At 38.3% G+C, this 115,343-nt stretch carries 116 protein-coding genes (2 of these 116 cut by a window edge); 73 read left to right on the top strand and 43 right to left on the bottom strand.

Annotated elements, in window-relative coordinates:
- The 3 genes in view from rsmH to SDEL_RS07190 are tightly spaced (at most 35 nt apart) and all read left to right on the top strand, a layout consistent with a single transcriptional unit that may run on beyond the window.
- On the top strand, nucleotides 1-282 hold the 3' end of the coding sequence (rsmH, locus tag SDEL_RS07200) for a 16S rRNA (cytosine(1402)-N(4))-methyltransferase RsmH (protein WP_012857193.1). 633 nt of this gene lie to the left of the window's left edge; the window shows 282 of its 915 coding nt (coding positions 634-915); the start codon falls outside the window, past its left edge; the stop codon is at nucleotides 280-282.
- A gap of 2 nt (nucleotides 283-284) precedes the next feature.
- Nucleotides 285-569 (top strand): hypothetical protein, encoded by a 285-nt coding sequence (locus tag SDEL_RS07195; protein WP_012857192.1) that lies wholly within the window; start codon nucleotides 285-287, stop codon nucleotides 567-569.
- Nucleotides 570-604: 35 nt separating this feature from the next.
- A complete protein-coding gene (locus tag SDEL_RS07190) occupies nucleotides 605-1,891 on the top strand; it encodes a DNA recombination protein RmuC (RefSeq protein ID WP_012857191.1) in 1,287 nt (428 codons plus the stop codon).
- A 16-nt stretch (nucleotides 1,892-1,907) separates the two neighbouring features.
- Here the strand turns inward: SDEL_RS07190 and SDEL_RS07185 are convergent, their stop codons facing one another.
- Nucleotides 1,908-3,092: an NnrS family protein gene (locus SDEL_RS07185; protein ID WP_012857190.1), complete on the bottom strand. Its 1,185-nt coding sequence runs from the start codon at nucleotides 3,090-3,092 to the stop codon at nucleotides 1,908-1,910.
- A 163-nt stretch (nucleotides 3,093-3,255) separates the two neighbouring features.
- On the opposite strand from SDEL_RS07185, the gene SDEL_RS07180 reads away from it, so the two are divergent.
- The 3 genes from SDEL_RS07180 to SDEL_RS07170 all read left to right on the top strand — a co-directional run bounded on the left by SDEL_RS07180 (nucleotide 3,256) and on the right by SDEL_RS07170 (nucleotide 7,890).
- Nucleotides 3,256-3,834 carry a virulence RhuM family protein gene (locus tag SDEL_RS07180; protein WP_012857189.1) on the top strand — a complete coding sequence of 193 codons (579 nt, stop codon included), beginning with the start codon at nucleotides 3,256-3,258 and terminating at the stop codon, nucleotides 3,832-3,834.
- Between the two features lie 184 nt (nucleotides 3,835-4,018).
- Nucleotides 4,019-7,666, top strand: a complete 3,648-nt coding sequence (locus SDEL_RS07175) for a YobI family P-loop NTPase (protein WP_012857188.1) — start codon at nucleotides 4,019-4,021, stop codon at nucleotides 7,664-7,666.
- A 35-nt stretch (nucleotides 7,667-7,701) separates the two neighbouring features.
- Entirely contained in the window at nucleotides 7,702-7,890 is a 189-nt protein-coding gene (locus SDEL_RS07170; protein ID WP_012857187.1) for a DUF1737 domain-containing protein, read from the top strand.
- A 25-nt stretch (nucleotides 7,891-7,915) separates the two neighbouring features.
- On the opposite strand, the gene SDEL_RS07165 is transcribed toward SDEL_RS07170, so the two are convergent.
- A complete protein-coding gene (locus tag SDEL_RS07165) occupies nucleotides 7,916-9,916 on the bottom strand; it encodes an NlpC/P60 family N-terminal domain-containing protein (RefSeq protein WP_012857186.1) in 2,001 nt (666 codons plus the stop codon).
- A gap of 57 nt (nucleotides 9,917-9,973) precedes the next feature.
- Here SDEL_RS07165 and SDEL_RS07160 point away from each other — a divergent pair, with 57 nt between their 5' ends.
- From SDEL_RS07160 to SDEL_RS07125, 8 genes are all read left to right on the top strand, one after another.
- Nucleotides 9,974-11,302, top strand: a complete 1,329-nt coding sequence (locus tag SDEL_RS07160) for an ATP-dependent DNA helicase (protein WP_012857185.1) — start codon at nucleotides 9,974-9,976, stop codon at nucleotides 11,300-11,302.
- Between the two features lie 34 nt (nucleotides 11,303-11,336).
- Entirely contained in the window at nucleotides 11,337-11,849 is a 513-nt protein-coding gene (locus tag SDEL_RS12290) for a hypothetical protein (RefSeq protein WP_012857184.1), read from the top strand.
- A 10-nt stretch (nucleotides 11,850-11,859) separates the two neighbouring features.
- Nucleotides 11,860-12,384, top strand: a complete 525-nt coding sequence (locus SDEL_RS07150; RefSeq protein WP_012857183.1) for a flagellar basal body-associated FliL family protein — start codon at nucleotides 11,860-11,862, stop codon at nucleotides 12,382-12,384.
- Between the two features lie 73 nt (nucleotides 12,385-12,457).
- Nucleotides 12,458-13,258: an ATP-binding protein gene (locus tag SDEL_RS07145; protein ID WP_012857182.1), complete on the top strand. Its 801-nt coding sequence runs from the start codon at nucleotides 12,458-12,460 to the stop codon at nucleotides 13,256-13,258.
- A complete protein-coding gene (locus tag SDEL_RS11700; RefSeq protein WP_012857181.1) occupies nucleotides 13,248-13,910 on the top strand; it encodes a CDC27 family protein in 663 nt (220 codons plus the stop codon). The genes SDEL_RS07145 and SDEL_RS11700 overlap by 11 nt, the downstream gene beginning before the upstream one ends.
- Entirely contained in the window at nucleotides 13,907-14,443 is a 537-nt protein-coding gene (locus SDEL_RS07135) for a hypothetical protein (protein WP_012857180.1), read from the top strand. The genes SDEL_RS11700 and SDEL_RS07135 overlap by 4 nt, the downstream gene beginning before the upstream one ends.
- 66 nt (nucleotides 14,444-14,509) lie before the next feature.
- A complete protein-coding gene (locus SDEL_RS07130) occupies nucleotides 14,510-16,540 on the top strand; it encodes an ATP-dependent helicase (protein WP_012857179.1) in 2,031 nt (676 codons plus the stop codon).
- A 226-nt stretch (nucleotides 16,541-16,766) separates the two neighbouring features.
- A complete protein-coding gene (locus SDEL_RS07125; RefSeq protein WP_012857178.1) occupies nucleotides 16,767-18,512 on the top strand; it encodes a thioredoxin domain-containing protein in 1,746 nt (581 codons plus the stop codon).
- A gap of 157 nt (nucleotides 18,513-18,669) precedes the next feature.
- Here the strand turns inward: SDEL_RS07125 and SDEL_RS07120 are convergent, their stop codons facing one another.
- From SDEL_RS07120 to SDEL_RS07085, 8 genes are all read right to left on the bottom strand, one after another.
- A complete protein-coding gene (locus tag SDEL_RS07120) occupies nucleotides 18,670-19,578 on the bottom strand; it encodes a restriction endonuclease (RefSeq protein ID WP_012857177.1) in 909 nt (302 codons plus the stop codon).
- A gap of 151 nt (nucleotides 19,579-19,729) precedes the next feature.
- On the bottom strand, nucleotides 19,730-21,601 hold the full coding sequence (htpG, locus tag SDEL_RS07115) for a molecular chaperone HtpG (RefSeq protein WP_012857176.1): 1,872 nt from the start codon (nucleotides 21,599-21,601) through the stop codon (nucleotides 19,730-19,732).
- Nucleotides 21,602-21,732: 131 nt separating this feature from the next.
- A complete protein-coding gene (locus SDEL_RS07110) occupies nucleotides 21,733-22,422 on the bottom strand; it encodes a lysophospholipid acyltransferase family protein (protein WP_012857175.1) in 690 nt (229 codons plus the stop codon).
- A complete protein-coding gene (locus SDEL_RS07105; protein WP_012857174.1) occupies nucleotides 22,400-23,485 on the bottom strand; it encodes a hypothetical protein in 1,086 nt (361 codons plus the stop codon). The genes SDEL_RS07110 and SDEL_RS07105 overlap by 23 nt, the downstream gene beginning before the upstream one ends.
- 4 nt (nucleotides 23,486-23,489) lie before the next feature.
- Nucleotides 23,490-24,161, bottom strand: coding sequence for a phosphoribosylformylglycinamidine synthase subunit PurQ (gene purQ, locus SDEL_RS07100; RefSeq protein WP_012857173.1), 672 nt, complete (start codon nucleotides 24,159-24,161; stop codon nucleotides 23,490-23,492).
- Complete coding sequence (gene purS, locus SDEL_RS07095; RefSeq protein WP_012857172.1) at nucleotides 24,155-24,400, bottom strand: phosphoribosylformylglycinamidine synthase subunit PurS; 246 nt, start codon at nucleotides 24,398-24,400, stop codon at nucleotides 24,155-24,157. Before purS ends, purQ begins: the two co-directional genes overlap by 7 nt.
- Nucleotides 24,401-24,424: 24 nt before the next feature.
- Entirely contained in the window at nucleotides 24,425-25,138 is a 714-nt protein-coding gene (gene purC, locus SDEL_RS07090) for a phosphoribosylaminoimidazolesuccinocarboxamide synthase (RefSeq protein ID WP_012857171.1), read from the bottom strand.
- A gap of 13 nt (nucleotides 25,139-25,151) precedes the next feature.
- The gene (locus SDEL_RS07085; protein WP_012857170.1) at nucleotides 25,152-26,471 is read right to left on the bottom strand and encodes a S41 family peptidase; all 1,320 of its coding nucleotides are present in this window, start codon (nucleotides 26,469-26,471) and stop codon (nucleotides 25,152-25,154) included.
- A gap of 198 nt (nucleotides 26,472-26,669) precedes the next feature.
- Here SDEL_RS07085 and SDEL_RS07080 point away from each other — a divergent pair, with 198 nt between their 5' ends.
- On the top strand, nucleotides 26,670-29,240 hold the full coding sequence (locus tag SDEL_RS07080) for an ATP-dependent Clp protease ATP-binding subunit (protein ID WP_012857169.1): 2,571 nt from the start codon (nucleotides 26,670-26,672) through the stop codon (nucleotides 29,238-29,240).
- 44 nt (nucleotides 29,241-29,284) lie between these two features.
- Here the strand turns inward: SDEL_RS07080 and SDEL_RS07075 are convergent, their stop codons facing one another.
- Nucleotides 29,285-29,707: a hypothetical protein gene (locus tag SDEL_RS07075; protein WP_012857168.1), complete on the bottom strand. Its 423-nt coding sequence runs from the start codon at nucleotides 29,705-29,707 to the stop codon at nucleotides 29,285-29,287.
- 63 nt (nucleotides 29,708-29,770) lie between these two features.
- Here SDEL_RS07075 and SDEL_RS07070 point away from each other — a divergent pair, with 63 nt between their 5' ends.
- A complete protein-coding gene (locus tag SDEL_RS07070) occupies nucleotides 29,771-30,232 on the top strand; it encodes a hypothetical protein (RefSeq protein WP_012857167.1) in 462 nt (153 codons plus the stop codon).
- Here SDEL_RS07070 and SDEL_RS07065 read toward each other — a convergent pair.
- On the bottom strand, nucleotides 30,213-30,566 hold the full coding sequence (locus SDEL_RS07065; RefSeq protein WP_012857166.1) for a hypothetical protein: 354 nt from the start codon (nucleotides 30,564-30,566) through the stop codon (nucleotides 30,213-30,215). The two genes, SDEL_RS07070 and SDEL_RS07065, sit on opposite strands and share 20 nt — an antisense overlap.
- A gap of 221 nt (nucleotides 30,567-30,787) precedes the next feature.
- Here SDEL_RS07065 and rpmH point away from each other — a divergent pair, with 221 nt between their 5' ends.
- The 7 genes from rpmH (at nucleotide 30,788) to nhaA (ending at nucleotide 36,785) form a co-directional block, all read left to right on the top strand.
- The gene (gene rpmH / locus SDEL_RS07060; protein ID WP_012857165.1) at nucleotides 30,788-30,922 is read left to right on the top strand and encodes a 50S ribosomal protein L34; all 135 of its coding nucleotides are present in this window, start codon (nucleotides 30,788-30,790) and stop codon (nucleotides 30,920-30,922) included.
- Entirely contained in the window at nucleotides 30,910-31,248 is a 339-nt protein-coding gene (gene rnpA, locus SDEL_RS11850; protein WP_083762466.1) for a ribonuclease P protein component, read from the top strand. Before rpmH ends, rnpA begins: the two co-directional genes overlap by 13 nt.
- Nucleotides 31,245-31,598, top strand: a complete 354-nt coding sequence (yidD, locus tag SDEL_RS07055) for a membrane protein insertion efficiency factor YidD (protein WP_012857164.1) — start codon at nucleotides 31,245-31,247, stop codon at nucleotides 31,596-31,598. The genes rnpA and yidD overlap by 4 nt, the downstream gene beginning before the upstream one ends.
- A complete protein-coding gene (gene yidC, locus SDEL_RS07050; protein ID WP_012857163.1) occupies nucleotides 31,595-33,193 on the top strand; it encodes a membrane protein insertase YidC in 1,599 nt (532 codons plus the stop codon). The genes yidD and yidC overlap by 4 nt, the downstream gene beginning before the upstream one ends.
- Nucleotides 33,190-34,152 (top strand): Jag N-terminal domain-containing protein, encoded by a 963-nt coding sequence (locus SDEL_RS07045; RefSeq protein ID WP_012857162.1) that lies wholly within the window; start codon nucleotides 33,190-33,192, stop codon nucleotides 34,150-34,152. The genes yidC and SDEL_RS07045 overlap by 4 nt, the downstream gene beginning before the upstream one ends.
- Complete coding sequence (mnmE, locus tag SDEL_RS07040; RefSeq protein ID WP_041666335.1) at nucleotides 34,149-35,486, top strand: tRNA uridine-5-carboxymethylaminomethyl(34) synthesis GTPase MnmE; 1,338 nt, start codon at nucleotides 34,149-34,151, stop codon at nucleotides 35,484-35,486. Before SDEL_RS07045 ends, mnmE begins: the two co-directional genes overlap by 4 nt.
- Before the next feature lie 123 nt (nucleotides 35,487-35,609).
- A complete protein-coding gene (nhaA, locus tag SDEL_RS07035; RefSeq protein WP_012857161.1) occupies nucleotides 35,610-36,785 on the top strand; it encodes a Na+/H+ antiporter NhaA in 1,176 nt (391 codons plus the stop codon).
- 45 nt (nucleotides 36,786-36,830) lie between these two features.
- Here the strand turns inward: nhaA and lolA are convergent, their stop codons facing one another.
- A complete protein-coding gene (gene lolA, locus SDEL_RS07030; RefSeq protein ID WP_012857160.1) occupies nucleotides 36,831-37,346 on the bottom strand; it encodes a LolA-like outer membrane lipoprotein chaperone in 516 nt (171 codons plus the stop codon).
- Between the two features lie 126 nt (nucleotides 37,347-37,472).
- Here lolA and secA point away from each other — a divergent pair, with 126 nt between their 5' ends.
- Both secA and SDEL_RS07020 read left to right on the top strand, forming a co-directional pair.
- Nucleotides 37,473-40,052 (top strand): preprotein translocase subunit SecA, encoded by a 2,580-nt coding sequence (gene secA / locus SDEL_RS07025; RefSeq protein WP_012857159.1) that lies wholly within the window; start codon nucleotides 37,473-37,475, stop codon nucleotides 40,050-40,052.
- A gap of 9 nt (nucleotides 40,053-40,061) precedes the next feature.
- Nucleotides 40,062-41,264, top strand: a complete 1,203-nt coding sequence (locus SDEL_RS07020) for an ABC transporter permease (RefSeq protein ID WP_012857158.1) — start codon at nucleotides 40,062-40,064, stop codon at nucleotides 41,262-41,264.
- 20 nt (nucleotides 41,265-41,284) lie between these two features.
- Here the strand turns inward: SDEL_RS07020 and SDEL_RS07015 are convergent, their stop codons facing one another.
- The 4 genes from SDEL_RS07015 to SDEL_RS07000 form a co-directional block, all read right to left on the bottom strand.
- Complete coding sequence (locus SDEL_RS07015) at nucleotides 41,285-41,692, bottom strand: hypothetical protein (RefSeq protein WP_012857157.1); 408 nt, start codon at nucleotides 41,690-41,692, stop codon at nucleotides 41,285-41,287.
- A 44-nt stretch (nucleotides 41,693-41,736) separates the two neighbouring features.
- Nucleotides 41,737-42,972, bottom strand: coding sequence for an ArsS family sensor histidine kinase (locus SDEL_RS07010; protein WP_012857156.1), 1,236 nt, complete (start codon nucleotides 42,970-42,972; stop codon nucleotides 41,737-41,739).
- The gene (locus tag SDEL_RS07005; protein WP_012857155.1) at nucleotides 42,969-43,649 is read right to left on the bottom strand and encodes a response regulator transcription factor; all 681 of its coding nucleotides are present in this window, start codon (nucleotides 43,647-43,649) and stop codon (nucleotides 42,969-42,971) included. Before SDEL_RS07005 ends, SDEL_RS07010 begins: the two co-directional genes overlap by 4 nt.
- Nucleotides 43,650-43,717: 68 nt before the next feature.
- On the bottom strand, nucleotides 43,718-45,136 hold the full coding sequence (locus SDEL_RS07000) for a Do family serine endopeptidase (RefSeq protein ID WP_012857154.1): 1,419 nt from the start codon (nucleotides 45,134-45,136) through the stop codon (nucleotides 43,718-43,720).
- Between the two features lie 163 nt (nucleotides 45,137-45,299).
- Between SDEL_RS07000 and SDEL_RS06995 the strand changes: the two genes are divergently transcribed.
- Genes SDEL_RS06995 through SDEL_RS06985 form a run of 3 tightly spaced genes read left to right on the top strand, consistent with a single transcriptional unit; the run spans nucleotide 45,300 to nucleotide 48,206 of the window.
- Entirely contained in the window at nucleotides 45,300-46,193 is an 894-nt protein-coding gene (locus tag SDEL_RS06995; RefSeq protein WP_012857153.1) for a DnaJ family protein, read from the top strand.
- A 13-nt stretch (nucleotides 46,194-46,206) separates the two neighbouring features.
- On the top strand, nucleotides 46,207-46,581 hold the full coding sequence (locus tag SDEL_RS06990) for a heat shock protein transcriptional repressor HspR (protein WP_012857152.1): 375 nt from the start codon (nucleotides 46,207-46,209) through the stop codon (nucleotides 46,579-46,581).
- Nucleotides 46,582-46,583: 2 nt separating this feature from the next.
- Nucleotides 46,584-48,206 (top strand): cation:proton antiporter, encoded by a 1,623-nt coding sequence (locus tag SDEL_RS06985; RefSeq protein WP_012857151.1) that lies wholly within the window; start codon nucleotides 46,584-46,586, stop codon nucleotides 48,204-48,206.
- Here the strand turns inward: SDEL_RS06985 and hemW are convergent.
- Entirely contained in the window at nucleotides 48,189-49,244 is a 1,056-nt protein-coding gene (gene hemW, locus SDEL_RS06980) for a radical SAM family heme chaperone HemW (RefSeq protein WP_012857150.1), read from the bottom strand. The genes SDEL_RS06985 and hemW overlap by 18 nt on opposite strands.
- A gap of 76 nt (nucleotides 49,245-49,320) precedes the next feature.
- Here hemW and SDEL_RS06975 point away from each other — a divergent pair, with 76 nt between their 5' ends.
- Genes SDEL_RS06975 through cmoA form a run of 11 tightly spaced genes read left to right on the top strand, consistent with a single transcriptional unit; the run spans nucleotide 49,321 to nucleotide 58,889 of the window.
- The gene (locus tag SDEL_RS06975; RefSeq protein ID WP_012857149.1) at nucleotides 49,321-49,791 is read left to right on the top strand and encodes an RNA pyrophosphohydrolase; all 471 of its coding nucleotides are present in this window, start codon (nucleotides 49,321-49,323) and stop codon (nucleotides 49,789-49,791) included.
- 1 nt (nucleotide 49,792) lies between these two features.
- Nucleotides 49,793-50,995, top strand: coding sequence for an aspartate kinase (locus SDEL_RS06970; RefSeq protein ID WP_012857148.1), 1,203 nt, complete (start codon nucleotides 49,793-49,795; stop codon nucleotides 50,993-50,995).
- Nucleotides 50,996-50,998: 3 nt separating this feature from the next.
- The gene (locus SDEL_RS06965; protein WP_012857147.1) at nucleotides 50,999-51,550 is read left to right on the top strand and encodes a HobA family DNA replication regulator; all 552 of its coding nucleotides are present in this window, start codon (nucleotides 50,999-51,001) and stop codon (nucleotides 51,548-51,550) included.
- Nucleotides 51,537-52,163, top strand: a complete 627-nt coding sequence (locus SDEL_RS06960; RefSeq protein WP_012857146.1) for a DNA polymerase III subunit delta' — start codon at nucleotides 51,537-51,539, stop codon at nucleotides 52,161-52,163. Before SDEL_RS06965 ends, SDEL_RS06960 begins: the two co-directional genes overlap by 14 nt.
- The gene (gene folP / locus SDEL_RS06955) at nucleotides 52,160-53,302 is read left to right on the top strand and encodes a dihydropteroate synthase (protein WP_012857145.1); all 1,143 of its coding nucleotides are present in this window, start codon (nucleotides 52,160-52,162) and stop codon (nucleotides 53,300-53,302) included. Before SDEL_RS06960 ends, folP begins: the two co-directional genes overlap by 4 nt.
- A 9-nt stretch (nucleotides 53,303-53,311) precedes the next feature.
- Nucleotides 53,312-53,944: a hypothetical protein gene (locus tag SDEL_RS06950; protein ID WP_012857144.1), complete on the top strand. Its 633-nt coding sequence runs from the start codon at nucleotides 53,312-53,314 to the stop codon at nucleotides 53,942-53,944.
- On the top strand, nucleotides 53,934-54,695 hold the full coding sequence (locus SDEL_RS06945) for a TSUP family transporter (protein WP_012857143.1): 762 nt from the start codon (nucleotides 53,934-53,936) through the stop codon (nucleotides 54,693-54,695). Before SDEL_RS06950 ends, SDEL_RS06945 begins: the two co-directional genes overlap by 11 nt.
- Complete coding sequence (ligA, locus tag SDEL_RS06940) at nucleotides 54,692-56,638, top strand: NAD-dependent DNA ligase LigA (protein ID WP_012857142.1); 1,947 nt, start codon at nucleotides 54,692-54,694, stop codon at nucleotides 56,636-56,638. The genes SDEL_RS06945 and ligA overlap by 4 nt, the downstream gene beginning before the upstream one ends.
- Nucleotides 56,635-57,351, top strand: a complete 717-nt coding sequence (gene tlyA, locus SDEL_RS06935) for a 23S rRNA (cytidine-2'-O)-methyltransferase TlyA (protein ID WP_012857141.1) — start codon at nucleotides 56,635-56,637, stop codon at nucleotides 57,349-57,351. Before ligA ends, tlyA begins: the two co-directional genes overlap by 4 nt.
- A complete protein-coding gene (locus tag SDEL_RS06930; RefSeq protein ID WP_012857140.1) occupies nucleotides 57,311-58,192 on the top strand; it encodes a bifunctional riboflavin kinase/FAD synthetase in 882 nt (293 codons plus the stop codon). The genes tlyA and SDEL_RS06930 overlap by 41 nt, the downstream gene beginning before the upstream one ends.
- Nucleotides 58,185-58,889, top strand: a complete 705-nt coding sequence (gene cmoA / locus SDEL_RS06925) for a carboxy-S-adenosyl-L-methionine synthase CmoA (protein WP_012857139.1) — start codon at nucleotides 58,185-58,187, stop codon at nucleotides 58,887-58,889. Before SDEL_RS06930 ends, cmoA begins: the two co-directional genes overlap by 8 nt.
- A gap of 18 nt (nucleotides 58,890-58,907) precedes the next feature.
- On the opposite strand, the gene SDEL_RS06920 is transcribed toward cmoA, so the two are convergent.
- Genes SDEL_RS06920 through SDEL_RS06905 form a run of 4 tightly spaced genes read right to left on the bottom strand, consistent with a single transcriptional unit; the run spans nucleotide 58,908 to nucleotide 62,842 of the window.
- A complete protein-coding gene (locus tag SDEL_RS06920; RefSeq protein ID WP_012857138.1) occupies nucleotides 58,908-59,174 on the bottom strand; it encodes a hypothetical protein in 267 nt (88 codons plus the stop codon).
- A 3-nt stretch (nucleotides 59,175-59,177) separates the two neighbouring features.
- A complete protein-coding gene (locus SDEL_RS06915; protein ID WP_012857137.1) occupies nucleotides 59,178-60,203 on the bottom strand; it encodes a DHH family phosphoesterase in 1,026 nt (341 codons plus the stop codon).
- Between the two features lie 29 nt (nucleotides 60,204-60,232).
- The gene (flhA, locus tag SDEL_RS06910) at nucleotides 60,233-62,425 is read right to left on the bottom strand and encodes a flagellar biosynthesis protein FlhA (RefSeq protein ID WP_012857136.1); all 2,193 of its coding nucleotides are present in this window, start codon (nucleotides 62,423-62,425) and stop codon (nucleotides 60,233-60,235) included.
- A gap of 9 nt (nucleotides 62,426-62,434) precedes the next feature.
- Nucleotides 62,435-62,842 (bottom strand): RrF2 family transcriptional regulator, encoded by a 408-nt coding sequence (locus SDEL_RS06905; protein WP_012857135.1) that lies wholly within the window; start codon nucleotides 62,840-62,842, stop codon nucleotides 62,435-62,437.
- Between the two features lie 181 nt (nucleotides 62,843-63,023).
- Between SDEL_RS06905 and rpsO the strand changes: the two genes are divergently transcribed.
- From rpsO to SDEL_RS06875, 7 genes are all read left to right on the top strand, one after another.
- Nucleotides 63,024-63,296, top strand: a complete 273-nt coding sequence (gene rpsO, locus SDEL_RS06900; protein WP_012857134.1) for a 30S ribosomal protein S15 — start codon at nucleotides 63,024-63,026, stop codon at nucleotides 63,294-63,296.
- Nucleotides 63,297-63,588: 292 nt separating this feature from the next.
- Complete coding sequence (locus SDEL_RS06895; RefSeq protein ID WP_041666332.1) at nucleotides 63,589-63,840, top strand: helix-turn-helix domain-containing protein; 252 nt, start codon at nucleotides 63,589-63,591, stop codon at nucleotides 63,838-63,840.
- Entirely contained in the window at nucleotides 63,837-64,010 is a 174-nt protein-coding gene (locus SDEL_RS12150; RefSeq protein WP_012857132.1) for a hypothetical protein, read from the top strand. The genes SDEL_RS06895 and SDEL_RS12150 overlap by 4 nt, the downstream gene beginning before the upstream one ends.
- A gap of 119 nt (nucleotides 64,011-64,129) precedes the next feature.
- Nucleotides 64,130-64,933, top strand: coding sequence for an HrcA family transcriptional regulator (locus SDEL_RS06890; RefSeq protein WP_012857131.1), 804 nt, complete (start codon nucleotides 64,130-64,132; stop codon nucleotides 64,931-64,933).
- Between the two features lie 3 nt (nucleotides 64,934-64,936).
- Nucleotides 64,937-65,497, top strand: coding sequence for a nucleotide exchange factor GrpE (gene grpE / locus SDEL_RS06885; protein WP_012857130.1), 561 nt, complete (start codon nucleotides 64,937-64,939; stop codon nucleotides 65,495-65,497).
- Nucleotides 65,498-65,609: 112 nt separating this feature from the next.
- Nucleotides 65,610-67,490 (top strand): molecular chaperone DnaK, encoded by a 1,881-nt coding sequence (gene dnaK / locus SDEL_RS06880; protein ID WP_012857129.1) that lies wholly within the window; start codon nucleotides 65,610-65,612, stop codon nucleotides 67,488-67,490.
- Between the two features lie 126 nt (nucleotides 67,491-67,616).
- On the top strand, nucleotides 67,617-68,642 hold the full coding sequence (locus SDEL_RS06875; protein WP_012857128.1) for an HD-GYP domain-containing protein: 1,026 nt from the start codon (nucleotides 67,617-67,619) through the stop codon (nucleotides 68,640-68,642).
- Here SDEL_RS06875 and ppk2 read toward each other — a convergent pair.
- Complete coding sequence (ppk2, locus tag SDEL_RS06870) at nucleotides 68,614-69,495, bottom strand: polyphosphate kinase 2 (RefSeq protein WP_012857127.1); 882 nt, start codon at nucleotides 69,493-69,495, stop codon at nucleotides 68,614-68,616. The two genes, SDEL_RS06875 and ppk2, sit on opposite strands and share 29 nt — an antisense overlap.
- Before the next feature lie 96 nt (nucleotides 69,496-69,591).
- Between ppk2 and dsbD the strand changes: the two genes are divergently transcribed.
- Together dsbD and SDEL_RS06860 are read left to right on the top strand one after the other, a co-directional pair.
- Nucleotides 69,592-71,325: a protein-disulfide reductase DsbD gene (gene dsbD / locus SDEL_RS06865; protein ID WP_012857126.1), complete on the top strand. Its 1,734-nt coding sequence runs from the start codon at nucleotides 69,592-69,594 to the stop codon at nucleotides 71,323-71,325.
- 10 nt (nucleotides 71,326-71,335) lie between these two features.
- Nucleotides 71,336-71,626: a hypothetical protein gene (locus SDEL_RS06860; protein WP_041666540.1), complete on the top strand. Its 291-nt coding sequence runs from the start codon at nucleotides 71,336-71,338 to the stop codon at nucleotides 71,624-71,626.
- A 23-nt stretch (nucleotides 71,627-71,649) separates the two neighbouring features.
- Here SDEL_RS06860 and kdsB read toward each other — a convergent pair whose 3' ends face one another.
- From kdsB to SDEL_RS06830, 6 genes are read right to left on the bottom strand one after another with little or no spacing between them, the layout of a single operon-like run.
- On the bottom strand, nucleotides 71,650-72,363 hold the full coding sequence (kdsB, locus tag SDEL_RS06855) for a 3-deoxy-manno-octulosonate cytidylyltransferase (protein WP_012857124.1): 714 nt from the start codon (nucleotides 72,361-72,363) through the stop codon (nucleotides 71,650-71,652).
- Nucleotides 72,360-73,856, bottom strand: a complete 1,497-nt coding sequence (gene thrC, locus SDEL_RS06850; protein ID WP_012857123.1) for a threonine synthase — start codon at nucleotides 73,854-73,856, stop codon at nucleotides 72,360-72,362. Before thrC ends, kdsB begins: the two co-directional genes overlap by 4 nt.
- A 10-nt stretch (nucleotides 73,857-73,866) precedes the next feature.
- Complete coding sequence (argB, locus tag SDEL_RS06845; protein ID WP_012857122.1) at nucleotides 73,867-74,718, bottom strand: acetylglutamate kinase; 852 nt, start codon at nucleotides 74,716-74,718, stop codon at nucleotides 73,867-73,869.
- A 37-nt stretch (nucleotides 74,719-74,755) separates the two neighbouring features.
- Nucleotides 74,756-75,694: a tetraacyldisaccharide 4'-kinase gene (locus SDEL_RS06840; protein WP_012857121.1), complete on the bottom strand. Its 939-nt coding sequence runs from the start codon at nucleotides 75,692-75,694 to the stop codon at nucleotides 74,756-74,758.
- Entirely contained in the window at nucleotides 75,687-76,820 is a 1,134-nt protein-coding gene (locus SDEL_RS06835) for a DegT/DnrJ/EryC1/StrS family aminotransferase (RefSeq protein ID WP_012857120.1), read from the bottom strand. Before SDEL_RS06835 ends, SDEL_RS06840 begins: the two co-directional genes overlap by 8 nt.
- 9 nt (nucleotides 76,821-76,829) lie before the next feature.
- Nucleotides 76,830-77,597, bottom strand: a complete 768-nt coding sequence (locus SDEL_RS06830; RefSeq protein ID WP_041666535.1) for an NAD+ synthase — start codon at nucleotides 77,595-77,597, stop codon at nucleotides 76,830-76,832.
- A gap of 138 nt (nucleotides 77,598-77,735) precedes the next feature.
- Between SDEL_RS06830 and SDEL_RS06825 the strand changes: the two genes are divergently transcribed.
- Nucleotides 77,736-78,329, top strand: a complete 594-nt coding sequence (locus tag SDEL_RS06825) for an MBL fold metallo-hydrolase (protein WP_012857118.1) — start codon at nucleotides 77,736-77,738, stop codon at nucleotides 78,327-78,329.
- Here SDEL_RS06825 and SDEL_RS06820 read toward each other — a convergent pair.
- From SDEL_RS06820 to SDEL_RS06810, 3 genes are read right to left on the bottom strand one after another with little or no spacing between them, the layout of a single operon-like run.
- Entirely contained in the window at nucleotides 78,324-78,866 is a 543-nt protein-coding gene (locus SDEL_RS06820; protein ID WP_012857117.1) for a thioesterase, read from the bottom strand. The two genes, SDEL_RS06825 and SDEL_RS06820, sit on opposite strands and share 6 nt — an antisense overlap.
- Nucleotides 78,867-78,915: 49 nt before the next feature.
- Nucleotides 78,916-79,818: a tRNA 5-methoxyuridine(34)/uridine 5-oxyacetic acid(34) synthase CmoB gene (cmoB, locus tag SDEL_RS06815; protein ID WP_012857116.1), complete on the bottom strand. Its 903-nt coding sequence runs from the start codon at nucleotides 79,816-79,818 to the stop codon at nucleotides 78,916-78,918.
- A 7-nt stretch (nucleotides 79,819-79,825) separates the two neighbouring features.
- Nucleotides 79,826-80,056 carry a hypothetical protein gene (locus SDEL_RS06810; RefSeq protein WP_012857115.1) on the bottom strand — a complete coding sequence of 77 codons (231 nt, stop codon included), beginning with the start codon at nucleotides 80,054-80,056 and terminating at the stop codon, nucleotides 79,826-79,828.
- 45 nt (nucleotides 80,057-80,101) lie between these two features.
- On the opposite strand from SDEL_RS06810, the gene SDEL_RS06805 reads away from it, so the two are divergent.
- Both SDEL_RS06805 and SDEL_RS06800 read left to right on the top strand, forming a co-directional pair.
- Entirely contained in the window at nucleotides 80,102-81,388 is a 1,287-nt protein-coding gene (locus tag SDEL_RS06805; RefSeq protein WP_012857114.1) for a zinc-binding metallopeptidase family protein, read from the top strand.
- A gap of 10 nt (nucleotides 81,389-81,398) precedes the next feature.
- Nucleotides 81,399-81,962, top strand: a complete 564-nt coding sequence (locus SDEL_RS06800; RefSeq protein WP_012857113.1) for a thioredoxin family protein — start codon at nucleotides 81,399-81,401, stop codon at nucleotides 81,960-81,962.
- Between the two features lie 6 nt (nucleotides 81,963-81,968).
- Here SDEL_RS06800 and nth read toward each other — a convergent pair whose 3' ends face one another.
- On the bottom strand, nucleotides 81,969-82,610 hold the full coding sequence (nth, locus tag SDEL_RS06795) for an endonuclease III (protein ID WP_012857112.1): 642 nt from the start codon (nucleotides 82,608-82,610) through the stop codon (nucleotides 81,969-81,971).
- A 119-nt stretch (nucleotides 82,611-82,729) separates the two neighbouring features.
- Between nth and SDEL_RS06790 the strand changes: the two genes are divergently transcribed.
- From SDEL_RS06790 to mog, 5 genes are read left to right on the top strand one after another with little or no spacing between them, the layout of a single operon-like run.
- Nucleotides 82,730-83,542: a peptidylprolyl isomerase gene (locus SDEL_RS06790; protein WP_012857111.1), complete on the top strand. Its 813-nt coding sequence runs from the start codon at nucleotides 82,730-82,732 to the stop codon at nucleotides 83,540-83,542.
- Between the two features lie 12 nt (nucleotides 83,543-83,554).
- Nucleotides 83,555-84,631 (top strand): class II fructose-bisphosphate aldolase, encoded by a 1,077-nt coding sequence (fbaA, locus tag SDEL_RS06785; RefSeq protein ID WP_012857110.1) that lies wholly within the window; start codon nucleotides 83,555-83,557, stop codon nucleotides 84,629-84,631.
- A gap of 46 nt (nucleotides 84,632-84,677) precedes the next feature.
- On the top strand, nucleotides 84,678-85,556 hold the full coding sequence (locus tag SDEL_RS06780; protein WP_012857109.1) for a pyridoxal-phosphate dependent enzyme: 879 nt from the start codon (nucleotides 84,678-84,680) through the stop codon (nucleotides 85,554-85,556).
- Nucleotides 85,557-85,566: 10 nt separating this feature from the next.
- Nucleotides 85,567-86,859, top strand: coding sequence for a histidinol dehydrogenase (hisD, locus tag SDEL_RS06775; protein ID WP_012857108.1), 1,293 nt, complete (start codon nucleotides 85,567-85,569; stop codon nucleotides 86,857-86,859).
- 10 nt (nucleotides 86,860-86,869) lie between these two features.
- The gene (mog, locus tag SDEL_RS06770) at nucleotides 86,870-87,397 is read left to right on the top strand and encodes a molybdopterin adenylyltransferase (protein WP_012857107.1); all 528 of its coding nucleotides are present in this window, start codon (nucleotides 86,870-86,872) and stop codon (nucleotides 87,395-87,397) included.
- 51 nt (nucleotides 87,398-87,448) lie between these two features.
- Here the strand turns inward: mog and SDEL_RS06765 are convergent, their stop codons facing one another.
- The 6 genes from SDEL_RS06765 to SDEL_RS06740 form a co-directional block, all read right to left on the bottom strand.
- Complete coding sequence (locus SDEL_RS06765; protein WP_012857106.1) at nucleotides 87,449-90,079, bottom strand: valine--tRNA ligase; 2,631 nt, start codon at nucleotides 90,077-90,079, stop codon at nucleotides 87,449-87,451.
- A gap of 142 nt (nucleotides 90,080-90,221) precedes the next feature.
- Entirely contained in the window at nucleotides 90,222-90,698 is a 477-nt protein-coding gene (locus tag SDEL_RS06760; protein ID WP_041666529.1) for a glutathione peroxidase, read from the bottom strand.
- 133 nt (nucleotides 90,699-90,831) lie between these two features.
- Nucleotides 90,832-91,611 (bottom strand): GGDEF domain-containing protein, encoded by a 780-nt coding sequence (locus SDEL_RS06755; RefSeq protein WP_012857104.1) that lies wholly within the window; start codon nucleotides 91,609-91,611, stop codon nucleotides 90,832-90,834.
- 72 nt (nucleotides 91,612-91,683) lie between these two features.
- Entirely contained in the window at nucleotides 91,684-92,613 is a 930-nt protein-coding gene (gene cysK, locus SDEL_RS06750) for a cysteine synthase A (protein ID WP_012857103.1), read from the bottom strand.
- A gap of 16 nt (nucleotides 92,614-92,629) precedes the next feature.
- The gene (locus SDEL_RS06745) at nucleotides 92,630-93,043 is read right to left on the bottom strand and encodes an Rrf2 family transcriptional regulator (protein ID WP_012857102.1); all 414 of its coding nucleotides are present in this window, start codon (nucleotides 93,041-93,043) and stop codon (nucleotides 92,630-92,632) included.
- Between the two features lie 9 nt (nucleotides 93,044-93,052).
- The gene (locus tag SDEL_RS06740; protein ID WP_012857101.1) at nucleotides 93,053-94,315 is read right to left on the bottom strand and encodes an O-acetylhomoserine aminocarboxypropyltransferase/cysteine synthase family protein; all 1,263 of its coding nucleotides are present in this window, start codon (nucleotides 94,313-94,315) and stop codon (nucleotides 93,053-93,055) included.
- 415 nt (nucleotides 94,316-94,730) lie between these two features.
- Between SDEL_RS06740 and SDEL_RS06735 the strand changes: the two genes are divergently transcribed.
- From SDEL_RS06735 to SDEL_RS06680, 12 genes are all read left to right on the top strand, one after another.
- A complete protein-coding gene (locus SDEL_RS06735; RefSeq protein ID WP_012857100.1) occupies nucleotides 94,731-95,009 on the top strand; it encodes a DUF2018 family protein in 279 nt (92 codons plus the stop codon).
- Complete coding sequence (locus tag SDEL_RS06730; protein ID WP_012857099.1) at nucleotides 95,002-95,463, top strand: hypothetical protein; 462 nt, start codon at nucleotides 95,002-95,004, stop codon at nucleotides 95,461-95,463. Before SDEL_RS06735 ends, SDEL_RS06730 begins: the two co-directional genes overlap by 8 nt.
- An 8-nt stretch (nucleotides 95,464-95,471) precedes the next feature.
- Nucleotides 95,472-96,368, top strand: a complete 897-nt coding sequence (locus SDEL_RS06725; RefSeq protein WP_012857098.1) for a polyprenyl synthetase family protein — start codon at nucleotides 95,472-95,474, stop codon at nucleotides 96,366-96,368.
- Nucleotides 96,368-97,669, top strand: a complete 1,302-nt coding sequence (gene hemA / locus SDEL_RS06720) for a glutamyl-tRNA reductase (RefSeq protein WP_012857097.1) — start codon at nucleotides 96,368-96,370, stop codon at nucleotides 97,667-97,669. The genes SDEL_RS06725 and hemA overlap by 1 nt, the downstream gene beginning before the upstream one ends.
- Nucleotides 97,669-99,372 carry a proline--tRNA ligase gene (locus SDEL_RS06715; protein WP_012857096.1) on the top strand — a complete coding sequence of 568 codons (1,704 nt, stop codon included), beginning with the start codon at nucleotides 97,669-97,671 and terminating at the stop codon, nucleotides 99,370-99,372. The genes hemA and SDEL_RS06715 overlap by 1 nt, the downstream gene beginning before the upstream one ends.
- On the top strand, nucleotides 99,369-99,794 hold the full coding sequence (locus SDEL_RS06710; RefSeq protein ID WP_012857095.1) for an FxsA family protein: 426 nt from the start codon (nucleotides 99,369-99,371) through the stop codon (nucleotides 99,792-99,794). Before SDEL_RS06715 ends, SDEL_RS06710 begins: the two co-directional genes overlap by 4 nt.
- Nucleotides 99,760-100,113, top strand: a complete 354-nt coding sequence (locus SDEL_RS06705) for a hypothetical protein (RefSeq protein WP_012857094.1) — start codon at nucleotides 99,760-99,762, stop codon at nucleotides 100,111-100,113. The genes SDEL_RS06710 and SDEL_RS06705 overlap by 35 nt, the downstream gene beginning before the upstream one ends.
- Before the next feature lie 12 nt (nucleotides 100,114-100,125).
- Complete coding sequence (gene hemC, locus SDEL_RS06700; protein ID WP_012857093.1) at nucleotides 100,126-101,070, top strand: hydroxymethylbilane synthase; 945 nt, start codon at nucleotides 100,126-100,128, stop codon at nucleotides 101,068-101,070.
- 9 nt (nucleotides 101,071-101,079) lie between these two features.
- Nucleotides 101,080-102,888 carry a menaquinone biosynthesis decarboxylase gene (locus SDEL_RS06695; protein ID WP_012857092.1) on the top strand — a complete coding sequence of 603 codons (1,809 nt, stop codon included), beginning with the start codon at nucleotides 101,080-101,082 and terminating at the stop codon, nucleotides 102,886-102,888.
- A gap of 120 nt (nucleotides 102,889-103,008) precedes the next feature.
- Nucleotides 103,009-103,602, top strand: a complete 594-nt coding sequence (locus tag SDEL_RS06690) for a hypothetical protein (RefSeq protein ID WP_012857091.1) — start codon at nucleotides 103,009-103,011, stop codon at nucleotides 103,600-103,602.
- 86 nt (nucleotides 103,603-103,688) lie between these two features.
- Complete coding sequence (locus SDEL_RS06685) at nucleotides 103,689-104,339, top strand: ferritin family protein (RefSeq protein WP_012857090.1); 651 nt, start codon at nucleotides 103,689-103,691, stop codon at nucleotides 104,337-104,339.
- A 42-nt stretch (nucleotides 104,340-104,381) separates the two neighbouring features.
- Nucleotides 104,382-104,930 carry a hypothetical protein gene (locus tag SDEL_RS06680; RefSeq protein ID WP_012857089.1) on the top strand — a complete coding sequence of 183 codons (549 nt, stop codon included), beginning with the start codon at nucleotides 104,382-104,384 and terminating at the stop codon, nucleotides 104,928-104,930.
- A 43-nt stretch (nucleotides 104,931-104,973) separates the two neighbouring features.
- Here the strand turns inward: SDEL_RS06680 and SDEL_RS06675 are convergent, their stop codons facing one another.
- Nucleotides 104,974-105,420 (bottom strand): hypothetical protein, encoded by a 447-nt coding sequence (locus tag SDEL_RS06675; RefSeq protein ID WP_012857088.1) that lies wholly within the window; start codon nucleotides 105,418-105,420, stop codon nucleotides 104,974-104,976.
- Nucleotides 105,421-105,677: 257 nt separating this feature from the next.
- Here SDEL_RS06675 and SDEL_RS06670 point away from each other — a divergent pair, with 257 nt between their 5' ends.
- The gene (locus SDEL_RS06670) at nucleotides 105,678-107,792 is read left to right on the top strand and encodes a methyl-accepting chemotaxis protein (RefSeq protein WP_012857087.1); all 2,115 of its coding nucleotides are present in this window, start codon (nucleotides 105,678-105,680) and stop codon (nucleotides 107,790-107,792) included.
- A gap of 70 nt (nucleotides 107,793-107,862) precedes the next feature.
- Nucleotides 107,863-109,224: a class II 3-deoxy-7-phosphoheptulonate synthase gene (locus tag SDEL_RS06665; protein WP_012857086.1), complete on the top strand. Its 1,362-nt coding sequence runs from the start codon at nucleotides 107,863-107,865 to the stop codon at nucleotides 109,222-109,224.
- A 46-nt stretch (nucleotides 109,225-109,270) separates the two neighbouring features.
- On the opposite strand, the gene SDEL_RS06660 is transcribed toward SDEL_RS06665, so the two are convergent.
- Genes SDEL_RS06660 through SDEL_RS06650 form a run of 3 tightly spaced genes read right to left on the bottom strand, consistent with a single transcriptional unit; the run spans nucleotide 109,271 to nucleotide 111,704 of the window.
- Complete coding sequence (locus SDEL_RS06660; RefSeq protein WP_012857085.1) at nucleotides 109,271-109,876, bottom strand: DedA family protein; 606 nt, start codon at nucleotides 109,874-109,876, stop codon at nucleotides 109,271-109,273.
- A gap of 14 nt (nucleotides 109,877-109,890) precedes the next feature.
- Complete coding sequence (locus SDEL_RS06655) at nucleotides 109,891-110,472, bottom strand: ATP-binding cassette domain-containing protein (protein ID WP_012857084.1); 582 nt, start codon at nucleotides 110,470-110,472, stop codon at nucleotides 109,891-109,893.
- Nucleotides 110,469-111,704 carry a glutamate-5-semialdehyde dehydrogenase gene (locus SDEL_RS06650; RefSeq protein WP_012857083.1) on the bottom strand — a complete coding sequence of 412 codons (1,236 nt, stop codon included), beginning with the start codon at nucleotides 111,702-111,704 and terminating at the stop codon, nucleotides 110,469-110,471. Before SDEL_RS06650 ends, SDEL_RS06655 begins: the two co-directional genes overlap by 4 nt.
- Nucleotides 111,705-111,823: 119 nt before the next feature.
- On the opposite strand from SDEL_RS06650, the gene SDEL_RS06645 reads away from it, so the two are divergent.
- The 3 genes in view from SDEL_RS06645 to SDEL_RS06635 are tightly spaced (at most 8 nt apart) and all read left to right on the top strand, a layout consistent with a single transcriptional unit that may run on beyond the window.
- Nucleotides 111,824-112,783, top strand: a complete 960-nt coding sequence (locus tag SDEL_RS06645) for an NAD(P)-binding domain-containing protein (RefSeq protein WP_012857082.1) — start codon at nucleotides 111,824-111,826, stop codon at nucleotides 112,781-112,783.
- Nucleotides 112,784-112,791: 8 nt separating this feature from the next.
- Nucleotides 112,792-115,143 (top strand): coiled-coil domain-containing protein, encoded by a 2,352-nt coding sequence (locus SDEL_RS06640; protein ID WP_012857081.1) that lies wholly within the window; start codon nucleotides 112,792-112,794, stop codon nucleotides 115,141-115,143.
- Nucleotides 115,143-115,343 carry the 5' end (the start) of a tRNA1(Val) (adenine(37)-N6)-methyltransferase gene (locus tag SDEL_RS06635; RefSeq protein WP_012857080.1) on the top strand. Its footprint extends 501 nt past the window's final position, so 201 of the gene's 702 nt are visible here — the first part of the coding sequence; its start codon is at nucleotides 115,143-115,145; its stop codon lies beyond the right edge, outside the window. Before SDEL_RS06640 ends, SDEL_RS06635 begins: the two co-directional genes overlap by 1 nt.

Below are 115,343 nucleotides of genomic sequence, written 5' to 3'. Positions count from 1 at the left end.
TTAACACAGCTCTTAGAGAGCATTCAAAACGCTGGTTTTACGCAGTGTATCGTAGGGATTATTTCGTTTCATTCCTTAGAAGATCGTATTGTGAAACAGACCTTTAAATTTTGGAGTCAAAACTGTATCTGCCCGCCACACGTCATGCGTTGCATGTGTGGTAATAACCATGCGTTAGGAAAAATTATCAGTAAAAAGCCCATAGAAGCTTCACCTTTAGAGCTTAAAAAAAATCCACGAAGTAGAAGTGCAAGGCTTCGTGTGTTTAAGATAGAAGGGTAAAAATGGACGATAAAAATGAGCTTTTAGAGCAGTACGATGCGGAACAAAAAATTGAAAAAAATCTTGATTTTCGTTTTTTATTGTTAATCTATTTGGTCATGGGCGTCGGATTTTTAGTGATATTGCCAAAAATTTACATTAAAAATCAAATTTATTATATGAGCCGTGATATCAATAAGCTTTATGGTGAATACTCCATTCTCAAAGAAGAGAACCGCATTTTAAAGCAAAATTTGGAAAATATGCGCTTTAAAAACCAAATTTTAGACACCATTTATATCGAATAATACGTTTTACATGTAAAGAATTTTGAGGAGTGAGCATGCCACAAGAGATGGTAATCATAGCTGTTTTAGTCCTATTTCTAGGAATGATGGTGGCTTTTGGCTTTTGGATGAAAGCGTTGTTAGATGGAAAAGAACAGGCTTTGCGTGACATGTACGTAAAATTTGAACAGTTGAGTGCGGAAAATTTACGTTTAAACATGCATAACGCCAAACTAAACGCTGAGATAGAAGCACAAAAAGAGGGCAATGCCAGACTTAAAGTTGATTTGGATGAGCAAGGTAAAAAGCTAGAGTTAAAGCTCAATGCTATTATGGAAACGCACCTAGAACACAAACTCCAAAAACTCGATACTGCCTCCACAAAATCGCTTGAAACGCTTCTAAAACCGTTTAAAGAAAATCTCGATACCTTTAAAAAAAGTGTAGAAACCTCCCAAGAATCGAGCATCAAAAAATTTGCAGAACTCTCCAAAGAGATAGAACTGGTCGCAAGGGCTGGGATGAATATCTCCAAAGAAGCGGAAAACCTCACCAAAGCCTTAAAAGGCAAAAAACAAGCGCAAGGCAGTTGGGGTGAGATGATATTGGAGAGTGTTTTGGAGTACTCAGGACTTATCAAAGGGGTGCATTACGAGACACAAGAGAGTTACAAAGATGAAGAAGGGCGCACCAAACGCCCCGATGTGGTGATTAAGCTCCCTCAAGAGCGCACCATTATTATCGACTCAAAAGTCTCATTGAACAGTTACGATGAGCTGATTCGAGCGCAAAGTGATGAAGAGAAAAGCATCGCTTCTAAAGCACTCTCTTTGGCGTTTCGTGAACACATTGACACGCTTGATAGCAAAGACTATGCGCATTATAAACAAGGAACGCTTCAATACGTTTTTATGTTTGTGCCCATTGAGGGAGCCTTTTCTGTGGCAATTCATGAAGACCCAAAACTCTACGAATATGCCTTGCGTAAACACATCGCCATCGTCAATCCTTCAACGCTGACCGTTTCACTTCGTACGATTTATCTCTACTGGCAAAGCGAACAATCCAGCACTCTAGCTTCAAAGCTTTTTGAAGAAGCAGGGAAGATGTACGACAAAATGGTCGGCTTTGCGGAGAGTTTTAAAAAAGTGGGAACACAGCTTCAAACCCTCAATAATAGCTATGAGAGTGCACACAAACAGCTCAGTGAAGGTTCTGGCAATATCTTAGGACGTGTGGAGAACTTAAAGCGTTTGGGTGCAAAAGCAACCAAAAATCTTAAAGATGCGAAGATAGAGTATCAAGATTTTTCAACCGATATGGAGCTGATTGAAGAGAAATAAGCGTTACATGTAAAGGTTATTTCTCGAATAAAATAGCAATATACCGTTTTGCCCACAATCCAAAAATAATCAACCATAATCCCGCAACACTTAAAATGGCGTGAAAATAACCATACGCAGGGAAGAGTCCCGCCATAATTCTAAGAAGCGTCATGACTTGAATCAGCCCGAAAAGGAAAATCGCATAGGTATCCGCTTTGGGGATACGCCCTGAATGTCCTAAAATGACTCGTGTCCCAAAGCCTATGAGAACGGTTGTAAAATAGCCAAGAGCCAGTGTGTGTAGAGGAGATTTTTCTACGTAAATGGGCGCTCCTAAAAGAGCACTAAAGTCTTGAATGACAAACAGCCCAAATCCCACAGGCACCCACCAAATCGAGAGAAATAAAACCCATAAAATCGCAGGAGCTTTTGAAAATGGCAAGTCCCATTTTATAAGCTCGTACGTAATTACTCCAAATAAAAACGCATCTGCAACAAACGCATTGAACTCTAAGGTTTCAAGAAAAACTTTGCTGAGCAGTCCTAAAAATAAGACACTCAAAAAATGAGGGCTTTTGTGAATGGTATAGCCTAAAACAGCATTTGAAGCAAAAAAAGGCATCATTTTTTGTGAAACACTCATAACAATAAAAAAGGTATAAAGATAAAAACTTACCCCTAAAGCAGCCGCATACAAAGGCAAAAAAATATCCATCATAAACAACAGTTGTCCTGCAACGCCAGAAGCAAAACCAACCAACATCCATGTCGTATCTTTTTTATGAGTCACACGACTTTTGGTTTGCATATCAAGCAGTAACAAAAAGAGTTTAAGATAGCCTATAAGAATGATACCAATAGGCGCTAGTAGAGCGATTTCTGAGACAAAGGATAGTCCTAGAAAGAGAAAAGCACTACCATTGATAAGCCAAACGATAGGCAAATACTCTTTTTGAGAAACTGGAGGCATGGAGAGATAGCGTGGAAATGTTGTCAGTAAAAACCCTGCAAAGAACTGTGTAAAGACGATAAAAATGAGTGTGTACGCATGGTAAAGCTTTAGTGCTATTTCTACATGTAACAGCCCTCCATAGTTAAGCCCTAAAAGAGCAATAAAGAGAATACTTTGAACAATCCCCGCAAAAAAGAAGATGCGATGGGGGTGTGCTTTTAGGTTCTGGAAGGGTGTTGTTGACGAAATATGTGTTGTAAAAATCATTGTAAGCCCTTAGCGCATTATGAAAAGGTATCGTATCTTATTTTTTGGTCAAAAAACCTTGACTTAAGTCTAGGGATTGATACCATTTTGAAATATTTTTAATGGTGTACTATAAATAGCGCTAGAATGAGTCAAAATCTTTACATGTAAGAGGAAAACTCAAATGGAAAAGCAAAATGTCGTTCTATACACTGACGATTTGGGGCACGTGAGTTTAGAAGTTACTTTGGAGCATGAGACTCTTTGGCTCAATCAAGCTCAGATAGCTGAACTATTTGGCACAAAGCAACCAGCTATATCAAAGCATTTAAGCAATATCTTTAAATCAGGAGAATTGGATAAAAATTCAGTTCATTCCATTTTGGAATATACTGCCAACGATGGGAAAACATACGAAACATCGTTTTATAATTTAGACGCTGTGCTCTCTGTTGGATATAGGGTTAATTCTAAAAATGCAACGCAGTTTCGCATTTGGGCAAGTAAAATCCTCAAAGAGTATCTCATCAAAGGTTATGCCATCAACCACCAACGCATCAACGCTCAAAGCCTGAGTGAACTCACCGCCACGATGGAGTTAGTGCGAAAAAGCATCGAAACAAAAGAGCTGAGTAGCAACGAAGCCAAAGGCTTGCTTGACATCATCAACAACTACGCCAAAACATGGGCATTGCTTCAAGGCTACGACTCAAATGCACTTCATGCGCTACAAGGCAAATGGAGAACCAAAGATAAACGATAACGCTTTAGTTTCATTAGCACTTTTGGTAGCATCAAGTGACTCTTCGCAAAAAGAGTTGATGGTTAAACTTATCGTCAATCTTTTAAGTGAAACAGACTAAAATACGTTTACATCTAAAGATGATGCTAAAGAAATGAATGGTTTTCTTATTTTAAAAAAAACTTAAAACAGTAAAGGTTTTATTATGGATTTTTTAGTTTATATTGATAAATTTTTAGTCTGGTTGATGCAAAAATTAAAACAGTTACATCTTTTAATTATGAATAAAATTAGTTATGGCGTAACAGATAATCCAAACAAATATGAAGCATTAATTCCCAATGAAAATGCAGATGAAGATGGACAATATTCCCAAGCGTTATTATATGCACTAAAGACACTCAAAGTAAACAACATTGCTATTTCTGGTGCTTATGGTTCAGGAAAAAGTAGTTTTTTAAGAACCTTTGAAAAAAAGAATGACGTAGATTGGAATTATCTTCATGTTTCGCTAGCGACATTTAAAGACTTAACAGGAAAAGTTCCCACGGATGAGGATAAACAACTTGTCGAAAAAAGTATTTTACAACAAATTTTTTATAAGGAATGTGACAAAACTATTCCCTATTCACGGTTTAAACGAATCAAAAATCTTAAAAAATCTTTTCTTATTCTACACGTAGTTGCCATAGTTTTTTTCTTATCTTATGTTTTTTCAATCTATTTTCCTACCAAAGCAAGTGCCTTTCTTCAGGTATCACAAGCTGATTTTATTAGCGCATTGAATGAATCTAAAATGTTATTTTTGTTCATTGTCTTACCCATAGGCTTGTATTATTTTTATCAATTTATCAAATACCTATCAAATTTAAAAATAAGTAAATTCAATCTCAAAAATGGAGAAATGGAAGTTGCTAACAAAGATAAAGCTTCCATCTTAAATGAACATTTAGATGAGATTTTGTATTTTTTCCAAGTGACACAGTTTAACGTGGTTGTCGTTGAAGATTTAGATAGGTTTGACAATACAGAAATTTTTATAAAATTGCGAGAGCTTAATACACTACTCAATAATTCAAAAGATGTAGGACGACGTATTATCTTCATATATGCAATTAAGGATGATATGTTTATAGATAATAAAGATCGAACGAAATTTTTTGATTTTATCTTGCCTATTATCCCTTATATTAATTCAACAAGCTCTTACCAAAAAATGAAAGAAAAATTTAAAGGTGAAAAGGTTAGTGATGATTTTTTAAGAGATATTGCACTTTATATTGATGAAATGAGGCTTTTAATCAACATTCACAATGAATATAAGTTGTACAAAAATAAAATTGGAAATTCTGAGTATTTTTCTGCTGAAAAGCTGTTGGCGATGATTATATATAAAAACTTTTATCCCAAGGATTTTGCATTGTTGCACAAGGGAGAAGGTAGTTTATATACAATTTTTAGTAAGAGATTAAGTTGGATTTTGTCTTTATCCAATGATGTTACACAAAAGAAGCATGAGAAAAACGATGAAATAACTAAGAGAAAAGAGTTGCTAGCACAAGAGAGACAAAAAACTGTTGAAGAGCTTCGGATGGTGTACCTTCTTAAAATTTATCAAAAAGTTGATTCTACGCAGTTTAATATTAATAATAGTCGATATTTTAATATATCAGATATTTCAAATCAAGTACAAGCAAACATATTTGAAGAGCTTATAAATACTCAAAATATCGATCGGCGTTATTCTTTTGCTGATATTGAAAAAGATGTTAATAATACGCATACGTATAGAGAAAGAGAAAAGCTTATATTAGAAATGAGCGATGAAAAGCTGGAACTTTTAAAAAAAGAATTGGAAGTACTTTCCGCTGAAGAGCATAAAATTAAAAAGTATTCTATTAGTGATCTTTCTAAAACAACAATTTCAGACGAAATTTTTTTGGTAATAAAAGATGAATCTCTCTTAAAATATCTTATTCGTGAAGGGTATATCGACGACGAGGATTATCATTGGTATATTTCGCACTTTTTTGAAGGAAGTTTGACATACAAAGATAGAGAGTTTGTCCTAGCTGTCAAAGATGGAAAAATGTTTCCTACTGATTTTGAATTAACCAATAAAAAAGAGATTGTTTTGCATCTTAAAGAGAGCGAATTTAACTCCAAAGCAATCTTAAATTATAACTTAGTGGAGTATTGTGTTCAAAAAAGAGAAGAGAACTTCTTAAAGGATAAGTTTGGCTCGTTATTTAAAAAGCTAGCAGATGAAAGTGAGGAATCACGAGAGTTTGTTTTATCTTTTGTATTAGTGACGGTTGAAAGTGCTTTTTTTGTTAAAAAGATAGCTACTCTTTGGAAAAACTTGTGGTTTTATATTGCTAATGAAAGCAATGTAACTCAAGAGAAAAAAGAGGAGTATTTTAAACTTTTGTTTCAGTATTTAAGTGTCAAAGAACTTGTTACCCTTAACATTGAACAGTCATTAAAACTATATCTTCAAAATAACGAAACGCTAGAGAAATATACAGAATCTGATAATAAAAAATTTCAAAGCCTCATTGAATCTCTGAATGTGAAATATGGTTATATCGAAAATCCAACAGATAATCCACCGTTGTTTAATTTTATTTATGAAGAAAATCTTTATGCGCTTAACGAAAAGATGATAAATCAAGTTGCCTATGTAAAAGGTAAACCTGAGCGTGAACTTTCAGAAGCGTTAAAAACAGCTCATCTAACGACCCTAAAAACGACTTATGCTTCCAAGTTGGTTGAGTACATTGGACAAAACATCAATGAATACATCGAAAATGTCTTCTTGAAAATAGAAACAAATACGCAAGAATCTGAAGATGTGGTTATCGAATTACTCAATAACGAGGACGTTAAGAAAGAAAATAAACTAAAAATTATTCAAAAAGAAGTAGTCCAAATTGAAGATGTTTCAAAATTAAATGATAAAGAAATTTGGGAAAATGTATTTTCTCTTAATAAAGCTACTCCAACATGGGATAATGTTTTGTACTACTATCAAGAAGCAAATGAGTTAAATAAGACGCTTACTGATTTTTTTAATGAAGAAGAAAATTATAGTGAACTCTCAAAAAACAAAATGAATAATGAATCAACCTTTACACAAGAAGTATTACAAAGATTTTCGGAAGTGATTTTGTTATCAAATGAAATTTCAGATACTGCGTATGAGTTTATCGTAAAAGGCATTTGGTTTTTTGGATGGTCAAATTTGAAAATAAATAATTTGTCTGTGAAAAAAGTTGATATTTTGTTGGAGAATAAAAAATTAAAATTGGCACAGGAAAATCTTGATAATTTAAGAGAATATTGTGTTGATAAAGTCATTGTGTTAATAGAAAGTTTTAAAAATGAGTTATTGGAAAAGATAGATGAATTTGAATTACACATTAGTGACTATCAACAAATTTTAAATTCTCAAAAATTTACTGTGGATGAAAAATTATTTTTTATGGAAAAAGCTGATACATCAGTTTTTGAGAATCAAGAATTAGCAATAAGTACAAATAATCTTTATATTAAAAATTCAAAACAAATGCCAATGGCTTTATTTGAAGTCTTATTTGAAAAAAGTGCTTTGAAAGAATCTTTGGAAATTTTAACATTACACATACCTTATTTGGAACTTGAAAAGATAAGTGAATATCTCACTCAACTTGATAATCCATATTCTGATTTAAGCCAGAAAGGGGCAAAACCAATAGAATTTGAGGCTAGTGACCTCAATCAAGCACTAATTGAAGCGTTAGACAATAAAAGGTATATTTCAACAAGTTCTCTAAAAAAGAATAAAATTATTGTTAATAGAAAAAGAGCTTAATAACGTTTACATGTAAACATTTCAAAGGAGCAAAAATGCAGTACAAACTTATCACAGGTGTTGATGATTCAAAATTTTGTGCGAGGATTACGAAGTTTTTAAATGATGGTTGGAAATTACACGGAAACCCATCGGTGACGTTTAATGGGCAGAGCGTGATCGCAGCGCAAGCGATTGTCAAAGAAGATGACAAAGACATTAAGGCGTGTGGGTTTACGAAATAGAGCTTTACATGTAAAGCTCTTATTGTTAGTCTATACTCTCAAACAACTCAGGTCGATACTCAAAGTGCATGGTGTCGTAGTGGTACCATCTACCACCCCAAATAAAGCCATGTTTTTCAAAAATATCAATAATCTCTTTGGGAAATTCGTTCTGAAAGGCGTAGGTTTTATCCCATTGCCAGTAACGTGAATAGCGTGTTTCTAAATCAATAGCGATGCCGTAGCTGTGTGCGCTAAGACGATTTGTACCTGCAATTTTTCGGTAGTAGTAAGTCCCTGCTGGATTTATCAGGTATTTCATATATTTTTCAGGTAAGCGGTCAAGTTCGTCGGAGATTTTTTGCAGTTGCGCACTTGCGTTTTCATTTTGGTTAAATTTGAGTTTTTTCCCACCGTGACTCTGTAGCCATACCACGTCGGTTAAGTTTTTTTCTATCTCTTTTTTACTCTCGCCATAAAGTTTTTTCAAAAACGCATCATTGCGAAAGCGACCTGGGTCGTCATTGAGGGCTGGGGGTGCGATAGGTGCAAAAGCGGGATACTTCCCAGTAAACATATCTTCAATGTCCGCATTTTCAAGCAATTCATTAAAGCTTTTTTCTTTTTTATCATCATACGCAAGGCTACTTCCATCCATAAAATAGACGCTGTTGTCTTTAATATTTTTAACACTAGGGTATTTGTACACGAGGTTATGGCTTGTGGTTTTTGTAGGTTTAGTGATACCCTCTACACGGTTGATAAGCAGTCCCGCTTCTGGCACATTGGGCTGATTCGCCCCCACATAAAGGTCGGTAATGACGGCTTTGCCGATGATATTTCTTCCCTCTTTTCCATTTTCTAGGGTACGAACACCCCAAACATTGTGCATGACAAGAGGTTTACCTTCAAATTCACCTGCGTAGAGCATAATGTGACCTTTGAGGTAGATAAGACTTAAAAAGGCTATACCGTTTTTTAAGATCATGGCTTCTTTTTCCTTTGGTGACAAATCTTTCAGGGAGATATACTCTCCAAAACTCTTCTGAGCGGCTGAATTTCTGGGTATCCACACCCCAAAAGGGGCTAGAAAATCACGGGTCATGGCAGAGCAATCACGATTTTGCAAGTATCCACCCCAACCATATTTTTCGCCTAATAGGGTTGAAGAGAGTTGTTCTACATTCTCTTTTGAAAAAGCAATAGGTACAGGTTTGGCAAAACTTTTTGGAACAAAAAGAGTCATTTTATACGCTCTATCCGTAACATCTTTGGTGTAAATGAAGGCATGGTAAAAGTTCTCATCTTCCCCTTCAATAGGAAAAAGTGCGCCTACTTTAGCGTAAGTGACAAAGTGTTGTTGGGCGTTATAAAGAGGCACATTATCGTGGATGATAGCCACTTTGGGTGCTTGAAGGATGGCTGTACGCTCCATTGCCTCTAGCCAAACAAAACTGTGACTAGGAACCCACCCCGCCGCAAAAGAGCTCTCCACATACGCCCACGCTCCATCTCGTGAGTAGTGTGATACAAAAATGGGTTCTGCAATGTGAATTTGCGAGGTTTGCAAATAATCAAACGGATACCCCTCTCCTGGAAGGGTGGTTTTTTTAAAAAAAGGTTTGTGAGTTGGGAGGGAGCGCATTTGCTCGTTTTGCGTCATCATAGCATAAGCATTGACACTGCCATACGCTTCAAAATTGGTACTTTTAATGAGCGTGTCTATCTCTTCATCGCCGATCAGCTGTAAATTTTCACCATAGTAACGCCCTTTAATGCCATAGGATTTATTCGCCCATGAGGCGTCTTCTTTTTTATGTGTTAAATGCGTTTTAAACCACGGTTTATAGTAACGGTAGGTGAAATCTTCCTGCGCAATAGTGTGTGGTGCAATGTTTTGCGTTAATGCATCTACCCGTTGCGGATAAAGAAGTATCGCTTGGGAATCCCCACTGAGTGCAGAGGGTGTTTGCGTCTGCTCTTTCATGGCACAACCACTAAGCAAAAGAAGGTTACATGTAAAAAGAAATAGCATGCGGTATTGCACGGTTTACCCCTTTATTTTGGTACGTGCTATAATAGCAAAAACAACTTAGGATACCCATTGAGCCTTTCGTTAAAACTCATTGAAATTTTACAAACACGCCATGTGTTGCTGACAGGCGGTGCGGGTGTTGGCAAGAGCTATCTTGTCGGCGAGGTCGTGACAAATCTTCGAAAAATTGGCAAACAAGTGGTCGTTTTAGGAAGCACGGGCGTGAGTGCGGTGAATGTCAATGGTCAAACGGTGCACAGCTTTTTTGCTTTTGGCATTTGTGCTCATTTGGATGAGCTGATGCGCCATGACCGTTATGCCAAAGCGAGGCTTTCTGAGATTAAAAAAGTGCTTGCACGGTGTGATTTGCTGGTGATTGATGAGATTAGCATGGTTTCAGCGGATTTACTCGATATGATTTATTACCGCCTGCGCAACAATGGTTTTGAGGGCAGTATCCTTTTTGTGGGTGATTTTTTTCAACTTCCACCTGTTTCCAAAGGCAAAGAGGGCTCTTTACTCGGCGGTCTTGAGTATGCGTTTGAGAGCAGTGCATGGAGTGCGTTTAATCCTAGGGTTGTAGAGCTGACCAAAACAAAACGAACGCAAGATGAGCGTTTTTTTGAGCATTTGCGTTTGATTCGAAAAGGGACATTAACGCCAGAGACACTCTCCTATTTGGAAGCTTTGCGTGGCAATGTGAATGTTTGGGAGGCGGAGCCTACGGTTTTATTTGGTAGAAATAAAGAGGCGGAGCTTTTGAACATTCAAAAATTAGCGCAAATCAAGAGTGAACCCATCCTCCTTAAAGCCAAAGAAAAAGTGCACGAAAAATCTTTACATGTAAATAAAATCGAAGGGTGGAAAAATGCCCTTCCTGTACCTGCGGATTTAACCCTTAAAGTGGGAGCAAAAGTGCTTTTTTGTACGAATAAATGGGGCAAATACTATAACGGTGAGCGGGGCATTGTGCATGCCATTGATGAAAAAGAGGTGGTGGTTGAAAAAGAGGGTGATTTGGTAAGAGTGGAGCGTCAAGAGTACACTCTGCATGAAAACGTGCTTTTAAATGGCGAAGTGCAGGATAAACCCTTAGTTTCCCTTGAGCAGTTTCCTCTCAAACTAGCCTACGCTATTACGATTCATAAATCTCAGGGCATGAGCATCGACTCACTCGTATGTAACATCAACACCATTTTTGAAAAGAGCCAATTTTACGTGGCTATTTCACGATCACGCTACCCTGAGGGGCTTTTAATTGACTACCAATACGCGCGTTTTGCTGAGCATGTCAAGCGGTGTGTTCAGGTCTCGCCAAAAGTAGGAGAGTTTTACGAAAAATCGGAGATTTTATACATAGAAGAGATGCCTAGCGATTCACTTTTTGATGGCTTTTGACGATTTACATGTAAAGAACAATGAGGAGGTATTTATGAATCTTAATGCAACCTACAGCAGTACATCAAATGCTACATACAGTGCAAAGTCAGCTGTGACAGTGAGTGAAGCACAAGAGAAAAATCTTAGTGCCAAGGAGATTGTTAATGGCTACATTACACAGTACATGGAAGAGGTGCTTGTAGAGGCTAAAAAAAGCTTTAGCTCACAAGCCGATACCTTTCGTTTGGCAGATATTGGCTACACGGGAAAGCCTTTAAGTGAATTGAGCCAAAGTGAAGCATCAGAGCTTGTCTCCGAAGATGGCTTTTTTGGCATTGCTCAAACGAGTGAGCGCATTGCCAATTTTGTCATTGGTGGTGCGGGAGATGATATGCAAAAACTGCAAGCAGGACGAGAGGGAATGCTCAGAGGTTTTGCGGAAGCTGAGCAGATGTGGGGTGGAAAATTGCCTGAAATTAGCTATACTACGATGCAACAAGCACTCGAAAAAGTGGATGCCAGAATTAAAGAACTTGGCGGAAATGTGCTTGATACATCCGTCTAAAAAGGCAAGTATGCGATACATTGTTTTTATCTTTTTATCTTTACATGTAAGCGTGTTTGCTGAGACATTGGCGTTAGAGCATTTCAACGCCAATGTCTTTTCAAAGCTTGATAAAAGACCTGTGGAAGTGAGCGTAAGTTTGGTATTTGAGGGCAATGAGATTAAAAAGAGTGAGCATAAAGCCGTTGATGCGTTAAATATCGTTATTGGAAGTTATTATGCTGAGGATTTGGTGACTTCTAGGGGCAAAGAACTCTTCAAATCGACCTTAATTGCCTATGCGAAAAAAACACATAACCTCGTTATTGATGCTCTTTACATTAAAGAGTTGAGTATTAAAACCAATCCTACAACGCAAGAGATTATTGAGGCGATTAAAAAAGAGGCACTTTTTCAGCAAAAAAGTAGTGCGCCTAAAACTACCCAACAGCCTCAGCAACACGCATCTCCTTCACAACCTTTTCAACCACTCAACTTAGCGCCACCCCTTCCAAAACGTTCACTTCTTCCCGATGAAAATGCCGTTAATTTTTAAGAAGAGAGATGCCTTCAGGATGCTTTGAAAAGAATATGTTAAAATCGCCTATTATTTACTAAAAAGTGTGGAAATGAAGAACTTCGAAATTGCCAAAAGTGTTTTTAAAGATAGCATTGATACTTCGTTCTATTTTGATAGTACGAGTGCGGAATTAGTTCGTAAAACACTCATTGAGACATTAAAAGAGAAAAAGCATGATGTGCTCTTTCTTTTGGGTGAGCCAGGGGTTGGAAAAACGCACACGCTTTTGATGCTTCATCACTCTCCACTTTTCGTTTTAGAATCTGTTTTTATGGATAATCCTTGCTTTGAGTGGCATGAACTTTTTTTAAAGCTTTATACCCTTAAAGGATTACCCTTTGATGAAACAGAGGCACAAGAGGTACATGAAGTATTTTTATATGAGTTGTACGCAGAAGAGAAGTGTACGATTTTCATTGATGAGGCGCAACTTTTAAGTGAACGCCAATATGAAATACTCGCACGATTAGTGCGTTTAAAATCTTTTCAATGTGTTTTTGCCTTGCATAAAGAGGATGAAAAAAAAGTTCTTTCACAGCCTTTATTGAAGCCTTTTGTGGCAAAGAGTATTGTTTATGGAATGTTGCATGAGCGTGAGTTGTACCGTTATCTTCAAGCGCAGTTAATGGCACATTCGCAAGGTGAAATTGCTTTAATGTTTTCAATTCGTGATGCCAAAAAAATTGCTCGTTATGCTAAAGGTAATTTTCGTACGATTAAAAAATTTTTCTATGCGCTTTTTAAATTGCTTGATTTTGCTCAAAAAAATGACAAATCTAAATACACAACCATTAACCGATGTGTTTTAACCATGACGGCATTGGACATAGGAATCATTCGTGACGCATAATCGATTTGAAGAACTTGAAAAACGTTGTAAAACGCTCTATAAAAAACAGTTGCTTAAAATAGGCGCTGGGGTAATTGGTGTTGGCGTTGTGTGTGTGGGAAGTATATTATCGTTAAAGCAAACACCGCCTCAAGAGGTTTTAGTTTCTCAGACGCTCTCTTTGCCTCTGAGCGAAGAAGCTCAAACGCCAAAGCCTCATGAGCGTGTAGAGGATGTGAATGAAACGGTTGTTGAAGTCGTAGAAGTAGAAAAAGAGCCTGAAGCATTCAACGAGCCTGTTTTATTTTTAGCGCCACACTTCACCCCTAAAAAAAAGGCGAAATTGCCTCAAAAAGAGATAGAAGCCGCCAATCATCTTTTGCATACGGAAAGAGTGCTGATGAACCATTTTCAGCAAATGTCGAATTATGAAAACGCGTATGCCTTAGCCCAATTTTATTTTGAGCAAAAAGCGTATTATGAGGCGATTGCGTGGACAAAAAAAGCCAATAAACTCAATCCTAACAGTGACGTAACATGGCTTATTTATGCAAAATCCAAATTTGCTTTGGGTGAAGTAGAGGTTGCTATTGATGCTTTAGAGCGTATTTTAGAGTATATCAAATCCAAAGAGTTACAAGAGCTTTTAGAATTTTACAAAGGACAACAATGAAACTTTTGATTGTAGTGAGTGTTTTTGTATGCCATTCTCTTTATGCTTATTCGTATAATGATGTCTTAAAAGATTATCAAGCGAAGCGTTATGAAAAGGTGTGTTCAGATGGAGCGGAGTTTTATCTGAAAAATGAGCGCAATGAACAGATTTTGGTTGCTATTGGCGATGCGTGTGCGAAAGTGGATGCCATTCAACCCTTAAGTTATATCAGTAAAAATCTTATTAGCACCAAAGAGTACCGTGAAAGTGCCTCCTACTTTACAACCTTAATGCTTCAAAAAAAGCTTATTTATCAATTTATGCATGATGCTATCAATCTTAAAGAGCTTCTCCTCCCTCGTACCGATCACGTGCTTTCTCGTGTTTTTGAGGAGCTCTCCAAGGGAAATTATAAAGTTGTCGAAAAGCGTATAGAGATTGGTACACCGCAGATGAACTATCTTTTATGGTTGAGCGATGATGAACCTAAGCGTGTCTACATTGATGAGCACAAAGAGGGTAAATTGGTACAGCGTCATTGGTATTTGTAAGGGATTTACTTTGTTTTAGGCTCTTTTTGACTAGAATGCGACCTCAAAAATTTTTCTAGGATAGTTATGCCTCTAAGCCGACTTAATACTGAACAAAAAAGTGCTGCTACAGCACCATCAGGTTACAATCTTATCATTGCCAGTGCGGGAACGGGGAAAACCTCGACCATCGTTGCAAGGCTAGCGTATTTATTAAAAAATGGCGTTGCACCCTCAAAAATTTTGCTATTAACGTTTACCAATAAAGCTGCCGCTGAGATGATAGAGCGTGTGAGTGCTTTTTTCCCTCAATCCATCACCTCGCAAATTGAATCAGGCACGTTTCACGCCGTGAGTTACCGTTTGCTTAAAAAAATGGGCTCAAACATTGTGCTTAAACAGCCTAAAGATCTTAAAATTTTACTCAAAAGCATTGTGGAGCGAAGGCGATTTGACCACATTGAATCAGGTGTCAAAGCGTACAGTGCGCAGTATTTGTATGATTTGTTTTCACTCTATCAAAACAGCACCGTCACACAGAGTTTTACGCAGTGGCTAGAGGAAAATGACAGCGAACATGGTGTGTTCTTTGATATTTATGAAGATATTTTTGAGGAGTTTCAAGCCTTAAAACGAGAGTTTGGCTATGTGGACTTTAATGACTTACTCATCTTTATGCGTGAGGCGTTGAAGAAGGAGCATGAACTCTTTTTTGAAGAGGTGTTAATTGATGAGTATCAAGATACTAACACCCTGCAAGGCTCACTCATCGATGCGTTTCGCTCCAAATCACTTTTTTGCGTGGGGGATTATGACCAGAGTATTTATGCGTTTAATGGCGCAAATATCGATATTATTGGCTCGTTTGCCAAGCGTTATGAAGGGGCGAATGTTTTTACGCTCAATAAAAACTATCGCTCATCCCATAAAATTCTCTCTTTGGCGAATCGTGTCATTGAGAAAAATCCAAGACTCTATGAAAAGCGTTTGGAAGTGACCCGTGATGGAGCGTTTGAAGCGCCACAACTGCTCATTTACGATGAACTGTTTGCCCAGTACCACTCTATCTCCTCGCTCATTAAAAATTCACGTAATGCTCACGCTGATATTGCCGTTATTTTTCGCAATAACTCCAGTGCCGATGGCATTGAAGCCACCTTAAGAGAGCAGGGCGTTGCGTGTAAACGTAAAGGGGGCATTAGCTTTTTTGACTCTGCTGAAGTCAAAGCCATGCTGGATTTGGTGGGAGTCGTGGTCAATCCTAAAGATATGATGGCGTTTATTCACACCTTTGAGTATGCTAGAGGTGTGGGAAGCTCCCTCTCCAAAGAGCTTTTTGATGGCTTGTTTAAACTAGGAGAGGGCAATATCTACAACGGTTTTTTTCATCCCAAAGCAGGTGTTGAGGAGATTTTTAAGAAACGTCCTAAAAACCACCAGTTAGGGCTTTTTGATGATGTGTATGATCTAGGCAGTGTAAGTCGTTTTTATGATTTGGGGTTTGAAGAGCAGTTCTTATCGAACCCCATTTTAAAACACCCTCGTTTAAGCATTGATGGTGCAAAGTTTTTGCACCAGTTTTATAAATTTATGAAACATGCCACACGCATTAAGACCCCACAAAGTCTTATCAATCACGTCTTAAGCTCCGAAGTGTTTAGCGCCATGGCTGAAACCCTCTCGGTGAAGCGCTCCATTAAAAAAGATGGTAGTGTGGATGAGAAGCAAAAAGCAGAAGCTCGCTCTCGTATCTTTCGTAAAGGGCATTTGCTCAAAGATTTGGCAAGTTCGTATGCTTCTAGTGAGCGGTTTTTAAATGCGCTAACGCTGGGCAGTAATGAGATGAGTGAGGGCGAGGGGGTGAATTTGCTCAGTATTCACGCCAGTAAAGGGCTTGAGTTTAAAGAGGTTTATGTGATTGATTTGATGGATGGACGCTTTCCTAACCGTAAACTGATGCAAAAAGGCGGAAGCCTTGAAGAGGAGCGACGCCTCTTTTACGTGGCAACCACACGGGCAAAAGATATGCTCTACCTCTCCTATGCGAAGTATGACAAGATTAAGAAGATCAGCTACACGCATTCACCCTTTTTAGTTGAAGCGGGCATGGTACAATAGCCTTTTTCATAACCTATTGAAAAAAGAGTATCGCTCATAGCACATCACTTTTCAAAACTAAAAACATCGCCATAGCTTTGGCTATGACTCAATTTTGAGTTTTAAAAATTAACGCACTCTAAGCAAACTCTTTATCTTTTCAAAGGTTATAAAAATGACTATAATTTTTAAAGCCTTACCTTATTTAAATGAGATAAAATAACTCCTAAAAAGAGAGGGGTTTTTTATGCACACCAATGAATTAATCCATGAGGATTCTCCTTATTTACTCCAACACGCTCACAACCCCGTCCATTGGATGGCATGGAGCGATAAAGCGCTACAAAAAGCCAAAAATGAAAACAAGCTGATTTTTCTCTCCATCGGGTATAGCACCTGTCATTGGTGTCATGTGATGGAGCGAGAGACCTTTGAGGACGAAGTGAGTGCAAAGCTGCTCAACGACTCATACATAAGCATCAAAGTCGATCGTGAAGAGATGCCAGATTTGGATAAATACTACCAAGACGTGCATTATCTGCTCACCAAACGCAGTGGTGGTTGGCCGCTGAGTATCATTATGACACCCACACAGCAGGTTATTTTTGCAGGAACATATCTGCCACCTCAAAGTATGCAAGGACGCATGGGATTTCGTGAACTGACCAGTTTCATCAAAGGTAAGTTTGACGATGATTTTGAGGAAGTTCAAAAGAGTGCGCAGAGTATTGAAGCAGCACTTAAGCAGTATGAGCGCAGTTTTGAGCAAAAAGAGCACATTGATAAAGAGCGTGTTTTAGAAGCGTTTGTGCGCAATGTCAAAGCAAGTTATGATGATGTCTCTAAAGGTGTAGGACATGCTCCAAAATTCCCACATGCTTCAACATGGAATGCTCTTTTAGATATTTACGCCCAAACCAAAAACCTTGAAGCGTTGTATATGAGTGAAGATGCACTTTTAGCCATGGCAAATGGAGGCATCAACGACCAAATCGAAGGTGGATTTTACCGTTACAGTGTCGATGAAGCATGGGTGATTCCTCATTTTGAAAAGATGCTTTATACCAATGCTGAGCTGATCGAAGTCTATGCCAAACTGTACACTCTGACACAAAAACCGCTGTTTAAAGAGGTCGTCGATAAAACCATCGAAGCGATGGATGAGCGCTTTTTAAAAGAGGGACTTTACCTCAGTGCGAGTGACGCAGACTCTGAAGGAGAAGAGGGTAAATACTTTGTGTTTGGTTTTAAAGAAGCCAAAGAAGCGCTTTTAAAAGGAGGCCTCAGTGAGGTCGAAACCAAAACCGTGATGGACTATTTTGGCATCACAAAGTTTGGCAATTTTGAACACCAGAGCACTAATCCTGTGATTACATGTAATGAAAAACCTGCTCGGTTGAATGACGCTGTTGTTATTTTAAAAGAGGAACGTCAAAAGGTAGCGTATCCGTTTATCGACACCAAAATTTTGACCTCGTGGAACGCTTTAATGATCACAGCACTTTTTGAGGCAGGTAAAATTGAGAAAGCGAAAAATGTGTTAGATACGCTTTTAAGCACGTTACATGTAAACGGCGTTTTGTACCATCAAATCGTCTTAGGTGGCAGTTTGAAAGTGGAAGCATTGCTCGAAGATTATGCTTTTGTGATTGAAGCGTTACTACGTGGCTACACACATACGAAAGAGACACATTACTTGGAATTAGCAAAAAAGTTAAGCCATGAGGCAGAGCATAAATTTTACAAAGAAGAGACGTGGTATCTCTCCGACAAAGCCTTTCGTGCTAAGGCCGTTTTGGAAGACAATAGCTACAAAAGCCCACTCTCAACGATGATTAAAAATCTTTTTGAATTGGCGAAGATTGAAGATGACACCGCACTGTCTGTTCGTGTGAAAGATATGTTGGAGAGTTTTGGCTCAGGGATTCAAAAGTATGCCCATGCGTATCCTGAAGCGGTGAGGGCAATAACGCTTTACATGCAAAGAGGTTAGCTCTCTTTTTTTCTTTACATGTATAATATTTTTCTTAGATAACATAAAGTCAACTCGCATTTCCGTTTTTGCGTAGCAAAATTGGCATATTTCTTGAATTAGATTTTACCTTGAAAACAAAAAGTGTGCCAAAAGAAACGTCGGGTTGATCGACTTGTTAGATGTTGTCTGTATCAAAAAAATCATTATCAACAGCTTTTACTTCATATATGTTTTTTGTTTGAACACCAATACCATGCTTAAACATTAGATCAACCAGTCTTTGACCATTGACCAAAATTATTTTATGACGTGCATCCTTTGCTTTAATTTTTGCATGTTCATCATAGTCTGATGTTGTAACAAAAATTCCTTTTTCAGTATCTCCACTCATTGCTCCAATAAAATTACGAATATCAGTTTCTCGAACTTTCCCATCGGTGAATCTTTTCGCTTGAATATAAATTTTACTTAAACCTAATTGATCTTCATTTATAATTCCATCTATTCCCCCATCTCTCGATTTTGGAGTTTCAACAAATTCCCCATAGCCCATTTTTTTAAGCAATAATAATACAACTTTTTCAAAGTAATAAGGATTAACATTTTTTAATCGTTCAAGCAATTCAGTTTTTACATAATTTTCAATTTGAGAAAAACCATTATCTATTAATTCTTGGGGTGTTTGATTGGTATTGGTATCAATATCATTAATTTCGTTATCTTCAGTACTTTGTACATTTCTTGTCTTGAATTCATTAAATTCTTCAAATTGTTTTAAAAATTTATTGTTGATAACTTTAGGTTTACTAGACAATACATTTTTACCACGAGTAGTAATAATAAAATATCCTCTTTTTGGATATTCAATTAAACCTGCTTTCTTTAGGTATGTTTTCGCCCAACCAACTCTATTATCAAAAATGGGTTGAGTACCACTTGGCAACAAAACGCTTCTTTGTTCGGGAGTTAAATTATATTTCGTTGAGAGTAACTCAATAATATTTTGTAACAAATGCTCATTACCATCACCAGAAATTTCTAGCAATGGCAACATTAAACTTTGATAATCAGGAATTACATTCATATATACTCCATTTTAATTAATTCCAGTAGGTTCCATCTAACTATTTATGCAAAGAACATTATATACAAAACAGTTTGATATGCACAAATAAATGAAGGATATAAATGTAGCTTTTACATGTAAGGAAAAATCCTTACATGTAAAGCATGTTTTAAAGCGCTTTAGCGATAAAACGGTTCAAACGTTTTGCAAACGCGGCGGTATCTTCTATCTTCATTCCTTCTTGAAGTTTGGCTTGATCCAAAAGCAAGAAAGCAATGTCATTAAGCTCTAAAAGATCAGATTTGGCACTTAATTTTTTGAAAATTTCATGCTCAGGATTGATCTCTAAGATAGGCTTAACGGCTGGGAGATTGTCCTGTCCCATCTGTTTTAGCATCTGTTGCATTTGGAAGTCTGGGTCGTTTTTATCGTACACGAGGCATGATGGAGAATCGCTCAAACGACTGGAGATTTTGACATCTTTGGCATCGTCTTTAAGGATCTCTTTCATTTTGACTAAAATCTCTTTGTAGGTTTTCTCATCCTCTTCGACTTTCGCTTTATCTTCTTTGATCTCTTCGTCAATGTCAGAGTTATTGACCGGTTTGATTGGGGTTTTATCGTATTCACCGACCATTGGGAAGACGATGGCATCCACTTCTTCATCAAGGAGTAGAACTTCAATGTCTTTGGCTTTAAACTGCTCAATGAGTGGAGAATTGCGCAGTAATTTCTCATTTTCACCCGTGATGTAGTAAATGCTTTTTTGATCTTCTTTCATCGCCTCTTTGTACTCTTTAAGGCTTACTAAACCATCTCTTTTTGAAGATTTGAAAAGTACTAATTCAAGCAAGGCTTCTTTGTTTTCCCAGTCGTTGTAAAGACCTTCTTTAATGACACGCCCAAAGTTTTTGTAGAACTCTAGGTATTTATCGTTCTCTTTTTCTTTGAGTGATTTAAGTTCGCTGAGGATTTTTTTCACCGAAGTTTTTTTGATGGTCTCTAGCACTTTGTTTTGTTGTAAAATCTCACGGCTGACGTTGAGTGGTAGGTCTTCCGCATCGATGATACCTTTGACAAAACGAAGGTAGGTTGGCAATAACTCTTTCTCATCGTCCGTAATGAAAACGCGTTTAACATAGAGTTTAACACCCGGTTTATAGTCCATTCTAAACAAATCCATTGGAGGAGTGGAAGGAATGTAGAAGAGGGTGGTGTATTCATATTTACCCTCAGCCTTTGTGTGGCTCCAAAGAAGTGGATCGGTGCTATCGTGAGAGATTTGTTGGTAAAAGTCTTTGTACTCTTCAGGTTTGATTTGGCTTTTGGCGACTGTCCAAAGGGCACTGGCTTTGTTGATTTGCTCGTTTTTAATCTCAGAGCTTTTTTCTTTGCCCTCATCATCATACTTTTTCACTTCTTTGTCCATAAAAATAGGGAAAGGAATGTGGTTTGAGTATTTTTTGATGACACTTTGAATGCGGTAAAACTCTAAAAATTCATCTTCATCGTCTTTAAGGTAAAGGGTAATGGACGTACCATGGCTCTCTTTGGTCACTTCAGCGATGTCATACTCAGCTCCTGCTTCACTGCTCCACATATAGGCTTTTTCTTCGCCAGCTTTGCGACTTATGACTTCGATTTTGTTGGCAACCATAAAAGCAGAGTAGAAGCCAACACCAAATTGACCGATGAGGCTAGAGTCTTTCTTTTTGTCACCACTGAGGTTTTGTAAAAATGATTTGGTACCACTTTTAGCGATGGTTCCGAGATTTTCGATTAACTCTTCTTCATTCATACCAATACCGCTGTCGCTAAGTGTTAGTGTCTTAGTTTCTTTATTGATGGCAATGTCAATACGTGGCACATAAGAAAGTGCTTTGTAGGTATCGTCGGTTAGTGTGAGGTAGTTTAACTTATCGAGTGCATCGGACGCATTGGAGATAAGTTCACGTAAAAAAATCTCTTTGTTTGAATACAAAGAGTGAATCATAAGATCGAGAAGTTGTGTTACTTCGGTTTGAAATTGATGTTTTGACATAGTCGATTTCCTTTAGTAATTGGATTTTTTCAAGTGCTTTACATGTAAAGAAAAAAGCACTTTGAAAAACCCAAAAAAGTGGTGCCATTGTAGCAAAAATAGCAAAGAGAAAAAGCCACTTTTGTGGCAATTTATTTGGAAGAAGTATGCTCTTGTAAGGTTTTGCTCATAGCATCATGCATTTTTTCATACCAGTGTTCATCCTCTTTTGGATTGATTGGGTCTAAAAAAATAACATCTATATCGCCACCATTTGCCATGAGTGTTTTTGAATCAAGCACATGACGTGCTCCAACAATGACCGCTGGCTGGACAATGAGACCTAGTTTTTCTGCTAAAATTTTAGCGCCACTTTGAAACTTAAGTAGTCTATCGCCATGACCTCTGGTTCCTTCAGGAAACATAGCAAGGATACGTCCCTCATTGAGTCTCTCTTGTCCAACTTTTATGAGTTTTACAATAGAGCGTTTATCATTTCTATCAATCGCAATCATACGAGGGGCTCTTAAAATATGCCCAAAAAGAGGAATATCCCCAATCTCTTTTTTAGCTACCCAACATAAATCCCTAGGATGAATCGCTTCTAAAGTCACAATGTCTAAGAGACTTTGGTGGTTCATAACCAACAAGGTCGTTTCTTCTGCCATCGCCCCTTTTTGGACGATATGAAAGCCAATAAGGTAGGTTTGCATTTTTGCCCAAAAACGACGAATAGTTCGTGTACTTTTTGGGAAAAGATACATCAAAACGATGGTCAATAAAACTGTCATGCTAAATTCAATAGCAATAAAAATAGCTCTAATTCTTGATAATATTTTCACGTTCTGTCCATCCAATTTTTCCATCAGGAAGTAAAATCTTGATATATATTTCTCTCTCTCCTAGTTTTTCAACTTCTAAGAGGGCATCGCTCGTATAAAAAACGGTTGAACGCTCCATCGGCAAAATCTTCATGCTACTACCGGCTTTTAGTTTGACATGATTCAGTGGATTTTGATCTAAGAAGTAAAGTCCAAGAAATAAGAGTGATAAAAGAAGATAGTACCACTTACGGTAGAAAATTAAGAGAAGGAAAAAAGTAAACGATAAAAGTGCATAAGCGATACTTTTATAAAATTCAAAAATACTCTCTTTAGGATTGAGCCCTAGTTGTGTGCTCACTTCTTCATTTTCAATGGTTAAAGGCAGTGAAATTTTAGTGAATTTATTACTCGGTAAATCAAAATAAGTAAACTCAAAGTTTTTTTGATAATTAGGAAGTACAGCATAATAATAGATGGTTTGACTGGTTCCATTATCTGAAAAAGAGTCAATACCACTTTTCGCAATACCACTGAGTTTAAAATCTTTTAAATTGGCACCGGTGGCTTCAATTTCAAGAACAGTAATGATATTTTTAGCATCAAAGGTGGTTGTTTTATATTTGTTGATAGAAAGCGTATTGGCAATGACTGCACTAAATAAGGGATCTTTCTTTAATTGAACAATGTTTGGAGTAGAGAGTTCAAGAGATGTGCTCTCTATCAATGTTTTATTTTGAACCAGAGTTACACTAAGTGTTGGCAAAAATGCTGTGGGTGCGTTGATTTTGAAATAAAACGTGTTGGTATAGGTATTGTCCTGAGATAATTCCCATGGAGCGTTGGCATTGATAATCTCAACATTTTTCGCATCCGAAAATGTTGTTTTCAGTGCATCAATTTTTGTATGGGCTACAATCGTTTTAACTTTGATAGGAAAAACTTGCCCTACATACACTTTTTTTGGGGTATCTTCAATGGAAAGAAAAAGGGATTTGGAATAACTCTCATATACACTCTCTTCCGCCAAAAGAGGCGAAAAGAGTGCATAAAAGAGGATCAAAAGTGAAAAAAGTCTCTTCATAAAATTAACTTATAAAACCTTGTAGCATTTTAATGCCATCATCAGAGCCTAAAATCGTCTCAACGGCACGTTCAGGATGAGGCATCAAACCAAAAACATTTTTTGTTTTATTACAAATTCCAGCGATAGCATCCACAGAACCATTTGGATTTTCAAGATTCCCTTTTTCGTCACAATAGTTCAAGAGCACTTGATGATTTGCATAAAGCTCTTTGAGTTCAGCTTCGTCAATATAATAACTTCCCTCACCATGAGCGATAGGAATAGTGAGAATATCCCCAATATTGCATTTTTGTAAAAAGGTATTATCATTAGCGATGACTTTAAGCGGATGGAATTTAGAAATAAAATGAACACTTTCATTTCGTTTCATAGCGCCTGGGAGAAGTTTTGCTTCCACAAGCATTTGAAAACCATTGCAAATACCTAATACCTTTCCCCCTTGCTGTGCAAATTCAATGACAGCTTTCATAATAGGAGAAAATTTTGCAATGGCCGCACTACGCAAGTAATCACCATAACTAAATCCACCAGGAAGAACGACTAAATCCGTTCCTTCTGGGAGTTTTTCTTCTTTATGAAAAACAAGAACAACGTTTTGTCCTAACTTTTCAAAAGCGTATTTGGTATCAATTTCGCAGTTTGTTCCTGGAAAGACAGCTACGGCAACTAACATGCTGGAAACTCAATGCTATAGTCTTCAATCACCGTATTTGCAAGAAGTTCATCACACATAACAGTGACACGTGCTTTTGCTTTTTCTATATCACTTTCTGCAATATCAAGAATAATTTGTTTGCCAATACGTACTTCATTGACTTCGTTGAATTTTAAAGAGCTGAGGGCATGATGTACCGCTTTGCCTTGCGGATCGAGTACGCCGTTTTTAAGTTGAATATTTACGATAACTTTCATAATTTTTTATGTCCTTCTAAAATTTTAGTGCGTTAAGATACGTTTTAAGACTTCTTCGTAAGCTACTTTAACGTTACCTAAGCCTTGTCTAAAACGGTCTTTATCTAATTTTTCATTGGTATCCATGTCCCAAAAACGGCAGCTATCAGGACTGATTTCATCTGAGAGTAAAATCGTACCTTCTGGATCAACCCCAAACTCAACTTTAAAATCAACCAGTTTAAGTCTACGTTCTGCAAAAAAGTTTTTCATAATGACATTGATTTCACGCCCTAAACGTTTGAGTTCTTCAAGGTCAGATTCACTTTTTACAAGATTAAGGAGTAAGCAGTGTTCATCATTAATAATTGGATCACCTAGCGCATCGTCTTTATAATAAAACTCTACTAATGTAAAAGGAAGAGCCGTACCATCTGCAATGCCAAGACGTTTCGATAAGGAACCTGTCGCAATATTTCTGACAACGACTTCAATAGGGATAATTTGAACGCGTTTAATGAGTTGATGTGTATCGTCAAGTGTTTTTACCAAATGCGTTTGAATACCATGTTTTTCTAAAAGATGAAAAAGTTGTGTACTAATTTTACAATTAAGTGCACCTTTACCTGCTTCATTCCCTCTTTTTTCGGCATTAAATGCTGTTAAATCATCTTTAAACTCTGAAACCAAAAGATTTTCATCATCGGTTAAAAAGAGTTTTTTCCCTTTACCTTCGTATAGTAATGCACCTTTGTTCACGTTCGCTCCTCACTTATTTTTTGATTGCAAGTACTTTGATCGCATCAACAGCACTTTTGAGTTGTAAGTCTTTAAATAGATTCTCGTGTGTAATCATCTCTTTGTCTAATTTTTGTGTCTCTTTTGTTTTTGCTTTCTCTTTCTTTTCGACTTTAGTGTCATCAACTTTTTTAAGTTCACCCTCTAAATGTTTTTTGAGATCTTTTTCTTTTAGGGTTTGTTCATTATTTTTGTGAGGCACTTCTCCTGGATAAACAATAATGTCTGGCGTAACACCTTCAGCTTGAATAGTTCGTCCACTTGGAAGATAATAGCGCGCAATGGTTAAACGAAGGGCTTCATTATCCACGATAGGAAGGACGGCTTGAACACTCCCTTTTCCAAAGGTTTTTTCACCAATAATAATTGCACGTTTATGGTCTTGGAGCGCACCACTCACAATTTCACTCGCACTCGCACTTCCACCATTAACAAGAACCACTAAAGGTGTTTTAGTAATCGTACCTGCTTTGGTAGCTTTATACTCTTCATTTTCAGATTCCAAACGTCCTTTTTGTGAAACGATAATGCCATCTTCGACGAAAATATCAACCAATCCAACGGCTTGATTGAGAAGTCCACCAGGGTTGTTTCTGAGATCTAAAATAATACCCTGTACTTTTTTGTTTTTATTAATAGCTTCTTGGACATCGCCTACGATATTTTTATCAAAGTTCACCACACGGAGGTAAAGAATGTTTTCGTTTTCGATTTTCTTCGAATAGACGGATTCAATTTTAATAATATCTCGAACAATAGCGAATATTAGAGGTTTGTTTTCTCCCTCTCTGACGATGGTGAGTTCGATGTTTGTACCTGGTTTTCCACGCATAAGATTGACGGCTTCATCAATGGTCATATTCAGTGTAGATTGTTTATTGATTTTTAAGATGATATCGCCTGCTTTAACGCCTGCTTTATCCGCAGGTGTTCCTTCCATCGGTGCAATAATAGTTAAGGCGCCATCTTTTTGGCTGATCGTAATACCTAAACCGCCAAATTCACCTTCTGTTTGAATTTTAAGGTCTTTAAAGTGTTTTTCATCTAAATAGGCAGAGTGCGCATCCAGATTATTTAAGAGTCCTTCAATTGATTTTTTAACAATTTCATCAATTTGAATGTCATCAACATAATATTTTTCAATAGTGGCTAAAACACGTGTAAATTTAGCCAATGAGGCAAGTCTACTTTTCTCTCCATCGGCACTGTCTGCTAAAAGTGTGGAGGAAAAAAACGTTGTGATACCTACAAATGTGGCAACAAAGCCAATCGTAGCAAAGGGTAAGTGTTTCATAGAATGGGTATGCTCCTCGCATGAGAGATGCGTTAGTGTCTAAAAAGGGAGATTATAGTGCAGATTCCCTAAAACTTCCATGAAAGGAGCAGAGTTTTCTAAGGATTTTAGAAAGCGAAAATGCTTCTTATTGGCTAAATAAACTTGACAACACTAGACTAAAGTTGTAGAATTATAGAAAAATACAAAGGAGCTTTCATGAACTCACTTTTTGAACAACTTACCAATCAGATGCGAGAGGCGATAGAGAGTGCGATTAGCCTTGCGTTGCATTCCAAAAATAATGAAGCCACTCCTTTACATGTAACGTGGGGACTGATTACCAATTCGGCTTCCATCCTCAATCAAGTCTTTAATAAAATGAACATTGACAAGAGTGCAATAGAACTTGAAGTGAAAAGCGAGGTGCAAAAATTGCCTACTGCTTCGCATGTTAGCAAAGAAAATATCTCACTTTCACGCACTTTGGTTGAATCTCTTCAAAAAGCAGAGGGGTTAATGAAGCAAAAAGGGGATAGCTACCTTTCTGTGGATACGTGGTTACTCGCAAACATTGAGAATGAGCCTTTGAAAAAAATTTTAGGTAAGTATCTTGATCTTTTAGCATTTAAGAAAAATCTTGAAGCGTTGCGTGGCGGTAAAAAAATAGACAAGCAAAGTGCCGATGAAAATCTCGAATCGCTTGAGAAGTATGGTATTAATCTTACTAAACTTGCCAGTGAGGGCAAACTTGACCCTGTCATTGGGCGGGATGAAGAGATTCAAAGAATGATGCAGATTTTGATTCGAAAAACGAAAAACAATCCTATCTTAATTGGTGAACCTGGAACGGGTAAAACGGCGATTGCTGAGGGATTGGCACTTCGAATTGCCCATAATGATGTGCCTTTAAGTTTACAAAATAAAAGTGTGGTCGCTTTGGATATGAGCGCTTTGATTGCGGGAGCAAAGTACCGTGGCGAGTTTGAAGACCGTCTTAAAGCCGTGATTGATGAAGTGAAAAAAAGTGGCAATGTCATTTTATTTATTGATGAAATCCATACCATCGTCGGTGCGGGAGCGAGTGAGGGTAGTATGGATGCGGCTAACATTCTTAAACCAGCTTTAGCTCGTGGTGAATTGCATACGATTGGTGCGACAACGCTCAGAGAGTATCGCAAATATTTTGAAAAAGATGCGGCGTTACAGCGCCGTTTTCAGCCTGTAACGGTGAATGAACCTAGCATTAACGAAGCTTTACAGATTTTGAGAGGGATTAAAGAGCATTTAGAAGCGCATCACAATGTGAGTATTCAAGACTCCGCATTGATTGCCGCGGCGAAGCTTAGTTCTCGCTACATTTCTGATAGGTTTTTACCCGATAAGGCGATTGATTTAATTGATGAAGCAGCTGCTGAGCTTAAGATGCAAATTGAGAGTGAACCCACAGAGCTTAGTCGTATTAAGCGTGCAATTAGTACGTTGATGGTTGAAAAAGAAGCGCTTTTAATGGAAAAAAACAAGAAGAATGATGAGCGTTTAAGTGCGATTGAAAAAGAGCTAGGCGATGCCAAAGAGAAGATGCGTTCTTTAGAGACGCAGTTTGAAAATGAAAAACAGGTTTTTAATGATATTGCAGCCATTAAATCACAAGCAGAAGCTCTGCGTAGAGAAGCTGAGATAGCGAAAAAACAGAGTGAATTTAACAAAGCCGCTGAAATTGAGTATGGCAAACTTCCTGAGCTTTTGAAAAAAGAGGAAGAGTTAAAACTCAAATGGGAAAAGATGGTGGAAAGTGGAACGCTCCTTAAAAATAGCGTCGATGAGGAGATGATAGCGACCATCGTTAGCAAATGGACGGGAATTCCTGTCAATAAAATGCTCCAAAGTGAGAAAGCAAAAGTTTTACATGTAGAAGAGTATCTCAAAAAAGAAGTGGTCGGTCAAGATGCTGCCATTAAGGCGATAGGTCGTGCGATAAAACGTAATAAAGCAGGACTGAGTGAGCAAAATAAACCTATTGGTAGTTTTCTCTTTCTTGGCCCAACAGGTGTGGGTAAAACACAAAGTGCGAAGGCGTTAGCTAACTTTTTATTTGATACCACCAAAGCGCTCATTCGTTTTGATATGAGTGAGTATATGGAAAAACATTCCGTCAGTCGTTTGGTTGGAGCACCTCCAGGGTATGTGGGTTATGATGAGGGTGGACAACTGACTGAAGCAGTACGACGAAAACCTTACAGCGTCGTTCTTTTTGATGAAATCGAAAAAGCGCATCCCGATGTCTTTAATATCTTGCTTCAAGTGTTGGATGAAGGGCGTTTGACGGATAATAAAGGTGTGACGGTTGATTTTAAAAATACGATTATTATTCTAACGTCTAACATCGCAAGTAGCAAAATTATGGAGTTTGAGGGCGAAAAACGCACCGAAGAGGTGATGAAAGAGTTACGTATGCACTTTAAGCCTGAATTTTTAAACCGTTTGGATGACATCATCATCTTTAATCCGCTGAGTGAAGATGGTTTACGTGAGATTGTTACCATTATGTTTGGTGATATTGAAAAGAAACTTGCTCATAAAGAGATTAAAGCAGAATTGACAACGACGGCTAAAAGTTTGATAGCTGAGGCTGGATTTGATCCTGTTTATGGTGCTCGTCCGTTAAAGAGAGCTTTGTATGAACTCGTCGAGGATAAATTGGCTGAGTTGATTTTGGAAGATAAACTTCACGAAGGTGAGGGGATCGTCATTGATGCAGAGAATGGAAAAATTGTAATTCGCCATTAAGAAAGAGACTTCTTACATGTAAAGAGTGTTTTACATGTAAGAAGTTATTGACAATCTTTTTCTTGCACTGAGAATTTAAAAAGTTCTGTATCGCTTAAGTCATAAAAGACATAAATAAAAATAGCTCCTTTTTTAAGAAGCATACGTGTTTCATAGTCATTGCAAAGGTAACTTTTGTTGTTTTCAAAGGTCGTTTTAATAAGCGTTCCTTTATCTGCTTTTAGAATCGTTTTAACGTGTTCGTTTTCTGAATTGATGCGATTGCGGTATTCGATAGCATTTTGAACACTCACAATATCCACAAGGGTTGTATAATCATCAAGCATCATAGGCAAATGCTCTTTGGTACCATCTTTAATAATAGAGAGAATTTTTGGGATATCTTCTTCTTTAATTTCATCTAAATCATTAGGATTTTCAGCCAAAAGTGTTGAAATAAGCGTTAAAATGGTTAAAAATTTTTTCATAGCCTTCCTTTCGTAAAATTTTACAATAAAATCACTGATTTTTTAATAGGAAAAGAGCATTTAATGGCTTATTTTGATTGGTTTTTGGCACATAATATTAAGCATCAAGAAATTGTGAAAAAGCTTACATGTAAAGGGGATGATAAAGAAGAGATAATTGCTTATTTTGCGTATGAGCATATGTGTAATGCTGAGCCACAGTTTTGCCCTTTATACGAATCGCATGAGAAATGCCATACCATGGATAATTTAAACTGCTATTTGTGTGCATGTCCTTATTTTCGGTTTAATGATTTAGGATTAAAAGAGATCAATGGAATGTGTGTGAAAAGTGAATGTTCGATTCATTCTCGAAAAGCAACATGGTTTATTTATGAAAACGTGATGCATTTAGATTGTTCACAGTGTACCATTCCTCATAAAACAGGCTTTATTCGTAAACATTTTGATCTGATGTGGAAAAATATCATGTCACATTCCCCCGTGAAGGGAGAAGCTATAGCTTCTATTTTAAAAGATCGATGAGTGTTTCTTGGCTAGGCGAAGTTGATGGTTTTTGAAGTAACAACTCTTCTTTTTCCTTATGGCATGCAACACATGCTTTTAATGCTTGATGGGCTTCAACATCTTTTTGTGCGTAAATTTTAGTGCGTGAGTGACAATCAAAACAGTCTTGTCCACATTGCCCATGTTCTGAGGGTGTATTGTGACAGGATGTGCACTCTTTTAAGATACGATGATCATTGTCATCAATGAATGGGAGCAATTTTGGATGGCACTCTAAGCAACTTCCTCCGCAGGCAACGCCATCATAAGGCAAAAAGGCAAGAGCAATAAGAAAGGCAAATTTTTTTAACACAGTAGCGACCTTATAGAATTTTTTACTTTTAAATTTCAAAGCAAAAGGTAAGAATATTAAGATGAGGAGTCATTTTAGTATTACAAAAATTATATTTATCTTAAAATAAGTGAACAAAGAACGAAGCATAGGATATCTTCTTAATTTAAGCTTATTCAATTTTAAGTAAAGCTAAGGTAAAATCCGTACCTTAAATTATTTTTTATTAAAGGACTTTTTAGATGAAAAGAACGTACCAGCCACATACTACACCTAAAAAACGTACGCATGGTTTCAGACTTAGAATGAAAACTAAAGGTGGACGTAAGGTCATTGCAGCACGTCGTGCTAAAGGTAGAAGAAGATTGGCCGCTTAAAAGAGTATGAAACTCTCAAAACAACACGAGAGTTTTCATCTGTTTATAATTATGCAAAAAAGTGGCACCATGAAGGTGCTTTAGTTTTTTATAATAATGATACAACAAAAAAAGTTGGCTTTACGGCAAGTAAAAAAGTCGGAAATGCTATTAAGCGAAATTTAGCAAAAAGGCGACTTCGCGCTATTTTTTTAGAAATTCAACACACTTTACAAGATGGTGTGTACGTTTTTGTAGCAAAAGAAAAGATAAATCATTTGTCATATGATGCTTTAAAAAAGGGTATTTTATGGTCTATGAAAAAAATGAACTGTGTTAAAGAATGAGAGTTCTCGCACTGTTTTTAATAAAGCTTTATCAGAAGTTTTTTACACTGATTGGCTATGGAAGTTGTCGGTATTATCCAACGTGTTCAAATTATGCCAAAGAACAACTTCTACACAATGGTTTTTTAAAGGCTATCTTTTATAGTTTTATTCGAATTTTAAAATGCAATCAACTTTTTGCTGGGGGTATTGATTATCCCGTTGTTATGAAATCGTTTGCATTTTCACTTCTTTTGCTTCAAAAACCTCTGCATCACTCCGTTATAATTTTTTGGTTTGTACCAAAAAACAACCGAAGTTTTTACGTTGTAAAAGCTTTAAAAACATCGAAACAAAAGGGAATCTCGTGACAGATAAACTTACTCCTCAGGTGCGTGTTATTATCGCTACAGTTTTATCATTCTTATTTTTTGCTTTTTATGATCACTTTTTTATTCCAAAAAATACCCCGTTAGCTGAAACAAATAGTTCTATAACAGAACAAGCCACACCTGCATCTTCTGCTACAAGTGCTCCTGAATTTAAAGAAGCAACCAGCAGTCAAGAAATTGCTCAAACGCCTTTAGTAGGTAAAGAAAGTCAGAATGAAGTCATAGTGAAAATCAAAGCAGCTTCGTATGAAATGCATATTGATCGATTAGGACGTATTTCAAAGTTTTACCTTAATGAATCAAAATATAAAGATGACAAAGGTGAGCGTATTCAGTTGATTGATGCGTCACAAGGTGTTTTACCATTAGAGATTCGTTTTAGTGATAAAGCAGTGAATTCAGATGCTTTTTTAATGTCTTACAGTGCGGATAAAAGTGTTGTAGAAGTCAGTGAAACAGGTAGTACGGTTGATTTGACACAAAAGCTAGGTGAAATAACTTTAACAAAAAGTATCACTTTTTTCCCATCAGGAAAGTATGATTTACATGTAAAGCTTTCAAATGCTAAAGATTACTTTATCTCTCCTGGTTTTAGACCAGGTGCGGCTATTGATAGTTATACCTTTCATGGTGCATTGATTAAAAAAGCAGATGATACGGTTCAAACCATTGCCGATGGTGATGCAAAAGGGGATGAAAAGTTCTCAAATGCACGTATTGCTGCAGCTGCTGATAAATACTACACAACATTCTTTTATGAGCTAAGCAGTGGATTAGAAACGGTTATTTTACCTAGTAAAGAGAGCAATCCTCTTTTATTTGTTAAAGGTAATGATGATTTTAAATTAAGCGGTTATGTCGGTCCTAAAGAGTATGTCAAACTTAAAGAGATTCATCCTGGGTTAACAGATGTGGTTGAATATGGCTTTTTTACGTTTATTGCTAAACCACTTTTTACACTTTTGTCTTTCTTGCACGGTATTTTTGGAAACTGGGGTTGGGCGATTGTTGCTATGACCATTATTGTCCGTTTAGTGCTTTATCCTTTGACGTATAAAGGTATGGTTTCTATGAATAAGCTCAAAGAGCTTGCTCCTAAAGTCAAAGAGTTACAAAAGAAATATGGGGATGACAAACAGAAGCTTAATATTCATATGATGGAGCTCTATAAAAAGCATGGTGCAAATCCTATGGGTGGATGTTTACCTATTTTGCTTCAGATTCCTGTCTTTTTTGCTGTTTATCGTGTTTTACAAAATGCGATTGAGCTTAAAGGTGCTGCATGGATTTTATGGGTACAGGATTTGGCGGTGATGGACCCTTATTTTATTTTACCTGTATTAATGGGTCTTACAATGTTTTTACATCAAAGAATTACCCCAACAACCTTTAACGATCCGATGCAAGAAAAAATTATGAAATACTTGCCACTTATTTTTACATTTTTCTTTGTAACTTTCCCAGCAGGTCTTACTTTGTATTGGTTTACTAACAATTTAGCATCGATTGTTCAACAGTTTTATGTCAATAAACTTTTTGCGAAAAAGCAGGAAGAACAAAAGGCTGAAAAATGATTAGGATTGAGGCATCCACACTTCAAGAAGCTTATTCTAAAGCGGCACGTGAATTATCGTGTTCAGTTGTAGAATTGGATATTAATATTATTCAAAATGGTTCCAATGGTTTTTTAGGATTATTTAAAAAGAATGCTATTATTGAAGTTCAGCGTAAGGGTGCTCACAAAAAGAGAGAGGAGAGGGATGAAAAAATCTCAACTCCGACTTCTAAAGAGTCTTTGCAACATGTTTCGATGGAGACTGTTTCAAATGAAGAGCGTAAAGAGCGTCATAAGCGTTCAAAAAACCGACGTCCAAAACATAAAAATAGAGAATCTCTCAATGAGGTTTCTGAAAAAAGTGAGGAGCTTGTTACTCCCGTTGTTATGGAAGAGATGGTTGTAAAAAATGAGATTATTGCGCAGGAAGTAAAAAACAGTTTCAAAGAGACAAAACATACACTAAGTCCTACGGTGGTTGATCAAAATTTTCATCATGAAAAACGCTCAATCAGCGATGTTGTGGAGGAAGTGAGCCTACAAATCAAACATCTTTTTCAGTACAGTTGTTTTACATTAGAATCGCCTATTGTTTCAAAATACAATGAAGATACGATTTTGATAGAATTTAGTGGGGAAGATGCTGCTTTATTGATTGGTAAGGAGGGGTATCGCTATAAGGCCCTTTCGTACTTACTCTATAATTGGATCAATATTAAGCATGGCATGAATATTCGTCTTGAGATTGCTGAATTTTTGAAGAATCAAGAAGAGATGATTGAAAAGTATTTGATTCCTGTCATTGAGAGAATTCGTACCAGTGGAAAAGGTCAAACTAAAATTTTAGATGGTGTATTGATCAAAATTGCGCTGGAAGTGCTTCGTGCAGAGTTTCCTGAAAAATATGTTGGAATTAAATCAGGAAAAGATGGCGGTAAATTTATTGTCGTCAATGATTTTAATAGGAAAAACGCATAGATACGATTGCTGCTATTGCCACAAGTTCGGGCATTGGATCGATTGCTATTGTTCGAGTTAGCGGTCCTAATGCCCTTCTTGTTGCTCAAAAACTGACACAAAAAGTCTCGTTAAAGCCACGAGAAGCCACCCTCTCTTTTTTGTACGATCAGCTCCATGATGTTGTGGATCAAGCGATTGTTATCTACTTTAAAGCTCCGCACAGTTTTACGGCTGAAGATGTCGTAGAGTTTCAGTGTCACGGTGGAAGCATGGTTGCGAGTATGGTTCTGGAAACGTTATTGCATTATGGTGTACGCTTAGCCCAACCAGGTGAATTTTCCAAACGGGCATTTTTAAATGGTAGAATTGATTTAAGCGAAGCAGAAGCGATTGCTGCACTCATTGAAACAAAGAGTGTGGATGCTGCTAAAATGTTGACACGACAGTTAAAGGGTGAATTAAAAGAGTTTGTTTTACATGTAAGAAATCTTTTAATTGAAATTTTAGCTTTTGTGGAAGTCAATATTGATTATGCAGAAGAAGATTTACCTCAAGATATGTTAGAGACCATTCAGCAAAAATTGGATGCTATTTTAGAAGAGTTACTCAAAACATATGAGAGCAGTAAACGCCGTCAAGGGATGATGCAAGGATTCAAAATTGCTATTATTGGAAAGCCTAATGTTGGTAAAAGCTCTTTATTAAACAACCTTTTAAATTATGAGCGAGCTATTATTAGTGATGTGGCAGGAACCACACGCGATACGATTGAAGCAGAGATTCGTATAGGCACGCATTTGGTTAAGATTGTGGATACGGCAGGCATTCGTAAAACAGAAGATAGCATCGAAAAAATAGGTATTGAGCGTTCTATTATGGCAATCGAAGAGTCTGAAATTGTACTGGCGCTCTTTGATAACAGTCGTTTATGCGATGATGAAGATGAAGAAATACTCTCTTTGTTGGAACGTTATCGTGATTCAAAACAGATTGTGAGTCTTTTAAATAAAACGGATTTACCAAATGCTTTTGATGTCAAGCGTTTATCAAAAGAGGTGATCTCTTTGACGTGTCAAAAAGAGACACAGAGTGTTGTAAAAGCACTACAAACGATTCTGGATCAAACGGTGTATGAAGATAGCCTTTTATTGACATCCTCTCGGCAGATTGATGCCGTACGAAGAGCCTATGAAAATATACAAACCTCTACACTGCTTCTTAATGAAGGGCAATTAGAACTATTTGCTTTTCATCTTAATGATGCTATTACGGCCATTTCTTCTATTTCGATGGCATTTGATAGAGATGAGATTTTAGATAAAATGTTTGGCAGTTTTTGTTTAGGTAAATGATTTTTGGACGTTTAGTGATTTATTAATTGTTTACCTCTCTATGATACCATGAAAAAAAGAGCCTTGTTGTGTCACCCTTTTTGTTTAAAAGATGGTGCAAGAAGTCTACTATAAAGGGTATTTATGTTAAAAACACTACTTCAAGAGTTTATTCATCGGCAATCTTCAGCTGGAATTATTCTTATCCTTGTGACACTGTGTGCGCTCATTTTACAAAATAGTTTTTTTGCAGAAATCTATACCGCTTTTTTGCATATACCAGTGCAAGTGAGTGTAGGAACATTTGGAATCACTAAACCTTTATTATTGTGGGTGAATGACGGCTTAATGGCTATTTTCTTCTTTTTAATTGGTTTAGAAGTGAAGCGTGAAGTTTTAGAGGGGGAACTTTCTACTCGTGCTCAAATTGCACTCCCTTCGATTGCTGCTTTAGGTGGAATGATAGTTCCCGCACTGATTTTTATAGCGTTTAATGCTACGGATACATTTGCAATGAATGGATGGGCGATTCCTACTGCAACAGATATTGCTTTTGCGTTAGGTATTCTCTCTCTCTTAGGAACAAGAGTTCCAGCTTCTTTAAAAGTTTTTCTTATGGCATTAGCTATTATTGATGACTTGGGTGCGATTGTTATTATTGCCCTTTTTTATACCAGTGAACTCTCCATACTCTCCATCAGTGTTGCTGCCATAGCACTGCTCGTTTTAATGCTAATGAACAAAATGAATGTGGCTAAAAAAGCAGCGTATATTTTAGTGGGTATTGTGCTTTGGGTGAGTGTTTTAAAATCAGGTGTACATGCGACTATCGCAGGGGTGTTGATTGCTTTTAGTATTCCACTCTATTCAATCAATGAGCATGGTGAGCGCTTTTCTATGTCAAAAGAGTTAGAACATGATTTACATTATTGGGTTTCGTTTTTTATTTTGCCACTCTTTGCGTTTGTCAATGCAGGTGTTGATTTACGGGGCTTATCTCCTTCTGCTGTTCTCTCCAATGTTTCCCTTGGCATTATGTTAGGACTTTTCTTAGGAAAACAGTTAGGTGTTTTTGTGTTTAGTTTTCTTGCTATTAAGCTTGGGATCGCCAAATTACCTTCAGGCAGTAATTTTAAAGAACTTTATGGTGTAGCCATTTTAACAGGTATTGGATTTACCATGAGTCTTTTTGTCAATACCTTGGCGTATAACGATACAGATATGTTTCATTACGCAGATAAATTAGCAATTTTATTGGGGTCTTTTACGTCTGGAGTGATTGGGTATTTATTTTTAAGAACGCTTTCTAAAAAAGAGTAGTCGTATGGGTTTTTTATTGCCCATACGCTTTACATGTAAACGTGTTTACTCACGAATAATGTCGTAACCTTTGGGAATATCAGCCTTAAAGAGTGTGTCATCTAAGAAAAGATTTGTGCTTTGGTTTGAGAAAAGAATCTCAACACTGTTATCCAGTTTATCTTTATAGAGGACTTTTTCAATACCGTGAGTGTTTGCCAAAATAGTATAGGTCGTCTCCATAAATTTTGTGACATAAGTATTGGTAGATATCTCTTTGGCTTCTTGAAGAAGTTGCGCAATATTGGGCGTATTTTCAAGGGTTGTGATGATGACTTGTTCTAATTCAGGCTCAATAATCAAAACACGTGTCTCATTAAAATAGATTTTTTTCTCAACAGGTTTATCATAAATCCAGAGAGCTTTTTTATCATGTGTGGCGTAAAAGACGCCTTGATAAACAATGGTTTTATTTTGGTCATTGGTCACTTTTTGTACAAAATCACTTTGAATTGTTTTAAACGAATCAATTTTGGCAAAGAGGAGTGAGGCAAGGGTGAATAAAAGTAGGGCAAATCGCATAAAAGACTCCTATCGTAGGCAATTAAGATATGGAGTTTTATCAAATAGATAGTAAAAGTATGATAAAATCATAAGTTTTATCTAAAACAAACATTGAAATACAAAGAAACATTGAGGTGAAATCGCATGATATTAAGTAGTTTGATTCGTAAAATTTTTGGCACGAAAAATGATCGTGTTGTCAAAGAACTCGCTCAGCGTGTTAAAAAAATTAATGCATTGGAAACGACCTATGAACCATTAAGTGATGATGCTTTAAAAGAGACTTTCAATAATTTAAAAAGTGCTGTACAAATAGGAAAACAATCTTTAGACGATGTTTTAAATGATGTCTTTGCTCTTACAAGAGAAGTGAGCAAACGAACCACAGGTATGCGCCATTTTGATGTTCAGATGATTGGTGGTTTGGTGCTACACGGCGGCGACATTGCTGAAATGAAGACAGGTGAAGGAAAAACACTGGTAGCAACATTGCCTGTTATCCTCAATGCGATGACGGGAGAGGGTGTCCATGTTGTCACTGTCAATGATTATCTTGCAAAGCGTGATGCGATGGAGATGTCACGTATTTATAACTTTTTAGGCTTGAGTGTTGGTATCGTGACGAATGATTTGGAAAATGATGTACAGCGTAAAGCGCAATACGATGCAGATATTACCTATGGTACAAACAATGAGTTTGGCTTTGATTATTTAAGAGACAATATGCGTTACTCTTTGGATGAGAAAGTTCAGCGGGTGCACAATTTTGTTATCGTGGATGAAGTGGATTCAATTTTAATTGATGAAGCACGTACACCTTTGATTATCTCTGGTCCTGCCAATCGAACTTTAGATGGTTATAAAATTGCAGATGGTGTTGCTCGAAAACTGCTTAAAGAGAGTGATTTTACTGTTGATGAAAAAAACAGAACTATTTTGATGACAGAAGATGGAATTAGTAATGCGGAGAAGCTTTTTGGTGTCGATAACCTTTATAGCTTAGAAAATGCCGTTTTCTCGCATCATCTTGACCAAGCGCTAAAGGCACACTATCTTTTTACAGCAGATGTAGATTACGTGGTGCGTGAGGGTGAAATCGTTATCGTAGATGAATTTACAGGGCGTTTAAGTGAAGGAAGACGTTTTAGCGAGGGATTGCATCAAGCCCTAGAGGCAAAAGAGGGAGTGATGATTAAAGAAGAGTCTCAAACCCTCGCAGATATTACCTTTCAAAATTATTTTAGACTGTATAAAAAGCTTGCAGGTATGACAGGTACTGCACAAACAGAAGCCACAGAATTTGCTCAAATTTACAATTTGGAAGTCATCTCTATTCCTACGAATTTGCCAATGCGTAGAGAAGATATGAATGACCTTATTTATAAGACAGAGCGTGAAAAATTTGAAGCGGTGATTAAAGATATTAAAGAGTGTCATAGTAAAGGTCAGCCTGTCTTGGTCGGTACGGCTTCTATCGAAAAAAGTGAACTCTTGCATGCGTTATTAAAAAAAGAGAAAGTGCCTCACTCTGTTTTAAATGCGAAAAACCATGAAAAAGAGGCACAAATTATTAAGGATGCGGGTGCTAAAGGTGCTGTTACTATCGCAACCAATATGGCAGGACGTGGTGTTGATATTAAAATTACGGATGAGATTAAAGCCTTAGGTGGTTTGTATATTATTGGAACAGAGCGCCATGAGAGCAGACGTATCGACAATCAGCTTCGTGGTCGTTCAGGTCGTCAAGGCGATGTGGGTAAGAGTCGTTTTTATTTGAGTCTTGAAGATAATTTATTGCGTATTTTTGGCAGTGATCGTATTAAAGCGATTATGGAGCGATTAGGCATTGAAGAGGGTGAACACATTGAGTCAAAAATGGTGACTCGTGCGGTTGAAAATGCTCAGAAAAAAGTAGAAGCTCTACATTTTGAGTCTCGTAAGCATCTTTTAGAGTATGATGATGTCGCCAATAAACAACGTAAAACGATCTACAATTTTAGAAATGAACTTTTAAATCCTGAGTATGATATTGAGACCAAAATCGTTGATATTCGTTTTGAATTTGTGACCAATCTTCTCTATAAAGCAGAAATTTATGAAGCTATTTCACAAAATGAGTATAATCTTGAGCGTTTAGTCTCACTTCTTAAAGATGAACTCAATGAAGATTTTGAAATTGAGAGCTTACAAAATAAAGATTTTGAAGCATTACGGGCTTTAGTGGTTGAGAAGCTCTCAGAAAGCTTTAGCGTGAAAATGTCTGTTGTGGATGAGACACAACGTAAAGAGATAGAACGTATTTTATATTTGCAAGTGTTGGATAATGCATGGAGAGCGCACTTGTACCAGATGGATATTCTTAAAACAGGTATTGGTCTTCGTGGATACAATCAAAAAGACCCTTTAACGGAGTATAAAAAAGAGAGTTATAATCTCTTTATTGAACTGGTAGAACAGATTAAATTTGAGAGTTTTAAAACCTTGCATATTGTTCAACTGCGCGATAATAAAGAAGAAGAAGAGCACCGTGCAATGGAAGAGATGATCCGTAAAATGGAAGAGGCAAATGCAAATGCTACGTTACATCATCAAAATCTTTTTGAAGATGAAGAGGACGATAAAGAGAAAAAAACAGCACGTAATGAACCATGCCCTTGTGGAAGTGGTAAGAAATATAAGCAATGTTGTGGTAAGAGTGGTCCTAAAAAAGGGCTTCTAGCGTAGGAGCTGTGCGTGCAAACCAATCTTAGTTTTTATCTTGTCAAAAAGTATTTGCGTTTTGACAAATCGCAACCTTTTATTACAGTCATCTCTTTTTTAGCCTTCTTTGGGGTGGCTATTGGATTGATGGTTTTAATGGTTGCGATGGCGATTATGAATGGTTTTGATAAAGAGTTTGAGAAAAAACTTTTTACGATGAATTATCCACTTTCTATTTATTCTCGTAGTTTTAATTTGGTTAGCCATGCGGATTTAGAGCGTTTAAAAGCCCAGTTTCCAGCTTTAAAATTTAGTCCGTATATTTCTACGCAAGTGATTGTGAAAAAAGGAAATCGTTTAGAGGGAGGGATGCTTTTTGGGGTTAATTTTGACCAAGAAGCACAGATTAATGCTATTTTAGCAGAGGCGATTGCAGGTAAGACATTAGACAAATATGACCTGATTACAGGCAGTGAGATTGCTAAAACACATCACTTTTCCGCTGAAGATAAAGCAACACTCATCTTTACGAAAAATGACCCTGGTGGGATGAGTTTGATTCCTAAAATGAAGCGTTTTAATTATCAAGGCTCTTTTCGCTCCGGTTTAATGGCGTATGACAAAGCGTATATGTATACAACCTTAGATTCTTTAGCACAAGTTTTGCAGTATGAAGAGGGTTTTTATGATGGTATTCATATCTACTCTGATGACCCTTTTGCGGATATTGAAAAAATTCGAAGTGTGCTTTCTGAAGATTTAGGTATTGTCGGGTGGTGGCAAATGAATGGTAACTTTTTTGCAGCCCTTGCACTTGAGAAAAGAGCACTTTTTATTGTGTTGATGTTGATTATTTTAATTGCATCTTTAAATATTATTAGTTCTTTGTTAATGACTGTCATGAATAGGCGTAAAGAGATCGCTTTGTTGCTCTCCTTAGGTGCCTATAAAAAAGAGATAAAAAATACATTCTTTTATTTAGGTGTTGTGATTGGGGGAGGGGGGATGCTTTTTGGTATTGCTTTAGGTTTTTTAGCTCTTTTCCTTTTAGGCTCTTTTGACCTTATCTCTTTGCCTGCGGATGTTTATGGGACAGCACGTCTTCCATTGGATCTTTCAGCACTTGATTTTGTCTTAATTGTTGTAGGAACGACGATTATCGTCACCCTTTCATCGTACTATCCCGCGTATAAAGCAACACAAATTAATGTTTTAGATACATTACGAAATGAGTAAAGTAGATTGAAAAATCTACTTTACATTCGTGTTAAAAACTCCGAAGTAATGTTACATTGATCTTCCACAATCTGGTTAAGCTTTTGTAGCAACATTTGGGCACTCGTTCCATCTTCTGGATAACAGACGATCGTGTCAACAGGTTCTTGATCTAAGAACTCTTGTACCCCTTTTAAGACTTCTGTCGCACCATTCCAATCCGTTCCTGTGAGCATAACGACATAGTGGTTGCTATGGTTAAAAATGGCATCTGTCTTACGTAAAATGTTTTGAAACATTTGTAAACAATCCATCTCTTGTTTATTTTCCAAAGAGAAAAAAATGAGAGAAAATGGGACTTCATCTTTAATGCCAAAACGCTCAAGTAAGGCAATATGATGTTCAATAAAATGATTTAAATCGTTATTTGAAAATGTAATACCAGACATAAGCACTCCTCGTAGAGCAATTTATTTTAATTGTACTCTAAAAACTAGAGTAATGTTTCAATTTTCTCAAAATTAAAATAATTATTGCCTTCTTTGTGTTCATATGTAAAATCAATGTGATGTGCTTTAACGATATTATGGACGATATAAAGACCCAATCCAAAACTTTGATGGGAATTTTTTTCTTGGACAAAAGGTTCTAAATAGTGCGAAAGCTCTTTTGTGAGGGGTTTACCTTGACTAATAAATGAAATTTTAGAGTGGGTTGCTAAGATTTTTATTTTTTGATCAGTGGAGTATTTGATGCCATTATCAATGACATTTTTCATGGCAGTTGTAAAAAGTCTAAAGTCTACATGTAACACTATTTGGTCATCAATAATTTCACTTTCAACCTGTGAGGGCGAAATCATTGCTAAATCAATCGCTTCATCTAGCAAATCTACTAACAAGTAAGGTTTGACATTTTTAAGTCCTTCTCCTGAAGTAATCTGTTCAATCGAAGCAAATTCATTAATTAAAAGTTCTAATTTTTCAAAGGTTGCAATCAGACGCTCTTTTTGTTTGCCTTGCTCCAACATTTCAGCACTAATACGCCCTTTGGTAATAGGCGTTTTGAGTTCATGCATAATATTGCGTAAAAAGAGTTGTCTGGAGTGATTGAGTTTATTGATTTGTTGAACAGCATTGTGGAAGGAGTTGGCAACTTGAGAAATCTCATCTTCCCCATCTGTTTTGCAGTTGATTTTGAGGTCTCCTTGTGCAAAGCGATCCATTTGTCGTTTGAGTTTACGAAGGGGTTTGAGTTTACGGATGGTTAAAATGTATGCGACGATAATAATAGCAAAAACGCTTCCAAAGATGGTTTTAATCAAATCATAACGGTAGGGTTGAAAATCTTCATCTTTTAAAAGCAGAGAAGCATATTTGGTTTCGATGTGCAAGTAGTGGTCATTTTCAAAGCGCAAAATAGCACTGGTGCCTATTTTATCAGAAATTTTTTGAATAATTTGTGCTCGTGCAATGATGGCATTTTTTGCCTCTTTATCCGTAATTTCTCTCATTTGATAGCCTTGCACTTGCCTTTTGAGTTCTTCATTGGTGATAAAATTGTTCAGATGAAACAAAGTCGCACGAGAAATAATAGAGTATTTGGTATTGAGTTTATCCGTGTAGGATTGTTTGTCATACTCTAAGAGAAAGAGAAGAGCTAAAAAAATACTCACGATACTGGTCGCAAAAATAAAGGTAATACTGTAAAAAATGGATGATTTTGTCATTGAATAAACTTATATCCTATCCCACGTACAGCGTGGATATAAAGAGGTTCTTTAGGATTTTCTCCTAGTTTTTGGCGAATACGACCAATGATAACATCAATGCTTTTATTGGTCGTCTCTTCACTAATCACTTCAATATTATAGATAAGCTCTTCTCTGGAAACAACGCCACCTTCTTTTTTAATTAAATAGGCTAGGATGCCGTATTCTGCAGCTGTTAAATGGAGTTCTTTGCCTTGAAAATCAATACGCATTTGCTCTTCTATAAGATGAAATGCTTTTTGCTTTTGGGGAAGTTGCTCTGTGGTAAGAAGCCCTTTTTGTCTTCGCAATAAACTCATAATACGTGCTTGCAGTTCTCGTGGATTGTAAGGTTTTGGCAGATAATCATCTGCTCCATTTTCAAGCGCAGTCACTTTATCGGTAATATCAGTACGTGCAGAGGAGATAATGATAGGTAGCGTATGGCGTTTACGTATCTCTTTACAGACTTCAAGTCCATCAATGCCTGGGAGTGTGAGGTCTAAAATAACCAAATCAAAGGCTTGGGTGTCGAGCGTAGAAAGTCCCATATAAGGATCATCCGCAACCGTAATGCTCATCTCAAATTGCTCTAAATATTCCATAAGAATTTCGGCGAGTTCAAGATCATCTTCAATCATTAAAATTTTTGTCATATAGCACTCATTTCTTTTTTACATGTAAAAAATATTATAACAAAATAGGAGGTAAAAACCTCCTATTTTTAAGGCATGACAAGAATAGCGCGATAATTTTGACGATTGATAATGACTCGCTTTTTGCTGTTTTTGTATTCTTTCAGTGCTTGATTTAAATCTTCAAGAGAAGTAATGCGCATTTGTTCAATTTGGATGATAATATCGCCTTCTCTAAATCCCATTTTTTCAGCTTTTGACTCTTCCTCCACTTCAATGACTAACAGACCTTCGACATCTCTGGAAAGTTGGTATTGTTGTCTTGTTTGGGGTGTGATTTCGACGATGCTTAAGCCTTCAATGGAGCTTAAAGTGCTTTTACCATCTTTACTTGTCACACTCTGCGAATCCATTTTTGTCAGTTTGATTTTAGTGGTTTTGACTTTTTTATCACGCTCGTAAGTAATGGCAATACTCTTCTCAGGGGAAATAGAAGCAATGGTATTTTTAAGCTCATTCGCATTTTTAATCTTAATGCCATCCACTTCCAAAATCAAGTCTGAAACATGCAATCCTCCTTTTTCCGCAGGAGAATTTTTCTCAATCATCAAAATCAAGGCACCTTGTTTGTTTTCATACAGCTCTTTCAAATCTTTGGTCAAATCAGCAATGGAAACACCCATATAGCCTCTTTCAACCTTCCCACTTTCAATCAAACTGCTTGCAATTTTTTCTACCATATTAGAGGGAATCGCAAAGCCAATACCGTTATTGCCACCACTTTTTGAGAGAATGGCGCTGTTAATTCCAATGAGTGCACCACGGCTATCCACTAAAGCGCCGCCTGAATTACCTGGATTGATGGAGGCGTCCGTTTGGATGAAGTTTTCGTATTGGTTAAGTCCGACATTGCTCTTATTTAATGCTGAGATAATTCCTTGGGTGATTGTTTCGCCTACTCCAAAAGGATTGCCTATGGCAAAGACTACGTCACCTTCTAGTAAGTTTGATGAATCCCCAAATTGTGCCACGTTGAGATTTTTGGCATCAATTTTAACGACAGCAAGGTCTGTTTTTGGGTCTTCGCCAATGACTTTGGCTTTATACTCTTTTTCATCATTAGGCAAAGTGATAACAATTTCATCAGCACCTTCGATTACATGGTTGTTGGTTACGATGTATCCATCTTTAGAGATGATAACACCAGAGCCTAATGAGTGCGATTTGCGTTCTTGTTGTCTAAATTCAGGGAGACGGTTGCCGAAAAACTCTTTAAAAAAGGGATTTTGCATTAGGGCATTGAGTTCATCGTTTTGTTTACTTTTTTTTGTGGTAGCAATATTGACAACGCTTTTTTTACTCTCTTTGATGGCATTATGATAGGAGAGAATGACATTGGATTGGGTTGCGTCTATACGCTGAGAATCTTTGGGCATTTGCTCCAAAGTGATTGACGCACCAAAGAGTGATAGTGCGGTGAGTAGTGAGAGAGAGATAACCTTATTCATGGGAAGCTCCTTAATAAAACTTTCGTTAAATGATACAGAGAAATTATAAAGAACTGAGGTAAACACAAAGTAAATATTTTCCACAGAATTTTCTTTAAGTTGATTCACATAGACTAAAGTTTTATGGTATAATTGCTATAAATATTATACGAGGTTTATGACAATGAGTAAGAGTTTATATGACACATTGGACGTATCGCAAGATGCGAGTGCGGAAGAGATAAAAAAGGCGTATCGCCGTTTAGCACGCAAGTATCATCCCGATATCAATAAAGATGCGGGTGCGGAGGAGAAGTTTAAAGAGATTAATGCGGCGTATGAAATTTTAAGTGATGAAGAAAAACGCCGTCAATATGATCAGTATGGCGATAGTATGTTTGGAGGACAAAATTTCCATGATTTTGCTCATTCTCAAGGTGGCGCTAATTTGGATGATATTTTACGCTCTATCTTTGGAGGAGGAGGCGGTTTTGGAGGTTTTAGTGGTGCTAGAGGAGGATTTGGTGGCTTTAGCGGTGCTGGTTTTGGTGGCGGAGGCTTTGGAGGTTTCTCACAGCCTGATTTAGATGTCAGTGCCAAAATTATCATTCCTTTCAATGTCTCAATTTTAGGAGGGAAACACTCTCTTTCATACAATAATGAAAACTTTGATGTGAAGATTCCAGCAGGCATTAAAAGTGGTGAAAAGATGCGTGTAAAAGAGAAGGGCAAGGTTTTTCAAGGGCAAAAAGGTGACTTGATTTTAAATGTTGAAGTGGCTTCAAGCCCTGAATACACCAGAGAAGGGGATGATTTGGTTAAAACGATTGATATTCCTCTAAAGACGGCACTTTTTGGTGGAAAGATTACGGTGGATACTCTTTACAAAGAGATTACCCTAAAAGTGAAAGAAGAGACTAAAAACGGACAAAAATTTAGGGTTAAAGAGTATGGTGCACTCAATCGAAAAACGCAACAAAAAGGTGATTTGTATCTTGTGGCAAATATCATTCTACCTCCTTTAGTCACTTTGGATAGTGAGCTTAAAGGGATGATGGAAACTAAACTACCAAACTAAGAAGGAGTCTTGTATGCATCATGGTTATGAAGAACCTGTGTATCTTATCAGCGTTGTTGCCAAAGTGTTAACCATTCACCCGCAGACTCTGCGTCAATATGAACGTGAGGGGTTGGTGATTCCCTCCCGTACGGATGGTAAAATGAGACTTTATTCTCAACGCGATATTGATAGAATCAAGATGATTCAACGCTTGACACGGGATTTGGGGGTTAATTTGGCGGGTGTGGATATTATTATGCAACTTAAAGAGCGAATCGATGAATATGAAGTCCTTATCGAATCATTGCGTACAGAAGTGAGTGGTCTTTCTAAAAAGAACACGCAAACTAAAAATCCTTTGGTGAAACACAAAAACAGCTATGAAATTATTTTATTTGGTGAGTAATTTTGGATAATTTACTCACGATCATTCTCAGTGCTACGGCAATAGCAACATTTTTGAACATTATTTTAAAACGGTTTAATATTCCTACGATTATCGGGTATATTTTTACAGGTTTTGCTATTGCGTATCTTTTTGAATTGGGGCGTAATAACGACTCTTTAACGCATATTGCCGAGTTTGGTATTGTCTTTTTGATGTTCACGATTGGGCTTGAGTTTTCCATTAAGCATTTGATGGCAATGAAAAAAGATGTCTTTTTTTATGGTCTTTTGCAAGTAGGACTTGTGGGCGGTGTGATTGCGTTAAGTGCTGAGTTTTTATTTGGCATGGAGAAAAAAAGTGCCATTATGATTGGTTATGCTTTAGCCCTTTCTTCTACTGCGATTGTCTTGAAAATTTTTAACGATAAGGGAATGATTCATACCGTTTATGGTCGAAAAGCCTTAGGTATTTTGTTGTTTCAAGATATTGCAGTGATTCCGATTTTGTTGATGATTCATATCTTTTCCAACGAACAAAGCACTCTTTCTGCGCTTTTATTGCAGACATTTTACAGTGTAGTCATCATTTTAGGATTGATGTATCTTATCGGTAAATATGTTCTCAATCGTTTTTTATCGCTGGTAGTTTGGGCAGATACACAGGAAATTTTTATTGCGGGGGTGCTTTTATTTGTGGTGGGGGCATCGTTTTTGGCACATATGTTAGGATTTTCGTATTCACTGGGTGCTTTTTTAGCGGGCATGATGATGTCTGAGAGTCAGTACAAACATCAAATTGAGGCTGACCTTGTTCCTTTTCGTGATTTATTGTTAGGACTTTTTTTTATTACCGTGGGGATGCAAATTGATTTTAATCTGATGGTTGAAAATTATGAGATGATTTTGCTCTCGTTGGTGTTGATGTTAGCTTTGAAAATTGCCGTTGTTTTTGCCATTTTATTTTTCTCTGTGGGTGGTAGGGTTGCGCTTAAAACAGGACTTGCTTTGTGTCAAGGAGGAGAGTTTTCTTTAGCCATTTTAGCACTCGCTAGTTCGAGTCATTTGCTCAGTAACACCGTGACTCAGATTTTGATTGTGACGGTTGTTTTATCGATGGTCATGACACCTTTTATCTTAAAAAATATGAAAAAAATTGTCGATGCCATTACCAAAGAGCCTAGCAATGGAGATTTTATGATTCATTCATCAGGCATTAAAGATCATATTATCGTGTGTGGGTATGGAAAGTTAGGTCAGGAAATTGTCTATCGTTTGAAAAAGATGAATGTGAATTATGTGGTCTTAGAGCATGACATTAATCTGGTTAAATTGGGTCAAAGTAGGGGTGAGCCTGTCTATTTTGGCAATGCGGCGGAAAAAAGCATCTTGAAAAATGCTTTTGTTGAAAATGCTAAAGCGGTGATTGTTGCGATTAATAATGAAAAAAAGTTGATTTTATTGTGTGAAATTTTAAAGTCGTTTAATGCACCCATTAAAATTGTTGCCAAAGCGAGTGATTATGATGAGAAGAAGCTTCTGAAATCTTTACATGTAAAGCACATTGTCAACGAAGGGCGAGAAGCAGCAAAAGCCCTTTTAAAGGTTGCGATGGAAGAGGATGAGGCGTTAGCGGGTGATAAATAACGCCAACTCATCACTTAAAAAATAGTCCTTGTTATAAAGACGATTGTTTTTACATGTAAGTTTATTCTCTTGAAGTAAAAGGGCTACGTTTTCTTCTTCTTTAGCATTGAGAATGGTTCTATCAATGCCCACACAGCTACGTAATCCTAAAAAAATTTTTTCTACATGTAACTCTTCTATGCTGAGTTCTTCTATCGCTTGATAGCATGGATTTTGGAGGTAATCTTCTACTTTTTTAGCAGGATAAAAACGTTGATGGTGTAAAAATCCAACCGCTCCAGCCCCTAATCCTAAATAATCTTGATGTTCCCAATAGCCTTTATTATGGTAACTCTCATAGCTGCCAAAGTTTGAAATTTCGTATTGGGGAAATCCCGCATCAATAATCTCCTGTACAAAAGTTCTTGCAAGGGCTTCCTCGCTATTGATAACATTTTTTTGGGTATAAAAAGGAGTCTCTTCTTCAAGCGTGAGGGCGTAAGCACTGAGATGATTAATAGGAAGCATGCGTGCGTATTTCAAATCTTCACGTAAGAGGTGCGGGGTATCAAGTGCTGTGCCATACATCAAATCTAAAGAGATATTTTGGATACCTAAATGGTGTGCATTGATAATGGCTTCTTCTGCCATCTTTGGGCTATGGTTTCGCCCTAAAAATTGGAGTTTTTCTGTGTTGAAACTTTGTACACCAAAGCTTAAGCGGTTGATGCCTAGCTCTTTCATCCCTGCTATCCATGCTTGGGTCGCTGAGTGAGGATTGGCTTCGGAGGTCAGTTCTGCTTCTTTGCTAAGATAAGGAGAAAGCATCTCAAATAAAGGAGCATACCACGAAGCAGGAATGGTTGAAGGTGTTCCTCCCCCAATAAATAGGGAGTTGATTTCACCTTTTTGTACGTTAAATTTTTCTAACTCAAAGCGTAGCTGTTCAATCAAGCGTTGCATGTAGGTTTGTTTGAGTTTGCTTTGGTTGGTATAAGAGTTAAAAGCGCAGTAAGGGCATTTACTGTCGCAAAAGGGGATATGCATATAGGCTAACACGAAAATCCTTATATCAAGCAAGTTTAATGACTTTTTCGTTACCATTGTAACAAAAATATAGAGGTAATAGGCAATTATGGAATCACCAAAACGATACAGACCTAATGTTGCTGCGGTGGTGGTCTCTTCTAAGTATCCTTTTCACTGTGAGGTTTTTATTGGGAGTCGTAGTGATATTGAAGGTGCATGGCAATTTCCACAAGGGGGAATTGATGAGGGTGAAACCCCTGAAGAGGCACTTTTTCGTGAACTAGAAGAAGAGATTGGAACGGGTGATGTTGAAATTATTGCAGAGTTCCCTGAATGGCTGCAATACGATTTCCCTCAAAAAATTGCTCAGAAGATGTACCCTTTTGATGGTCAAAGCCAAAAATATTTTTTAGTAAGACTCAAGCAAGATGATAAAATCAATCTTGTCACCAAAGAGCCAGAGTTCTGTGACTTTAAATTTGTGAATGTGGATGAGGTATTTGATCATATTACCTTTTTCAAACGACCTGTCTATAAACAAGTGTTAGACTATTTTAAAAAAGAAGGGTATCTTTAAGATGTTGATCGTTCAAAAGTACGGTGGTACAAGTGTTGGCAATGTCGAGCGTATCGAGGCTGTTGCTAATAGAGTCATTGAGAGTAAGGTAAAAGGGCATGACCTTGTTGTCGTGGTTTCTGCGATGAGTGGAGAGACCAATAAACTGTTAGATTTTGCTGCACATTTTAGTGCCACGCCTAATGCTCGTGAAGTAGATATGTTACTCAGTTCAGGGGAACGTGTTACCAGTGCGCTTTTAGCGATTGCTTTAGAAGCAAAGGGATACAACGCTGTTTCGATGAGTGGTCGAAAAGCAGGAATTGTCACCGATGATGTTCATACGAAGGCTCGTATTGAGCATATTGACACTCGTGCGATGAAAGAGGCGTTAGCTGAGGGAAAGATTATTGTGGTTGCGGGATTTCAAGGGGTGACACATAATGGTGAAGTATCAACCCTTGGACGAGGAGGAAGTGATCTCTCTGCTGTGGCGATTGCAGGAGCGTTGGAAGCAGATTTGTGTGAGATTTATACCGATGTGGATGGTGTGTATACCACAGACCCACGTATTGAACCTAAAGCAAAAAAGCTAGATAAAATCAGTTACGATGAAATGCTTGAACTTGCAAGTCTTGGAGCGAAAGTACTTCAAAGCCGTTCGGTTGAAATGGCAAAAAAACTTAATGTCAATTTAGTGACACGTAGTAGCTTTAACACCAATGAGGGAACACTTATTACAAAGGAAGATAATATTATGGAACAACCATTAGTTAGCGGTATTGCACTCGATAAAAATCAAGCTAGAGTGACTCTTCGTGGCGTAACAGACAAACCCGGTATCGCCGCTGAGATTTTCAAAAAACTAGCAGACAGTAACGTTAATGTTGATATGATTATTCAAAATGTAGGACACGATGGTACCACCAATCTAGGCTTTACCGTTCCTCAAAATGAACTTGAAATGACGAAAAAAGCGATGAATGAGCTCAAGGCGAGTGAGGGCGTGGAGTACGATAGCGAAATTGTGAAAGTTTCGATTGTGGGTGTGGGTATGAAATCACACAGTGGCGTGGCGTGTAAAGCTTTTGATACGATGGCAAAAGAGGGCATTAACATTGAGATGATTAGTACCAGTGAAATTAAAATTTCGATGGTCATTCAAGCCAAATATGGTGAATTAGCCGTTCGTGCTCTGCACAGTGCGTATCAGTTGGATAAATAGTTGATGCAAAAATTTCTAACCTGGACGCTAGAGCAGATACGAAAAGATGGCTCTACGATGAGTTGGATGGAAGAGAAGCGGTTCGAATGGGTACCGCTTTGTGCTTCCATGCTTAAAAACCTTTTAGATGGGCATACCTTTATTGTCATTACCGATGAGGATAGAGCATGGTTTTGTCACTATATGCTCAGAGCCATTAATAACCATCATAAAAATAGACCGATATTGCCTTTTATCTCCTTGCAAACGCTCTATCCCAATTTGTATCAAGTCAAAACAAAAGATGATATTGAACTTTTAGAAAATATGCTCTCTCAAGCTTTTCCCAGTGGCTATACTTTTTTTTACGTGGGTAAAAACAGCGATATTAAAATGCAAATCGCTAAACGTAAAGATGATAGTTTTATGTGGATTATGGATGAGCATATTCAAAACAGTTTTTATCTTTTAAGTGATGATGATAGTTTGGATATAAAATTAATTCAGCTTTTTAGACTCTTAGATAAAAGTATTGATGCGGTACTTTTTGCTGAGGTTACCTTTGAAAACGAGTGAAGAAGAGGTTTTTAGCCATATTTTAATTTCGAAAAATGTGGAAAAAGCCAAAGCGCATCTTGAAGAGGTGTACACCAAAGCACGTCACCTTTTTTTTCTCAAAGATGAATTTTTACTTGAAGATGCCAAAGAGGTTATTAAAGAGGCGTATATCGCCGAAGCTACGCATAAATACTTGATTTTAGTGGCAAAAAGTTACCGCATTGAAGCGCAAAATGCCCTTTTGAAAATTTTGGAAGAACCTCCACGTCATATTATTTTTATTGTGGTTGCGCCTTCTAAAACAGCACTGCTTCCTACGATACGCTCTCGTTTGGTTCAAAAAGAGTTAGTGGCTGAGTGTGAGGTGATGCATTCAGGACTTGACTTGAAACGACTCGATTTAGGCGATATTTATCCTTTTGTTCAAAAGCATCAAGGTTGTGAAAAAGGGGTACTTAAAGAGCTTGTTCAGGCGATTATTTATGAAGCTCTGCATGAACATCACCTGCGTTTTAGTGAAAATGAATTAGAAGGTTTTCAAAAATTGGTGCATTTGGTTGAGCTAAACTCCAAAGCTCAAACGATTTTAAGTACACTTTTATTGACGATTATGCTTAGGAAACATCGATGAATTGTTATAAACTCTCCTCTCATACACCTCTTGAAGCACTTTTAAAAAAATTGGATGTTACCCCTGAGGGGTGTGCGATTTTAAAGCAAAAAGCGCATCTCAATCTTATCTATATCAAAGATTTAAAAACGCCTGCTGCCAATATTTTAAAACAAGACGCTCTTTCCATTGGTGCTGATTTAGCCGTTCCTAAAGAGACGATTACATGTAAAGTACCTATGGTGGATGCGCTTTTAATAGCGAATGATAAACAGTTAAAAGAGCTGAGTATCAAAGAGAGAGTTCAGCCTTTTGGATTGAAAGCGTTAGCTAAAGAGTTGGAGGAATTACGCTTTACATGTAAACATGATTTTTCAGTTATGGGCATCTTAAATACCAATGAAGATAGTTTTTTTCAAGGCAGTCGTTTTAGTGGGAAAGCTGCGTTAAGGCACATTGAACGCATGATAGAAGAGGGTGCAAGCATCATTGATGTGGGTGGTGTTTCAAGCCGTCCTGGTAGTGTTGGTGTGAGTGAAGAGGAAGAGCTCTCTCGCATTGCCCCCATTGTGGATTTGATCGCTCAACATCATCTTACATGTAAAGCCAAATTTTCGCTTGATAGTTACTCCCCTTTATGTTTAGAGTATGCGCTTTCAAGGGGATTTCAAATCGTCAATGACATTACTGCGTTAGCCAATGATGATGTGGCACGTATGGCGGCAACGCATCAGGCAAGTGTGGTGCTGATGCATATGAAAGGTGAGCCATCATCCATGCAAGAATCCCCAAAGTACGAGAATGTTGTGCTTGAAGTGGATGCGTTTTTTGAAGAACGCATTGAAAAAGCAAAACGCTTTGGAATTGAGAAGATTATTTTGGATGTGGGAATTGGTTTTGGTAAAACTTTAGAGCAGAATGTACAACTGCTTCAACATCATGAGCATTTTTTACGTTTTGGTTATCCTCTTTTGGTGGGAGCGAGTCGAAAATCTATGATTGATAAAATTATTGCTACGCCTATAGAAAAGCGTTTAGCGGGGACATTGGCGTTACATGTAAAAGCGTATGAGCATGGAGCAAGTATTATTAGAGCGCATGATGTGTATGAACATGTGCAGGCACTCAGCGTTGCACGTGCGCTTCAGACTATTGTTTAGGATATTTCTTTGGAAAAAATTGTTGACCTTTTAAGCCGTATCAGTACTCTTTATGAGATTCCTTTATGGGTTGTTCATAGTGGTGCGGTGGCGATTTGTTGTATTTTAATTGCATCCCCTTTTGTGGTGCGTTATTTAATGAGACCTAAGTATTATCATTTTCGTGAAATGATTTTGTTTAAAGTGTTATGGCGATGGAAGTATAAAAAAGACGAAGTGATAGGGCTGTGGTGTTATTGCCCTAAGTGTCAAGCGATGCTGATGGTGGATGATGAAAATTGTCGTTCTGAGGAGAATTTACAAAATAAAATAACATTTTTTATGTGTAATGCGTGTGGAGGACATGAACTAGGGCGGGTTGTTGGTGGTGATAGACGTTACGTTCTTAGTCTTGTCAAGCGGGATATTTGGCGACACATTCGAGATGGAAGTTATAACGAGGTTTCTTCCGCCACCAAAGGGGCATTGGAGCTTTATACTTCTTTAGAAACGAAAGAGCAGACGAGTGATGCTTTAGTGGAAGTGCCATCTCCCACCGAAGGAGTAGAGACACTTAACAATGAAAACGCTGAAAAAACATCTGAAAATGAAGCAATGCTTTTAGAAGATGGGCATGAGGACGTAAAAAAAGATGGAATTTGAATTTTATTATTATGTGATTTTTGTGGTGACAGGGTTTGTCGCAGGGTTTATTGATGCGATTGCAGGTGGGGGAGGCATTATCACTATTCCTGTGTTAATGGCGTCTGGTATGCCTCCGCATGTGGCGTTAGCGACCAATAAATTGCAAGCCACGTTTGGCAGTGGTATGGCAGCGTTTAATTTTATTCGCAAAGGATTTATTAAATGGTCTGAAGTAGCCAAAGGTGTTTTGTATACCTTTGTGGGTGCCGCTCTTGGAACCTATGCTATTTTACTGATGGATCCTAATATGCTCGCTAAAGCGATTCCTGTCATGCTCGTGGCGATTTTTATTTATACACTTTTATCGCCTAAAATGGGGGAGAGTGACCGTCATGCTTATCTAGGGCAACATCTTTTCTTTTTTATTTTCGGTTTGGCGATTGGATTTTACGATGGCTTTTTAGGACCTGGAACGGGGACATTTTGGACAATAGCTATGGTGGGGCTTTTAGGACTTAACCTCAAAAAAGCCACCGCACAAACCAAAGTGATGAATTTTACCAGTAACATTGTCTCTTTAGCGGTTTTTCTCTGGAGTGGGAATGTACTTTTTGCCATCGGCTTTTTGATGGGCTTTGGACAGGTAATAGGCGCTTATTTTGGCTCAAATATGGTGATTAAAAAAGAGGTGAAGTTTATTCGACTCTTTTTCCTTACGATGGTCGCTTTGACCCTTATGAAACTTATTTACAGCAGTTACATCGCATGAATTTTCAAGAATACAGTGAAAAAATAGAGATTTTAAAAGCGTGGGCAAAAGCCTATTACGTCGATGATGCGCCCATTGCCAGTGATGAAGAGTATGACAGGCTCTACCATGAGATTTTGGCATTTGAGAAGGAAAATCCTCTCTTTGCGGATGAGAGTAGCCCTACAAAGCGTGTGGGTGGTATGGTGCTTGAAGGTTTTAATAAAGCCTCGCATAAAGCCCGTATGTGGAGCATGGAAGATGTTTTTGATGAACACGATTTGGATGCGTGGATAGAGCGTGTTAAAAAAGTTAAAGAAAATTTTACCTTTTATTGCGAACCTAAGTTTGATGGGGCGAGTATGAACCTTATTTATGACAAAGGTGTGCTTCAACAAGCGATTACCAGAGGCGATGGAAGCATCGGCGAGGATGTCACGCAAAATGTTAAAACGATAGGTTCTATTCCGTTGCAGATTGCCTATGAAGGGTTGATTGAGATTCGAGGCGAAGTGGTGATTAAAAAGGCGGATTTTGAGTGCTTAAATGAGGAGCGTTTGCACACAAATGAGCCACTTTTTGCGAATCCTAGAAATGCAGCCGCAGGGAGTTTGAGACAGTTAGATACGAGTGTAACAGCTAAACGTAAATTGATGTTTTATCCATGGGGCATTGGGGAAAATCAGTTAGTGCAGACACGTTTAAGTGAGAAAATGCGCTTTGTGTATGATTTGGGTTTTTTACAACCACCACGCATTGTTGTCACACAAAACGTGGAAGACGTTCATATGCTTTATCACGAATTGATTGAAACACGTGATGCCATTGAGATGATGATGGATGGCATGGTGGTAAAAGTCGATGAAATTGCCTTACAAGAGGAGTTAGGCTATACCGTGAAGTATCCTAAATGGATGGTGGCGTTTAAATTTCCAGCCATTGAGAAGGTAACAAAGCTTAGAGCCATTACCCTGCAAGTGGGACGTACGGGGGTGGTCACACCTGTGGCGGAAGTCGAAGCGGTGAATATTGAAGGGGTTGTGGTGGAGCGCGCCACACTTCACAATTTTGATGAAATTGAGCGTAAAGATATTCGCATAGGGGATAGTGTTATTATTATTCGTAGTGGTGATGTGATTCCAAAGATTATTAAAGTGTTGGTGGAGCGCAGGGACGGCACAGAAGTCATTCCCAAACGTCCTTTGGTCTGTCCTGTATGCGGGGGAGAACTTTTGGATGAGGGAGCGCTTATTAAGTGTCAAAACCTCTCCTGTGATGCGAGGGTTGTTGGAGCGATGATTCACTTTGCTTCGAAAAAAGCGCTCAATATTGACGGTCTTGGTGATAAGATTATTGAGCAACTCTATGCGCAAAAAGTGGTTTTACATGTAAAAGATTTGTACACACTCTCTTTAGAGCAGCTCTTAGCATTAGAGGGATTTAAAGTTAAAAAAGCACAAAACCTTTTGGATGCGATTGCTCAGAGTAAAGGGGTGGCTTTAGAGAAGTTTATTAATGCTTTGGGCATTGAGCACATTGGTGAAGTAGCGGCTAAAAAGATTGCGAGAACCTTTGGCTTAGAGTGGTTAGAGGCAACGCACGAGCAGATTATTGGCTTAGAGGGATTTGGTGAAGAGATGGCAAAAAGTTTGGTGGAGTTTATTCACGTCAATGCCGTTGAGACCAAAGAGCTTATGGGGATTATTGCGCCTGTGGCATCAAAACTTGAAATTACAGAGTCGGTTTTTACAGGCAAAACGGTTGTCTTAACAGGCTCTATGTCCAAATCTCGTGATGAGATGAAAGCGATGCTTGAATCTTTAGGAGCGAAAGTGAGTGGCAGTGTCTCTAAGAAAACGGATTTTGTGATTTTTGGGGAAGAGGCAGGTAGTAAATTGGACAAAGCACTTGAATTGGGTGTCAAAACGCTGAGTGAAGCGGAAGTAAATGAGATGTTAATATGAGATTAGACAATTATGTATTTGAAAAAGGGTTCGCTCAAAGTCGCAATAAAGCATCTGAACTCATTAAAGAGGGTAGTGTTTGGGTGAATGGTAACGTAGAGCGTAAAAGCTCTTTTGAAGTCTGTGAGAATGATAAGGTAGATGTTGAAAAAATTTCCCAATATGTCAGCCGTGCAGGACTTAAATTGCGTGGATTTATCAATGATCTCTCTTTACATGTAAAAGGCTTAGAGGTCTTGGATATTGGCAGTAGTACAGGTGGATTTGTACAAGTTTGGTTAGAAGAAGAAGTGAAGAGTGTGACGGCGGTGGACGTGGGAAGTGAGCAACTTCACTCCACTCTTAGAGTCGATAATCGCATTATTTTACATGAAAATAGTGATATACGACTTTTTACCCCTAATAAGACGTATGATATGGTCAGTTGTGATGTTTCATTTATTGGGGTGAGTGCTCTTTTAGGAGAGATTGACCGTTTGGCAAAATGTGACATTATTATTTTGTTTAAGCCTCAATTTGAAGTGGGAAAAAATGTTAAGCGTACGACCAAAGGTGTTGTCAAAGATGGTGCGGCTATCGTCCGTGCGCAACAACAGTTTGAATCAAAAACGGTGGCTCTAGGATGGGAACTTATAGAGAAAAAAGAATCTCGCATCAAAGGAAAAGAGGGGAATGTTGAAACGTTCTACTATTTTAAGAAAAGAGAGTGTTGATACACTTGCCATCGGTAGTTTTGATGGCATTCATGTGGGACATCGGCAGCTCATAAAGCGCCTAGGGCATCATGGCGCTTTATGTGTCATTGATAAAGATGAAGCCAACTTAACCCCAGGTATTAAGCGTAGCGAATACGCGGGATGCCCGTGTATGTTTTTACATTTTTTAAAGGTAAAACATTTAAGCGGTGCTGAGTTTATTGCCTTGCTTCAAAAAGAGTTTGTGAACTTGAAGAAAATTGTTGTAGGGTATGACTTCTTCTTTGGAAAACATCGTGCGTGTAATGCTTATGATTTGCAAAAATTATTTGATGGCGAAGTTGAAGTTGTTGAAGAGTTTACATATCAGGGAATTTCCATTCATTCGAGTCTTATTCGAACCTATTTAATTGAGGGAAGAATTGAAGAGGCAAATCGTTTTTTAGGGCGTGAGTACTCTATCACAGGGAGTATTGTAAGTGGGCAGGGGATTGGAAAAAAAGAGTTGGTTCCGACTTTAAACTTGAAAATTTCAGACTATTTGATTCCGCATGAAGGGGTGTATGCGACACGTTCACGTATTGGACAAAACGTATATGATTCGGTTTCATTTATTGGGACAAGACACAGTACGGATGGAATGTTTTCTGTTGAGACGCATATTATTGGAGAAGATATTTTGGAGGTAACAACACCTGTGGAACTTTTCTTTGTTGCTTTTTTACGTGAAAATCAAAAATTTAATGCACTCAGTGATTTGAAAAAGCAAATTGAGTGTGATATTAAAAGTGCCCAAAAGTTTTTAAAGAGTTGTCGATTCTATTTGGGTGACTTTTGGGAGATAAGCTCACATGGATAAGGTCTTTACAAAACCCATTAGTAAACAGTTTGAGTTTGATGAGGATGTCGCCATCGTTTTTGATGATATGCTAGAGCGTTCCATTCCTTTTTACAAAGAAGTTTTAGAGCTTACATGTAAAATGATTTGTTTACATGTAAAAGAGAATGCGCGCGTCGTAGACCTTGGCTGTTCCACGGCAAATACCCTTCTTGCTCTGCATAAAATGAACAAAAGCTATCATCTCTTAGGGATTGATAATGCTGAGGCGATGTTGCGCATTGCACAGCAAAAAGTCCATGCGTATGGCGCAAAAATAGAGCTTCAAGAAGCAGATATTACGCAAGTAGCTCTTAGCCATCAAGATGTGATTATTGCTAATTATATGCTTCAATTTATTCGCCCTTTGCAACGAGGTGATTTTGTACGTAAAATTTATGACGCACTCAACCCTGATGGATTGTTTCTTTTTAGTGAAAAAATTGTCTTTGACGATAAAGTGCTTAATAAAGAGATGATTGATTTGTATTATGCGTTTAAGCGCACACAAGGGTATAGTGATTTTGAGATTGCGCAAAAAAGAGAAGCCCTAGAAAATGTTTTGATTCCTTACACCGAAGAAGAGAATAAAGCCATGCTGAAAGATATTGGTTTTACAACGATTGAGACCATTTTTAAGTGGGGAAATTTTGCGACATTTATAGCGAAAAAGGGGTAAACCCTTTTTCTTAAAATGCTATTTTTGGAAGAGTTTAGGGTGCTTGGATTTCATAAAATTAATCACTTCAATGACCTCTTCAAAGCCCATTTCACTCTCTTCATCTTCATCTTCAAAAACTTCATCTAAACTATTGACATAAAGATCAATCGCTTTTGGCAAATCCTCTTGCTTCACACCCGCAAAATAGAGTGCTGCACCTAGCATATCCGCAAGTTGCATCGCCATCTCTTCGATTTCATCTCTGGCATTTTGAAGTTCTTTTTCGAGTTGTTTTGTATCCATTATTTATCCTTTGTTGGCGATGATATTCATCACTTGAGATTTGATACTATCATAGATAAAAGCGTCTTTGAAATTGCTGAGAAGACCGCCACTTGCATTGTGGTGTCCTCCACCATTGGCGATTTGTGCGGCGATTTTACTGACATCTACTTTACCGCTAGAGCGTAAACTAATGGTCTTTTTAGAGGTGACATCCATAAAAAAATCAAAATCAGGGTTAGCGCTTAGGAAGTCATTGCCAATGACAGATACATTGCCAATGTTATAGGTCAATATCCCTTTATATTCTTTGTAATTAATTTGCATTTTCTCTTTGTTTTGGGTTAATAAACGAACATTGTACGCAGAAATAAGATTGCTTAGGGTGTCATTTTTGTTACTCTTAAAGTAGCTCTTTTTAATTCCATGGATGGCATCATCTAAAGCGATGTGCGCATCTTTACATGTAAAGAAGGCTTGGGCTTGAGAGAGAAGAGAAAAAATATACTGAGTGTTTTCTTCAGGAAACATGATTTTATTGACCTCTTTAGCACTACTTACAAGTCCCATACACACTTTTCCTAACTCAAAATGAGGGTCATTTTCTAACCAAATATCCACAGCATTGACCACATTTACAAAATGAGATAAGGCTTCATTGTGTCCATAAAGAGCACTGAAAAAATCATAGGTAATTTTAGTGGCACAGCGACTGGAATCTAAGTAATACCATTCATAAGTATTCGCGCACTCTTCACCTGTTTTATGATGGTCTAAGAGAAGTAAAAGTATCTCTTTTTCAGCAATATTTACTTTGGCTTGAAACTCTGTGGCTTGTTCCATCGTTAGGTTAAGGTCGGTAATAAGAATCACATGTTTTTCAAAAGAGGAGGTTTGTATTTGGGCTAAAATTTGATTAAAACATTCGTTAATTTCTTTGCCATAATTAGAGTTGTAAAAACTGATTGAATCAAAAAAATGAGCACTCACCATTTGACAGCCATAGCCATCCAAATCGGTATGCGAGAGGTGATGTAGTTTATAGTTCATAAAATTCCTTAATGCTTAGTTGAGTTAATTTAGAGTTTGTCGATTTCGATGGAGCCCATCACTTCAAATTTTGAGCTTGAATCAATTTCTGCGTGTGAGAGCACAACAATATCAAGACCAAATTTTTCGAAAATATCGGAGAGCGACTTACGTAGCAGTGGATCAACGATAATTACAACAGGCGCAATGCCTTTATGCAAAAGTTTGGTTGCTTCATCGCTACATGCTTTAACGAGGGTATTGATTTGTCCAATATTTAAAATCAAATCTCGTATTCCATCACGTTCTCTTAGGGCATCAAGCAACTTTTGCTCGGTTGCAGCATTGAACGTGAGGAGTTTTAAAATGCCATTTTCATCTTTGTATTGTTTGGTAATAACCCGAGAGAGTTTTGCACGAACTTGCTCCACAATGATGGTCACGTTTTTAGTGACTTCTGCGACATCACTAATCGTCTCCACAATCGTTAAAAGGTCTTTAATCGGTATTTTTTCATGTAAGAGTGCCTTAAGTACTTTTTGAATGAGTCCGACATTTGCTACTTTAAGACAATCTGCAACCACCACAGGATAATCTTTTTGGAGTTTATCGACAAGGCTTTGAACTTCTTGACGGGTGAGAAGCTCCTCGGCATACTTTTTAATGAGCTCACTTAAATGGGTTGAAATAACCGTTGCAGGATCAACTGTGGTGTATCCTTTTATAATGGCATCTTCTTTAGCATTGGCATCAATCCAAATAGCATCCAAACCAAATGCAGGTTCTTTGGTAGGGATACCTTGTACTTTGTCGATGGTTAAACCACTGTCCATTGCCATAAATTTATCGGGATAAATTTCCCCGCTACCAATTTCAATGCCTTTGAGTAATAATTGGTAATGATTTGGATTTAGATGCAAATTATCACGAATGCGCACCTGTGGAATCAAATACCCAAAATCAGAAGCAATTTTGCGACGCATACTCTTCACACGGTCTAATAAATCGCCCCCTTGAGCAGGGTCTGCTAATTTAATGAGTTGATAGCCCAAATCAAGTTCTAGGATTTCAAGTTTTAAGATGTCATTGAGGGTATTTTCTTCCTCTTTGCGTAATTCTTCAGGACTTTTCTTCTGAGCGTGTGCACTTTGCGCTTTACTTTCGGCTTCTTGTTGTGCTTTTTGCATCGCAGCAGGTGTTTGTGAGAAGAATTTTTGTAATGAAAAATGCCCCTCAGCCGTCTGTTTACCAAGATATCCAAGCCCCAAAAAGAGTAAGCCTACAAAGCCTAAGGAGAGGGTTGGAAGTCCTGGAACCAGCGCAAACATAATCAAGATAAAGCCAACAATGAGAAGGGTTTTGTACTCTCCAAAAAGTTGTTCAACAGCGCCATCGGTGAAACTTTGCTCATCTGCTTTATTGGCACGGGTGATGATAATACCTGTGGCGGTGGAGCTAATCAGTGCAGGAAGTTGTGAGACCAGACCATCGCCAATGGTTAAAATCGTATAGGTTTGGGCACTGACAGCCAAATCTAAATCGTGCTGAAAGGATCCAATAAGAAAACCACCAATGATATTAATGATGGTAATAATAATACCTGCAACAGCATCACCTTTAACAAACTTACTCGAACCATCCATGGCTCCGTAAAAGTTAGCTTCTTGAATAATATCTTCACGGCGTTTACGCGCGGTTTTTTCATCAATGAGTCCTGCATTTAAATCCGCATCAATCGCCATTTGCTTTCCAGGCATCGCATCAAGGGTAAAACGTGCAGCAACTTCTGCAACACGGGTTGAACCTTTGGTAATAACCATGAAATTGATTAAAACGAGAATTGAAAAAACAACAATACCAATAACATAATTACCACCGACAACGAACTGTCCAAAACTAGAAATAATCTCACTCACCGCATCGGGACCTTCATGACCATTGGTTAAAATCATACGGGTCGTTGAGATATTTAAGGCAAGTCTAAAAAGCGTAATAATCAAAATAAGCGTTGGAAATGTCGTTAAATCGGTTGGTTTTGGTATATAAAGTGAAATCAAAATAATTAAAACCGAAACGGAAAGTGAAATGACAAGAAAAAAATCAAGTATAGGACTAGGTAATGGGACAATAATGATGGCTAGAATAGAGACAATAAAGATGACAACGGTTAAGTCTTTAGCCTTAATTAAAGGTTCTAAATAAGGAATAACCTTTGCAAGAAGTGAATTTTGATTTTTTGCCAATCAATGCCTTTAATTTTCATTAATAATATCGTGAAGGGTCATCGTATCTAAAAAGAGGTCAATTTTAGACTGTAATTTGTTTAAAACAGGCCAGACACGACAATTATCTCCTTTGCCACCAGGGCATTTTTGTGTTGAAGGTGAGCATTCAAACACAACGGTTTGTTTTTTTTCGGCACATTCAACGACCATTTTTAGGGTAATCTCTTCAGGTTTTTTAGCAAGCATAAAACCACCATGAGCACCTTTAAAAGAGGAGAGTATCTCTTCTTTTGCAAGGGATTGAAGAATTTTAGCTAAAAAACTTTTCGAAAGTCCTAATTGCGTTGAAAGGGTATCGACATCCTGAGGCGTATTTTTCTGCGCGATAATAATTAATGATAGTAGTGCGTATTCACTCGCTTTGGTTAAGAGCATGGTTGTTCCCTAGGTCGAAATCATTATTTGTAAAAATAAGATAAATATTGTACTAAATAAACGTTATAATTTGCTTTAAATTTAAAAAAAGATGTGCTAGACAATTTTATTTTTTTTCGCTATGATTCCAAGCTTTGGTTTTTACCAAAAGAAATTAAAATTACCAACTCAGGAGGTCATTATGGCTTTAGGTTCGGCGCAAAAACAAGCAATTGTTAGTCAATTTGGCAGAAAAGAGGGAGACACAGGTTCTCCAGAAGTACAAATCGCTCTTCTTTCTAAAAGAATCAGTGATTTAACAGAACATCTTAAGAGTAATAAAAAAGATCACTCTTCACGATTAGGACTTCTTAAACTCGTTGGTCAACGTAAACGATTGATGCAATATCTTAAACGTAAAGATTTTGTTACATACAGCAAAATCATTAAAGAGCTTTCTATTAGAGATAAATAGTCAGTGCCTTTTTGGTAAAGAGCGAAGGCTCTTTGCCTTTGCTTCCTTTTTATTTTTCTTCTTTACATGTAACCTTCAAAACTCATTTTATTCTTTTGTCGAAAACAGTTTCTTTCCTTTTCTGCAACTTTTTTTATTTTTATACAGAAAAACGTATAAAAATAACTTTTTAACTTATAAAATGTATATATATTTTATAAAAAAACAGTAAAATGTATTTTTTAAGATAGAATAGAGTATAAATTATTCATATTTATGTATAATTAAACCTGCCTTAGCTAGAATCATGGGCATGAAAACAAATGATATTTTCAATCTTCTTCATAATGCTGTCGAATCGAAATTTTTGGGCAAAAAGATTTCTCAGCGTGAGATGGCAGACAAACTTGGAGTTTCAATGCGAACCTATCAAGATTGGAGGCTTGGTAACTCTCAGCCACAAGCAGCATCGGCAATTTTTAAAATGCTGGGTGTTTTGGACGAGGGGGATGCGATTCGTTTGATTAAACGGATTGTGACTGAATTAAAGGATGAAAACGAATGAGCACTCTATCTAAAGATGAGCGACAAGCTTTAAATGAAATTTTTACAACACTCCATCATAATGAAGGTTTTTTCTCCCGTTTAAAGGAGAAAAAAAATGAGTTTAGACACTTTTTAAAACTTCTTTTTATTCGTACCAAAAAACGCTCAAAACACCCTGTTCGCTACTAAAAATCAGCCTTTCTCTTTACATGTAAAAAAAGAGTGAGGCTTTTTTTCTCTATTGCTTGACAATACCACACTCAATGTTGTATAATTCCATCAGCAATTAAAGGGGAAGAGTGCTAAAAATGAAAAAAGCTTCAAAACAAGAGTTGATTTTAGAATCGATTATTCAAGCATATCTAAAATCAAAAGCACCTATTGGCTCTTCTGAATTGCAGATGAAGATGACCTTAGGACTTTCCCCTTCTACGATTCGTATTTATTTTAAAAAACTTTCTGATGAGGGTTCTCTTGAACAGTTACATGTAAGCAGTGGTCGAGTTCCAACGCTGAGTGCCTTAAGAGGTTATTGGGAAGAGAAGCTTGATGTCACGCATCCTGTGAAATTAAAAAGCATTGATACCCTTAAACATGTGACACATTCCCATCAGCTTTTTTGTATTGTTGAACCGTCAACGGATCTTTTATTTAAAGAGATTCTTGTGGTTGATAAGCGTTTTTTAATTTTGGTTTTTGATAAGCATGAGGTTGTCTTGCAGTATAATAATAAGGTCGAGCATTTTTTACAGAGATTTATAGGATGTACGATGCAAGAGCTTAAAGATATCGCCGCTCAGGTGGGACTTTATGAGCTTCACGACAAGCTTTTAGCTCTTTTTTCACACGCTTCATTGTTGCGAGAGGGAGATAAGGTTATTTATTCCATTGCACATGAATTACAAAATGATGCATTGATTCGTACCTTTCAAATGCTTCATTTTGTAAAATCGATTGAAAATGGGCTCTATTTTGATGGGTTTGTTCCAAGAGGATGTATGGCGATTAAACAAAAGGCACAACTCCTTGATGAAGAATCAACGGTTGATCTTTTTTGTTTTGGACGAATTGAGAGTGATTTCGAAACATTTTTTAATCAAGTTAAGGAGTAGTATGTGGATGAAAAAGTAAAAGAAGAGCAAAGTATTGCTGATATTTCCGCTGAGATTGTTCCTGAGTGTTGTCTGGATGAGGAAGCACTCTCGTGTGAACAAAAAAGCGAAGTTGAGGAATTAAAAGCCAAAGTTGCTGAGCTTGAAGATAAATATTTAAGAGCGAATGCTGATTTTGACAATATGAAACGACGTTTAGAAAAAGAGAAAATGCAGGCGATTGCGTATGCGCATGAAGTCTTTGCACGAGACCTTTTACCGGCTATTGATTCTTTAGAAATGGCTATTTTAGCGGGGAATAATGCGGACGTTGATAGTGCTGATTTATTCGTCAAAGTGAAAGAAGGTTTGGAATTGACCATTGAGCAATTTCGAAAAACTTTTGAAAAACATGGTGTTGAGTTAGTCGATATTGAAGGTACGTTTGATCCAAATTTCCACGAAGCAGTCATGCAAGTAGAGAGTGAGGAGAAGTCAAGCGGTGAGATTTTACAAGTTTTTCAAAAGGGCTATAAAATTAAAGAGCGTATTTTAAGACCAGCGATGGTGAGTATTGTCAAATAAAAATGTAAGTTTCTGCCGACGTGTCGGCAAGCTTTAGTGCCCTAGTGGCTAACGTAGCCAAAAGAAGCTTCGCTTTGTTGGCGTGTCAAAAATAAAAATCAAAGGATAAAAAATGGGAAAAGTGATTGGAATCGATTTAGGAACAACGAATTCATGTGTGAGTGTTTATGAAAGAGGGGAGAGCAAAGTTATCCCTAATAAAGAGGGTAAAAATACCACCCCATCTGTTGTTGCATTTACGGATAAAGAAGAGGTTTTAGTCGGTGATACCGCCAAACGTCAAGCAGTGACCAACCCAAAACGTACTATTTATTCTATTAAACGTATTATGGGTTTAATGAGCAATGAAGAAAAAGCAGGTGAGGCTAAAAAACGTCTTCCTTATGCGGTTGTTGATAGAAATGGTGCATGTGCGATTGAAATTGATGGCAAGGTATTTACACCACAAGAGATCAGTGCAAAAGTGTTGATGAAACTTAAAGAAGATGCAGAAAGTTTTCTGGGTGAAGAGGTAACCGATGCTGTTATTACCGTTCCTGCTTACTTTAACGACTCTCAGCGAAAAGCGACCAAAGAAGCGGGTACGATTGCAGGTCTTAATGTTCTAAGAATTATCAATGAGCCAACAGCGGCAGCACTTGCGTATGGTTTAGATAAAAAAGAGGCTGAGAAAATTGTTGTTTATGACTTGGGTGGTGGTACATTTGACGTAACGGTACTTGAGACAGGCGATAATGTTGTTGAAGTTCTCTCAACCGGTGGTGATGCATTTTTAGGTGGTGATGACTTTGATAACCGTTTAATTGATTGGTTAGTCACAGAATTTAAAAATGAGAATGGTATTGATTTGAAAGCGGATGTTATGGCACTTCAACGTCTTAAAGAAGCAGCTGAAAATGCGAAAAAAGAGCTTTCATCTTCTAACGAGACAGAGATTAACTTGCCATTTATTACAGCCGATGCCACAGGTCCTAAGCACTTGGTTAAAAAAATTACTCGTGCAAAATTTGAGTCAATGATTGAAGATTTAGTCGCCCTTACGATTAAAAAAATCAAAGAAGTTGTGAATGATTCTGATTTGAAAAAAGGGGAGATTAAAGAGATTGTTATGGTCGGTGGATCAACACGTGTTCCTTTAGTTCAACAAAAAGTAAAAGAGTTCTTTGAAAAAGAGCTGAACAAATCCGTCAATCCTGATGAAGTGGTCGCCATTGGTGCTGCGATTCAAGGTGCGGTTATTAAAGGTGATGTGAAAGATATTCTTCTGTTAGATGTTACGCCACTCAGCCTTGGTATTGAGACATTAGGTGGCGTTATGACGAAGTTGATTGAGAAGGGAACCACCATTCCTGTTAAAAAATCTCAAGTCTTCTCAACCGCAGAAGATAATCAACCGGCTGTGACCATTCATGCCCTTCAAGGTGAGCGTGAGTTTGCAAGGGACAACAAATCATTAGGTCAGTTCAATCTTGACAATATACCACCTGCACCTCGTGGTGTGCCACAAATCGAAGTCTCTTTTGACATTGACGCCAATGGTATTTTAACCGTTTCTGCAAAAGATAAAGCCACTGGTAAAGCGCAAGAGATTAAAATCTCTGGTAGTTCAGGTTTGGATGATGCTGAAATCGAGAGAATGGTTAAAGATGCAGAGCTTCATAAAGAAGAGGATAAAAAACGTAAAGAAGCCGTTGATGCAAGAAATCAAGCAGATGCATTAGCACACCAAACTGAGAAATCTTTAGGTGAAATGGGCGATGCAATCAGTGCTGAAGAGAAAGCAAAAATCGAAGCAGCACTTAAAGAGCTTAAAGATGTTCTCGCCAATGAGAGTGCAAGTAAAGATGAGATTGATGCAAAAGTAAAATCGTTAAGTGAAGCAAGTCATAAATTGGCTGAAGCGATGTATAAAAAAGAGCAAGGTGGGGCTTCTGATAGTGAGCAACCAAAAGCTAAAAAAGATGACGATGTTATCGACGCTGAAGTAGAATAACCGCTTTTACATGTAAAAGGTTTTGCCCCATTGGGGCAACCTTTTCTTATAATCCTCATTTTTATCTCCTCCTTGTGATACAATATCTTTCATAAAAAGCAGTGAAGCGTATAAAGGTATTGGTCGATGGCAAAAGTCATTAAAATCTTTCTCAAACAAGGGTTTACTCCCATTGATAAACGTCTCTTAAAACGTGGAACATGCCTAAATTTTGATTGTTATATTCAGCGATTTAACGGGTTTGCTATTGTAATTGAGAAAGGTACGTTTTTAAGTGAACGTATTTATGCTACATTGATTAAACGTCACTTGCATATTTATGTACACAATCGTGATTATTCTGATTATCAGGCGTATTGTCTTGAGCATGGCTCCAAACTTTGTACCTTGATGGATGAAGAGGAGGTTTCCTATATTCAAGCATGTGAAAACGCCTTAGGAATTTCGAAAATTACAGCATACACGCAAAATATCACTGAAAAACTCAATGCTATTTATGAAAATTCAAAAGTTCTTTTTGATGTATGGTTAAAGCAAAAGGAAGAAACGCTTCCGCTAGATGCTCTTGAATCGCTTGTCAATGAGTTGGTTTTTTTGGTGAATGAGTATCGTATTAGGCTTTCTCATTTCAATACTTTTTTAGATGAAAGGGATTTGCTCTCGGCACATTTGGTTAAGGTTGCTTTTTTTAGCGCACTCTTAGGCGCACATATGGGGATTAACCCAGTCACCCAAAAAAAGCTTGTTTTGGCTGCAATGCTACATGACATTGGAAAATGTGAGTTGGATGAAGCGCTTTTAGCTAAGCCTGATTTTTTAAATCCAAAAGAAATCGAGATGATGCAACGTCATGTTGAGTTGAGTGTGGAGCGTGTGAAAAAGAGTGGGATCAGAGATCGGGTCATTTTAAATGCGATTAAAGATCACCATGAACGCCTTGATGGTAGTGGTTATCCACGAGGACGTATAGGAATTTATATAGGTTCTTTTGCAAAAGTGATTGCGATTTGCGATATGTTTGATGCGTTAATTACGAACAAGCCTTATCGTGGCGCTTATAGCACCTATAACGCCCTTGCTTTAATGCGTGATGAGGGAAAAAATAAGTTAGATACCGAATACATCAAACTTTTAATTTCCCATTTGTGTTAATAAACTTCTTTACATGTAATAAAAAATCTGTTCCTGATTGGACGATTTTTGGGTCTGCTTTGAGTGCCTTTTTATGAATTTTTTGTGGGTATTCTACATTTTTGAGAATATATTTGATGGTATTGAGCCTTGCACTTTTTTTATCATCAGAGTGAATAATAATCCATGGAGCATAGGGTTTGTGTGAGGCAAGAATCATACTTTGCTTCGCTTGTGTATACTGATCCCATAACTCCTGTGCTTTTTCATCGACAGGTGAGAGTTTAAACTGTTTAAGAGGGTCATTTTTACGTTCTAAAAAGCGTTTGGCTTGTTCCTCTTTGCTCACAGAAAAATAAAATTTAAAGAGCATAATCCCTGCATTGGTCAGCATTTTTTCAAAAGTGGGTACTTCACGTAAAAATTCTTGATGCTCTTTTGGCGTACAAAACCCCATGATAGGCTCAACACCTGCTCGATTGTACCATGAACGGTCAAAAAAAACGATTTCACCTGCAGAAGGAAGATGTGCAACATAGCGTTGAAAATACCATTGTGTGCGTTCTGTATCGGAAGGTTTGGAGAGCGCTACGATTCTAGCACCTCTGGGATTGAGATGTTCTGTCATCCGTTTAATGGTACCACCTTTACCTGCTGCGTCACGCCCTTCAATGAGAATGAGTACTTTAAGTCCCTTTTCTTTGACATCATTTTGAAATTTTAACAGTTCTATTTGAAGGATTTTAAGCTCTTTTTCATAGGCAATGTCACTTTTTTTAACCCACAGTTGAACCTTCTCTTCTTTTTCTGTGTTCTGTGAATGAACAATCTCTTCTGGTTTATAGAGAATCTCGTTATGCTTCTTTTTACTCATGGATACTCCTTTATCAAAATAGCATACTCTTTTTAATTTAAAAAAGATTTATGCTTCTTCGCTACAATAAAGAATATTTTTTAAAAAGGTGACTTTGTGCAACAGTTTATCCGCTTTTTTATCCTTTTCTTTTTTTCCTTCTCCTTGGCGTTTAGTGCTCAGACATCAAAAGTTTTGAGTGTTGAAGAGGCGTTTAAGATTCTTTTCTCTCAAGAGAGTGAAGGCATTGCGATTGATGTTACACTTGGTGAGGGTATTTACCTTTATGATACTAAAATTAAGCTCGAAATTACGCAGCCTAAAGTCGTGGATATTACAGCATTGGTGGAACGCCCTAAAGCGCAGATGTACCATGAGAGTCTTGTACAGCACAACTCTTTTACGTTAAAAATTCCTTTTGCACTTTTGAAAGAACAACACATAGATGCAAAAAATGTGACCTTCAAACTCTCTTATCAAGGGTGTTCAACGCAAGGTATCTGTTATCAGCCATTAAGTCAAGAGTTTCGTTTTTCGACACAAAGTGTTTCAGCTTCTAACTCTTTATCGGAACAAGACCACATTACACAACAACTCATGCAAGGAGACAGAGCATGGGTGTTGCTCAGTTTTTTTGGATTTGGATTGCTCTTATCTTTAACACCGTGTGTTTTTCCTATGATACCGATTCTTTCTTCTATCATTATTTCTCAGCCAAATAGTAATATGAGTGCTAAAAAAGGGTTTATGCTCTCTTTAGTGTATGTGTTGGCAATGGCATGTGCTTATACAATCGCAGGGGTTTTAGCTGCTTTATTTGGCGCAAATCTTCAAGCTTCCATGCAAAATCCGTGGGTCATCTCCTTTTTTAGTGCTATTTTTCTCTTTTTAGCGCTTTCAATGTTTGGATTTTATGAGCTTAAAATGCCCTCTTTTATTCAAAATAAGGTGAGTAAAAAAACAGGAGAGGCTCAAACGCAAGGTATTGTTGGAATTGCTATTATGGGATTTCTCTCCGCATTGATTGTAGGACCGTGTGTGGCTGCTCCATTAGCTGGAGCGCTGATGTATATTGGTCAAAGTGGAGATGTCCTCTTAGGCGGTTCGGCACTTTTTGTGATGAGTGTTGGTATGGGAACGCCTTTGTTAATGATTGGGACAACAGCAGGGCGTTACATGCCAAAACCTGGCGTGTGGATGCAACGGGTGAGTACACTGTTTGGCATTATGCTCTTAGGCGTAGCGTTGTGGATGCTCTCACGTATTATTCCTGCTTCTTTGAATATGGTATTATGGAGTCTTTTGCTCGTCAGTACGGCGATTTATTTTGGTGCGCTTGAGTCTGCTAAAGAGGGTTGGGGAAGGCTTTTCAAAAGTTTTTGGTTGTTCTGTTTGGTCTATGGTATTTTAATTTTTGTTGGTTTTGTTAGTGGGGCAACGAATCCTTTACGTCCTTTGGAAACATTAACATCTAAAACCTCAGTTGAAACGAGTCCATCCTCGCCTTTTACGAAAGTAAAAAGCCTTGAAGAACTCAAGGTGGCGCTTCAAGCATCAAAAAAACCTGTCATGTTAGATTTTTATGCCGATTGGTGTGTGAATTGTGTTGAGTTTGACGAGTTGACATTTAGGGATGAACGGGTGAAAGCAAAACTAGCTCATTTTACATTGTTAAAAGCCGATGTGACTTATAATACTCCTGAAGATAAAGCCCTTCAAAAGGCGTTTAATATTTATGGTCCTCCTGCAATTTTGTTTTTTAAAGAAGGAAAGGAAGTCCATGAATTACGCTTGGTTGGCTTTAAAAATGCCGATGAATTTTTGGCACATTTAGATAAGTTAGGAGTGTAATATCGTGGCAATGCATGTGGTTTTAATTGTAGAGGTTGAGGGATTAAAAAATAGAGAAGTTTTTGAAAAACATTTGAAAAAAGAGGGATTTACACCTATCACTGGTGAAGAATTTGCCTATGAAGGTGATACATCAACACATCTTTTTAGTACCCGTGCGTTTGTTTTAGAGGTCACGGAAAAGGGTTTAAAAAAATCAGGTTTTGATGCGTGTAAAATCATGTTTCAAGTCGGTGAAAATCCTATGGAAGCCTATGTTTATAATCTTGAAAAAGAGAGTTATGAAGAGGTTAAACTCTAAAAGAGGTAAAGAGCAAAAGCTCTTTACTGTTTCATTTGAAAAAAAGTGAGTGCTCTTTTTAAATCTTCTGGCGTGTCAATCCCAAAACTCTGACTTTCCACTTCAACCATCGCAATGGTGTATCCATGGTATAAGGCACGCAGTTGCTCTAGTTTTTCGATATGCTCAAGAGGCGCATACGGTAGAGAACAAAATGTTTCAAGCGATTTTTTACGAAACGCATAAATGCCTAGATGTCCAAAATAGCCATCAAATCCACCTTCTCTATCATAGGGAATAGGGCTTCTGGAAAAATAGATGGCTTGATGATTGACGTCCAAAATCACTTTGACGAGATTCGGGTCTTTTACATGTAAAGATGAAATTTTCTTACAGGCACTGGTTATCATTGCATCTGTTACTTTGGCTTTTTCAATCACCTTTTGGACAACAGCTTCTTCAATAAATGGCTCGTCAGCTTGGACATTAATAATAATTTCATCTTCACTTAAGCCTAGTTTTGAAGCAGCTTCGTTAATTCTATCCGTACCACTTTGATGTTCTTGTGAGGTTAAAATAGCTTTAAAACCATACTTCTGTGCCAACGTGACTACTTCTTGAGTATCTGCGGCAATAGCGACATCATCAAGATTTTGTACACGTTTTGCTGTTGCAATAACCATGGGAAGTCCATGAATGTCAGCGAGTATTTTATTGGGAAAACGTGTAGAAGCAAGGCGTGCAGGGATAATAATCACTTGCACTCCTTTTTACATGTAAGGTTTAAAAACTCAAAAATCTCTGCTTCAATCGCTTCTTTATGGACAACTTTGTCATGAATCACGGGTTGATTAAAAAGGGCATGAATGGATGCTGGAATCTTTACATGTAAAGAGTGTTCGATACCAACAAGCGCCTCTTTGTCACTGTATTTTTTCGTGTCTTGATTGAGTGCATTCATCATGGTTGGCGCAAATTTTGTCCACTCTGCTGTGGAGCAAAGCACACATGGCAATGGTTTTGCTTTAAGTGCTTGATAGGCTTTAAGGCATGTTGCGGTGTGTGGATCCATAATGTACCCTTTGTTCGCATAGTGATGAATTTGCTCTTTTCCAAAGCTATCATCGCAATACACTGCTTCAAAATCCTCTCTAAGAAGGGCTAATTCATCAGCGTTTAGGGTATAGATTTTTTCTTCTTTCAATGCTTCCATACATGCTTTAGTGCGAGAGGCACCGAATTTATCAAATAAAACACGCTCTACATTGGATGAAATGAGAATATCCATGGCAGGAGAAGTGGTTTGAAGTAAGTGACGATGGCGAAGGTCATACACACCTGTGGTAATCAAGTCTGTTAAAATGTTATTGATATTGGACGCAATAAGAATTTTCTCAATCGGCAATCCCATTTTCTTTGCATAATACGCACCCAAAGCATTTCCAAAATTTCCACTAGGAATAATGGTATAAAAAGGATGGCCATTTTTGATTTTTTCTTGCTTTAAAAGTGCAATATAGGCATAAATATGGTAGATAATTTGAAAAATAATACGCCCAAAATTGACCGAATTTGCCGCACTGAGTTTAATCTCTTTAGCTTCAAGTGCCTCTTTAAAAGTAGAAGAGGCGAGTAAAGTTTTGAGGGCACTTTGTGCATCATCAAAATTTCCATGAATCCCTAAAACTTTGACATTGGTACTTGTTTGTGTGGTCATCTGAAGGCGTTGTACATCGCTGGTTCCTCCATCAGGGTAAAGACAGACAACATTGATGTTGGGTTTGTTCGCAAAGGTATCAAGTGTTGCAGGACCTGTGTCTCCGCTGGTTGCGGCTAAAATAAGGTATTTTTCATTGAGCTTTTGCGCAAGATGAGAAAGGATATATCCAAAAGGTTGCAGTGCCATATCTTTAAAGGCACGAGTTGGTCCATGGTAGAGCTCATTAACGAAGAGGTCATCTTCAATTTGCACCAATGGGGTAGGCTCATGTGCATCATCAAAGGCATCATACAGAGCAACTGCCTTTTGCATAACTTCTTTTTCAATGTCAATTTGGAACAGGTTTAAAATATCCAGAGTAATCTCTTTATAACTTTTTTTTGCAGCATTTTCAAAAAAATGTGCATCCAGTTTAGGGAGAGTTTCAGGAACATACAATCCTCCAAAACTTGCACTTGGATGTAAAATTGCATAGGAAAAAGGGACTTTTTGAGGTTTGATACCATCGTTTCCACGGGTTTCGATAAACATTATGATTTCCTTATTCTTTGATGATGGTACCAATACCATCTTTGGTAAACAGTTCTAATAAAATAGAGTGCTCAATACGCCCATCAATAATATGTGCGCACTCAACGCCTCCACGAATGGTCTCTAAGCAAGCATCTAATTTTGGAATCATTCCTCCGCTTATCGTGCCATCTTTCTTCAATGCTTTAATTTTTGTTTTATCTAAGCTTGAGATAAGATTGCCTTCTTTATCTAGGACACCTTGGGTATCTGTGAGAAAAATAATCTTTTTCGCTTGCAAGGCAACGGCAATTTTACTGGCTGCTAAATCCGCATTAATGTTGTAGCCTGGATGGTTGACATCATCTCCTGCGGCGATGGGTGCAATGACAGGAATAAATTTTTCACGGATAAGATGTTTAATCACTTTTTTATCAATTTTGGTAATGTCACCTACGCGTCCATATTTACCATCATCCATAGGTTTGGCATGGATAAAGTTGGCATCTTTTCCTGTAATTCCAATCGCTTTTGCACCATGATGATTTAAAAGGGTTGTAATCTCTTTGTTAATACTTCCGCTTAAAACCATTTCAACGACTTCCATCACTTGGTCATCCGTCACACGAAGACCATCGATAAAATTACTTTTGACTTCTAATTTATCGAGAAGTGCGTTGATCTTTTTACCACCACCATGAACGATAATAGGTTTAATGCCGACAAGATAAAGTAGAACAATATCTTGTGCAAACTTTTCTTTGAGTTCTGGATTGATTTGAGCAGCACCACCATACTTAATCACAATCGTTTTTTTACTAAATTGTTTGATGTACGGAAGGGCATCCAATAAAATTTGTGCTTGTTGAATTTTTTTGTGCACGATGTATCCTTTAGGATCATAGATGAGAGGATTTATTTTAGCTTAGGTGAGCTAAAAGTGTGTTGATGTTTCCCTTCGTTTGTTCTGAAATCTCAATATCTAGCTTGAGTATGGAGAGAGGAATATCAAAGGTTGTCATTTTAACAGCATCTTTTTGCGTCGTTAATATCGAACTGGCTTGATGTGTCTCAAGAAGGGAGAGAAGCTCTTTTTCGGTGTACATGTAATGGTCTTCAAAGGCAATTTTACCAATCACATTCTCAGGGAGGTAGGCATCAAGTCTGCTGGGTTTAGAAATAGCCGTGACTAAAAGCATACGTGATGTAGGATTGAGAATCGTAACATGGCGAGTAAAATCGTTTTCCTCTGAAATGATGAGATCCGCACGTTCATATAAAAAACGGGGTTCGCGATACGGACCACTTGGAAGGCAAAACGTATTCGTGGGTTCAGGGTAGGGCCTCATTAAAATATCAATTTTGGCAATAGTACTTTTCGAAAAGCCATCATCTAAAAAAATGAGTTTCACACCCCGTTTTTTTGCAAAACGAATCGCTTCAATGCGGTCTTCACTCACAATAACTGTTGCTTTAGGGAGTGATTTGGCATAGAGCATGGCTTCATCCCCACTTGCCATGGTATCGCATAAAACTTGACCTCTATCAGAGACTAAGATAAGACCTTTAGATTTGCGACCATACCCTCGAAGAATAATGCCAACATTTTCATATTCGTGTGCTAAGGCAATACAAAAAGGTGTTTTTCCATTGCCTCCAACGGTTAAATTTCCAATGCTAATAATAGGAATATTAAAAGAGCGTTGGTGTTTTTCTCCTTGATAGCGCTTCCATAAAACAATTCCACAGTAGATAACACTAAAGGGCAATAGAAGATAAGAGAGAAATTTTTGAAAAAAAGAGGAGGGGTAAAAGAGATACTCTTCTACCCATAAAATAAGACGGGATCTTTTAGTCACGGCTTTTAGCAATCTCTTTGATTTGCTCACAAATATAGAGTACATCTTTGTCATTGAGACTACAGTAAATAGGCAATGATAAAATTTGTTGATAATTGCTTAAGGCTCTTGGGAAATCATTGACACGTAAGTTGTACTTCTGTTTATAATAGCTTAGTAAATGCATAGGAATATAGTGTAATGCAGTATAAATGCCACGTTCTTTAAGCTCTTTGGCAAAATTATCTCGATTTTTATCAATTTTGATAATGTATTGAGAGTAGATATGATCTCGTTTTTTCACAGGAGTTGAGACATGTGGGCACGATGCAAGTTCACGGTTGTAGATATCTGCAATTTCCAAACGTCTCTCAATAAACTGTTCATTTTTTTCCAACTGACCAATCGCAAAAGCGGCATTGAGTTCATTTAGGTCGTATTTAAGACCAATATCAACGACGTCATAGACATAACCTAAGTTACCAAATTTATCCCAACCTTCTCCTACGATGGCATGATTGCGAAGCAATCTCGCACGACTGGCAAGTTCAGGGTCTTTTGTCGTTAACATACCTGTACTTGAAATCGAATAGTTTGCTTGTGGGTTAAAACGAAAAACCGTAATATCCGCTTCTAAAGAGCCGATTTTTTTATTTTTATAGGTTGAACCAAGGGCTGCTGTTGCGTCTTCAACGATTTTAATATCGTACTCTTTTGCCAGTGCATAAATTTTATCCAGTTCAGCAGGTTGTCCTGCAACATGGCTGATAAAAGCCCCTTTGAGTTTTTTAGCCGTATTGTTTTTGAGGATATTTTCAAGTTGCTCGACGTCAATGTTAAAATCATCTTTATCAATATCTACAAAAATAGGTTCTGCGTCAAAATGCCTAATGACTTCAGCAACAGAGGGAAACGCATTGACAGAACAGATGATTTTATCACCCCGTTTAAGGTCTAAGGCACACATAGCAAGATGCATTGCCGCTGTTCCATTAACGGTTGAAATAGCATCACCACACGGAATGTACTTCATGAACTCTTGCTCTAAAGTAACAACTTTATTTGCTTTTTCTAAATCCAAAACCTCGTTGATTAACGCTTTTTCTCTTTGGTCGATAAATGGTTTATAAAATGGTATTTCTTTCATAAGATTCCTTTAGTGTATTGCTGATATGTCGGCTATTAGTGGGAGTTTACCTTTGAACGCATTTTTTGTCATACGCTCAAAGATCATGGAAACCAGTGTTGCATCAAAGCCTAAAGCAAGAAGTTCTTCTTTACTTTTGTGCTCTTTTAAATACGTCAATAAAACTTTATCAATCTGCGCATAACTAAACCCAAACTCTTCCTCATCCTTTTGACCTTCCCACAAATCAGCAGAAGGTGCTTTGTTGAGAATAGAAGAGGGGACACCTAAGTGTTCTGCAAAGGCAAAAATTTCTGTTTTTAAGAGTTCTCCGATAGGATTGAGAGCACACGCAAGGTCTCCAAAAATCGTTCCATATCCGAGTAAAATTTCACTTTTATTGCTTGTTCCTAGAACCAAAGCATGCTCTCGTGCAGCGATATCATATAAAACAGCCATACGCATCCGTGCACAAAAGTTTCCAATACGCAGTTTTGACGCATGTGGGTCATTGTGAAAGTAACTCTCTGCGAGTGCTCCAATGGGTATCCTCTCAACACGAATAGCAAATTTTTCACACAGTTCCGTGGCATGTTCTAAACTTGCCTTGCTTGAAGTGGAGGAAGGGAGCATAAGAGCTAAAAAATTCTCTTTGAATGCTTTTTGTGCCAAGACCGCAACCACAGCAGAATCAACACCACCACTAATCCCTACGATAACGTTCGAAAAACCTGCTTTTTTAACCTCGTGTTGTAAAAAAGTGATGAGGTGATTTTCGAGTGATGCATATGTCTTCACAATAATGACCTTTATTGGCGTAGTTTTTTGAATCATTATACAAAACCTACAATTAATGCATTCTTTTAAGGTTTGCGGATTCAAGCTTAAATGTGATAAAATCACTCCGAATTTTATCATACTTTAGAGAGTTTAGAAATGCAAATTAAAAGTAAAGCGTGTGGTGCGTATGCGACCAATTGTTATATTGTCTTTATTCATGGAAAAGAGTTAATTATTGACCCCGGTGTCAATGCAACATCGTGGGTTTTAGCGGAAGTGAAAAATCCTGTGGCGATTTTAAACACCCATGGTCATTTTGATCATGTTTGGAGCAATGAAGCATTGTCTAAAACACTGCATATTCCTATTTATGCCCCTAAAGAGGATTGTTTTATGTTGGAAAATGATCCTTTTTTGCAAGGAACGCCTTCTAGTAAAGCTGATGTCTGTGTAGAACCCGATGAAAAATTGGATATTGCAGGGATTGAGGTCTCTTTTTTGCATTTTCCTGGACATACACCAGGATGCAGTGCGATTTTGATAGAAGATGCCCTTTTTAGTGGAGATTTTATCTTTAAAAATTCGATTGGAAGGTATGATTTTCCGTACAGTGATGCAAAGCAGATGCGACATAGTTTAGAAAAATTTTTACACCTTGAGGAAGCATGGAAGATTTACCCTGGACATGGGGCATCGACAACACTTCAAAGTGAACGTCAAAATATACCCCAGTGGCTTCGTGTTTTATGAAAAGTCTTTACCTTGCATACTGGCTTGAAGTTCATCAATTTTTGTTTTCAAAATATGATTTTCAAGAATAATAGCGTGAAATAAGCCCTCAAAGACTTTGATTTCATTGATAAATCCTACGACTTTGATTTCACGTTTACGGGCTTCTTCAAAACGTCCTTGTGCTTCTAAGACAATAAGGTCTCCCACTTTGGCGGGTGCAAAAAATTTGCTTTTGCACCCAATAATCACGATATTTTCTTCATTAACTGCTGCAATGGCAGCGTATTCGGCTGCACCAAAAATAAATCCGCTGTGAATGAGTCCAAATTCATCCACACTCATCTCGTGCGTGGTTTGTAAGATAACTTTTGCTTTATTTTTTTTGAGTTCGACCAATGAGCCAGAAAACGTTGTTTTGATTTTTTGATGGGTTTTAAGTTCATCGTTAAGAAAGGTACCATCATTTAAAAGCTCCTCGACACTCTCTGTTTCATCTTCAAAAGAGGGAATTTTATCGAGGGCTTCTTGTGCTAAGCTCATTTTGTTTTTTGCCATTTAAAGCATCCTTGCTGTTGTATAATTGGGTGTAGTCAAATCGTCTCTTTTAACGTTTTGCTTTAATATAAACACGTTTGGGAGCAGGAAAACCTTCAATCGTCAGCTCTGGATTATGGGGGTCTAAAAAGTTTTCTAAACTCTCTCCATAAATCCAGTCTGTTTTTCTCTGCTCATGGGCATCCGTTTTTTTAACCTCAAGCACTTCGACCTCTCTAAACTTAGCCCGTTCTAGCCAGTTTAGGAGTGCTGGAATCGTAGGGACAAAATAGACATTGGGAATTTTAGAGTACGTTTTGGCAGGAGTGAGTGCCACAGGGGTGTTCCCTTCAATCATAAACGTATCTAAAATCAGTTCTCCATTGGGATTTAAGCCTTGATAGAGTGCTTTAAGTGTGGCGATAGGATCACTTCGATGATAAAGCACCCCTAAACAAAAGAGCATGTCAAATTTATGCTCATACAAAGGGAGATGTTCAACCCCTAACATTTCATAAACAATCTCGCTTTTCACGAAATGGTTGATAAAATCAAATTGGGTTTTATAGAGGGCGGAGGGGTCAAATCCAACCAGTTTTTTTGGGTTTTGGGTGAGCATACGAAAGAGATAGTAGCCATTATTGCATCCAATGTCACCGACGATTTTTCCTTCTAGTTGGAAGTGGGGTTCTAAAAGGTTGTATTTGATAAAACTCTGCCATTCTGTATCAATAAACGTCCCAAAAAGTTCAAATGGACCTTTGCGCCATGGACGAAGCGCTAAGGCACATTCACGAATGATTTCTTTTTGCATAGCATTTACATGTAAAGAGTCAATACTGATACAATCGTTACATGTAACAAGCGTGTGTTCGATGTTTGGAAGCGATTGAAGGGCTTGACGCATAGGGGCAATATCTTTCCATGTCAGCCAATTTAGGCGTTCAGTACGCAGGGAATCAAGTGGGGACATTTAGGCTCTATTCAAACAGTTCTCTACTGGTTTCAACACTTTTCTTAACCCCTTTTTTAACCCCATCTGTGACTGTTTTATATTCAACAAGGTTTTCGTCGCACTCTTTATGGTAAATACCCATACTGTCGTAGTACTCTTTACATCCATTGTAATAACGATGAGAGACACCCCGATCATTAAAATAGAGACAACCTTGAAGAAGCAGTGCAGTTAAAAGGATTAATATTGTTTTCATAGTAGCTATAATAGCATTTCATTGATTAAATTTTCAAGGGTTCAAATGGAACGTATTTTAGAGCATTTTAGGGCTATTACTGCCATTCCTCGGTGCAGTTATCATACGCAAGAAATGCGAGAGTTTATTAGGCGATTTGCGATAGGGTGTGGTTTTGTTGTGGAAGAAGATGCTATTGGCAACCTTTTATGTCACAAAGGAGAACCCAAACTCTGCTTACAAGCGCATTATGATATGGTGTGTATTGGTGAGGTAGAACGTATAGAGATTGTAGAAGACAAAGGTGTTTTAAAAGCCAAAAACTCGACGCTTGGTGCGGATAATGGTATGGGTATGGCAATCATGTTTTGGACGATGGAGCGCCACGCACATTTAGAGTGTCTCTTTACGGTAGATGAAGAAGTAGGACTTATTGGTGCGATGCACTTAGCCCTTCCTTTAAAGGCTTCAAAGCTTTTAAATTTAGATGCTGAAGAAGCAGGAGAGATTTATATTGGATGTGCAGGCGGTGTAGATGTGATTGCAACTTTGCCTTTGACGTTTGAGCCACTAAAATCAACCGATACTCTCTATGAAATACGTGCGTTTGATTTTCAAGGGGGACATTCGGGGGTGGATATCGATAAAAAAATCCCCTCAGCGATTAAGGCTTTAGGATATGAGCTTTTAGGACAAGAAGGGTTGCGTATAGTAGCACTAGGCGGTGGTGAGAGGCGCAATGCTATTCCTCGCAGTGCTTGGGCGGTTGTGGCAACCGAAAAATCTTTACATGTAAAGGATAAACGCTTAGGTATTCAACCTCTTTTAACATCAGAGTATACGCATAGCATCGTAGAATCAAAAGCGATTATTAAGGCATTGGGTGCTTTTGCTCAGGGGGTTCGTGAGTGGGATAGAAACTTAGATATCCCATCGATGAGCATTAACTTAGGAACGCTCACCTATGAGCAGAACGCTCTTCGTATAGCGTGTGCCGCACGTGCTATGGATGATGAAAATTTGGCTATACTTGCCAATGAAACAGATGCCTTTTTTCATGCGCTAGGGTTTGAGGTAAAACAAGAGGGATGGCATGGCGCATGGAAACCTGAAGTTAGCATTTTCGCACGGGATGTGCAAGAGAGTATGCAACTCTTTTTTCCACACGCTCCTTTTAAAGCCATTCACGCAGGATTGGAGTGTGGTGAGCTGATAGCTTCACAGCACAAAAAAATTGAAGCTGTTTCCATTGGACCTACCATTCGCTATCCTCACTCTTTAAATGAAGAGTGTGATATCGCTTCTGTGTACCACACAGCTAGCGTCGTTGAAGCAATTATAATGAAACAATAAGGAAAAAAAGATGGCACTGATACATTCGCAGACTATTCCTCTAGGAACAGCATTGGAGCATTTTGAGTTAGCAGACCCTAAAGGTGTGCGTTATAGCAGTCAAGCACTCTATGGTAAAGGGGGCTTTTTAATTGCCATTATGTGTAATCATTGTCCTTATGCCAACGCTATTTGGGAGCGCTTTAATGCCGTGGCGGCATTTGCTAAAAAACTAGATATTACCACCGTTGCGATCAATCCAAATATCCATCCTAACTATCCTGAGGATTCTCCAGCCCATATGCTTGATAAAATTGAAAAGCTTTTCATCGAATATCCTTATCTTATTGATGAAGAACAAACGGTTTCTAAAAGTTTAGGTGCGGTATGTACACCTGATCTGTTTTTATTTGATAGTGCGGGAAAATTGTATTATCACGGAAGATTAGATGATAATTGGAGAGATGAAAAGAGTGTTCAAGAAGAGGATTTGCGAGAAGCGATTATGCTTCTTTTTAGTAAGCAAGAAGCTCCAAAAATCCAACACCCTTCACAAGGATGTTCCATTAAGTGGAAAGATACGGTAACAGGCTAAAAGGTCTTAGACCTTAAAGCTCTGTGTCGTTTTACAATACGCTTTTAAAAAACAGTTCTCACAGAGCGGGTTGATGGCTTTGCAGGTATATCTGCCAAAGAGAACCATCGCTTGATGGAGTGTTGCCAAATCTTTTTTAAACCGTTGGGTCAAATCTTCTTCGGTTTTAAGAGCCGTTTTCGCACTGCTTAACCCCAAACGGTGTGCGACACGAAACACGTGGGTATCGACTGCCATAAGATTGGCATTGGCGTATTCTATCATCACCACATGGGCTGTTTTTTGTCCCACCCCTGCGAGTCCGATGAGTTGTTTTTCATCTAAGGGAATCTCCCCATCGTAAGTTTCCATGACTTTTTGAGCCATTTTGATAAGGTTAATGGCTTTATTATTAAAAAATGAACAGCTATGGATGAGTGATTTTAATTCATCAAGATTGGCGTGGGCAAGATGAAAAGGTGTTGGAAAACGCTCAAATAAAGCAGGTGTGATGAGGTTCACACGCTTATCCGTACATTGTGCGGAGAGCATAACAGAGACTAAAAGTTCATAGAGATTACGATAGTTGAGTTCGGTCACAGCTTGGGGAAAATGCTCTAAAAAAAGCGCTTTAATCATTTCACTCTCTTTTTGTGTTGCTTTTTTCATTTTAACTCTTCGATTTTTTCTGAAAATTATACCGATAAAGATTGAAGTTAAGATATTGTTTAAGAAATCGTAATATCATTTTGGATAAAATGCACAAATTACTTCAACAAAGGATTTAAGTGAAAAAAGTTATCTTAAGTGGTATTGCATGTGCGGTACTTGGAATGAGTTTAAATGCGGCTGTGTATGCAACTGTAAATGGTGAAGATGTAACCGATCAAGATATTGCTGTGCTTATGCGAGCAATGCAAGGTGCAAAGTTTGAAAGTCTTCCTGCTGATGCAAAACAGAAAATTGTTGAACAAGCAGTTGAGCGTAAACTTTTAACCAAAGAAGCTGTTAAAAGTGGTGTGGAAAAAGAAAAAGAGTATACTGATGCACTTAAGCGTATCAAAGAGGATCTTTCTTTAGAGCTTTGGATGAAAAAAATCTACAATAACGTTAAAGTAGATGCTAAAGAAGTGAAAGATTATTATGACAAAAATGCCGATAAATTTATGCAACCAGCAACGGTTAAAGCACGTCATATTTTAGTTAAAAGTGAAGAAGAGGCTAAAGCTGCGATTAAAGAATTGAGTGGACTCAGTGGTCAGAAACTCAATGATAAATTTGTTGAACTTGCAACGACAAAATCAACAGGACCAAGCGGTCAAGGCGGAGGCGATTTAGGTTGGTTCGCTGCTAATCAAATGGTAAAACCTTTTGCGGACGCTGCGTTTGCACTTAAAAAAGGTGAATACACAAAATCTCCTGTTCAAACACAATTTGGTTTCCATGTTATTTTAGTTGAAGATACCAAAGCAGCTGAAAAAGCGTCATTTGAGATGGTTAAACCACAAATTGAAAATGGTTTAAAAATGGAGAAATTCCGTGTTGAAGTTGCCAATAAAGCGCAAAAATTACGTCAGGGTGCTAAAGTAACCATCAAATAATAAGGGCGTTTTATGTTGAACACAAAAATTTTTGATTGTATAAAACCAGGGGTTGTGACAGGTGATGATTTGCAGAAGCTCTTTGCGATTGCCAAAGCAAATCAGTATGCCCTTCCTGCGGTGAATGTTGTAGGAACAAACTCGGTAAATGCAGTTTTAGAAGCGGCAAAAGTTGCCAATTCTCCTGTGATTGTTCAGTTCTCTAATGGAGGTGCTGAATTTTATGCGGGTAAGGGTGTGAGTGGACTTCAAGCGGGTGTGCTTGGAGCCATTAGTGGTGCGCTACATGTTCATACTTTAGCAGAAGCGTATGGCGTTCCTGTTATTTTACATACAGACCATGCCGCACGTAAACTTCTACCGTGGATTGATAGTTTGTTAGATGCGAGTGAGAAACATTTCGCACAAACAGGCAAACCTCTTTTTAGCTCTCATATGTTAGATCTCTCTGAAGAGTCTTTGGAAGAGAACATTCAAACGTGTGTGGCGTATTTGAAACGTATGAGTAAGATGGGTATGACTTTAGAGATAGAGCTAGGGTGTACGGGTGGCGAAGAAGATGGCGTAGATAATACAGGTCTTGATAATTCAGCTCTCTACACGCAGCCTCAAGATGTTGCGTATGCGTATGAAGAGCTTATGAAAGTCAGTCCAAATTTCACCATTGCTGCTTCTTTTGGTAATGTGCATGGGGTTTATAAACCTGGTAATGTGCATTTAACACCCAAGATTTTAGATAATTCTCAAAAATACATTGAGGAAAAATTTAAAACAGAGGCGAAACCTGTCAATTTTGTGTTTCATGGCGGAAGTGGTAGTGAACTAGCTGATATTCGTGAAGCAGTTGGTTATGGTGTCATTAAAATGAACATTGACACTGATACCCAATGGGCATTTTGGGACGGGGTAAAAGGGTATGTTGAAAAGTATTCTGCTTACCTTCAAGGACAAATTGGTAACCCAGAGGGTGATGATAAACCCAATAAAAAATACTATGATCCACGCAAATGGCTTCGTTCTGGTGAAGAAACGGTGAAAAATCGTCTGCTTCAAGCCTTTGAAGACCTTAATTGTATGAATCGTAATTAATCTTTGAGAAAGCCTTTTTAAGGCTTTCTCCTTTTTACATGTAAAGATGTTTTCTTCATCTGCTTTTCAATCACACTTTTTTCAAAATCGAACCCTTTATCTTAAACGTGATGATCTGTTGCACCCTGATTTTTCAGGCAATAAAGCACGAAAATTTCACTACTTTTTAACGCATGAATTTCCTCATATTAAGCGTGTGGTAAGCTCAGGCTCCAATCAATCCAATGCTATGTATTCACTCTCTGTTTTGGCTCGTTTAAAAGGGTGGGAGTTTATCTATGTGTGTGACCATGTACCATCTTTTTTAAGAGAAAATCCCATCGGCAATTATAAAGCTGCTTTAGAAAATGGGATGCGTCTCATTGAGTCGTCTAACAGGGAAGCAACGTCGCTTGAATTTATCGATGAGAAGAGTTTACATGTAAGCGAAGGTGGACGCCAGAGCAAGGCGGAAGAGGGCATAAAACGTTTAGCCGATGAACTTAAAGAGGATGTTCATCAAGCGGGGCTCAAAGAGCCTTATCTCTTTTTACCCTCAGGTACAGGCACCACCGCACTGTTTTTACAAAAGCATTTACCATTTCCTGTTTTTACATGTAACACGGTTGGCAATAGTGCTTATTTACAAAAGCAGTGGGAGATGGTAGAGCCTTCTTTAAAGATGTATCCTACGATTTTGGAAGGTTCAAAAAAGTACCATTATGGAAAATTATACATAGAATTGTATGTATTATGGCAGAAATTGAAGGTGGAAATGGGTGTTGAGTTTGATTTGCTCTATGATCCTGTTGGCTGGAGTGTATTTTTAGAGCATTTACCTAACCTTCAAGGAGAGCCTATTTACCTCCATCAAGGTGGCCTTTTGGGTAATATCTCGATGGAAGAACGCTATAAGCGAAAAAAAACTATAATTAAAACCTTATGAAGGAGAAAATATGTTACTTTTAAAAACGAATGAAGAAAATTTTAAAGCCCAATTTGATGAACTTTTACGTCGTGGGCATATGGATATGGAAAATGTCTCCAAAATCGTGTTAACTATTATTGCTGAGATTAAAGAGCAAGGTAATGGCGCAGTAAAGGCGCATATTGAAAAATTTGATAAATGGTATGTTGAAAATGATGAAGCCCTTGAAGTGAAAACCGCTGATATGAAACAAGCCTATGATGCTCTGGATGTAAAGCTCAGAGAAGCGTTAGAACTTGCATATCAGCGCATCTATACCTACCATGAAAAAATGATGCCAAAATCATGGCTTGATTTTGAAGATAATGGGACGGTTTTAGGACAAAAAGTAACCCCTGTGGATAGGGCGGGGCTTTACATCCCTGGCGGTAAAGCGGCGTATCCAAGCTCTCTTTTAATGAACGCCATTCCAGCCCTTGTTGCAGGGGTTAAAGAGATAGTCGTATGTACTCCTGCACCCAATAATGAGCTTAATCCTCTGCTTTTGGCGGCGATGCATTTGTGTGGCATCAAAAAGGCGTATAAAGTAGGCGGTGCAAGTGCGATTGCGGCGATGGCGTATGGTACGCAGAGTATTCCTAAAGTCGATGTTATCACGGGACCTGGCAACATTTTTGTTGCAACGGCTAAAAAATTGGTTTTTGGTGAAGTGAATATTGATATGATAGCAGGGCCTAGTGAGATTGGTGTATTGGCGGATGAGAGTGCAAACCCTCACCATTTAGCGATTGATTTGCTTTCCCAAGCCGAACACGATGAGATGGCAAGTTCTATTTTGATTACTCCTTCTTTAGAGATTGCTGAAAAAACGAAAACAGAAGTCTATGCGTGGCTTGAAACATTAGAGCGCAAGGCGATTGCGGAGGTTTCGATTAAAGAGCGTGGGGCGATTATTGTCACTTCTAGCATGGATGAAGCGGTGGATTTGATGAATCAAATTGCCCCTGAGCACTTAGAAGTGGTGACATCGCATCCGTTTGATTTATTGCCGAAAATTCGCCACGCTGGGGCTATTTTTATGGGTGCTTATACGCCTGAGCCTATGGGAGATTACATCGCAGGGCCAAACCATACGCTTCCCACAGGTGGAACGGCTAAGTTTTACTCACCTTTGGGGGTTGAAAATTTCTTAAAGCGCTCTTCCATCATTAGTATGAGCAAACAAGGGATTGAAGAAATAGGTGAGGCGTGTGCGCTTTTAGCCCATACAGAAGGGTTGGGTGCGCATGAAGCAAGTGTACGAGTTCGTTTGAAAAAATAGGAGCGTTTGTATGAAAGCAAAAATAGGTATTTTAACCGTTTCAGATCGTGCGAGTGCGGGTGTGTATGAAGACCTCTCTGGAAAAGCGATTATAGAGACTTTGAGCGTGTATTTAAGCTCTGAGTGGGAGAGTGTTTATGAGGTCATTCCTGATGAGCAAACGCTGATTGAAGAGGCTTTAAAAGATATGTCAGATGTGCAAGGCTGCTCACTTATTGTGACCACAGGTGGAACAGGACCAGCGCTTAGGGATGTTACGCCTGAAGCAACAGAAGCGGTGTGTGAGAAGATGATGCCAGGTTTTGGGGAACTGATGCGCCAAGTGAGTTTAAAGTATGTTCCAACAGCGATTCTCTCTCGTCAAACTGCGGGAATTCGAGGTAAGAGTTTAATCATTAATCTACCAGGGAAACCAAAATCGATTCGTGAGTGTTTGGATGCTGTGTTTCCTGCGGTGCCATACTGTCTTGATTTGATTGGTGGGGCGTATCTTACATGTAACGAAGAGGTAATGAAGCCTTTTCGCCCTAAAGCATAAAAAAAAGGCTTAGCGCTTAAGGCCGCTAAGCCTTTTTACATGTAAAGCTTTTTACATTCCAAGAGAACTTAATTCTGCGTCAATTTTCGCCATTTTAGCTCTAGCATCATCCAAGCCTTTTTGATTTTCTGCAATGACTTCTTTAGGAGCATTGGCGACAAAGCGCTCGTTTGAAAGCATACCGCTTAGCTTTTGAATCTCTTTTTCAAGTTTGATTTTTTGATTATTTAAGCGTTCAATAATGGGGCTTAAATCGACGCCATTGAGTGGAATAAACACCTCAACGTTATCGCCAACATCGGTCGCTGCATTGGCAATTTTTGTCTCTATAAAGTCGATATTTTCAACTTTTGCTAATAAACTAATGTATTTCATCGCTTCTTTAAGGTTTTGGTTGTTCTCAACTTTAATGTAAGCGTGTTCTATTTTTTTGTTGGCTAAATCAATATTGGCTTTGGCACGACGAATGCCAACAATGGCTTCAATGACGAGTTCAAAGGTTTGCTCAATGCTTGCATCACGTTTTAAGTCACGTGGATAGCATTTTACCATGATGGACTCGCTCTCTTCTAGGTTGGTGTCGGAGAGTTCTTGATAGAGAAACTCTGAGATAAAAGGCATAAAAGGATGTAAGAGTTTCATCGCCTCTTTAAAGATAGAACCTAGCTCTAAAATCGCAGGCTTGTCTGCTTTACTTAGCTCAATACCCCAGTCACAAAACTCACCCCATAAAAAGCGGTAAAGCGTTGTTGCGGCATCATTAAAGCGGTAAGAACTAAAGTGTTCACGTACCTCTTCTTGCGCCACGGCTAAACGGCTCTTCATGTAAGCGCCCAAAGCAGTTTTGATTTCAAGTTTTTCCAAATCTTCAAATGAGGAGGCATTCATCAGTAAGAAACGAGAAGCATTGTAGAGTTTGTTGGTAAAGTTACGAATTTGCTCTAGTTTTTCAGAGCTTAGTTTAATGTCACGTCCTTGAACGGCTAAGATGGCGAGGGTAAAGCGAAGGGTGTCGGCACTGTACTCTGCGATGCTATCGAGTGGGTCGATGACATTGCCTTTACTTTTACTCATTTTTTGACCGTGTTCGTCTTTTACCAGTGCATGCAGGTAAATGTCTTTGAATGGAAGCTCTTTAAAGGTGTGTTCACCTGAGAACATCATACGAGCGACCCAGAAGAAAAGAATATCAAAGCCTGTAATTAAAAGCGTGTTAGGGTAGAACTCTTTGAGGTCATTTTCAAACCACTTTTCATTTTTTAGTGCTTCACCATTGCCCCAACCCAGTGTGGAAAATGGCCATAAGCCTGAGCTAAACCATGTATCAAGTACGTCTGGGTCTTGATGAATCTGTTTGCTTTGGCATTTAGGGCAGGTGTGTTCGACTTCGTTTTCACTCGCCCACTCATGCCCACACGCATCACAATAAAACACAGGAATCTGATGTCCCCACCAAAGTTGGCGTGAAATACACCAATCACGTAACTCTTTCATCCATGCATTGTAGGAGTTAAGCCAATGGCTTGGGTAAAATTGCGCTAAATGTTCATTGACTTTTGCAATCGCACCCTCAGCAATCTCTTTTTTAACAAACCACTGTTTTGAGATGTAAGGCTCCACGACATTTTTACAACGGTAGCAGTGACCCACTTGATTTTCATAGTCTTCGACTTTATCGACAAAGCCCTCTGATTCTAGTTTTGCCATAATGGGTGCTCGAGCTTCCAAACGCTCTAAGCCTTGAAATGCGCCACACTGCTCATTTAAAATGCCGTTTGGATCAAAAATCGTAATGAACTCTAGGTTATGGCGTTTGCCCACTTCGTAGTCATTAACATCGTGTGCGGGGGTGACTTTAACACATCCTGTTCCAAAGCTCATATCGACATGCTCATCCGCAATGATTTCGATTTCACGACCAATGAGTGGAAGCACCACTTTGTGTCCAATAAGATGTTGATAACGCTCATCCTCAGGGTGAACCATGACCGCCGTGTCACCAAAGTAGGTCTCTGGACGGGTGGTGGCTACAACGAGGTAGTCATTGGAATCTTTAAGGAAGTATTTGAGGTGGTAGAGTTTGCCTTTGTTTTGCTCATACTCCACTTCAATGTCACTGAGTGCACCATCGTGCGTACACCAGTTGACCATGTAGTTACCACGAACGATTAATCCCTCATCGTACCATTTCACAAAGGATTTGCGAACGGCATTTTTAAGTCCTTCATCCATCGTAAAACGCTCTCTGCTCCACGCTGGAGAGACACCAAGCTTTCGCATTTGGTGAACAATTTGTCCGCCACTGTACGCTTTCCATTCCCAGACTTTTTCTAAGAACTTCTCACGTCCAAGCTCCTCTTTTTTAATGCCTTGGCTCAAGAGTTGTTTTTCAACCACGTTTTGTGTGGCAATACCCGCATGGTCTGTGCCTGGTTGCCACAGGGTTTTAAATCCATCCATACGTTTAAAACGGGTGATAATATCTTGCAGGGTAAAAGTGAGGGCATGTCCGATGTGTAAACTTCCTGTGACATTGGGAGGGGGCATCATGATGGCGAAGTTTTTACCTTCTTCTTGAATGGCTTTGTTGCCATCTACTTCAAAATAGCCTCGGCTTTCCCAAATTTTATAGTAACTTTCTTCAATCTCTTTTGGATTGTAAACGGTGCTTTTTTCGCTCATGGAGTTATGTACCTTATACATTAGTTTGACGCGATTATACAAAAGCAGGGGTAAAAGCTTGATTAATGCGTCGTTGAAAGTGTTTTACATGTAAAGAGTTTAGCGCAAAAAAAGGCTCAAAAGGTCAAACCAAAATGGATGCCTACAATAAGCCCTTAATGGTCTCCTCAAGACTCTCAGGTTTCGTGGTAGGTGCAAAACGCTCAAGGACATGTCCATTTTTATCGACCAAGAATTTTGTAAAATTCCATTTGATACCCTCGCTCCCCAAAAATCCTGATTGTTCTTTTTTAAGATAGACATACAAAGGATGTGCCTTTGCTCCATTGACATCAATTTTGGAGAACATAGGAAAGGTAACATCGTAGGTTAAAGAGCAGAAGTTTTTTATCTCCTCTTCATTGCCTGGTTCTTGCTCTGAAAATTGATTGCACGGGAACCCTAAAACAACGAAGCCTTTGTCTTTGTAGGTTTTGTAGAGTTTTTCCAAACCTTCGTATTGGTAAGTAAAACCGCATTTACTCGCAACATTGACGATGAGTAAAACCTTGCCTTTGTAAGCTTCCAGTGTTGTTTTTTTCCCCTCAATCGTGGTAACTTCAAAATCATAAAGTGACATTTTATCTCCTGCAAACAGTGTTAATGCAAACATGCATACGCCTATAAAGTGTTTCATCTTCGAGCCTTTTTTGAAAGTGTAGCACGATTTTTCAAATGCTTGTAAATCTTCTAAAAAGTATGAATTTACATTTTTAGGCTAAAAAAGTTGCGGTATTTTTACCTGCTTCTTTGGAGATATAAAGCGCTTGATCGGCACGTTGGAGCATGGTTGTAAAATCATCTTCTATTTTATACATGGTATAACCAATGCTTAGGTTAATGTGCAGTTCATGTGGTTGGTCATTGCGTGTGATGGGGAGACTTTTTTGGTTAAATTCATTTAAGATACGATTAACGGTGTGTGAAGCAGCGTCTTTGTCATGATCCACAATGCAAATCACAAACTCATCACCACCAAAACGACCAATCGTATCTGAGTTACGTAAAATGGTTTTTAATGTGGAAGCGGTTGTTTTAATCGCTAAATCACCAATAAGGTGTCCAAAATTGTCGTTAATGGATTTAAAATCATCTAAATCAATAATAACCAAAAAGAGGCATTTTTTTGAGCGCTTAACTTTTTGAATCTCTTTTTGAAAAAGGGTGACAAACATGAGACGGTTGTAGAGTTTGGTGAGTCCATCAAAATGGGAGAGCTCTTCAATTTGAAGGTAAGATTTTTTAAGAAAAAAAGAGAAAAGCGCAATAACGCTTGCAAAAATGAATGAAAAAAAGAGAGCATAAAGAAGCGTGAGTTCAATGAAATTGAGATAATTAAAAAAGGTTTCTAAATGGGTTAAGCTTTGATGCGCTTGTTGATAATTTTCATATAAAAAAAGAAGAGGAATGGTACTAATAATAAGATTGAGCATGAGTGCGATGAAACCTATTAGAAGAGGATTTTTAATCAGTTTGCTGGGTATCTTTTTCATGCACGTTTGCCTTCGAAATTGATACCCACATAGTAGCACAGAATCTTTTACATGTAAAGGTAAAAAGTCCTTTTACGACTCTTTATATTCGTACAATCCCGCACTCAAATAACGCTCACCCGTGTCACATAAAATGGTGACAATGGTTTTCCCCTTATTTTCAGCTCTTTTCGCAACTTCAGAGGTAACATAAACGTTAGCTCCTGCTGAAATTCCCACTAAGAGCCCTTCTTTTTTCGCAAGGTCTCGTGAAGTTTCTATGGCATTTTCATAGCTCACTTTGACCACTTCGTTATAAATTTTTGTGTCTAAAACAGAAGGAACAAATCCTGCACCAATGCCTTGAATTTTATGAGGGCCTGGATTTCCACCTGAAAGCACGGGGGAAGTTTCTGGCTCGACGGCGATGATTTGGATGTTGGGATTTAGCTCTTTAAGACGCTTCCCTGTACCTGTAATCGTTCCTCCTGTCCCCACCGCGGCAATAAAAATATCGACTTTGCCCTCGGTGTCTCTCCAAATCTCCTCAGCAGTGGTTTGATAATGAATCGCTGGGTTGGACTCATTGGCAAATTGCTGTGGAACAAAAGCGTTTGGTATCTCTTTGGAAAGTTCATTGGCTTTATCAACAGCACCTTTCATCCCTAAGGTTGGCTCCGTTAAAACCAGCTCAGCGCCTAAGGCAGCTAGGAGTTTACGGCGTTCCAAACTCATAGAACTTGGCATGGTAAGCACAAGTTTTAAGCCTAAACTCGCACATACCGTAGCCAACCCAATGCCCGTGTTCCCGCTAGTGGGTTCGATAATGACAGAAGTCTCGTTGATAAGCCCTTTCTCAAGCGCTGTTTTAATCATATGAAATCCGATACGGTCTTTCACTGAATGCGAAGGATTTAAAAATTCACATTTACCTAAAATGAGCGTATTTGAAGCGTTAGACGCATGATTTAGTTTTACAAGGGGGGTATTTCCGATGAGTTCGGTAACATTATGTGCGTACATATTCATCTCCTTTAAATTAGATGCTATAGTTTAATTGATGACTTAAACGCTCAGCGTATAGGTCAAATTCCGATAAAGGCACATTGAAAATTTCTTGCAACTTAGCGGTGCACTCTTCGTAAAAAATGCGTAAAACAGGATCTTTTATCTCACCATCAATGACGAGTAGATTTCCCTCTAGTGCAATCAAAATATCTTTAATCAAAATATTCTCTGCTGCTTTAGCCAATAAATAGCCACCGTACGCCCCTCTAACACTGTTAACCAGTCCTGCTTGACGCAATAAAATCAAGAGTTGCTCCAGATAATTTTGAGGGATTTCAGCCCGTGTTGAAATCTCTTTAATTTGCAGAGGTTTACTGCTTTTGGCTAAAAAGAGCTGGTACATGGCACTTAGACCATACATACCTTTGGTTGAAAGTAATGACATGGCTTCTCCTTAACCTAACGCTTTGCTTAAATCTTCAATCAAATCATCGGCATTTTCAAGCCCAATACTTAAACGAATGAGTCCCTCTTTTACTCCTGCAAGTTCAAGCTCTTCATGTGAAAGTTGTTGGTGTGTGGTGCTGGCTGGATGGGTAATAATGGATTTAGAATCGCCAATATTCACCACCACGGAGAAGAGTTTGGTGCTGTTTAAAATATGTTTAGCAAATTCAAAATCTTCCACTTCAAAGCTCAAAAGTCCCGATGTTTGCGCCTCTTTAAAGTACTGTTTGGCTCTTATATGTAAAGCATCACTTTCAAGCCCCGGATAGGAGACTTTTTTAACTTTTGGATGCGACGCTAAAAATTTCGCTATTTTATAGGCATTGCGTGAGTGTTCTTTGACTCGAAGAGAAAGGGTTTCAAGCCCTTGAATGAGTAACCATGCGTTATAAGGCGAGATGGTCGCTCCAATGTCTCGAATGAGTGAAAGGCGAATCCTGAGTGAAAAGATAGGAAAGGGCAAATCCGCATAGACCAACCCATGATAACTCTCATCAGGCTCATTAAATTGTGGATAACGAGGGTTGCCAATGAGTTTGGCATTAAGCCCTTTAGCTTCTACCACAAGACCACCAATAGCACTTCCTTGACCGTTAATGTATTTACTCGCACTGTGCACACTCACATCAATACCATGTGCAAAAGGCTGGAAAAGAATAGGGGTAGCAACGGTATTATCACAAATAGAGATAATGTTGTATTTTTGCGCCACCGCAACAATTTTTTCAATGTTTGGAATCGCAATTTGCGGGTTGGAGAGGGATTCAAAAAAGATGGCTTTGGTTTTCTCATCGACAAGGGCTTCCAAATCATCTGCTTCATCGCTCTCAAAGACTCTTGCTTCAATGCCAAAACGTTTGAGTGTGTGCGTTAAAAGGCTGGTGGAGCCTCCATAGACTTTTTTTGCCACAATGATGTTATCGCCCACTTCTGCGAGGTTGGCAACCGCATAAAAAATAGCCGCTTGACCACTTGCGGTTGCAATCGCTGCGCCACCGTTTTCAACCGCTGCGATACGAGACTCAAGAACATCGGTTGTGGGATTGTTCAGTCGTGTATAAATAGGGCCTAACTCTTTGAGTGCAAAACGATTTGCTGCTGTTTCTGCAGAACCAAAATCGTAGGCGGTTGTTTGGTAAACAGGAACAGACATCGCCCCAAAACTTTGTTTATCGTATCCGAAATGAAGTGCCAATGTTTCTTGATGCATAGTTTATCCTTTTTTGGTTTTCTTGCCAGAAGTATAGAACAATTCTTTTTTAATGTCAAGTAACTTTATCAGAAAAGTAGTAATTAAAAAACAGGGATCTATTTTTCAAAGAGAGGAGGGCGTTTTTACCCTTTTTGTTCTTTACATGTAAAAAGAAAAAAGAGGTAAAATAATACATAAAGTATTTCATTGCATCTCTTGACTAACGCACTAAATTTTACAGATTATTATACACATAATTATATGTAAACATCGTTTTTAAGGCTTTTTTAGAAATGGTAAAAGCTTTAGTTTTTAAACTTCAACTAACATACTGTTAGTGTATAAGGAGAGAAAAACACTCACCATAGGGAAGGCGTTTTTCAGAAGAGAAACGTTATAATCCCTTCTTCTTGAGTACGATAAAGGGGTGTAGATGTTTAATGAAGAGGACGATGATTTTTTAATAGGAACACCGCAAAGTAAATTTTTTGACATTCTTTTTCATGCAAATAGAGAGATTGTTAAAAATAAATTGCTACAATGCATCGACCGTTACAATGCAATGGAACTTCTCTTAGAACAGCATTTGGGTGAAGAGGTTCTTGAAAAAGAGATTCAATCCACCCTTTTAGAAAAGAGTGATACTGTTCTAGAACGCAATCAAGACTTGTTCATTGCGCTTATGGGAGAGATTTTAAGCCAAAATGAGTAAGGTTTGTGTAGTTTTAAGCATCTTTTTAAGTACGTTTTCACTCTTTGCAGCGCCAATAGAGTACGAGTACCAACATCAGTTTGTACTTAAAAAAGATGAAGTCGGGTTGGTGTTGATTAATCGTAAAGAGGTGACTAAAAAACCAACGGCAGAAAATCCAAATAATGAGTATCTTCTGAAGTTACGTTGGACACTCTTTACCAATAATATGTTGACGCTTTTAGTCAACTATAGAGGCTATCCGACACAGTATGTGTTGGAAAAAAAATATCCTTTAAAAAGTATTGTGATTCCTCTTTTGCCTGATGGTGAAAATAAAATGGTGGCGCAAACCTACGCTAGAATTGTTTTTGCTGACTTTGATCAAAGGAATCGTGAGGGAATTTTAGATATATTTATAGAAGATAATGCACAACGCATTGAAGTTGAATTTAGACCCAAAAAGAAACCGTAGGATTGTAGGTGTTAGAAAAAGTCGAAAACTTAATGGTAGAGATGGTCGCTTCTTTAGGCGATGTACGTAGTGTTGAACTCTTGCATAGGGTTCCAAAAGGGAAGCGTTTACGCGCAAAATTGATTTTAAAAATTGCAGGCGTGAGTGAGGCTTCTTTAAAATTGGCGGCGATTGTAGAGCTGATTCATGCGGCAAGTTTACTGCATGATGATGTGATTGATGATGCCTTTACCAGACGGGGTGAATCTTCCATCAATGCGTTATTTGGCAATAAAACCGCCATTATGTTAGGCGATATTCTCTACTCAAAAGGGTTTAGTGAACTCACACATATGCCACAAGAAGTCGCTTTTACGATTTCCAATGCGGTAGCACTTCTTTCTGTCGGTGAGCTTTTAGATGTGGATCTTTCACACGGTTTTAATGAGAGCGAAACGCTTTACTTTGATATGATTTATAAAAAAACCGCCTCACTTATTGAAGCCTCTGCTAAAGCTGCTGCACTGCTGAGTGGTAAAAATGGCGATATTTACGCACTTTATGGCAAAAATTTAGGACTTGCGTTTCAGATTATTGATGATATCTTAGATATTACTCAAAGCAGTGAAGTGTTGGGCAAACCCTCGCTCAATGATTTTAAAGAGGGAAAAACAACCTTACCTTATCTTTACATGTATCACAAATTAACCCCCGAAGATCAAACTTACTTGTGCTCTTTATTTCAAGTAGAACTCACTGATGAACAGAGTGCGTGGATTAAAGCAAAAATGCATGAAACCGATGCTTTGATGGATGCTATTGCGTATGCAAAAGCGTTAGGTTTGGAGGCGTTAGATGCCATTAAAGATGAGGACGATGTGGGACTTAGTTCGATTATGAAAGAGATGATAGAAAGGAATTTTTAATGCATTATCTTACCATTAGCTTTACCCATAAAAATACTGATATTTCTATTCGAGAAAAATTGGCATTTAACACTGAAGAGAAGAGTCGGAATTTTATGGCAGCATTGGTTGCCTGTGAATCTGTGAATGAAGTGATTTTACTCTCTACATGTAACCGTGTGGAAGTGATTGCGAGTGTGGTTGATTGTCAGGCTTCTTTGCACTCTATTTTTGCTCATTTAAGTGCTATCTCAACCATCTCACGAGAAGAGTTAGAAGGTAGAGCAGATATTTACGAAGATAATGGAGCGATTCATCATCTCTTTAGCGTCTGTTCTTCTTTGGATAGTTTGGTCATTGGAGAGACACAAATTGCAGGGCAACTCAAAGATGCGTTTAAATTTGCGTTTGAAAATGGCTACTGTGCGCAAAAACTAGGTCGTGCGATGCACCATGCGTTTCGCTGTGCCGCAGAAGTGCGTAGCCGTACGGATATCTCTAAAAGTCCCGTCTCTGTTTCGAGTGTTGCGGTGAGTAAAGCGAAAGATTTGTTAGGAAATCTTGGAGGCTTAACTGCGCTTGTCGTGGGAGCTGGCGAGATGAGTCAGCTTGCGGCAAAGCATTTAATCGCCAATGGAGTTAATATTATTATTATCAACCGTAACCTTGAACATGCACAAGCTTTAGCTTCAGAATTAGGGGAGCTTGCTACCGTTGCTCCGTATGCTAAACTTACCGAGTACATTAACCGTTACCGTTTGGTTTTTTCTGCTACGGGAGCACCTCATAGTGTCATTACCGATGATATGGTTGAAGAGCGTGAGTTCTCACGCTATTGGTTTGATATAGCAGTACCTCGTGATATTGAAGTGCAGGGGTATAAAGATTTGCATGTTTATGCGGTGGATGATTTAGAAGAGATTGTGAGTAAAAATATGTCGCTTCGAGAAGAGCAAGCTAAAATTGCCTACTCGATTGTGGGGCGCTCAACCATGGACTTTTTTAAATGGCTTCAAAGCATGTGTGTGGATCCTATTATTAAAGAGATTCGTGACCATGCTAAAGAGTGTTCAATACATGAGTTAGAAAAAGCGATTAAGAAAGGCTACATCCCAGAGGAACTTCAAGAACAGGTCTCTAAGGTGCTTCATCATGCTTTTAATGCCTTTTTGCACTCTGCGACTAAAAATCTTAAAGATGTTGCTGAAAAGCCAGAAGCCGATACGATTGTCCAAGCGATTCAATATATTTTTAACATCAATGAAGACCAAACAAAACGTATGAATTTATACAAATGTGAATACCAAATGGGAGTGAAATAATGAAATTTTCAAAGCTATATGCACCAACAACCAAAGATGCGCCAAAGGATGCAACGCTTCCAAGCCATCAGTATTTGGTGCGAGGCGGGTTTATTGTTCAAGTGGGCAGTGGACTCTATAATTTTTTGCCAATGGGAAAAATCGTTCTGGATAAAATCAGAAATGTTGTCAAAGAAGAGATGGATGAAACGGGTGCTCAAGAGATTCAAATGGGTGTGGTCAGTCCAGCTGAGCTTTGGAAACAAAGTGGACGCTATGATGTCTTTGGCAAAGAGTTATGTCGCATTAAAGATAGAAAAGAGAATGAGTTTGTACTAGGACCAACCCATGAAGAGGTGGTTGTAGATATCGTGAGAAATCGCATTAACAGTTATAAACAGCTTCCATTACATTTGTATCAAATTACGACAAAATTCCGTGATGAGGCACGTCCTCGTTTTGGGCTTTTAAGGGGTCGTGAGTTCATTATGAAAGATGGGTATAGCTTTCATGAGGATGAAGCGAGTATGAAAGCTGAATTTGACGTGATGGAGCAAACTTATACGAAGATTTTTAATCGTTTGGGACTTGATTTTAGAGCGGTTGAGGCTGATAGCGGTGCGATTGGGGGAAGTGGTAGTAAAGAGTTTATGGTATTGGCACAAAACGGTGAAGATGACATTGTGGTGTGTGAACAGTGTTCGTATGCGGCGAATATTGAAGCGGCTAAACGTGCTCCTAAAACGACCACGCTTGAAGCACCAGAAGCCAATCTCTCTAAATTTAAAACACCTGATATGAAAACGATTGAAGATGTGTGTAACTTCTTTAAAGTGGATGCCTTTTACAGCATTAAAGCCGTGGTTAAAAAAGCAATTTACGTTGATAAAGAAGAGGTCGTTGTTTTCTTTGTACGTGGCAATGATGAACTGCAAGAGACCAAAGCGCAAAATGCGTGTGGTGCGCTTGATTTGGTCGATGCTAGTCTTGAAGAGGTGGAGCGAGCAGGCTTAAAAGCAGGATTTATCGGACCTGTGGGGCTAGAATGTGTAAAATTTTACATAGATTTAGAACTTAAAGAGGCAAAGAACCTTATTTGTGGGGCAAATGAGGTGGATTATCACATGGTCGGTGTGGGGATGTTTAACTTCAAAGAAGAGCGATATGCAGACCTTGTTGCGGTCAAAGAAGGCGATGTGTGTGCGTGTTGTGGTGGTAGACTCGGCATTACCAAAGGGATTGAAGTCGGGCATATTTTCCAACTGGGACAAAAATACGCCAAAGCGATGGGCGCAACCTTTTTAGATAAAAATGGCAAAGCACAACCTTTTTACATGGGATGTTATGGTGTGGGTGTGAGTCGTTTGGTAGCGGTGATGATCGAGGCAAGCCACGATGAGAAAGGGTGTATTTGGAACAAGCAAACCGCTCCATACCTCTTAGATATTATTGTCTCTAACAGCAAAGATGAGGCACAAAGTGCGTATGCTGAGGAGATTTATAGTGCTTTGATGCAAGAGCGTTTAAGTGTGCTTTTAGATGATAGAAATGAGCGTTTTGGCTTTAAAATGAAAGATTATGAGCTCATAGGACTTCCGTATGCGCTGATTGTGGGTAAGGAGCTCGAAGAGGGTTTTGTGGAGATTGTTGAGCGTAAAACATTAGAAAAAACAGTCGTGAAAAAAGAAGAAGCACTCTTAAAACTAAGGGAACTCTTAGCGTGAAATATTTTCTCATCTATCTCTTTATCGAAGTGTTCGTAAGTGTTAATATCTCTTCAGCTATTGGCGCATTTGCGACGTTTGGAGAGATTGTTTTTTCTGCCATTGTAGGATTTGTATTGCTTGCGAATATGCGTTTAACCTTGATGCAAAATATGCAGGCTTTAATGCAAGGAGAGATTAGTGTTGAGTCATTTGAGCGTTTGAATCTGTGGTCCTTTGTAGGGGCCTTATTGTTGATTATTCCTGGCTTTTTCAGCGATATTGTAGGACTTTTATTGCAATTTAGCGCATTTGCGACCTTAATCGCGTCAAAGCTTTTACATGTAAAAAAAGAACCGCCTCATTTTAGGAGTAAAAATCCACAGCTTAAAGAGGAGGAAATCATCGATGTTGAAGTTATTGATGAGCATCGCTCTAAGTAGTACATTTTTTTTGATGAGTGCCTACGCAGAAGAGTTTGATGTGGTGGATGTGAAGGTTATTGATTTTTTAGAAAAAAGTGTCGCTTCCAACGCCAATTATACGCTTGATAAAGTGACCATTTTACAAAAAGAAGATTTACCGCAGAGAAAGCCTTGGAGGGCTTATTTGATTCGAGTAGATGTTCTTTTAACGAAACCAGAACAGAAGCGTATCAGCATGAATGATATCGTCTTTACTGATGGTGTAGTGTTAAGTAAAGATTTTATTGAACTTGAGAGTGCTCAAAGTTTAAAAACAACCCTGTTTAAATCCCATTAAAAAGAGAAAGTGATGAAAAAATTAATTATTGCGACCCGTGGTAGTAAACTTGCCCTTTGGCAGTCAGAGCATGTCAAAGCGGAACTTGAAAAAGCGCATCCTCACTTAGCAGTGGAACTTTCGATTATGATGACTAAAGGCGATAAAATCTTAGATACGCCATTGGCTAAAATTGGGGGAAAAGGGCTTTTTACCAAAGAACTTGAAGAAGCGATGCTAAGAGGGGAAGCGCATATTGCCGTGCACAGTCTTAAAGATGTACCGATGGAGTTCCCCGAAGGCTTAAAATTAGGCGTGATTACCAAACGTGAAGATGTGAGAGATGCGATGCTCTCTGAAAAGTATGGGTGTTTAGAGGATTTGCCTCAGGGTGCAGTTGTTGGAACAACCAGTCTTAGACGTCGTATGCAACTTTTAAAGCTTCGTCCTGATTTTGTCATTAAAAACCTTCGTGGCAATGTCAATACCCGTATTCGAAAACTTAAAGAGGGTGAATTTGATGCGATTATTTTGGCAAGTGCTGGGATTAAACGTTTAGGACTTCAAGAAGAAGTGCGTTATTTTACCCCTATTTCAAAAGAGGTGATGATACCCGCTTCCGGACAGGCGGCTTTGGGCATTGAAATTGTCGATAATGCTGAAGTAGAGCGTTTGGTTTCTGTGTTGAAAGATGAGGATGCGATGATTGAGACAAGAGTCGAACGTGATTTTGTGACGCTCTTAGAGGGCGGGTGTCAAGTGCCTATTGGGGTGAATGCCGAAGTCACGCAAGAGAGTTTACATGTAAAAGCAATTTTGGGTCTTCCTGATGGCTCGCAGATGATGTGTGAAGTTATGAGTGGAAAACGAGAAGAGTTTGAAACACTGGGTAAAGTTTTAGCGCAAAAGGTCATCGACAAAGGGGCTAAGGAGTTGTTAGCACGTGCGGAGAAAATAGCACTCAGCGAAATTTTTTAAAGGGTAGGTATGCAACGAATCATAGCGCTTTTACGTGAAAATAATCTTTTACGTGTTATTGATGAAGAACTAGATATTGACTTAGAAATTCCTCACTTGGCGTATGTCGAGGTAAAAAAAGAGGACTCTCGTGCGCTTTTATTTACCAAACCTGTCAGCAAACGTCTGGGTAAAAGCTTTGATATCCCTGTGCTCATGAATGTGTTTGGTTCTACTAAAGCTACCGAGCTTATTTTTGGTAAAAATCCCAATGATGTCGCCCAACAGATAGAAGCGTTAATGCACATGAAACCGCCTACATCGTTTATGGATAAAATGGGAATGTTGGGAACGCTTTTTAATTTGAAAAATGCGTTGCCTAAACGTCTTAAAGGCAAAGGTGTTTGCCAAACGAAAGTTTACACCGAGCCAAATCTCTATGATTTTCCTATCCTGACAACGTGGAGTGAAGATGGTGGTCCTTTCATTACCATGGGGCAGGTCTATACGCAAAGTTTAGATGGTACGAAGCAAAATCTAGGCATGTATCGCCTGCAAGTCTACGATAAAAACCGTTTAGGAATGCACTGGCAGATTCATAAAGACAGCGCTCATTTCTTCCACGAATATAAAAAAGCAGGGCAAAAAATGCCTGTGAGTATTGGAATTGGTGGAGACCCACTTTATATTTGGTGCGGTCAAGCGCCGATGCCAATAGGCATGTTTGAGCTTTTACTCTATGGATTCATTAAAGATAAAAATGCTCGCCTTGTGAAATCACTCACCAATCCCATTTACATTCCTGAGGATGTGGATATTGTCATTGAGGGGTGGGTGGATGTTGAAAAGATGGAAATCGAGGGACCTTTTGGTGACCATACAGGCTATTATACGCTCAAAGAGCCGTATCCTGTGCTGGATGTGAGCTGCATTACATGTAAAGATAAACCCATTTACCAAGCCACCGTTGTAGGAAAACCGCCACTGGAAGATAAATACATGGGTTGGGCGACAGAGCGCATTTTCTTACCGCTTTTAAAAACCACAGCACCTGATTTGATGGATTATAATATGCCTGAAAATGGCGTGTTTCATAACCTTATTTTGGCGAAGATGAATGTGCTTTACCCCGGACATGCGAAACAGTTTATGCATGCGTTTTGGGGTGTTGGGCAGATGAGTTTTGTCAAACATGCCATTTTTGTCGATGAAAACGCCCCTGATTTGGAAGATTATGAGAAGGTAAGTGATTATATACTTGATAGAGTGAGTAGTAAAACACTGCTCATTAGCGAGGGTGTGTGTGATGCCTTAGATCATGCGTCTCCCAATGCGCTTTTTGGTGGAAAATTAGGCGTGGATTGTACAGGTGAGATAGTGAGTGAGCCTTCCAAAGTGCTTTTAAGCGATGAAGCCCTTTTGGAAAAAGTCAAAGTACTTGTTCCTGAAGCATGTGCGCTTAAACAGTATAAAACCCACACCAAAACACCGATTACGGTCATTAGCATAGAAAAGAAGAGGGTAGGCAAAGCGGTTTATGAAGCGTTAAAGCCTTTACGTGAGCATATGAAATTAGTTTTTATGGTGGATGCCACTGGAAACGATGTGGAGAATGCGTACATGCTGGTTTGGCGTGTGGTTAATAACATTGATGCACTGCGTGATATTTTTGTGGATGAGGCTTTTATTGGGGTGGATGCAACCACTAAAAATAGCTTAGATGGGTATACAAGGGAGTGGCCTAAAGATACCGATTGTGACCAAAAGGTTATCCAAACTCTCATTCAGCGTGGTTTGATTGAAAATAATCCTGCATTTTTAAAACACTTTCATATTTAGTGTTACTTTTATGTATATCATTCTTTTTTAATTTTAAAGAATGATATACATTTTTTAGAAATCCTTGCACTCTGGTTTAAAACGTATTAGAATAGAAGAATTCTAAGCAGGAGTAAGAAAATGCAGATGTCTTACAAGCCTTTAGTTGAGCGTTACCATATTCCTCGTCCTACGTTAATAGAGTGGCAAAAAAGAGTTAAAGAAAAAGAGAATTGGCGGGTGAAACATCTTGCTTATTTGAAGATGCAGCTTGATGTCGAAAAAGAGACTTGTCTTGAAATCAAAGCGTATGCGCCTTGTGTGGAAGACCTTTTTTTACTCAGTATCTATCTTTTCTTTTATGATATCCACCACTACATTCCCAAACAAGAACTTCTTCATGCTTTTAGAGCCTTTTCACTGGAAACACGCAATGGTGTTGTCTATCAGCATGAGTTTGCTGGGCGCATTTGGTCGCTTCGTATGGGCGAGGAATCAAGTAAAAAAATGGTCAATTACTACCGTTTATTTGATTTACTCAAACAACTCACCGCCTCACAATATGCCCTTTTACTGAGTTTTACTATAGAGTTTGTGGAAGAAGCAAAACAAAAATATGGCATTGAGACAAAAAATGGCTTAGAAGAAAAAACGTGGCAAGAACTTTTTACCTACGATAAAGCTTTTTCTCTTAAAGCAATAGAGACTTTTTTTAAAGAGAAAGGTATTTTATAAGCAATAATTTTTATCATCTAATGTTTAGTTGTAAATTAAGTCAAGATAGTCTAAGATAATATTTTTACACCCAATAAGGAGGAAAGATGAGACAGTACGAAACGTATAAATGCAGTAAATGTGGTAATGAGGTTGAAGTTCAGCACGTGGGTGGTGGAAAGTTGGTTTGTTGTGGAGAAGCGATGACCTGTACGACGAGCGATTTGACCGCAGTGAATTTGATGAAAGCGTTTGCGGGTGAGTCTCAAGCACGTAACAAATACGATTTGTTCGCAGATATCGCACAAGAAGAGGGTTGGCATGCCGTTGCTCGCCATTTTAGAGAAGCCGCAGAAAATGAAAAATGGCATGCACGTGCAGAGTTTAAAGCGTACCATAAATTGGTTGATGGCGCAGAAACTGAAATCACACTCAAAAACCTTGATAGCGCTATGGCGGGTGAGAATTATGAACATACCATTATGTATCCTAGTTTTGCAAAAATTGCAGAAGAAGAGGGGCATAAAGAGCTTGCACGTTTGTTCAATGCCATTGGAAAAGTGGAAGTAGAGCATGAACGTGAATACAAAGCCTTGCAGGATGCAATGAAAGAAGATGGCTTTTTCAGCGATGAAGAAGAGGAAATTTGGGTATGTGAAGTGTGTGGGCATATTCACCGTGGCAAAAAAGCACCCAAAGCCTGTCCATTGTGTAAAGTCGGTCAAGAGTATTTCAAACGCCAAGATTTGGGTATTTAACTTCAAGGAGGCATATGCCTCCTTCTTCAAAAGAGTCTTATTATGTCTAAAAAAATTTTGTTTATTGTTTTAGGTCTTTTGGTGGTCTATTTTATTGGTGAGGGTATTTATACCAAAATGACTTCAAAAGCGAAACTTTCAGCGTTACCGTGTCATAAAGAGGTGGTTGTTTTTGAAAAAATATATGAATCTGATCCATTTCAAAAGGCTTTAAAAGCGATTCAAGCGGGTGCTTTTGAAAGCAGTATTAGCGCAGAAAAAGCAACCTATAGTCCATCAACACTTTTTACCTATGTAAATCTTGAAGAGACAAGGAGTCGTGTGAATGATGCCTTAGCGGGGTATGCTAAAGAGAAAAAAAGTGGTACACCCAAGGTAAATATGGCTATTTTAGTCTATGAAAACGATATGGAACATCCTGGTAAAAAAACAAAAGAGAGTAAACTTTACCGTGGATATTTGGTCTTAAATGTGATGGTAGAAGAGGTGTTGGTTTATAAAGTTCAAATAGACTTTGTGGATTATGAAGCAAAAGATTTGCCTCAAAGAGTTGAGTGTGCGGTTGAAACATTGATGCGCCATGCGAAGTAGGTTTTAAAAAACCTACTTACGGCAACTTTATTTTAGTGTTGTTTTAAAGTGTTTCATAGGCTTCGAGTAAACGATCTCTGAGTGTTTCGCTCAGTGTTTCGCCATCAACACAGTACGTCTTTAAAAAGTTTTCTAATCCATTTAAAATTTCAAAGAGTTCTGCTTCAATCTCCTGAGCATTTTTTTGCTTTGCCATAAGGGTTTCAAAAAAGACGAGTTTACGAATATAATCAGAAAGTATCTCCAAGGCTTCTGTTTCTTCTTTGCCTTCACGTAAGAGGTAAGGGCGTTCTTCAACCATTTTTGTGCTATCCAGACTGTTTTTAATGGCACGTACGTGTTCTTGAATCACGCTGGAAAACTGAGCATAGCGATTGTGTGAATCCTCTTTAGAAAACGTATCAAGCTTCGTGGTAATTTTGCCTATTTGCTTGATTAAAATAAAGGCAACCATTCCCACAACCATCAAAACAGGAATTAAATGTTCCATCTACCATCCTTACATGTAAAACTAAATTGGCTGCATTTTAACATAAGATTTTCAACAGACGTTACTTCTTTTTGCGTAAAATTTGTTTTGGTTTTTAGTTGATTATTTTTTAATCATAATAAATGATTATTTTCTTGTATAGTTTTAGGATAAAAAGAGAGCAAAATACCTTTTTTGAGGTTTTTGAACTTATTTTTCTCTTAGAAATGTTCTTGGAATAGATGAACATTGAATCAAAATAGCAAGAGGAGTTTTGAATGCTTTCATTGAAAGAGAAATGGAACATTTTACCCAAATGGCTTCGCAATAAAAAAATGCTACATGCAGTAGAAACAGCTTTTGAAGGGATTGCCCATACCCGTAAACGTCTTTTGCTGACATGGAGTCATGAGATATGGCGTGAAGTGGAAAACAGTGCTACCTTGTTGATGGAAGCGGAAAGTGACATGACTCAAGTGCTAAGGGAGCAAGAAAAACTCAGTGAATCCATTTTAGAGTATTTTGTGGTGGATAGCTCTAAAAAGATGGTTTGGAGTTCATCCACACGATCGCCTAGAGAGTATCCCTATAGTGAAAATGGTTTTTGTGAAGCCATTGATTATACTTTATTAGGCAGTACTCAGCTTCTTTTTGGTCCTTATATAGACGATGATACGTCTTTCTTTCAATCTAAAAACTCTTCTTTTCATGATCGTGTAACGTTAGCGTTTATGAAACAGTTTACATGTAAGAATGAAAGTTATGTTTTGATTGCACGGGTGGCGAATGATACGTTAAGTGACTTGATACAACGAGAAGCGGGGCATATTTTTAAAGAATCTGGGGATAACTATCTTTTTATGATTGAGCCTTATTTTAGTAAAAATGTTAAAACAGGCACTGCACTTTCTCGTTCACGTTTTGAGGACAATACCTTTAGTTTTGGTGAAAATCTCAAAGAAGGGGTCAATACGTCTCATGGGGTTATTTCGATTAAAGAACATACGGAATTTGAGATTATATTTAATGATCCTGCGACAAACACGCTTCATCAAGGGGTTGCCAATACAATTAAGAAGGGAGAAAATCTCTTTTGTGCCTATCCTGGATATGCCGATTATCGAGGAATTCCTGTTGTTGGTAAAGGGATTACGTTTAGTTTGCCTTATAGTTTGGATAAATGGGGCATGATGTGCGAGGGTGATTTATTAGAAGTGTATGACATGATGCAATTTCGTCATAAAATTTATGCGAAAATGGGAATTCTCATTGGTATTTTTATTCCCAGTGCGTATCTCTTTACATTTACGTTTATGCCTTTTTTGAGTCATTTCCAAGAGGTCGGGTTGATTACCTTTGCTTCACTTTTGATGATTTTAAGTATGATGGGCAAGGAACTCTCAGAATTTTTTACCCAATATGCATCGCTTAGAGCGTTATTGCAAAGTTTTGTTGAAGGGGATGGGGATATTACAAAACGTGCCTCTCTTCATGTCTTTCCTAAAGATGAAAACCGCCGTACGGCGATTTGGATTAACAGTGTGATTGATATTTTTGATGCTATTTTAAAGAAAACAAAAACATCGCTTCTCAACTTGCTCAACCTCAATCAACATCTCACCAATACGATTGTGATGAGTGGAAAGAAAATTGAACAGATTGGGCAAAGTATTCAAAATATTGCTTTGCATATTCAAACCCAAAATCACTCGATTCAAAACTCTGTCACGAAAGCAAACGAGATGAGTCAAAAAATCGAGCAGACACAAACGCAAGTGGCTGAAAACTTAGGACAGGTAGAGGTTTCTATTGGAAATATTAAAGTGATTGCGAGCGATACCACACAGATTATGTGCACTTTGGAGCAAAATGTCGCAGAGGTTTCTTCGATGATTGAAACGATTAAAGATATTACCGATAAAACCAATCTCCTCTCTTTAAATGCCGCAGTGGAAGCGAGTCGTGCGGGGGAGCAAGGACGTGGCTTTGCGGTGGTGGCAGAAGAGGTGAGAAAACTAGCCGATATGACCGATAAGGCTACTGTACGCATTGAATCGATTGTACGGCATATTAACGAAAATGTGAATGATGCGCTTTTAAGTATGCAACATGTCAATCAGAGCGTTGATAAAGGTGTTGAAATTTCGATGCAATCTTTAAAAAGTATTGACACGATTTTAGTCGATCAAAAAGAGGTGATTTTATCCATGAAAGGCGATATTTATCAGATTTATGAAGACTCAAAAAATACGATGCAACACGCCGATGCCATTAGCAGTGAAGTCTATGAAATAACGCGTCTTAATAGACACGTAAAAACCATTTCAGACAGTGTGACGCACCATGTCAATTCGCTGAGTAAAACTGTCTCTCAGTTTAAGACATCCTCATAGCGCCAATCCATTCAATTCTCTTTAAAGCCAATTCAATTATAATAAAGAAAATCACATATAAGGGTCTTTTATGAGTTCTTGGACGCGTTCATCATGGAGAGAAAAACCAATTAAGCAACAACCCACCTACACCAATCAAGAGAGTTTAAAAAGTGTAGAGCAAGAACTAAGCAAATATCCTCCTCTTGTTTTTGCAGGTGAAGTGAGACAACTTAAAGCATCTTTGGCTGATGTGGTGCATGGAAAAGCCTTTTTACTTCAAGGTGGCGATTGTGCGGAGAGTTTTGCTGAATTTAATGCGGTCAATATTCGTGATATGTTTAAAGTGATGCTTCAAATGGCGGTTGTTTTAACGTTTGCGGGCGGTTGTCCCATCGTTAAAGTAGGGCGTTTAGCAGGGCAATTTGCAAAACCACGTTCCAGTGATTATGAAGAGCTTAATGGGGTGAAACTTCCAAGTTACCGTGGTGATATTATCAATGATATTGATTTTACTGAAGAATCCCGTGTTCCAAATCCAAAGCGAATGCTCAAAGCCTACAACCAATCAGCCGCAACGATGAACCTCCTTCGTGCCTTTTCTCGTGGTGGTTTGGCGGATTTACATCAGGTTCATAAATGGACGTTGGGTTTTGTTTCTGAAAGCCCTTTGGGAGATAGATACAAACACCTTTGTGAGCGCATCTCTGAGACTTTAGCGTTTATGGAAGCGTGTGGCATTACCTCTACGAATACACCTAATATTAACGAAACCGTCGTTTATACTTCCCATGAAGCGCTTTTACTCAATTATGAGGAAGCTTTGACACGACAAGATAGTTTGACAGGCGATTGGTATGATTGTTCGGCGCATATGCTTTGGATTGGCGATCGTACACGCAATGTCGATGAAGCGCATGTGGAGTTTTTAAGTGGTGTGAAAAATCCGATTGGCATTAAAGCAGGACCTACTACCACAGTGGAAGGTTTGATGGCATTGGTCGAAAAACTCAATCCCGAAAATGAAGCAGGGCGTTTAAATATCATTGTGCGTATGGGTGCGGATAAGATTGAAACCGAATTCCCAAAACTCGTCCGTGCGGTCAAAGCAGCGGGCAAACAAGTTCTTTGGAGTATTGATCCGATGCATGGCAACACCATCAAAGCATCCAACAACTATAAAACACGCTCGTTTGATGAAGTCCTACGTGAAGTGAAGGGCTTTTTTAAAGTCCATGAGGAAGAGGGCACCTTCCCTGGTGGCGTTCACTTAGAGATGACAGGTCAAGATGTGACAGAGTGTATCGGTGGTGCACAAGAGATTACCGAAGAAAACCTTGCGTGTCGTTACCACACCCAGTGTGACCCACGTCTTAATGCCAACCAAGCTTTAGAGCTTGCCTTTTTGATTGCGGACTCTCTCAAAGCAGCTCGTCAGCGCTTTTTAGCGTAGTTAAAACCTTTTTACATGTAAAGATAAAACTCTTTACATGTAAAGCCTATCGTTTACGTTTTTTCTTTTGCTGTAAGCCAATATAAATTCCCGCAATAAGAATGACAAATCCAATAACCCATAGCGTAATCGTATGTAAGTTCTCTTCTAAAAGGGATTGGTTTTCTCCAAAGTAGTATCCCAGTAACGCTAAAATGCTCACCCAAATCCCCGCACCCACGCCTGTGTAAAAACTAAACAGCCCCAAATGCATACGAGCAAGTCCCGCAGGAAGCGAGATGTATTGTCGAATCACAGGAATCAATCGTCCGCTAAGGGTTGAAAAAGAGCCGTGAGCTTTAAAAAATGTTTCAACTTTATCGAGGGTTTCTTTGGTGAAGAAGACATAATGTCCGTATTTTAAAAGGAGTCGTCTGCCTAATTTGACAGCGATATAGTAATTAAATAGCGCACCTGCGATACTCCCTACAATGCCACACGCAATCGCCAAAAAGAGGTTCATCTCTCCTTTGGAACTTAAATACCCAGCAGGAATCATCACAACCTCTGAGGGAAAAGGGAAAAAACTACTCTCTAAAAACATCATGGCAAAAATACCAAAATAGCCTAAAGCGCCAACCGTTTGTACAATCCAATCAATTATTGCGTGCATATACTTCCTATGTGTTAAGGTTTTAATTCAATGATTTTATCGCTGCACCATTGTGCCAGTGCTTTATCGTGGGTAATGAGTAAAATACCCACACTATCTAACGTTTTCATCAGCAACTGCATGACATGCAAGCTGGTGATATTATCTAAAGCAGAGGTGGGTTCATCCGCTAAAAGTAGCTTTGGCTTCATCAGCAATGCTCGTAAAATAGAACATCGCTGTAACTGCCCACCGCTAAGTTGATGCGGTTTTTTCTCTAACAAAGAGCTCTCCAAATGAAGAGATTCTAACAACATAGGCAGTTCTTCAAGAGAGGTAACCACATCTTTGATTTGGTTGAAAATGGTGTACGTTGGATGAAAAGAGGTGTAAGGGTCTTGAAAAATTTGAGAGAGTGAAGTGGCATAAATCTCTCCTTTTTGTACTTTAAGGTTCCTTGTAATCAGTTCAAACAGAGTACTTTTTCCACTACCGCTTTCACCCACAATCGCCACGACTTCACCTTGTTTTACATGTAAAGAAAAATTGTCATACAAAATCCTCTCTTTGGTATAGCCAAATGAGAGGTTGTCAATGCGCAAAACCTCATGGCTCATGTGCGAATTTGCCCTTTGCCATAGACTTTGAACTTATAGGTTGTCAAATCATTAATGCCCATAGGTCCTCTGGCATGGAGTTTATTGGTGCTAATGCCTACTTCCGCACCAAAGCCAAACTCGCCACCATCGGTAAAGCGTGTAGAGGCGTTCACATAAACACTCGCTGCGTCCACTTCATTTAAAAAGCGCTCCGCCGTGGTATAGTTTTCACTTAAAATCGCCTCAGAGTGCGATGAACCATACCGTGCAATATGTGCAATCGCTTCATCTACATCCGCAACAATTTTAATATTTAAAGCATTGCGCAGGTGTTCTGTGTGGTAATCTTCATCACTTGCAAGGCTTACATGTAAAAGCGCTTGTGTGTGTTCGCACCCTTTCATTTGGGCACCAGCAGCATCCAATGCTTCTTTCATCGGTGGTAAAAACGTAGAAGCAATCGCTTTGTGTACCAAAAGGGTTTCAAGCGCATTACACGCACTAGGGCGTTGGCATTTGGCATTTAACACAATAGCAATGGCTTGCTCTAGGTTAGCGTCTTTATCCACAAAAGTATGACACACCCCTTTATCGTGTTTGACCACAGGAATGGTCGCATTTTCACTCACATAACGAATCAGCGCCTCACCCCCTCGTGGAATAATGACATCGACGTATTTATCCATTTTGATGAGCTTTGCAACCCCCTCACGACTCGCATCAGGCAAAAGAGAGATGATGGCTTTAGGAAGCCCATATGCTTCTAAAACCTCTTGTAAAATGGTGGCAATGATGGTGTTGCTATGATGTGCTTCTTTGCCCCCTTTGAGCACACAGGCATTACCACTTTTAAAACAAAGCGCTGCGGTATCACTGGTGACATTAGGACGGCTCTCATAAATAATCGCCACCACCCCAATAGGAATGCTCACTTTTTCAATGCGAAGCCCACTAGGCACAACCCAACCCTCTAATACTCGCCCCACAGGCTCTTTGAGCGCTGCGATTTCTCGAATCGCTTTTGCCATCTCGGCGATACGTTTAGGATTGAGCAAAAGTCTGTCCATAAGTGCGGCACTTAAGCCATTTTTCTCACCCTCAACTAAATCGTTTTGATTTTCATGGATAATACGTTCACTACTCTTCTCAAGGGCATCTGCCATTGCCAGTAAAACATCACATTTGGTTTTCGGATCAAGTGTGGCAATCACCCGACTGGCTTCTTTGGAATGTTCTAAAAATGTTTGCACGAAACGACCTTTCTTATGCGATAATTTCGTTGGATTTTACACTTTTTATATTTAATATGTCATAAGTATGTCCACGCTATAATCCACCTTAATAAAGATAAAAAAATAAGGAAAATATCATGCATGAAATATATGATCTGGTGATCATTGGTGGTGGACCTGGTGGCATTGGCGCTGCGGTTGAAGCAAAGGTGTTGGGTATTGAAAATATTTTGATGATTGAAAAAGGGGATAACCACTCCCAAACCATTCGTAAATTTTATAAAGATAATAAACGTGTTGATAAAAACTACAAAGGGCAAGAGGTTAAACTAGAAGGTAGCATTGATTTTCGTGATGGCACCAAAGAGAGTACACTGAACTATTTTGATTCTCTGCTTGATAAAGGCGAAATTGATACCGCATTTAACAGTGAGGTTGAGAGTATCAGCAAAATAGGGGATGAATTTCGTATTGTGACCAGTAAAGCAGGGTATGTAGCCAAGTACGTTGTCATTGCCATTGGAACGATGGGAAAACCCAATAAACCAGACTATACGTTGCCTCTTTCTCTTAAAGAGCGTATCAATTTCAATCTCGATAAATGCTCCCAAAATGAGAAAATTTTAATCGTGGGTGGGGGAAACTCTGCGGTAGAGTACGCCCTTGAACTCTCAAAAACCAATAACATTACATTAAATTACAGAAGAGAGAGCTTTAGCAGACTCAATGATATTAACCTTCAAATGATTCAAGAATACAATGGTCAAGAAAAACTCAGATTGCGTTTGGGAATGGATATTGTGAGTATTGAAAATGAAAATGGTTTGCCTAAAGTCCACTTTACGGATGGGTACGATACGGTGTATGATAGAGTGATTTATGCGATTGGCGGTACAACCCCGATTGATTTTCTCAAAAAATGCGGTATTACTTTCACGGAAGAGGGTAAGGCTGAATTTGATGAAAACTATGAGACGAAAACAAAAGGGTTATACCTTGCGGGTGATATTGCAGTAAAAAGCGGTGGAAGCATTGCTATTGCTTTAAATCACGCGTATTATATTGTTACACATATGTTAAAAACACACCATAGTTAAGGTTTTGGATGTTTAAAAAAACGCTCTCTTCTTCGCAATGGCTCAATCTCTTTTTAGGTTCTGTTGTGGTTGCAGGAGGCATCGCCTCCTACTCATTGGGTAATTTTGATGGTGTCTCTTTTGACGAGTTAGGTGAGAATTATATTCCTAAAAAAGATGTTAAGTTTAGTGATTTGCCTCTTGAGCTACAAAAGCGCTACATTGACAAAGAGGCGACACTGGCACAAAGTAAAGAAGAGAATTTAGAATTAGAGCATTATGTGGATGATTTTGGAAAAAAAATTCCAGAAGATGCGTTAACCATGCATGATTTAAAACGCATGGTGGCTCGTTTACAGAAGACATTACTTTTTTTACATCATGATAATCTTTTAATGGCAACGGATAAAGATGAACTCATGCGAAAACTAGAGGCACAGCAACAAGTATTCGATGAGGAGAAAAAAGGATGGATGGAGAAGAGTACAGCACGTTTAAGTGAGGCAGAAGAACAGCATTTTAAAAATATCAGTGAATTGACACTAAAACTCAATGAACTTCAAAAAGAGAATGTTCTACTTTCTCAAAATTCAAACAGTGAAAACAATAAACTCAAATCAGAGATACTCTCTTTTGAACGCAAACAACAAGAAGTACTCTCTACCCATGAAAAAGAACTTCAAAAAGTACGTGAAGAAGAAGAGGCTAAACGCTCTCCTTATGAGAAAAATATCGCTACACTCAAAGTAGAAATTACTCAATTATATGAGAAATTGCGTTTAAAAGAGGAAGAGCATACAAAGCAGTTGGGCGAAAAAGAGAATCAGCTGAAAGAAAGAGGCGTTGCTTTAGAAAAAGAGGCACAAAAACTCACCGAAGCAGAAGAAAAACGACAGCAACTGATTCGTGAACAAAAAGAAGAGATAGAGCGTTTAAAAGCGGAGTATGTTCAACAGCTTGCCAAAGAGAAAGAGGCATTGGCGGCAAAAGAGGCGGAGGCTTTAAAAAAGGTGACGACTCAGGAAGAGAAGCAAAAGCAACTCATCGCTGAACTTGCCAGTGCGAAAAAGCACATTGAAGCATTAATGTTGGAAAATGAGAAAGATTTTGAGAAGTTTAAGCACTATCTTGAAGAGGAGAAAAAACGTTACGATGCATTGGTCTCAACGCAAAAAGAGGGTGAGGAAGCGAGTCAAAAACGCATTCAAGGCTTAGAGGCTTCTTTGACAAAAGAGATGGAAGGAAGCACGCAAAAAGAGGGAAAAATTAAAGCGTTAGAAAGCAAGGTTGCTACTCTGGAAGCTCAAACGCAAAATTTTGAAACTGAAGTGCAAAAACGTCTGGAAGAGAGTAACAAAACACACAATAAAAATTACCGTATTTTCAATGAAAAAATAGCACATTTTGATCGTTATAAACAAGAATTACTCTTGCAACTGGATAAACAGCTGAATGAATATAAAACAACAGCACAAGAGAATTATGATCGGATGAAACATCAAAATGAAGAGTTGGTACGAACCAATGATGCTTTAAGCCTTCAAACGCAAACGTATGAACAAGAGTTAAAAACGCTCAAAGCAAATCTAGCCCTTCTTAATCAACAAAGCGATAAAAATCAAAAAGAAGAGATGAGCAAACTTAAAGAAGCGCATGTGTTGATTGTGGAGCTTAAAGAGAGTCTCAAAGAGAAAGAGAAGGCATTAGAAGCGTTACATGTAAAAAAAGAAGAGGCAAAATCCACACGTGCTTTGGAACACAGTAATGAAGTGGTAGCCTTAAATTCAAAACTAGCGATGATGGAAAAAGAACAGCGTGAAAGTGAGGTCAAACTCAAAAAACTTTACGATGAGGTGAAAGAGAAAGAGGCTTTACATGTAAAGCTCAAAGAGGAGCTAAAACAAAAAGAGATGGCATATTTGGAAGCACTGAATGCCAAAGAAAATGCTCTTAAAAAAAGTGTGGCAGTGCCATCGCAACCAGCTCCTGTAACGAAGAAGAGTGAAAAGCTCAGTTATGTGAGTCAAATTACGTGTACGGATATGGGAACAGGGGTCAATGCGATTTCTCGTCAATGCCACAATGAAGTCAAAGCCTTTTTATCGCAATACGATACTTCATACTTTTTTGAGGTAACTCCCATTGTCGATAATGGTGGATTTGCTTCTTTAAAATTGATTAAGAGTAAAAAAATGGGTGTTGAAGAGAGCGAGATTGATCGCATCAGTGGATTGGCAAACATTGGTTTAGGAAAAGCCAGAGCGAAAGCTGGAGGTGATTTGGTAACAGAACAGCTTGGAGAGGGTGCAAAAATCAGCTATGCTCTTTCGAACATTGAATTGGATAAGGCAAGAGGGTTCCAAATCAAGGTTTATCGCTAATGCTGACACTCTTTCAACCCAACGAAGGGTATCGCTATAACAGTGACACCCTTTTTTTATACGATTTTATCGCACGCCTTAAACCCAAAGGGAGGGTTTTAGATGTTGGATGTGGATGTGGCATCTTAGGACTTTTGCTCAAACGTGATTTTCCTACTTTAGAGGTACATCTTTTGGATATTCAAGCTAAAAATTGTGAG

Origin of the sequence: Sulfurospirillum deleyianum DSM 6946 (genome assembly GCF_000024885.1) — a bacterium.
GTDB classification, from domain to species: Bacteria; Campylobacterota; Campylobacteria; order Campylobacterales; family Sulfurospirillaceae; genus Sulfurospirillum; species Sulfurospirillum deleyianum.
This window is presented reverse-complemented; position numbering and strand designations above follow the sequence as displayed.

Coding starts and splice junctions, on each gene's coding strand:
- SDEL_RS07195 (WP_012857192.1), top strand. CDS start 285: ATGGACGATAAAAATGAGCTTTTAGAGCAGTACGATGCGGAACAAAAA.
- SDEL_RS07190 (WP_012857191.1), top strand. CDS start 605: ATGCCACAAGAGATGGTAATCATAGCTGTTTTAGTCCTATTTCTAGGA.
- SDEL_RS07185 (WP_012857190.1), bottom strand. CDS start 3,092: ATGATTTTTACAACACATATTTCGTCAACAACACCCTTCCAGAACCTA.
- SDEL_RS07180 (WP_012857189.1), top strand. CDS start 3,256: ATGGAAAAGCAAAATGTCGTTCTATACACTGACGATTTGGGGCACGTG.
- SDEL_RS07175 (WP_012857188.1), top strand. CDS start 4,019: ATGGATTTTTTAGTTTATATTGATAAATTTTTAGTCTGGTTGATGCAA.
- SDEL_RS07170 (WP_012857187.1), top strand. CDS start 7,702: ATGCAGTACAAACTTATCACAGGTGTTGATGATTCAAAATTTTGTGCG.
- SDEL_RS12290 (WP_012857184.1), top strand. CDS start 11,337: ATGAATCTTAATGCAACCTACAGCAGTACATCAAATGCTACATACAGT.
- SDEL_RS07150 (WP_012857183.1), top strand. CDS start 11,860: ATGCGATACATTGTTTTTATCTTTTTATCTTTACATGTAAGCGTGTTT.
- SDEL_RS07145 (WP_012857182.1), top strand. CDS start 12,458: ATGAAGAACTTCGAAATTGCCAAAAGTGTTTTTAAAGATAGCATTGAT.
- SDEL_RS07135 (WP_012857180.1), top strand. CDS start 13,907: ATGAAACTTTTGATTGTAGTGAGTGTTTTTGTATGCCATTCTCTTTAT.
- SDEL_RS07130 (WP_012857179.1), top strand. CDS start 14,510: ATGCCTCTAAGCCGACTTAATACTGAACAAAAAAGTGCTGCTACAGCA.
- SDEL_RS07125 (WP_012857178.1), top strand. CDS start 16,767: ATGCACACCAATGAATTAATCCATGAGGATTCTCCTTATTTACTCCAA.
- SDEL_RS07120 (WP_012857177.1), bottom strand. CDS start 19,578: ATGAATGTAATTCCTGATTATCAAAGTTTAATGTTGCCATTGCTAGAA.
- htpG (WP_012857176.1), bottom strand. CDS start 21,601: ATGTCAAAACATCAATTTCAAACCGAAGTAACACAACTTCTCGATCTT.
- SDEL_RS07105 (WP_012857174.1), bottom strand. CDS start 23,485: ATGAAGAGACTTTTTTCACTTTTGATCCTCTTTTATGCACTCTTTTCG.
- purQ (WP_012857173.1), bottom strand. CDS start 24,161: ATGTTAGTTGCCGTAGCTGTCTTTCCAGGAACAAACTGCGAAATTGAT.
- purS (WP_012857172.1), bottom strand. CDS start 24,400: ATGAAAGTTATCGTAAATATTCAACTTAAAAACGGCGTACTCGATCCG.
- SDEL_RS07085 (WP_012857170.1), bottom strand. CDS start 26,471: ATGAAACACTTACCCTTTGCTACGATTGGCTTTGTTGCCACATTTGTA.
- SDEL_RS07080 (WP_012857169.1), top strand. CDS start 26,670: ATGAACTCACTTTTTGAACAACTTACCAATCAGATGCGAGAGGCGATA.
- SDEL_RS07075 (WP_012857168.1), bottom strand. CDS start 29,707: ATGAAAAAATTTTTAACCATTTTAACGCTTATTTCAACACTTTTGGCT.
- SDEL_RS07070 (WP_012857167.1), top strand. CDS start 29,771: ATGGCTTATTTTGATTGGTTTTTGGCACATAATATTAAGCATCAAGAA.
- rpmH (WP_012857165.1), top strand. CDS start 30,788: ATGAAAAGAACGTACCAGCCACATACTACACCTAAAAAACGTACGCAT.
- yidD (WP_012857164.1), top strand. CDS start 31,245: ATGAGAGTTCTCGCACTGTTTTTAATAAAGCTTTATCAGAAGTTTTTT.
- SDEL_RS07045 (WP_012857162.1), top strand. CDS start 33,190: ATGATTAGGATTGAGGCATCCACACTTCAAGAAGCTTATTCTAAAGCG.
- nhaA (WP_012857161.1), top strand. CDS start 35,610: ATGTTAAAAACACTACTTCAAGAGTTTATTCATCGGCAATCTTCAGCT.
- lolA (WP_012857160.1), bottom strand. CDS start 37,346: ATGCGATTTGCCCTACTTTTATTCACCCTTGCCTCACTCCTCTTTGCC.
- secA (WP_012857159.1), top strand. CDS start 37,473: ATGATATTAAGTAGTTTGATTCGTAAAATTTTTGGCACGAAAAATGAT.
- SDEL_RS07015 (WP_012857157.1), bottom strand. CDS start 41,692: ATGTCTGGTATTACATTTTCAAATAACGATTTAAATCATTTTATTGAA.
- SDEL_RS07010 (WP_012857156.1), bottom strand. CDS start 42,972: ATGACAAAATCATCCATTTTTTACAGTATTACCTTTATTTTTGCGACC.
- SDEL_RS07005 (WP_012857155.1), bottom strand. CDS start 43,649: ATGACAAAAATTTTAATGATTGAAGATGATCTTGAACTCGCCGAAATT.
- SDEL_RS07000 (WP_012857154.1), bottom strand. CDS start 45,136: ATGAATAAGGTTATCTCTCTCTCACTACTCACCGCACTATCACTCTTT.
- SDEL_RS06995 (WP_012857153.1), top strand. CDS start 45,300: ATGAGTAAGAGTTTATATGACACATTGGACGTATCGCAAGATGCGAGT.
- SDEL_RS06990 (WP_012857152.1), top strand. CDS start 46,207: ATGCATCATGGTTATGAAGAACCTGTGTATCTTATCAGCGTTGTTGCC.
- SDEL_RS06975 (WP_012857149.1), top strand. CDS start 49,321: ATGGAATCACCAAAACGATACAGACCTAATGTTGCTGCGGTGGTGGTC.
- SDEL_RS06970 (WP_012857148.1), top strand. CDS start 49,793: ATGTTGATCGTTCAAAAGTACGGTGGTACAAGTGTTGGCAATGTCGAG.
- SDEL_RS06965 (WP_012857147.1), top strand. CDS start 50,999: ATGCAAAAATTTCTAACCTGGACGCTAGAGCAGATACGAAAAGATGGC.
- folP (WP_012857145.1), top strand. CDS start 52,160: ATGAATTGTTATAAACTCTCCTCTCATACACCTCTTGAAGCACTTTTA.
- SDEL_RS06945 (WP_012857143.1), top strand. CDS start 53,934: ATGGAATTTGAATTTTATTATTATGTGATTTTTGTGGTGACAGGGTTT.
- ligA (WP_012857142.1), top strand. CDS start 54,692: ATGAATTTTCAAGAATACAGTGAAAAAATAGAGATTTTAAAAGCGTGG.
- tlyA (WP_012857141.1), top strand. CDS start 56,635: ATGAGATTAGACAATTATGTATTTGAAAAAGGGTTCGCTCAAAGTCGC.
- SDEL_RS06930 (WP_012857140.1), top strand. CDS start 57,311: ATGTTGAAACGTTCTACTATTTTAAGAAAAGAGAGTGTTGATACACTT.
- cmoA (WP_012857139.1), top strand. CDS start 58,185: ATGGATAAGGTCTTTACAAAACCCATTAGTAAACAGTTTGAGTTTGAT.
- SDEL_RS06920 (WP_012857138.1), bottom strand. CDS start 59,174: ATGGATACAAAACAACTCGAAAAAGAACTTCAAAATGCCAGAGATGAA.
- SDEL_RS06915 (WP_012857137.1), bottom strand. CDS start 60,203: ATGAACTATAAACTACATCACCTCTCGCATACCGATTTGGATGGCTAT.
- SDEL_RS06905 (WP_012857135.1), bottom strand. CDS start 62,842: ATGCTCTTAACCAAAGCGAGTGAATACGCACTACTATCATTAATTATT.
- rpsO (WP_012857134.1), top strand. CDS start 63,024: ATGGCTTTAGGTTCGGCGCAAAAACAAGCAATTGTTAGTCAATTTGGC.
- SDEL_RS06895 (WP_041666332.1), top strand. CDS start 63,589: ATGAAAACAAATGATATTTTCAATCTTCTTCATAATGCTGTCGAATCG.
- SDEL_RS12150 (WP_012857132.1), top strand. CDS start 63,837: ATGAGCACTCTATCTAAAGATGAGCGACAAGCTTTAAATGAAATTTTT.
- SDEL_RS06890 (WP_012857131.1), top strand. CDS start 64,130: ATGAAAAAAGCTTCAAAACAAGAGTTGATTTTAGAATCGATTATTCAA.
- dnaK (WP_012857129.1), top strand. CDS start 65,610: ATGGGAAAAGTGATTGGAATCGATTTAGGAACAACGAATTCATGTGTG.
- SDEL_RS06875 (WP_012857128.1), top strand. CDS start 67,617: ATGGCAAAAGTCATTAAAATCTTTCTCAAACAAGGGTTTACTCCCATT.
- ppk2 (WP_012857127.1), bottom strand. CDS start 69,495: ATGAGTAAAAAGAAGCATAACGAGATTCTCTATAAACCAGAAGAGATT.
- SDEL_RS06860 (WP_041666540.1), top strand. CDS start 71,336: ATGCATGTGGTTTTAATTGTAGAGGTTGAGGGATTAAAAAATAGAGAA.
- thrC (WP_012857123.1), bottom strand. CDS start 73,856: ATGTTTATCGAAACCCGTGGAAACGATGGTATCAAACCTCAAAAAGTC.
- SDEL_RS06835 (WP_012857120.1), bottom strand. CDS start 76,820: ATGAAAGAAATACCATTTTATAAACCATTTATCGACCAAAGAGAAAAA.
- SDEL_RS06825 (WP_012857118.1), top strand. CDS start 77,736: ATGCAAATTAAAAGTAAAGCGTGTGGTGCGTATGCGACCAATTGTTAT.
- SDEL_RS06820 (WP_012857117.1), bottom strand. CDS start 78,866: ATGGCAAAAAACAAAATGAGCTTAGCACAAGAAGCCCTCGATAAAATT.
- cmoB (WP_012857116.1), bottom strand. CDS start 79,818: ATGTCCCCACTTGATTCCCTGCGTACTGAACGCCTAAATTGGCTGACA.
- SDEL_RS06810 (WP_012857115.1), bottom strand. CDS start 80,056: ATGAAAACAATATTAATCCTTTTAACTGCACTGCTTCTTCAAGGTTGT.
- SDEL_RS06805 (WP_012857114.1), top strand. CDS start 80,102: ATGGAACGTATTTTAGAGCATTTTAGGGCTATTACTGCCATTCCTCGG.
- SDEL_RS06800 (WP_012857113.1), top strand. CDS start 81,399: ATGGCACTGATACATTCGCAGACTATTCCTCTAGGAACAGCATTGGAG.
- nth (WP_012857112.1), bottom strand. CDS start 82,610: ATGAAAAAAGCAACACAAAAAGAGAGTGAAATGATTAAAGCGCTTTTT.
- fbaA (WP_012857110.1), top strand. CDS start 83,555: ATGTTGAACACAAAAATTTTTGATTGTATAAAACCAGGGGTTGTGACA.
- SDEL_RS06780 (WP_012857109.1), top strand. CDS start 84,678: ATGTTTTCTTCATCTGCTTTTCAATCACACTTTTTTCAAAATCGAACC.
- hisD (WP_012857108.1), top strand. CDS start 85,567: ATGTTACTTTTAAAAACGAATGAAGAAAATTTTAAAGCCCAATTTGAT.
- mog (WP_012857107.1), top strand. CDS start 86,870: ATGAAAGCAAAAATAGGTATTTTAACCGTTTCAGATCGTGCGAGTGCG.
- SDEL_RS06765 (WP_012857106.1), bottom strand. CDS start 90,079: ATGAGCGAAAAAAGCACCGTTTACAATCCAAAAGAGATTGAAGAAAGT.
- SDEL_RS06760 (WP_041666529.1), bottom strand. CDS start 90,698: ATGTCACTTTATGATTTTGAAGTTACCACGATTGAGGGGAAAAAAACA.
- SDEL_RS06755 (WP_012857104.1), bottom strand. CDS start 91,611: ATGAAAAAGATACCCAGCAAACTGATTAAAAATCCTCTTCTAATAGGT.
- cysK (WP_012857103.1), bottom strand. CDS start 92,613: ATGTACGCACATAATGTTACCGAACTCATCGGAAATACCCCCCTTGTA.
- SDEL_RS06745 (WP_012857102.1), bottom strand. CDS start 93,043: ATGTCATTACTTTCAACCAAAGGTATGTATGGTCTAAGTGCCATGTAC.
- SDEL_RS06740 (WP_012857101.1), bottom strand. CDS start 94,315: ATGCATCAAGAAACATTGGCACTTCATTTCGGATACGATAAACAAAGT.
- SDEL_RS06735 (WP_012857100.1), top strand. CDS start 94,731: ATGTTTAATGAAGAGGACGATGATTTTTTAATAGGAACACCGCAAAGT.
- SDEL_RS06730 (WP_012857099.1), top strand. CDS start 95,002: ATGAGTAAGGTTTGTGTAGTTTTAAGCATCTTTTTAAGTACGTTTTCA.
- hemA (WP_012857097.1), top strand. CDS start 96,368: ATGCATTATCTTACCATTAGCTTTACCCATAAAAATACTGATATTTCT.
- SDEL_RS06715 (WP_012857096.1), top strand. CDS start 97,669: ATGAAATTTTCAAAGCTATATGCACCAACAACCAAAGATGCGCCAAAG.
- SDEL_RS06705 (WP_012857094.1), top strand. CDS start 99,760: ATGTTGAAGTTATTGATGAGCATCGCTCTAAGTAGTACATTTTTTTTG.
- hemC (WP_012857093.1), top strand. CDS start 100,126: ATGAAAAAATTAATTATTGCGACCCGTGGTAGTAAACTTGCCCTTTGG.
- SDEL_RS06695 (WP_012857092.1), top strand. CDS start 101,080: ATGCAACGAATCATAGCGCTTTTACGTGAAAATAATCTTTTACGTGTT.
- SDEL_RS06690 (WP_012857091.1), top strand. CDS start 103,009: ATGCAGATGTCTTACAAGCCTTTAGTTGAGCGTTACCATATTCCTCGT.
- SDEL_RS06685 (WP_012857090.1), top strand. CDS start 103,689: ATGAGACAGTACGAAACGTATAAATGCAGTAAATGTGGTAATGAGGTT.
- SDEL_RS06680 (WP_012857089.1), top strand. CDS start 104,382: ATGTCTAAAAAAATTTTGTTTATTGTTTTAGGTCTTTTGGTGGTCTAT.
- SDEL_RS06675 (WP_012857088.1), bottom strand. CDS start 105,420: ATGGAACATTTAATTCCTGTTTTGATGGTTGTGGGAATGGTTGCCTTT.
- SDEL_RS06670 (WP_012857087.1), top strand. CDS start 105,678: ATGCTTTCATTGAAAGAGAAATGGAACATTTTACCCAAATGGCTTCGC.
- SDEL_RS06665 (WP_012857086.1), top strand. CDS start 107,863: ATGAGTTCTTGGACGCGTTCATCATGGAGAGAAAAACCAATTAAGCAA.
- SDEL_RS06660 (WP_012857085.1), bottom strand. CDS start 109,876: ATGCACGCAATAATTGATTGGATTGTACAAACGGTTGGCGCTTTAGGC.
- SDEL_RS06655 (WP_012857084.1), bottom strand. CDS start 110,472: ATGAGCCATGAGGTTTTGCGCATTGACAACCTCTCATTTGGCTATACC.
- SDEL_RS06645 (WP_012857082.1), top strand. CDS start 111,824: ATGCATGAAATATATGATCTGGTGATCATTGGTGGTGGACCTGGTGGC.
- SDEL_RS06640 (WP_012857081.1), top strand. CDS start 112,792: ATGTTTAAAAAAACGCTCTCTTCTTCGCAATGGCTCAATCTCTTTTTA.